Annotated in this window: 110 protein-coding genes (2 of these 110 cut by a window edge); 75 read left to right on the top strand and 35 right to left on the bottom strand. The window is 66.3% G+C overall.

Annotated elements, in window-relative coordinates; genetic code table 11:
• The 7 genes from gltB to U743_RS15855 all read left to right on the top strand — a co-directional run.
• Positions 1-2,733, top strand: partial view of a glutamate synthase large subunit gene (gene gltB / locus U743_RS15825; protein WP_198022161.1) — the 3' portion only. It extends 1,740 nt beyond the left edge of the window; the window shows 2,733 of its 4,473 coding nt (coding positions 1,741-4,473); its start codon lies off the left edge, out of view; it ends in the stop codon at positions 2,731-2,733.
• Positions 2,734-2,743: 10 nt separating this feature from the next.
• A complete protein-coding gene (locus U743_RS15830) occupies positions 2,744-4,162 on the top strand; it encodes an FAD-dependent oxidoreductase (protein ID WP_043769628.1) in 1,419 nt (472 codons plus the stop codon).
• Positions 4,163-4,170: 8 nt separating this feature from the next.
• Positions 4,171-5,058: a DMT family transporter gene (locus U743_RS15835; protein WP_043769631.1), complete on the top strand. Its 888-nt coding sequence runs from the start codon at positions 4,171-4,173 to the stop codon at positions 5,056-5,058.
• 9 nt (positions 5,059-5,067) lie between these two features.
• Positions 5,068-5,727 (top strand): YceH family protein, encoded by a 660-nt coding sequence (locus U743_RS15840; protein WP_043769634.1) that lies wholly within the window; start codon positions 5,068-5,070, stop codon positions 5,725-5,727.
• 28 nt (positions 5,728-5,755) lie between these two features.
• Positions 5,756-6,613, top strand: coding sequence for a transglutaminase-like domain-containing protein (locus tag U743_RS15845; RefSeq protein WP_043769638.1), 858 nt, complete (start codon positions 5,756-5,758; stop codon positions 6,611-6,613).
• Positions 6,614-6,832: 219 nt separating this feature from the next.
• The gene (locus U743_RS15850) at positions 6,833-7,216 is read left to right on the top strand and encodes a DUF488 domain-containing protein (RefSeq protein WP_043769640.1); all 384 of its coding nucleotides are present in this window, start codon (positions 6,833-6,835) and stop codon (positions 7,214-7,216) included.
• A gap of 144 nt (positions 7,217-7,360) precedes the next feature.
• Positions 7,361-7,975 (top strand): hypothetical protein, encoded by a 615-nt coding sequence (locus U743_RS15855; RefSeq protein WP_043769642.1) that lies wholly within the window; start codon positions 7,361-7,363, stop codon positions 7,973-7,975.
• Here U743_RS15855 and U743_RS15860 read toward each other — a convergent pair.
• Genes U743_RS15860 through U743_RS15875 form a run of 4 tightly spaced genes read right to left on the bottom strand, consistent with a single transcriptional unit; the run spans position 7,972 to position 9,848 of the window.
• Complete coding sequence (locus U743_RS15860) at positions 7,972-8,961, bottom strand: LLM class flavin-dependent oxidoreductase (protein ID WP_043769645.1); 990 nt, start codon at positions 8,959-8,961, stop codon at positions 7,972-7,974. The genes U743_RS15855 and U743_RS15860 overlap by 4 nt on opposite strands.
• 37 nt (positions 8,962-8,998) lie before the next feature.
• On the bottom strand, positions 8,999-9,250 hold the full coding sequence (locus U743_RS15865) for a hypothetical protein (protein ID WP_043769648.1): 252 nt from the start codon (positions 9,248-9,250) through the stop codon (positions 8,999-9,001).
• An 8-nt stretch (positions 9,251-9,258) separates the two neighbouring features.
• Positions 9,259-9,657 (bottom strand): type II toxin-antitoxin system VapC family toxin, encoded by a 399-nt coding sequence (gene vapC, locus U743_RS15870; protein WP_043769653.1) that lies wholly within the window; start codon positions 9,655-9,657, stop codon positions 9,259-9,261.
• Positions 9,654-9,848 carry a type II toxin-antitoxin system VapB family antitoxin gene (locus tag U743_RS15875; RefSeq protein WP_043769655.1) on the bottom strand — a complete coding sequence of 65 codons (195 nt, stop codon included), beginning with the start codon at positions 9,846-9,848 and terminating at the stop codon, positions 9,654-9,656. The genes vapC and U743_RS15875 overlap by 4 nt, the downstream gene beginning before the upstream one ends.
• Before the next feature lie 90 nt (positions 9,849-9,938).
• Here U743_RS15875 and hrpA point away from each other — a divergent pair, with 90 nt between their 5' ends.
• From hrpA to U743_RS15890, 3 genes are all read left to right on the top strand, one after another.
• Positions 9,939-13,817, top strand: a complete 3,879-nt coding sequence (gene hrpA, locus U743_RS15880; protein WP_043769657.1) for an ATP-dependent RNA helicase HrpA — start codon at positions 9,939-9,941, stop codon at positions 13,815-13,817.
• Positions 13,818-13,909: 92 nt separating this feature from the next.
• Complete coding sequence (locus tag U743_RS15885) at positions 13,910-14,512, top strand: TetR family transcriptional regulator (RefSeq protein ID WP_043769660.1); 603 nt, start codon at positions 13,910-13,912, stop codon at positions 14,510-14,512.
• A 48-nt stretch (positions 14,513-14,560) separates the two neighbouring features.
• On the top strand, positions 14,561-15,994 hold the full coding sequence (locus U743_RS15890) for an alpha/beta hydrolase (RefSeq protein WP_043769665.1): 1,434 nt from the start codon (positions 14,561-14,563) through the stop codon (positions 15,992-15,994).
• A 24-nt stretch (positions 15,995-16,018) separates the two neighbouring features.
• Here the strand turns inward: U743_RS15890 and U743_RS15895 are convergent, their stop codons facing one another.
• Positions 16,019-16,627: a TetR family transcriptional regulator gene (locus U743_RS15895; protein WP_043769668.1), complete on the bottom strand. Its 609-nt coding sequence runs from the start codon at positions 16,625-16,627 to the stop codon at positions 16,019-16,021.
• 93 nt (positions 16,628-16,720) lie between these two features.
• On the opposite strand from U743_RS15895, the gene U743_RS15900 reads away from it, so the two are divergent.
• The 11 genes from U743_RS15900 (at position 16,721) to U743_RS15950 (ending at position 27,108) form a co-directional block, all read left to right on the top strand.
• A complete protein-coding gene (locus U743_RS15900) occupies positions 16,721-17,881 on the top strand; it encodes an efflux RND transporter periplasmic adaptor subunit (RefSeq protein WP_043769670.1) in 1,161 nt (386 codons plus the stop codon).
• Positions 17,881-21,009, top strand: coding sequence for an efflux RND transporter permease subunit (locus U743_RS15905; protein ID WP_043769673.1), 3,129 nt, complete (start codon positions 17,881-17,883; stop codon positions 21,007-21,009). The genes U743_RS15900 and U743_RS15905 overlap by 1 nt, the downstream gene beginning before the upstream one ends.
• Complete coding sequence (locus U743_RS15910; RefSeq protein WP_043769676.1) at positions 21,006-22,460, top strand: efflux transporter outer membrane subunit; 1,455 nt, start codon at positions 21,006-21,008, stop codon at positions 22,458-22,460. Before U743_RS15905 ends, U743_RS15910 begins: the two co-directional genes overlap by 4 nt.
• Positions 22,461-22,535: 75 nt before the next feature.
• A complete protein-coding gene (locus tag U743_RS15915; RefSeq protein ID WP_156966474.1) occupies positions 22,536-23,795 on the top strand; it encodes an oxygenase MpaB family protein in 1,260 nt (419 codons plus the stop codon).
• Between the two features lie 61 nt (positions 23,796-23,856).
• Positions 23,857-24,099: a type II toxin-antitoxin system CcdA family antitoxin gene (locus U743_RS15920; protein WP_043772526.1), complete on the top strand. Its 243-nt coding sequence runs from the start codon at positions 23,857-23,859 to the stop codon at positions 24,097-24,099.
• A gap of 9 nt (positions 24,100-24,108) precedes the next feature.
• Entirely contained in the window at positions 24,109-24,417 is a 309-nt protein-coding gene (locus U743_RS15925) for a CcdB family protein (RefSeq protein WP_043769678.1), read from the top strand.
• Positions 24,417-25,130 carry an orotidine-5'-phosphate decarboxylase gene (gene pyrF, locus U743_RS15930; RefSeq protein ID WP_043769680.1) on the top strand — a complete coding sequence of 238 codons (714 nt, stop codon included), beginning with the start codon at positions 24,417-24,419 and terminating at the stop codon, positions 25,128-25,130. Before U743_RS15925 ends, pyrF begins: the two co-directional genes overlap by 1 nt.
• A gap of 65 nt (positions 25,131-25,195) precedes the next feature.
• Positions 25,196-25,420 carry a hypothetical protein gene (locus tag U743_RS15935; protein WP_043769683.1) on the top strand — a complete coding sequence of 75 codons (225 nt, stop codon included), beginning with the start codon at positions 25,196-25,198 and terminating at the stop codon, positions 25,418-25,420.
• The gene (locus U743_RS15940) at positions 25,417-25,839 is read left to right on the top strand and encodes a type II toxin-antitoxin system VapC family toxin (RefSeq protein ID WP_043769685.1); all 423 of its coding nucleotides are present in this window, start codon (positions 25,417-25,419) and stop codon (positions 25,837-25,839) included. Before U743_RS15935 ends, U743_RS15940 begins: the two co-directional genes overlap by 4 nt.
• The gene (gene hemE, locus U743_RS15945) at positions 25,836-26,900 is read left to right on the top strand and encodes a uroporphyrinogen decarboxylase (RefSeq protein WP_043769687.1); all 1,065 of its coding nucleotides are present in this window, start codon (positions 25,836-25,838) and stop codon (positions 26,898-26,900) included. Before U743_RS15940 ends, hemE begins: the two co-directional genes overlap by 4 nt.
• A 1-nt stretch (position 26,901) precedes the next feature.
• Positions 26,902-27,108 (top strand): DUF2905 domain-containing protein, encoded by a 207-nt coding sequence (locus U743_RS15950; protein WP_043769690.1) that lies wholly within the window; start codon positions 26,902-26,904, stop codon positions 27,106-27,108.
• Here U743_RS15950 and U743_RS15955 read toward each other — a convergent pair.
• Entirely contained in the window at positions 27,098-27,883 is a 786-nt protein-coding gene (locus tag U743_RS15955; protein WP_043769694.1) for a DUF2189 domain-containing protein, read from the bottom strand. The genes U743_RS15950 and U743_RS15955 overlap by 11 nt on opposite strands.
• Positions 27,884-28,096: 213 nt before the next feature.
• Between U743_RS15955 and U743_RS15960 the strand changes: the two genes are divergently transcribed.
• From U743_RS15960 to sugE, 12 genes are all read left to right on the top strand, one after another.
• On the top strand, positions 28,097-29,080 hold the full coding sequence (locus tag U743_RS15960) for an alpha/beta hydrolase (protein ID WP_043769697.1): 984 nt from the start codon (positions 28,097-28,099) through the stop codon (positions 29,078-29,080).
• Between the two features lie 26 nt (positions 29,081-29,106).
• Positions 29,107-29,307, top strand: a complete 201-nt coding sequence (locus tag U743_RS15965) for a hypothetical protein (protein WP_043769700.1) — start codon at positions 29,107-29,109, stop codon at positions 29,305-29,307.
• Positions 29,308-29,387: 80 nt separating this feature from the next.
• On the top strand, positions 29,388-30,335 hold the full coding sequence (locus U743_RS15970; protein WP_043769702.1) for an acyltransferase: 948 nt from the start codon (positions 29,388-29,390) through the stop codon (positions 30,333-30,335).
• 46 nt (positions 30,336-30,381) lie between these two features.
• Positions 30,382-31,548, top strand: coding sequence for a hydroxymethylglutaryl-CoA reductase (locus tag U743_RS15975; RefSeq protein WP_043769705.1), 1,167 nt, complete (start codon positions 30,382-30,384; stop codon positions 31,546-31,548).
• Positions 31,549-31,617: 69 nt separating this feature from the next.
• Positions 31,618-31,959, top strand: coding sequence for a helix-turn-helix transcriptional regulator (locus U743_RS15980; protein WP_043769708.1), 342 nt, complete (start codon positions 31,618-31,620; stop codon positions 31,957-31,959).
• On the top strand, positions 31,946-33,214 hold the full coding sequence (locus U743_RS15985; protein WP_043769711.1) for a type II toxin-antitoxin system HipA family toxin: 1,269 nt from the start codon (positions 31,946-31,948) through the stop codon (positions 33,212-33,214). Before U743_RS15980 ends, U743_RS15985 begins: the two co-directional genes overlap by 14 nt.
• Positions 33,215-33,367: 153 nt before the next feature.
• Positions 33,368-34,261, top strand: coding sequence for a glutathione-dependent disulfide-bond oxidoreductase (yghU, locus tag U743_RS15990; protein WP_043769715.1), 894 nt, complete (start codon positions 33,368-33,370; stop codon positions 34,259-34,261).
• Between the two features lie 196 nt (positions 34,262-34,457).
• The gene (locus U743_RS15995; RefSeq protein ID WP_043769718.1) at positions 34,458-34,832 is read left to right on the top strand and encodes a hypothetical protein; all 375 of its coding nucleotides are present in this window, start codon (positions 34,458-34,460) and stop codon (positions 34,830-34,832) included.
• 522 nt (positions 34,833-35,354) lie between these two features.
• Complete coding sequence (locus U743_RS16000) at positions 35,355-35,594, top strand: DUF6868 family protein (protein WP_043769720.1); 240 nt, start codon at positions 35,355-35,357, stop codon at positions 35,592-35,594.
• Positions 35,595-35,825: 231 nt separating this feature from the next.
• Positions 35,826-36,047, top strand: a complete 222-nt coding sequence (locus tag U743_RS16005) for a hypothetical protein (protein ID WP_043769723.1) — start codon at positions 35,826-35,828, stop codon at positions 36,045-36,047.
• A gap of 55 nt (positions 36,048-36,102) precedes the next feature.
• Positions 36,103-36,750: a glutathione S-transferase family protein gene (locus tag U743_RS16010; RefSeq protein ID WP_043769726.1), complete on the top strand. Its 648-nt coding sequence runs from the start codon at positions 36,103-36,105 to the stop codon at positions 36,748-36,750.
• A gap of 197 nt (positions 36,751-36,947) precedes the next feature.
• Complete coding sequence (gene sugE, locus U743_RS16015) at positions 36,948-37,268, top strand: quaternary ammonium compound efflux SMR transporter SugE (protein WP_043769729.1); 321 nt, start codon at positions 36,948-36,950, stop codon at positions 37,266-37,268.
• 151 nt (positions 37,269-37,419) lie between these two features.
• Here the strand turns inward: sugE and U743_RS16020 are convergent, their stop codons facing one another.
• The 3 genes from U743_RS16020 to U743_RS16030 all read right to left on the bottom strand — a co-directional run bounded on the left by U743_RS16020 (position 37,420) and on the right by U743_RS16030 (position 40,328).
• On the bottom strand, positions 37,420-38,619 hold the full coding sequence (locus tag U743_RS16020; RefSeq protein WP_043764746.1) for an IS256 family transposase: 1,200 nt from the start codon (positions 38,617-38,619) through the stop codon (positions 37,420-37,422).
• Between the two features lie 73 nt (positions 38,620-38,692).
• On the bottom strand, positions 38,693-39,229 hold the full coding sequence (locus U743_RS16025; protein ID WP_156966476.1) for a DUF6933 domain-containing protein: 537 nt from the start codon (positions 39,227-39,229) through the stop codon (positions 38,693-38,695).
• A gap of 22 nt (positions 39,230-39,251) precedes the next feature.
• The gene (locus U743_RS16030; protein ID WP_043769736.1) at positions 39,252-40,328 is read right to left on the bottom strand and encodes an endonuclease NucS domain-containing protein; all 1,077 of its coding nucleotides are present in this window, start codon (positions 40,326-40,328) and stop codon (positions 39,252-39,254) included.
• A 49-nt stretch (positions 40,329-40,377) separates the two neighbouring features.
• On the opposite strand from U743_RS16030, the gene U743_RS16035 reads away from it, so the two are divergent.
• Both U743_RS16035 and U743_RS16040 read left to right on the top strand, forming a co-directional pair.
• Positions 40,378-41,097, top strand: coding sequence for a hypothetical protein (locus U743_RS16035; protein WP_052368290.1), 720 nt, complete (start codon positions 40,378-40,380; stop codon positions 41,095-41,097).
• Positions 41,094-42,578 (top strand): type I restriction-modification system subunit M, encoded by a 1,485-nt coding sequence (locus U743_RS16040; RefSeq protein WP_043769740.1) that lies wholly within the window; start codon positions 41,094-41,096, stop codon positions 42,576-42,578. The genes U743_RS16035 and U743_RS16040 overlap by 4 nt, the downstream gene beginning before the upstream one ends.
• Before the next feature lie 8 nt (positions 42,579-42,586).
• On the opposite strand, the gene U743_RS16045 is transcribed toward U743_RS16040, so the two are convergent.
• Entirely contained in the window at positions 42,587-43,336 is a 750-nt protein-coding gene (locus tag U743_RS16045; RefSeq protein ID WP_052368291.1) for an EthD domain-containing protein, read from the bottom strand.
• A gap of 169 nt (positions 43,337-43,505) precedes the next feature.
• On the opposite strand from U743_RS16045, the gene U743_RS16050 reads away from it, so the two are divergent.
• Both U743_RS16050 and rnk read left to right on the top strand, forming a co-directional pair.
• Positions 43,506-44,771: an MFS transporter gene (locus tag U743_RS16050; protein WP_043769743.1), complete on the top strand. Its 1,266-nt coding sequence runs from the start codon at positions 43,506-43,508 to the stop codon at positions 44,769-44,771.
• 374 nt (positions 44,772-45,145) lie between these two features.
• Complete coding sequence (gene rnk / locus U743_RS16055) at positions 45,146-45,565, top strand: nucleoside diphosphate kinase regulator (RefSeq protein WP_043769747.1); 420 nt, start codon at positions 45,146-45,148, stop codon at positions 45,563-45,565.
• A 23-nt stretch (positions 45,566-45,588) separates the two neighbouring features.
• Here rnk and U743_RS16060 read toward each other — a convergent pair whose 3' ends face one another.
• Positions 45,589-46,029: a nuclear transport factor 2 family protein gene (locus tag U743_RS16060; protein WP_043769751.1), complete on the bottom strand. Its 441-nt coding sequence runs from the start codon at positions 46,027-46,029 to the stop codon at positions 45,589-45,591.
• 219 nt (positions 46,030-46,248) lie between these two features.
• Between U743_RS16060 and U743_RS16065 the strand changes: the two genes are divergently transcribed.
• From U743_RS16065 to U743_RS16080, 4 genes are read left to right on the top strand one after another with little or no spacing between them, the layout of a single operon-like run.
• Positions 46,249-47,190, top strand: coding sequence for a hypothetical protein (locus U743_RS16065; RefSeq protein WP_043769754.1), 942 nt, complete (start codon positions 46,249-46,251; stop codon positions 47,188-47,190).
• Between the two features lie 10 nt (positions 47,191-47,200).
• Complete coding sequence (locus U743_RS16070) at positions 47,201-47,797, top strand: GTP-binding protein (protein ID WP_052368292.1); 597 nt, start codon at positions 47,201-47,203, stop codon at positions 47,795-47,797.
• A gap of 1 nt (position 47,798) precedes the next feature.
• Entirely contained in the window at positions 47,799-48,200 is a 402-nt protein-coding gene (locus U743_RS16075) for a roadblock/LC7 domain-containing protein (RefSeq protein ID WP_043769757.1), read from the top strand.
• Between the two features lie 47 nt (positions 48,201-48,247).
• Complete coding sequence (locus U743_RS16080) at positions 48,248-48,604, top strand: hypothetical protein (RefSeq protein ID WP_043769759.1); 357 nt, start codon at positions 48,248-48,250, stop codon at positions 48,602-48,604.
• A 112-nt stretch (positions 48,605-48,716) separates the two neighbouring features.
• Here the strand turns inward: U743_RS16080 and U743_RS16085 are convergent, their stop codons facing one another.
• Together U743_RS16085 and U743_RS16090 are read right to left on the bottom strand one after the other, a co-directional pair.
• Positions 48,717-50,624, bottom strand: coding sequence for a M48 family metallopeptidase (locus tag U743_RS16085; RefSeq protein WP_084191834.1), 1,908 nt, complete (start codon positions 50,622-50,624; stop codon positions 48,717-48,719).
• 72 nt (positions 50,625-50,696) lie between these two features.
• The gene (locus U743_RS16090; protein WP_043769765.1) at positions 50,697-51,281 is read right to left on the bottom strand and encodes a LemA family protein; all 585 of its coding nucleotides are present in this window, start codon (positions 51,279-51,281) and stop codon (positions 50,697-50,699) included.
• A 250-nt stretch (positions 51,282-51,531) separates the two neighbouring features.
• Here U743_RS16090 and U743_RS16095 point away from each other — a divergent pair, with 250 nt between their 5' ends.
• From U743_RS16095 to U743_RS16120, 6 genes are all read left to right on the top strand, one after another.
• The gene (locus U743_RS16095; RefSeq protein ID WP_043769767.1) at positions 51,532-52,113 is read left to right on the top strand and encodes a DUF6940 family protein; all 582 of its coding nucleotides are present in this window, start codon (positions 51,532-51,534) and stop codon (positions 52,111-52,113) included.
• A gap of 155 nt (positions 52,114-52,268) precedes the next feature.
• Positions 52,269-52,625 (top strand): hypothetical protein, encoded by a 357-nt coding sequence (locus U743_RS16100; protein ID WP_156966478.1) that lies wholly within the window; start codon positions 52,269-52,271, stop codon positions 52,623-52,625.
• The gene (locus U743_RS18370; RefSeq protein ID WP_052368293.1) at positions 52,615-54,795 is read left to right on the top strand and encodes an Ig-like domain-containing protein; all 2,181 of its coding nucleotides are present in this window, start codon (positions 52,615-52,617) and stop codon (positions 54,793-54,795) included. The genes U743_RS16100 and U743_RS18370 overlap by 11 nt, the downstream gene beginning before the upstream one ends.
• A gap of 128 nt (positions 54,796-54,923) precedes the next feature.
• Complete coding sequence (locus U743_RS16110) at positions 54,924-56,063, top strand: GGDEF domain-containing protein (RefSeq protein WP_043769774.1); 1,140 nt, start codon at positions 54,924-54,926, stop codon at positions 56,061-56,063.
• Positions 56,064-56,138: 75 nt separating this feature from the next.
• The gene (locus U743_RS16115) at positions 56,139-56,528 is read left to right on the top strand and encodes a DUF2306 domain-containing protein (RefSeq protein ID WP_043769777.1); all 390 of its coding nucleotides are present in this window, start codon (positions 56,139-56,141) and stop codon (positions 56,526-56,528) included.
• 49 nt (positions 56,529-56,577) lie between these two features.
• Positions 56,578-57,126 carry an LOG family protein gene (locus U743_RS16120; protein WP_043769779.1) on the top strand — a complete coding sequence of 183 codons (549 nt, stop codon included), beginning with the start codon at positions 56,578-56,580 and terminating at the stop codon, positions 57,124-57,126.
• Between the two features lie 9 nt (positions 57,127-57,135).
• Here the strand turns inward: U743_RS16120 and U743_RS16125 are convergent, their stop codons facing one another.
• Entirely contained in the window at positions 57,136-57,489 is a 354-nt protein-coding gene (locus tag U743_RS16125; RefSeq protein ID WP_043769782.1) for a glycine zipper domain-containing protein, read from the bottom strand.
• An 80-nt stretch (positions 57,490-57,569) separates the two neighbouring features.
• Here U743_RS16125 and U743_RS16130 point away from each other — a divergent pair, with 80 nt between their 5' ends.
• The 6 genes from U743_RS16130 (at position 57,570) to U743_RS16155 (ending at position 62,414) form a co-directional block, all read left to right on the top strand.
• Positions 57,570-57,926, top strand: a complete 357-nt coding sequence (locus U743_RS16130; protein ID WP_043769785.1) for a DMT family protein — start codon at positions 57,570-57,572, stop codon at positions 57,924-57,926.
• Positions 57,927-58,048: 122 nt separating this feature from the next.
• On the top strand, positions 58,049-58,555 hold the full coding sequence (pilV, locus tag U743_RS16135; RefSeq protein ID WP_084191610.1) for a type IV pilus modification protein PilV: 507 nt from the start codon (positions 58,049-58,051) through the stop codon (positions 58,553-58,555).
• Complete coding sequence (locus tag U743_RS16140) at positions 58,552-59,586, top strand: PilW family protein (protein WP_043769787.1); 1,035 nt, start codon at positions 58,552-58,554, stop codon at positions 59,584-59,586. The genes pilV and U743_RS16140 overlap by 4 nt, the downstream gene beginning before the upstream one ends.
• A 2-nt stretch (positions 59,587-59,588) precedes the next feature.
• Positions 59,589-61,196, top strand: a complete 1,608-nt coding sequence (locus U743_RS18375) for a pilus assembly PilX family protein (RefSeq protein ID WP_052368296.1) — start codon at positions 59,589-59,591, stop codon at positions 61,194-61,196.
• Between the two features lie 57 nt (positions 61,197-61,253).
• Positions 61,254-61,694: a hypothetical protein gene (locus U743_RS16150; protein ID WP_043769790.1), complete on the top strand. Its 441-nt coding sequence runs from the start codon at positions 61,254-61,256 to the stop codon at positions 61,692-61,694.
• A 33-nt stretch (positions 61,695-61,727) separates the two neighbouring features.
• Positions 61,728-62,414 carry a TVP38/TMEM64 family protein gene (locus U743_RS16155; protein ID WP_043769792.1) on the top strand — a complete coding sequence of 229 codons (687 nt, stop codon included), beginning with the start codon at positions 61,728-61,730 and terminating at the stop codon, positions 62,412-62,414.
• On the opposite strand, the gene U743_RS16160 is transcribed toward U743_RS16155, so the two are convergent.
• The 4 genes from U743_RS16160 to U743_RS16175 form a co-directional block, all read right to left on the bottom strand.
• Entirely contained in the window at positions 62,392-64,662 is a 2,271-nt protein-coding gene (locus U743_RS16160) for a glycosyltransferase (RefSeq protein WP_198022080.1), read from the bottom strand. The two genes, U743_RS16155 and U743_RS16160, sit on opposite strands and share 23 nt — an antisense overlap.
• Positions 64,663-64,727: 65 nt before the next feature.
• Entirely contained in the window at positions 64,728-65,735 is a 1,008-nt protein-coding gene (locus tag U743_RS16165) for a Vgb family protein (RefSeq protein ID WP_043769794.1), read from the bottom strand.
• Positions 65,736-65,789: 54 nt separating this feature from the next.
• A complete protein-coding gene (locus tag U743_RS16170) occupies positions 65,790-67,868 on the bottom strand; it encodes a S9 family peptidase (protein ID WP_052368297.1) in 2,079 nt (692 codons plus the stop codon).
• A 75-nt stretch (positions 67,869-67,943) separates the two neighbouring features.
• Entirely contained in the window at positions 67,944-68,618 is a 675-nt protein-coding gene (locus tag U743_RS16175) for an exopolysaccharide biosynthesis protein (protein ID WP_052368298.1), read from the bottom strand.
• Between the two features lie 64 nt (positions 68,619-68,682).
• Between U743_RS16175 and U743_RS16180 the strand changes: the two genes are divergently transcribed.
• Positions 68,683-69,915: an MBL fold metallo-hydrolase gene (locus tag U743_RS16180; RefSeq protein ID WP_232226816.1), complete on the top strand. Its 1,233-nt coding sequence runs from the start codon at positions 68,683-68,685 to the stop codon at positions 69,913-69,915.
• Between the two features lie 29 nt (positions 69,916-69,944).
• On the opposite strand, the gene U743_RS16185 is transcribed toward U743_RS16180, so the two are convergent.
• Positions 69,945-70,157 carry a DUF3185 family protein gene (locus U743_RS16185; protein WP_043769800.1) on the bottom strand — a complete coding sequence of 71 codons (213 nt, stop codon included), beginning with the start codon at positions 70,155-70,157 and terminating at the stop codon, positions 69,945-69,947.
• A 102-nt stretch (positions 70,158-70,259) separates the two neighbouring features.
• On the opposite strand from U743_RS16185, the gene U743_RS16190 reads away from it, so the two are divergent.
• Positions 70,260-70,661, top strand: a complete 402-nt coding sequence (locus tag U743_RS16190) for a hypothetical protein (RefSeq protein ID WP_052368300.1) — start codon at positions 70,260-70,262, stop codon at positions 70,659-70,661.
• A 7-nt stretch (positions 70,662-70,668) separates the two neighbouring features.
• Here U743_RS16190 and U743_RS16195 read toward each other — a convergent pair whose 3' ends face one another.
• Both U743_RS16195 and U743_RS16200 read right to left on the bottom strand, forming a co-directional pair.
• The gene (locus U743_RS16195; protein ID WP_043769803.1) at positions 70,669-71,046 is read right to left on the bottom strand and encodes a DUF6746 family protein; all 378 of its coding nucleotides are present in this window, start codon (positions 71,044-71,046) and stop codon (positions 70,669-70,671) included.
• A 99-nt stretch (positions 71,047-71,145) separates the two neighbouring features.
• Positions 71,146-71,367, bottom strand: a complete 222-nt coding sequence (locus tag U743_RS16200) for a LapA family protein (RefSeq protein ID WP_043769806.1) — start codon at positions 71,365-71,367, stop codon at positions 71,146-71,148.
• 177 nt (positions 71,368-71,544) lie between these two features.
• Between U743_RS16200 and U743_RS16205 the strand changes: the two genes are divergently transcribed.
• On the top strand, positions 71,545-72,060 hold the full coding sequence (locus tag U743_RS16205; RefSeq protein WP_043769809.1) for a DinB family protein: 516 nt from the start codon (positions 71,545-71,547) through the stop codon (positions 72,058-72,060).
• A 12-nt stretch (positions 72,061-72,072) separates the two neighbouring features.
• Here U743_RS16205 and U743_RS16210 read toward each other — a convergent pair whose 3' ends face one another.
• Positions 72,073-73,491, bottom strand: a complete 1,419-nt coding sequence (locus tag U743_RS16210; protein ID WP_043769811.1) for an aminotransferase-like domain-containing protein — start codon at positions 73,489-73,491, stop codon at positions 72,073-72,075.
• A 196-nt stretch (positions 73,492-73,687) separates the two neighbouring features.
• On the opposite strand from U743_RS16210, the gene U743_RS16215 reads away from it, so the two are divergent.
• The gene (locus U743_RS16215) at positions 73,688-74,458 is read left to right on the top strand and encodes a class I SAM-dependent methyltransferase (protein WP_043769814.1); all 771 of its coding nucleotides are present in this window, start codon (positions 73,688-73,690) and stop codon (positions 74,456-74,458) included.
• Positions 74,459-74,508: 50 nt separating this feature from the next.
• Here U743_RS16215 and U743_RS16220 read toward each other — a convergent pair whose 3' ends face one another.
• Positions 74,509-75,168, bottom strand: coding sequence for a thiopurine S-methyltransferase (locus U743_RS16220; RefSeq protein WP_043769817.1), 660 nt, complete (start codon positions 75,166-75,168; stop codon positions 74,509-74,511).
• A gap of 85 nt (positions 75,169-75,253) precedes the next feature.
• On the opposite strand from U743_RS16220, the gene U743_RS16225 reads away from it, so the two are divergent.
• A complete protein-coding gene (locus U743_RS16225; protein WP_043769819.1) occupies positions 75,254-75,625 on the top strand; it encodes a YidH family protein in 372 nt (123 codons plus the stop codon).
• 36 nt (positions 75,626-75,661) lie between these two features.
• On the opposite strand, the gene U743_RS16230 is transcribed toward U743_RS16225, so the two are convergent.
• A complete protein-coding gene (locus U743_RS16230; protein ID WP_043769822.1) occupies positions 75,662-76,117 on the bottom strand; it encodes a Spy/CpxP family protein refolding chaperone in 456 nt (151 codons plus the stop codon).
• A gap of 143 nt (positions 76,118-76,260) precedes the next feature.
• Positions 76,261-76,656, bottom strand: coding sequence for a hypothetical protein (locus U743_RS16235; RefSeq protein ID WP_043769824.1), 396 nt, complete (start codon positions 76,654-76,656; stop codon positions 76,261-76,263).
• A gap of 94 nt (positions 76,657-76,750) precedes the next feature.
• Here U743_RS16235 and U743_RS16240 point away from each other — a divergent pair, with 94 nt between their 5' ends.
• Both U743_RS16240 and U743_RS16245 read left to right on the top strand, forming a co-directional pair.
• On the top strand, positions 76,751-77,452 hold the full coding sequence (locus U743_RS16240; RefSeq protein WP_043769827.1) for a response regulator transcription factor: 702 nt from the start codon (positions 76,751-76,753) through the stop codon (positions 77,450-77,452).
• Positions 77,449-78,771 (top strand): sensor histidine kinase, encoded by a 1,323-nt coding sequence (locus U743_RS16245; protein ID WP_052368301.1) that lies wholly within the window; start codon positions 77,449-77,451, stop codon positions 78,769-78,771. Before U743_RS16240 ends, U743_RS16245 begins: the two co-directional genes overlap by 4 nt.
• Here the strand turns inward: U743_RS16245 and U743_RS16250 are convergent.
• The 3 genes from U743_RS16250 to U743_RS16260 all read right to left on the bottom strand — a co-directional run bounded on the left by U743_RS16250 (position 78,768) and on the right by U743_RS16260 (position 82,438).
• Positions 78,768-80,459 (bottom strand): potassium channel family protein, encoded by a 1,692-nt coding sequence (locus U743_RS16250; RefSeq protein ID WP_043769830.1) that lies wholly within the window; start codon positions 80,457-80,459, stop codon positions 78,768-78,770. The genes U743_RS16245 and U743_RS16250 overlap by 4 nt on opposite strands.
• 6 nt (positions 80,460-80,465) lie before the next feature.
• Positions 80,466-80,849 (bottom strand): DUF6394 family protein, encoded by a 384-nt coding sequence (locus U743_RS16255; RefSeq protein ID WP_043769832.1) that lies wholly within the window; start codon positions 80,847-80,849, stop codon positions 80,466-80,468.
• Positions 80,850-80,944: 95 nt separating this feature from the next.
• Positions 80,945-82,438 (bottom strand): cytochrome-c peroxidase, encoded by a 1,494-nt coding sequence (locus U743_RS16260; protein ID WP_043769835.1) that lies wholly within the window; start codon positions 82,436-82,438, stop codon positions 80,945-80,947.
• Between the two features lie 375 nt (positions 82,439-82,813).
• Here U743_RS16260 and U743_RS16265 point away from each other — a divergent pair, with 375 nt between their 5' ends.
• Entirely contained in the window at positions 82,814-83,998 is a 1,185-nt protein-coding gene (locus U743_RS16265; protein WP_198022081.1) for an alkane 1-monooxygenase, read from the top strand.
• Between the two features lie 103 nt (positions 83,999-84,101).
• Here the strand turns inward: U743_RS16265 and U743_RS19665 are convergent, their stop codons facing one another.
• Entirely contained in the window at positions 84,102-86,861 is a 2,760-nt protein-coding gene (locus U743_RS19665) for a LuxR C-terminal-related transcriptional regulator (RefSeq protein ID WP_084191612.1), read from the bottom strand.
• A gap of 291 nt (positions 86,862-87,152) precedes the next feature.
• A complete protein-coding gene (locus U743_RS16275; protein WP_043770774.1) occupies positions 87,153-88,121 on the bottom strand; it encodes an IS5 family transposase in 969 nt (322 codons plus the stop codon).
• Positions 88,122-88,474: 353 nt separating this feature from the next.
• Between U743_RS16275 and U743_RS16280 the strand changes: the two genes are divergently transcribed.
• The 9 genes from U743_RS16280 (at position 88,475) to U743_RS16320 (ending at position 100,894) form a co-directional block, all read left to right on the top strand.
• Positions 88,475-88,681, top strand: a complete 207-nt coding sequence (locus U743_RS16280; protein WP_043769844.1) for a rubredoxin — start codon at positions 88,475-88,477, stop codon at positions 88,679-88,681.
• Between the two features lie 43 nt (positions 88,682-88,724).
• The gene (locus U743_RS16285; RefSeq protein ID WP_043769847.1) at positions 88,725-88,904 is read left to right on the top strand and encodes a rubredoxin; all 180 of its coding nucleotides are present in this window, start codon (positions 88,725-88,727) and stop codon (positions 88,902-88,904) included.
• A 142-nt stretch (positions 88,905-89,046) separates the two neighbouring features.
• On the top strand, positions 89,047-90,717 hold the full coding sequence (locus U743_RS16290) for a GMC family oxidoreductase (protein WP_052368302.1): 1,671 nt from the start codon (positions 89,047-89,049) through the stop codon (positions 90,715-90,717).
• 709 nt (positions 90,718-91,426) lie between these two features.
• The gene (locus tag U743_RS16295) at positions 91,427-93,898 is read left to right on the top strand and encodes an efflux RND transporter permease subunit (RefSeq protein WP_043769850.1); all 2,472 of its coding nucleotides are present in this window, start codon (positions 91,427-91,429) and stop codon (positions 93,896-93,898) included.
• An 83-nt stretch (positions 93,899-93,981) separates the two neighbouring features.
• Positions 93,982-95,370 carry a DUF1329 domain-containing protein gene (locus tag U743_RS16300; RefSeq protein ID WP_043769852.1) on the top strand — a complete coding sequence of 463 codons (1,389 nt, stop codon included), beginning with the start codon at positions 93,982-93,984 and terminating at the stop codon, positions 95,368-95,370.
• A gap of 75 nt (positions 95,371-95,445) precedes the next feature.
• Positions 95,446-96,555: a WD40/YVTN/BNR-like repeat-containing protein gene (locus U743_RS16305; RefSeq protein WP_156966481.1), complete on the top strand. Its 1,110-nt coding sequence runs from the start codon at positions 95,446-95,448 to the stop codon at positions 96,553-96,555.
• Positions 96,556-96,630: 75 nt separating this feature from the next.
• On the top strand, positions 96,631-98,664 hold the full coding sequence (locus U743_RS16310; RefSeq protein ID WP_052368304.1) for a DUF1302 family protein: 2,034 nt from the start codon (positions 96,631-96,633) through the stop codon (positions 98,662-98,664).
• Between the two features lie 99 nt (positions 98,665-98,763).
• A complete protein-coding gene (locus U743_RS16315) occupies positions 98,764-100,131 on the top strand; it encodes a DUF1329 domain-containing protein (protein ID WP_043769854.1) in 1,368 nt (455 codons plus the stop codon).
• A gap of 55 nt (positions 100,132-100,186) precedes the next feature.
• On the top strand, positions 100,187-100,894 hold the full coding sequence (locus U743_RS16320) for a methyltransferase family protein (RefSeq protein WP_043769856.1): 708 nt from the start codon (positions 100,187-100,189) through the stop codon (positions 100,892-100,894).
• A 45-nt stretch (positions 100,895-100,939) separates the two neighbouring features.
• On the opposite strand, the gene U743_RS16325 is transcribed toward U743_RS16320, so the two are convergent.
• Complete coding sequence (locus tag U743_RS16325; protein ID WP_043769858.1) at positions 100,940-101,293, bottom strand: hypothetical protein; 354 nt, start codon at positions 101,291-101,293, stop codon at positions 100,940-100,942.
• 263 nt (positions 101,294-101,556) lie between these two features.
• On the opposite strand from U743_RS16325, the gene U743_RS16330 reads away from it, so the two are divergent.
• The 3 genes from U743_RS16330 to U743_RS16340 all read left to right on the top strand — a co-directional run bounded on the left by U743_RS16330 (position 101,557) and on the right by U743_RS16340 (position 106,663).
• Positions 101,557-104,280: a LuxR C-terminal-related transcriptional regulator gene (locus U743_RS16330; RefSeq protein ID WP_198022082.1), complete on the top strand. Its 2,724-nt coding sequence runs from the start codon at positions 101,557-101,559 to the stop codon at positions 104,278-104,280.
• A gap of 139 nt (positions 104,281-104,419) precedes the next feature.
• On the top strand, positions 104,420-105,562 hold the full coding sequence (locus U743_RS16335) for a fatty acid desaturase (RefSeq protein ID WP_043769862.1): 1,143 nt from the start codon (positions 104,420-104,422) through the stop codon (positions 105,560-105,562).
• A 12-nt stretch (positions 105,563-105,574) separates the two neighbouring features.
• Entirely contained in the window at positions 105,575-106,663 is a 1,089-nt protein-coding gene (locus U743_RS16340) for a 2Fe-2S iron-sulfur cluster-binding protein (protein WP_043769863.1), read from the top strand.
• Positions 106,664-106,847: 184 nt separating this feature from the next.
• On the opposite strand, the gene U743_RS16345 is transcribed toward U743_RS16340, so the two are convergent.
• The 4 genes from U743_RS16345 to U743_RS16360 form a co-directional block, all read right to left on the bottom strand.
• A complete protein-coding gene (locus U743_RS16345; RefSeq protein WP_043769865.1) occupies positions 106,848-107,819 on the bottom strand; it encodes an NAD(P)H-dependent flavin oxidoreductase in 972 nt (323 codons plus the stop codon).
• A 195-nt stretch (positions 107,820-108,014) separates the two neighbouring features.
• Positions 108,015-109,571: an acyl-CoA synthetase gene (locus U743_RS16350; protein ID WP_043772556.1), complete on the bottom strand. Its 1,557-nt coding sequence runs from the start codon at positions 109,569-109,571 to the stop codon at positions 108,015-108,017.
• Positions 109,572-109,623: 52 nt separating this feature from the next.
• Positions 109,624-111,108: an aldehyde dehydrogenase family protein gene (locus tag U743_RS16355; protein ID WP_043769867.1), complete on the bottom strand. Its 1,485-nt coding sequence runs from the start codon at positions 111,106-111,108 to the stop codon at positions 109,624-109,626.
• A gap of 170 nt (positions 111,109-111,278) precedes the next feature.
• Positions 111,279-112,493 carry an acyl-CoA dehydrogenase family protein gene (locus U743_RS16360; protein ID WP_043769869.1) on the bottom strand — a complete coding sequence of 405 codons (1,215 nt, stop codon included), beginning with the start codon at positions 112,491-112,493 and terminating at the stop codon, positions 111,279-111,281.
• Between the two features lie 181 nt (positions 112,494-112,674).
• On the opposite strand from U743_RS16360, the gene U743_RS19670 reads away from it, so the two are divergent.
• Together U743_RS19670 and U743_RS16365 are read left to right on the top strand one after the other, a co-directional pair.
• Entirely contained in the window at positions 112,675-112,806 is a 132-nt protein-coding gene (locus U743_RS19670; protein ID WP_269530708.1) for a hypothetical protein, read from the top strand.
• A protein-coding gene (locus U743_RS16365) for an SDR family oxidoreductase (RefSeq protein ID WP_043769872.1) crosses the window boundary here: on the top strand, positions 112,803-112,916 show its start. Its footprint extends 672 nt past the window's final position; only the first 114 of its 786 coding nucleotides appear in the window; its start codon is at positions 112,803-112,805; the stop codon falls past the right edge of the window. Before U743_RS19670 ends, U743_RS16365 begins: the two co-directional genes overlap by 4 nt.

Below are 112,916 nucleotides of genomic sequence, written 5' to 3' on the forward strand. Positions count from 1 at the left end.
GACTACGCACATCAGGTCATCGACCTGAACTACGATCCGGCCGAGACGAAGCTCCAGGCCGCCGTCGAGGCGGTCTGCGAGCGCGCCGTCTCCGCCGTGCGCGCCGGCAAGGTCATCCTGGTGCTGTCGGATCGCGGTGTGGCGCGTGACAAGCTGCCCATCCACGCGCTGCTGGCCACCGGCGCGGTGCAGAACCGCCTGATCAACGAGGGCCTGCGCACGGACTGCAATCTCATCATCGAGACGGCCACCGCGCGCGACCCGCACCACTTCGCCTGCCTCATCGGCTACGGCGCGTCCTGCGTCTATCCCTATCTGGCCTACGCCACGCTCTACGATCTGCGCGGCCGCGGTCAGATCCCCGGGCGCGAGGACGTCGATCTGGCGCGCGCCTATCGCAAGGGCATCAACAAGGGCCTCTACAAGATCATGTCGAAGATGGGCATCTCGACGGTAGCGAGCTACCGCGGCGCCCAGCTTTTCGAGATCGTGGGCCTGGGCAGCGAGGTGGTGGATCTGTGCTTCACGGATTCCATCTCGCGCATCGAGGGTGCGCGCTTCTCCGACCTCGAGAAGGACCAGCAGCACCTGGCCTGGCGCGCCTGGAACCCGCGCAAGCGCATTGACCAGGGCGGCCAGTACAAGTTCGTGCACGACAAGGAGTACCACGCCTACAACCCGGACGTGGTCTCGGTGCTGCACCAGGCCGTGCAGAACAGCGATGTCGAGAAGTACCGCGAGTTCGCCGATCTGGTGAACCATCGCCCGGTGGCGACGGTGCGCGACCTGCTCAAGCTGAAGCTGGCCGATGAGCCGCTGCCGATGACGGAGATCGAATCGGTGGAGCGCATCTTCACGCGCTTCGACTCCGCCGGCATGAGCCTGGGCGCATTGTCGCCCGAGGCGCACGAGGCGCTGGCGGTGGCGATGAACCGCATCGGTGGCCGCAGCAACTCGGGCGAGGGTGGCGAGGATCCGGAGCGCTACGGCACCGAGAAGACCTCCAAGATCAAGCAGGTGGCCTCCGGCCGCTTCGGCGTGACGCCGCACTATCTGGTCAACGCCGAGGTTATCCAGATCAAGGTCGCGCAGGGCGCCAAGCCCGGCGAGGGCGGCCAGCTGCCCGGCGACAAGGTGGACGCGCGCATCGCCAAGCTGCGCTTCTCCATGCCGGGCGTCGCACTGATCAGCCCGCCGCCGCACCACGACATCTATTCCATCGAGGATCTGGCCCAGCTCATCTTCGACCTCAAGCAGGTCAATCCCGAGGCCATGGTCTCGGTGAAGCTGGTGTCGGGTCCGGGCGTGGGCACCATCGCGGCCGGTGTGGCCAAGGCCTACGCCGACTTCATCACGATCTCCGGCTACGACGGCGGCACCGGCGCGTCGCCGTTGACCTCGGTCAAGTACGCCGGTACGCCCTGGGAGCTCGGCCTGGCCGAGACGCACCAGACGCTGCGCATGAACAATCTGCGCGAGAAAGTGCGCGTGCAGACCGACGGCGGACTGAAGACCGGCCTGGACGTGGTCAAGGCCGCAATCCTGGGCGCGGAGAGCTTCGGCTTCGGCACCGCACCCATGGTGGCGCTGGGCTGCAAGTATCTGCGCATCTGCCACCTCAACAACTGCGCCACCGGCGTCGCCACGCAGAACAAGGTATTGCGCCTGCAGCACTTCATCGGCCTGCCGGAGATGGTGGAGAACTACTTCCGCTTCGTCGCCGAGGAAACGCGCGAGTGGCTCGCCAAGCTGGGTGTGCCGACCATCGAGGCGCTGATCGGTCGCACCGATCTGCTCGAGATCCTGCCCGGCGAGACCGACAAGCAGCGTCATCTCAACCTGCAGCCGATTCTGGACGCGGCCGGCATGGTTGCGGAGAGCGGTCACTACTGCACGGGCCCGAACCCGCCCTTCGACCGCGGCGAGCTGGCCGAGGAAATGGTGCGCGCGACCAAGCCGGCCATCGAGGCCGGCACCGGTGGCGAGTTCAGCTTCGAGGTGAAGAACAACAACCGCTCCATCGGTGCCCGCGTCTCGGGCGAGATCGCCCGGCACTGGGGCAACCAGGGCATGGCCGAGAACCCCATCACGCTACGCCTGACCGGCACGGCCGGGCAGAGCTTCGGCGTCTGGAACGCCGGCGGCCTGCATCTGGAGCTGGACGGCGACGCCAATGACTACGTCGGCAAGGGCATGACCGGCGGCCGCATCGTCATCCGGCCGCCGGCGGGTTCGAGCTTCGACACCCGCAAGACCGCCATCGTCGGCAACACCTGCCTCTACGGCGCCACCGGCGGCAAGCTCTTCGCGGCCGGCATGGCCGGCGAGCGCTTCGCCGTGCGCAACTCCGGGGCGACCGCTGTTGTCGAGTCTTTGGGCGACCACGGCTGCGAGTACATGACCGGCGGCGTCGTCGCCGTGCTCGGCGGCGTCGGCGTCAACTTCGGTGCCGGCATGACGGGCGGCTTCGCCTACATCCTCGACGAGGAGCGCACCTTCGTCGATCAGTACAACCACGAGCTGATCGATATCCATCGCATCGTTGCCGAGCACATGGAAGCGCATCAGCACTATCTGAAGGCGCTGATCGAGGAGTTCGTCGCGGCCACCGGCTCCAGCTGGGGCCAGACGGTGCTGGACGACTGGCGCGACTTCCTCGGCCGCTTCTGGCTGGTCAAGCCCAAGGCGCTGGAATTGACCGAGCTCTTCAACACGGTCAAGGCCGCCGCCTGACGGACCCCCTATGAGTACGAAGAACACGCTGCAATTCCTCGACGTCCCGCGGACCGATCCGGACAAGCTGCCGGTCGAAGTGCGCGTGGAAGACTATCGCGAGATCTATGGTGGCTACGACGAGGAGCACGCCAAGTCGCAGGCCGGGCGCTGCCTGGACTGCGGCAATCCCTACTGCGAGTGGAAGTGCCCGGTGCACAACTACATCCCGCAGTGGCTCAAGCTGGTCGAGGAGGGCAATCTCTTCGCGGCTGCCGAGCTGTCGCATGCCACCAACTCGCTGCCCGAGATCTGCGGCCGCGTCTGCCCGCAGGACCGGCTCTGCGAGGGCGCCTGCACGCTGAACGACGGCTTCGGCGCGGTGACCATCGGCTCGGTGGAGAAGTACATCACCGACGAGGCCTACAAGCAGGGCTGGCGGCCGGACATGTCCAAGGTCAAGCCCACCGGCAAGCGCGTCGCCGTCGTCGGCGCCGGTCCGGCCGGTCTCGGCTGCGCCGACGTGCTCGCCCGCAACGGGGTACAGGCCGTGGTCTACGACCGCTACCCGGAGATCGGCGGCCTGCTGACCTTCGGCATCCCGCCCTTCAAGCTGGAGAAGGAGGTCGTGCACAAGCGGCGCGAGATCCTGGAGTACATGGGCGTGGAGTTCCGCCTGGGCGTGGATGTCGGTACCGACATCTCGATGCAGGAGCTGCTCGACCAGTACGACTCGGTCTTCCTCGGCACCGGCACCTACACCTACATGAAGGGCGGCTTCCCGGGCGAGGATCTGCCCGGCGTCTATGACGCGCTGCCCTTTTTGGTCTCCAACATCAACCGCCAGCTCGGCTTCGAGAAGTCGCCTTCCGACTGGATCAGCATGGAAGGCCGGCGCGTCGCCGTGCTCGGCGGCGGTGATACGGCCATGGACTGCACACGCAGTTCCATTCGCCAGGGCGCCGACGAGGTCTACTGCGTCTATCGCCGCGACGAGCAGAACATGCCCGGCTCGCGGCGCGAGGTGGCCAACGCCAAGGAAGAGGGCGTGGAGTTCCTCTTCAACCGTCAGCCCATCGAGATTGTCGGCGACGACCGCGTCGAGGGTGTGCGCGTAGTCGAGACGCGCCTCGGCGCGCCGGACAACCGCGGCCGCCGCCGGCCGGAGCCGGTGCCCGGCTCGGAGTCGGTGATCGAGTGCGACAACGTCATCATCGCCTTCGGGTTCCGGCCGAGCCCCGGCGACTGGCTGGCCGAGCACAACATCGCCCAGCACGAGGACGGCCGCATCTTCGTCGGCACCGGCAAGAACGGCAGCGTCGCCTATCAGACGACGAATCCGAAGATCTTCGCCGGCGGCGACATGGTGCGCGGCTCCGATCTCGTCGTGACCGCCGTCTTCGAGGGCCGCGGCGCTGCCGAGGGCATCCTCGAGACGCTCGGGGTCTGAGCGCCGGCGTGCAGCGCGATCCGGCCGGATGGGGGGCGGCGCTGGCCGCCGTTGCCATCTGGACCGGCTTCATTCTGGTCACGCGTTATTCGGAGCGCGGCACGCTGCTGCCCACCGATCTTGCGGCGCTGCGATTCTTCGGCGCCGCCATCGTCATGGCGCCCTGGCTGTGGAAGTACCGCGCGCGCATGCCGGCCTGGCCGAAGATGCTGCTGCTGGCGCTCTGCGGCGGGCTCGGTTACGCACTCTTCGCCTATCACGCCTTCCAGCTCGCGCCGGCCGCGCACGCCGCCGTGCTGCTGCCCGGCATGATGCCCTTCCTGGTGGCGCTGGTCGCCATCGTGGTGCTGGGAGAGAAGCCCGGGCCGATGCGCGCCGTTGGTCTCGCCATCATCGGCGCCGGCATGGTCTGCGTCGGTATCGAAGGCATCGCCCCCTCGCTCGGGACCGGGGCGACCTGGCAGGGTGATCTGCTTTTCGTCGCGGCCTCACTGAGCTGGTCGATCTTCACCGTGCTGCTGCGGCGCTGGCAGATCCAGCCCTGGGATGCCGTCGCGATCACTGCCTGCGTGTCCGCGTTGATCTACCTGCCGCTGTGGCTGCTCGTGCTGCCCAGCGCGATTGCTGAGGCGCCGTGGCGCGAGATCGCGCTGCAGGGCGGCTATCAGGGCTTTCTCGCTGTCATTGTGGCCATGGTGCTCTTCGCCCGCGCTGTGGTGGGTATCGGTGCCACGCGGATGGGGGTTCTGATGGCGCTGGTGCCAGCGGCCGGCGCGCTGCTCGCCGTGCCCGTGCTGGGCGAGCCATTGACGCTGCTCGCCGGCGCCGGCGTGCTACTTGCCAGCAGTGGTGCCATCATCGCCGCCCGCGGCCCCACCGTCGCCGCCAACCGATAGGCGCTCCGAATGCCCGAGATCCAGCTCACCCCCACCCAGGCCCGCGTACTCGCCTGTCTCGCCGAGAAGGCCGTGACCACGCCGGCCTACTACCCGATGACGGTCAACGGGGTCATGGCGGCGGCCAACCAGAAATCCAATCGTTACCCGGTCATGAGTCTGCGTGAGGCCGAGGTCGGCGGTGCGCTGGCGGATCTGGAAACAATGAAGCTCGTCAGTCGCGACGATGACAGCGGCCGCGTGCCGAAGTGGCGCCAGCGCTTCGAGCACGAGACGCTGCTACCGAAACCTGTCCTCGCCGTGCTTGTGGCCCTGATGCTGCGCGGTCCGCAGACCATCGCCGAGCTCAAGACCCGCGCCGAGCCGCTGGGCGGGCCAGCCGACAACGACGGCGTGCAGGCAGCCCTGGAGCGCATGGCCGACCGTGCCGATCCCTTTGTCATGGAGCTGCCACGCGCGGCCGGCCAGTCCGCCACGCGCTGGGCGCATCTCCTCTGCGGCGAGCCCGAGATTCCGGAGGCGGCGCCGGCCCCGGCGCGCAGCGGCGGCCAGCAGCAGGCGCTTGCCGAGTTGACGGAGCGAGTGGAGATCCTGGAGCGTCAGGTTGCCGAGCTGCGCAGCGCCCTTGGTGTCTCGGATAACGGTGTCTCCGATAGCGGAGGTGCATGATACGGGGACCTTTGATGCGGAGCCCCCCATGAAGCTCGCCGTGCGCTCCGAGGTCGCCTACCGCAGCGATCGCGGCTATCCCTGCACCTATGTCTTCAATCTGGCGGCCGCGAATATCAATGCGCAGCAGGTCGAAGATGAATCTCTGCTTGTCGACCCCGATGTCTCGCGCGATCACTACGAGACGGACAGCCTCGGCAATCGTCTGACGCGCTGCCAGCTCGCCGACGGCGGCAGCCTGTCGGTGCAGTACGAGGCCGTCGTCTCCGTTACGCATAGCAGTGGCATCGTCGCGGACATCGAGGAAGTGCCGCCCGGACGACTGCCGCTGTCGATCCTGCCCTACACCTACCCCAGTCGCTATTGCCAAAGCGATCGCCTCATGCGCATGGCGCAGAGCGAGTTCGGCCGGATGGAGCCCGGATTCACTCGTGTGCTCGCCATCTGCGACTGGATCTACCGGCGCGTGGACTATCTGTCGGGCACCACCAATGCACACACCTCGGCCTTTGAGACGGCGACCGAGCGCCAGGGCGTCTGCCGCGATTTCGCGCATCTGGGTATCGCCTTCTGCCGTGCCCTGAACATCCCGGCGCGCTTCGTATCGGCCTATGCGCTGGAGCTGCAGCCGCAGGATTTTCACGCTGTCTTCGAGGCCTATCTGGGCGGCCGCTGGTGGCTCTTCGATCCCACGCGACTGGTGCCGCTGGATGGCCTGGTGCGCATTGGCACTGGCCGCGATGCCGCCGACATCGCCTTCGCCACCATCTGGGGCGTGGCCGAGACGACGATGCAGTCCGTCAGCGTGCGGCGCCTCGACGGCGAGCGCAGCGAATGGGATGGCAGCCCGGTTTCGGTCGACGTCACGCCCCACCGCGGCGCCTAAAGAGAACGTTGCCGAAGGCGACGCTTGCGCCCCTCGCCCGCGCAAGCGGGAGAGGGGAGGACCACCCGCGGCAGCGGGTGGTGGGGAGAGGGCGGTTGCGTGTGTCGGTTTTTGTCCTGACGGCTGCGCGCGTCTTAGCCGTTAAACCACTGCTGGAAGGGGCGCGGCCCGGCCGGCATCATGCGCGGAAATGGGCAGGCTCAGGGCACCGGAGCATTCATGGCCATCCGCATCGTCAGACTGGGCAGCGAGCGTCTCGCCGACGAAGGGCTGCGAATCGGCGCGGTACGTCGCCCGCCGCGCGGCGTGCCCAAGGCCGAGTACAGCGCGCGCGATATCTACGACGCTTGGTTCCCTACGCTTGCCCCCAGCGAAGAACTGCTGAAGGCTTTCGCGCCCATCGACCCGAAGGACTGGAAGACATTCAGCCGGCGCTACCGCAAGGAGATGAAAGCGTCCGACGCGCGTCACGCCATCGCGCTGCTCGCGGTGCTGTCGCAGCAGACGCACCTGTCGGTCGGCTGTTACTGCGCCGACGAGAGCCTCTGCCACCGTTCGATCCTGCGCGAGCTGCTGGCAGCGCAGGGCGCTGTTCTTCGATAGCGCTCAAGGGCTCGATCGTCTGCAACGCTGATCGGATCAAGGCAGAATCGCTGGCGACGGTTCGATAGCTGCTTGGTGGTGGAAAGACCAAGCCGCCAATGGAACGAGCCGTACCGAATCCTGCATGGATGCAAGGGGGCAGTAATGGGGGGCAAGTACTTTTCGGTCGTGGCCCTGGTGATGCTGTTGGCATCCATGGTGGTTCAGGCGCAGCCGGAACTCAGCTACAACTATCTCGACGCTCGCTATCGGATGCAGGACGAGACGCTCGACGATGGCAGGGAGATCGACGCCGAGGGCTATTCGGTGGAGGGTTCGGCGCTACTGAGCGAGCGCCTTTTCGCGGTAGCGTCCTTTGGCGAGATTCTTACCGACCCGATCCCCAACGGCGGCGGCAGCGTGGAGATCGAGCTGGAAAGCCTGACGCTGGGGCTGGGTCTGCGCCAGCGGCTGGCTGAGCGTCTGGATCTGAATCTCGGCGTCGCTTACCGCCGGTCGCGTGTCGAGGCCGCACAGGGCGCGATGCGCGAAAGCGATTCCGACAGCGGCCATGTCCTGATTGCCGGCCTGCGCGCTCTGCCGCAGCCGTGGCTGGAAATCGAAGCGAGTGTCGGCCGTAGCGAGATATTCGACGACACCTCCACGACTTTCGCGCTCGGCGCGCTCGTCGAGATCGTGCCGCGCTTCCAGCTCGGCGCTACCTATTTGCGCTCCAGCGACGTGGACGGCATCTCTTTGGGTGGGCGCATCGGCTTCTAGCTCTTCGCGGCGACACAGCCGGCAATCAGCTCGAAGGAACGCAGCCGCGCGTCGGGGTCATAGATGTCGGAGACCACCATCAGTTCGTCGGCGCCGGTCTCCTTCGCCAGCGCGTCGATGCCTGCGCGCACGGTCTCGGGCGAGCCGATGATGCTGCGCGCCAGCATGTGCTGGGCGTGCTCTTTCTCGCCCTGCGTCCAGTAGCTGTCGATATCGTCGATGGGCGGGCGGCTGCGGCTGCGCGCGCCGCGCAGCAGGTCGGCGAAGCTCATCTGCTGGGTGGTCGCCAGCTTCCGGGCTTCGGCGTCGCTGTCGGCGGCGACGATGTTGACCCCGACCACGGCGTAGGGCTCGGCCAGCTGCGCGGAGGGCTTGAAGCGGGCGCGGTAGATCTCCAGCGCGCGCAGCAGCGCGTCGGGGGCGAAATGCGAGGCGAAGGCGTAGGGCAGGCCCAGCTCGGCGGCGAGTTGGGCGCCGAAGGTGCTGGAGCCGAGGATCCAGATCGGCACCTGCGTGCCAGCCGCCGGCACGGCCTGCACCGGATCCTGTGCGGCATCCGAGGCGAAATAGCGCTGCAGCTCGGCGACATCGCGCGGGAAGTCGTGCGCCGAGCTGGGTGAGCGGCGCAGCGCGCGCAGTGTCTCCGGCCCGGTTCCGGGTGCGCGCCCCAGGCCGAGCTCGATGCGGCCAGGGAACAGATGCGCCAGCGTGCCGAACTGCTCGGCCACCACCAGCGGCGCGTGGTTGGGCAGCATGATGCCGCCGGCGCCGACGCGAATGTGCTGCGTACCGGCGGCAACGTGCTGGATCACGAGCGAAGTTGCCGCGCTGGCGATGCCCGGCATGTTGTGATGCTCGGCGAACCAGATGCGTTGATAGCCCCAGCCCTCGGCATGCCGCGCCAGCCGGCGTGCATTGTCCAGCGCATCGCGTGCGTCGAGGCCTTCGCGGATGCGGGCGAGGTCGAGGATGGAGAGGCGGGTCATGATGTCTCCGAGTCGCGTGGTACGTGGTCAGTCGGATTCAATGGTCCGCAGACCGCGCATCTGCGATGGCCTGCTCAATGGCAAGCGCCTCTTCTTCGCGCATGTGGCCGCTGAAGCGCCGGAGGCGATCGCCGACCAGGGGTTGTGTTGGTTTGGAGCCCAGTTCCAATTGCGCGCCGCGGCGCATCAACTTGAGCGCCGCCTTGTTGAGCGAGAGCCCCTCGCGCGCTGCCAGCTGGCGAAGGCTGTGCTCCAACTTCCCGTCGAGGCCTCGTAGTGTCAGCTGCATGGGAAACGCTACTCGTCTAAGGCATCCCGCAGACCGAGATGCTCGTGAAAGGGCTGAAAATCTCGGTCATTGTGGAGCAGGGGCACGTCGTGCGTCAGGCACCAGGTGGCGATGAGCGTGTCGATGGTCTTGCGCACGGTGACGCCGCGGCTGCGAAGCAAGCGGAAATGATCGGCAGCCCGCATGGCGATCTCGGCGCCGCCGATGGTCACGATATCGAGCCGCTGCAGATGCCGGACTGCAGCGCGGAAGTCGTGCTCATGCCGGAAGCCCTGCAGCACCTCGGTCAGTATCAGATCGCCGATCATCACCGGCCGCTGTCCCAGCTGCGCGTGCAGGAAGTCGCTGGGCGAATTGCTGCGGCCGGTGAAGTAGTCGATCCAGACGCTGGAATCGACGAGCATCACGCGTCGCGCCGCATGGCCTCAAGATCACCCTCCCACTGCAGCCTGCCGCGCAGTGCGCGCAGCTGCTCCTGCTCGCGCAGCTTGAGCAGCGCGCGCAGGCCGGCTTCGACGGCCTCGCGCTTGGTGCGCAGGCCCGTGCGCTGCATCACCTGCGCCATCAGCTCGTCATCAATCACGATATTGGTACGCATGATGTGTACGATACGCCATTCCCATACACAGAATAGGCGCAGCGGGCGCCGATTAACAAGCCCGCAGACCGCGCACGAGCCAGCCCCCGCATGACCCGCTCCACCCGCAGCCAATTCCACCAGCTCCTGCGCGAGGCCGAGGAGAGCCTGTCCGTGCGCGACGCGCGTCGCCTGCATGGCAAGGCGCGCAAGCTGCGCGGCGGCGACAGCCAGCCGCTCATCAAGGAGCTCAACGCCGCCAGGCAGCGCACGGAGCAGCGCCTGCGGCGCCTCCCGGCCAATCTCAACTATCCGCCGGAGCTGCCGGTGGTGGCTGCGCGCGAGGAGCTGCTGACGGCAATTCGCGAGCATCAGGTCATCGTCGTCTGCGGTGATACCGGCTCGGGCAAATCCACGCAGCTGCCCAAGCTCTGCCTGGAGGCCGGCCGCGGCCGGCGCGGGCTGATCGGCCACACCCAGCCGCGGCGTGTAGCGGCGCGGGCGCTGGCCAATCGCGTCGCCGCCGAGCTGGACAGCCGGCCCGGCGAGGCCATCGGCTTCGAGACCCGCTTCGAGAAACAGCTGGCTGACGACGGTGGCCTGATCAAGCTGATGACCGACGGCATCCTGCTCAACGAGCTGAGCCGCGACCGCGACCTCACCGCCTACGACACACTGATCATCGACGAGGCGCATGAGCGCAGCCTCAACATCGACTTCCTGCTCGGCTATCTCAAGCGCCTGCTTGCCAAGCGGCCCGATCTCAAGCTGATCATCACCTCGGCGACGCTCGACCCGGAGCGTCTCAGCCAGCACTTCGACGAGGCGCCCATCCTGCGGGTGGAAGGTCGCAGCTACCCCATCCGCATCGACTATGCCCCGCCGGCCCACGACGATACGGCCGTGGCAGTCGCCGACGCCATCGACCGCCTCTGGTCGCGCCGCCCGGACGGGGACGCGCTGGTCTTCCTGCCCGGCGAGCGCGAGATCCGCGAGGCCGCGCGCGTGCTGCGCGGCCGGCGCAAGGATGCCGAGGTGCTGCCGCTCTACGCCCGGCTGGGCGCACGGGCGCAGGATGCCGTCTTCAGCAAGGCCAGCAAGCCGCGCATCGTGCTGGCGACCAATGTCGCGGAAACCTCGCTGACCGTGCCCGGCATTCGCTATGTCGTCGACACCGGCACGGCGCGCGTGGCGCGTTTCCAGCCGCGCTCAGGCGTGCAGTCGCTGAAGGTCGAGCCCATCAGCCAGGCCGCAGCCGATCAGCGCGCCGGCCGCTGCGGGCGCGTCGGTCCCGGCCACTGCCTGCGTCTCTACGAAGAAGAAGACTTTGCCAAGCGCCCGGCCTTTACCGATCCGGAAATTCGGCGCAGCAATCTTGCCGGCGTCATTCTGCAGATGGCTGCGCTCAAGCTCGGTCGCGTCGAGGATTTCCCCTGGGTCGACCCGCCGGACAGTCGGCACGTGCGCGAGGGCGAGCGCCTGCTGCGCGAGCTGAACGCGCTGGGCGAGGACGGCAGCCTGACGCCTACCGGCCGCGAGCTGGCGCGCCTGCCGCTGGACCCGCGCATGGCGCGCATCGCGCTGGCGGCGCGTGGCACCACCGCGCAGGACCCGGCGCTGATCCTGGCTGCGGCGCTGGCCGTGGCCGATCCGCACGAGCAGCCGGCCGACCAGCGCGAGGCCGCCAAGTCCGCGCACGGCCAGTGGCGGCATCCGCGCTCGGATTTCCTGACATTGCTGAATCTCTGGGATCGCACACGTGCCATCCGCCGCGACGAGGGCAGCAGCGCGCTGCGCCGCTGGTGCGAGAAGCATTTCGTCTCCTTCAACCGGCTGCGCGAATGGGGTCTGGTGGTGAGCCAGCTGCGCCAGGCGCTGGGCGTGCGCGCTGCCGCCGACCGGCCGCTGGACGACGCCGGGCGCGCGCAGGCGCTGAAGAGCCTCTACGCGCCGCTGCATCAGGCGCTGCTGGCCGGGCTGGTCGATCACATCGGCCTGCGCCTGCCCGAGAAGGCCGGCTACCAGGGTCCGCGTGGCCGGCAGTTCCAGGTCTTCCCCGGTTCCGGGCTGGCGAAGAAGCAGCCGCCGTGGGTGATGTGTGCCGAACTGTCGCAAACGCGTCAGCTTTATGCGCGAACCTGCGCCGCCATCGAGCCCGCCTGGCTGGAGGAAGTGGCGCCGCATCTGCTGCGCCGCACGCTGGAGGATCCGCATTTCGACGCCGAGCGCGGGCAGGTATCGGCCACCGAAGTGGTGCGTTTCCACGGACTGGAACTGACGCGCCGCGCGCGCCACTACGGCAGCGCCGAGCCGGTCGAGGCGCGGCGAATCTTCATCCACGAGGCGCTGGTGCGCGGTCAGCTCAAGCGGCCGCCGCGCTTTCTGCGCGACAACCTGGCGCTGGTCGAATCGGTGCGCGATAAGGAGCAGCGCCTGCGCCGCCCGGACTTGCTCGCCGACGAGGATCAGCTCTGCGCCTTCTATGAGGCGCGCCTGCCCGACAATGCCTGCACGCAGGCCGCGCTGGAGAAATGGCTCAAGCGCAGCGGCCAGACCGAGACGCGTCCCCGCGATGACCGACCGATGGCGCAGCTCAAGCAGCAGATGCCCACCACCGGCCCGCTGCATATGCGCGAGCCGGACGTCCTGCGCCCGGGTGCCGACGCCGATGTCGAGGCGCTGTTTCCGGAGCGCCTTTCCATCGACGGCCACGAGGTGGCGCTGGAATACCGCCACGATCCGGGCGCCGAGGCCGACGGCGTCACCTTCGTGCTCGATCTCACGGCGCTCTTCGCTCTGCCCGCGAACCGTTTCGACTGGCTGGTGCGCGGCCTGCGCCCGGCGCTCTTCGAGGCGTTGCTGCGCAGCCTCCCCGGTCGCAAGCGCCGCGCCGTCACACCGGCCGCGCATTTTGCCGACGCGCTCACCGAGCGCCTCGGCCCGGATGAGGGACCACTGCTGGAAGCGATATGCGCTGCGCTACGCGAGATGAGCGGCGCCGATCTGGCCCCCGAGGATTTCGAATGCGAACGCCTGCCGCCGCATTTGCGCCCGCGGCTACGGCTGCTCGACGAGGTCGGCAAGGCACTCGGTGAGGATGAGTCGATCGAGGCTTTGCGCGAGAAATTCGGCGAACGCGCGAGAAAAGTCGTTACCAATGCCGCTAAAGGCTCCGAATGGGTGCGCGATCATCTGCGCGACTGGGATTTCGGCGCGCTGCCCGAGCGCGTGACGCTGCCCGGCGATATTCCGGCCTATCCGGCGCTGACGGTCGAGGAAAATGCGGTGCATCTGCGTCCCTTTGAATCGCGCGCGGCCGCCGAGGTGGCGCACGCCGACGGCGCGCGTGCGCTGATTCTGGCGGCGATCGGCAGCCGTGCGCGCGATATCGAGAAGGAGGTCCAGCGCCGCTTCGGTCTGCAGCTGGCCACCAGCGCGCATACGCCCAGGGCGCTGGCGGCCTCGCTGATCGCGCGCTGCGCCGACGCCATCTTCCAGCCCGCCGCGGTGCGCGACCGCGCCGCCTTCGAAGCGGCTCTCGCCCGGCGCGCCGAATTCAGCCAGCGTGCCCAGAACAGCCTGAACGATCTAGAGGCCTGGCTGACGCGGGCCGCCGCGCTGCGCGGCCGGCTCAAGGATCTGGAGAAGCCCTTCCCGGAAGCTGTCGCCGACGCCCGTGCGCAGCTCGACAGCCTGCTGGCGCCGGAGGCCATCACGGCGATTCCCGAGGCCCACTGGCCGCGCGTGGGGGTCTATCTGCAGGCGCTGGAAAAACGCCTGGAACGACTGGCCAACAAGCCGGCGCGCGATGCGCAGCTCCTGGCGGATATCGTCGCGGCGCGCGGCAAGATGCCGCTGCCATTGACGTACCCGGCGCGCTGGGTCGAGGAAGAGTGGCGCGTGGCGCTGTTCGCGCAGGAGCTGAAAGCCCAGGGAGGCCCGAGTGCAGAGCGGCTGCGAGCTCGGATGGAGGGCGGCACGAGGGCCTAATGCGGATGTATTGATTCATCTGTATTATCGCCTCAATGGGGGAGGCAAATATCGGAACTACGCCCGAATCGGGGGCGACGCGCGAGCGCCTGATGCAGGAGGCCATGCGCTTGCTTGCCCAGGAGGGCTTCAAGGCGGTGTCGCTGCGACGCATCGTGCTGGCCGCCGGTGCGCGAAACCCCTCGGCGCTGCACTACCACTTCGGCACGCGATCGCATCTGATCTCTTCCATTACCGACATGTTGCGCGAGCAGATCGAGCCGCCGGCACTGCGCGCGCTGGCCGATCTCGAGCGACAGCCGGATTACCGCGCGCGCGATGTTGTCGAAGCGGTCTTTGGCCCGGTCATGGCCCTACGCGAGGATCCCGCCTATGGCCGGGACGCGGTGCAGTTTCTGGCACGCCTGGGCTGGGACTACGGAACCGACGGCCAGGAGCTGTCGGCTGCCCTGCACCGCCGCATGATGCTGGCGGCCGTGGCGCGGCTGCAGACGCTGATGCCGGAGGTCGACGGGGAAACGCTGCAGTTCCGGCTGATCCTGAACATGAACAACGTCTACTACGGCCTGGCCTATCGCAGCTATATGAAGCGCTCGCCTTTCGGCGCGCTGTCGCTGGCTGATCCGGCGCAGGGCGAACGCCTGCGCCGACTGTTCATCGATTACATGGAGGCGGGACTGCGCGGCGCTCAATGACACGCCGGCTGTTCAGCCGAGACAAAGAAGAAAGGGAGGAGAACAACCATGAGCTATAGAGAAGTACGCCGGCTTTCGGGCCGCTTCCTCGTCGTTGCGCTCGCGCTTGCCGGCCTAGCGGCCTGCGGCGGCGACAGCGGGGACGGCAGCGCGCGCGGCCCGGATTCGGTGGTGCCCCCCGAAGAGGTGAGCGAGCGCATGCTGCCCATCGTCTTCGTGCACGGCGTGGCCGGCTCGGCGCAGCAGTACCAGACGCAGGTCATGCGCTTCGAGGCCAACGGCTATCCGGCAGACCGTATCCACGCCTTCGAGTACAACGGCGGCCTGCCGGGCGTCGTGCAGGCGGCCGCGGCCGGATTTGCGCTGGAGCTGCTGGATTTCATCAACGAGGTGCGCGCCGAGCACGACGTCGAGGCGGTCTATCTGGTCGGGCATTCGCTGGGCACGATCATCTCCACCGAGTTCCTGACTCTGGGCACGATCACCGGCCTGATTCCGGGTGTCGACGGACCTTCCGACGTGGTGGCCAAGTACGTCGCCATTGATGGCTTGCTGACGCCCGTCTGCCCGGGATTGGTGCCCTGCCTGGGTGTTTACGACGGCGAGCGCACCGACATCTCCGGTCCGGAGCGCGAGGAAATCGAGAATCAGGCGCACGTCGAGGTTGCGACCTCGGAGGAATCCTTCATCGCGCAGTACGAATTCCTGCTGGAACAAGCGCCACAGGTCGTGAAGATCGCGCCGCAGCGCGGGCCGGTCGAGATCGCCGGCCGCGCGGTCAACTTCCCGGAGAACACCGGCCGCGCCGGGGCGACGCTGGAAATCTGGCCCATCGACCCGCAGACCGGACATCGCGCCAGCACCGAGCCGCACACGCGCGTGATCGTTGCCGACGACGGCAGCTGGGGGCCGGTGACAGTGGACCCACAGCAGCATTACGAGAAGGTGCTGCTGGTCGAGGGCGAGAATCCGCACCATTTCTACTATCAGCGCTATCCGCGCAGCACCCGCCACGTGCGGTTGCTTTCCGGCCCGCCGGATGCCGACACGCCGGAAAACACGCACACCAGCGACAACCACACCGCGCTGCTCGTGCTGCGCCACCGCGAATGGTTCGCCACGCACGAAAGCGGCAACATCGACGTGCTCGAGATCAGCACCACCAGCCCGACGCGCGAGGACCAACCAGCCTTCAATGTCATCGCGGATTTCGTGGGCAACGATGTGCTCGGCCTGCACATCCACGATGCCGAAGCCACACCGGGAGAAACCACCGGCGAGCCGCTGCCCTACTTCCCGGACGAGCCCTTCCAGAGCGGCATCGATGTCTTCATGCCGGGCGCCGAGCAGCCGGACGGCACCATCATTGTCCGCAACCTGCCGCGCGGCGACGCCAGCCGACCGCAGGAAATCCGGCTGCCCAATTGGCCGTCCTCCGGCCACCGCATCGGCGTGCTCTTCAACGACTACGTCCTGGAGTGAGTCGCGGCGGGCTGCCGGGAATGCTCAGGCCGCCCGGTACCCCGCCAGCAGGTCGCGGATCATCTCCACGCCGTCGGCGTGCAGCCGAAAGGCGTCGGGGTCCTGGATGCCGACGTAGATCAGACCGATGAGCTGACTCTGGAACCCGCGCGCGGCGCGCTCGGGCGGAATGCTCTCGCGCAGCATGCCCAGTACCTTGGCGCGGCGGAAGCAGTCGCCCAGCGCGGCGGCGATGTGGCCGCGCAGCTGGCGCTCGATGTCGATCATGCCGGGGTTGCCCGGCAGCCGCTCGCGGCGGAGCATGATGATGACGTGGATGCGCCAGATCTGTTCGTTGTGCGCGATGCGTTCCAGCGCCTTGTCCGCGAATCGCTCCAGCGCGGCAAAGGGGTCGCTGAGGTCCGACGCCGCCAGCTCGGTTTCCAGCAAAGGCAGGCGCACGCGCTCGAGCATGGCCGCGTAGAGCGCTTCCTTGTCGGTGAAGTGCCAGTAGAGCGCGCCGCGCGTCATGCCGGCTTCGCGTGCGATTTCCTCCAGCGTGGCGCGTGCCACCCCGCGATCGAAGAAGACTTGCTCGGCGGCGTCGAGCAGCGCCTCGCGGGTTTCGGCGGTCTGTTCCTTGGTGCGGCGCATGGACGGAGTTTGACAGTTGCGGAACTTTCGCTAGTATACATACATAAATGTATGTAAATGGCGCTCAGCGCCAGAGTTCGTCAGGACCCCGCCATGACCCTGTCTTCCCCCCTTTCCCGGCGTGCGTTGCGTGCGCCGGGTCTTCTGTTTCCGCTGGTGTTGATCGGTCTGCTCGCTGCCTGCGGTAATGACGAGGCCAAGGAGGAGCCGGATGTGCCGGCCCCCGTGCGCGTGACGGAACTCCGCACCGAAGATGTCTCGCGCCACGGCGTCTATCCGGGCCGTCTGCGCGGTGCGCGCGAGGTGGAGGTGCGCGCGCGCGTCGAGGGCATCCTGGAAGCCCGCACGCACGATGAGGGCGCGCGCGTCGAAGCCGACGAGCAGCTCTTCCGCATCGACCCCCGGCCCTATGAGATCGCGCTGCAGCGCGCGGAGGCCGAGGTCGCCAACGCGCGCGCCATCGTCGACGAGGCTCGTCGCGAGTGGGAGCGCATCGAGGGGCTCTACGAGCGTGATGCGGTCAGCACGCGTGAGCGTGATCAGGCGCGCTCGGCGCTGGATCTGGCGAGCGCCCAGCGGGCCATGGCAGAGGCCGGCCGTAACGACGCACGTTTGCAGCTCAGCTACACCGAGGTGCGCGCGCCGGTGGCCGGGGTCACTGGACTGGAAACCGTTCCCGAAGGCACGTTGGTGGAGCGCGGCACCCTGCTCACCACCATCGTGCAGCTCGACCCGCTGCATCTGCGTTTCTCTCTGCCGGAAGCCGATGCCTTGGCGCGCCGCGTGCGCGAAGCCGCAGCTGACAACGGTGCTGCACGCGCGCGCGCCAAGCTGCTGCTGCCCGACGGCGCGATCTACGAGCGTGACGGCAGCGTCGACTTCACCGCCGCGAGCATCGATCCCGATACCGGCACTGTGCGCGCCCGCGCCATCTTCCCGAACCCCGAAGATGTGCTGCAGCCGGGCCAGTTCCTGCGCATTCGGGTGTTGCTCGAGGAACTGGAGGACGTCTTCCTCATTCCCGAGAAGGCTGTCGCGCAGGGCGACGATGGCCCACAGATCTTCGTCCTCAGCGACGACAAGGCCGAAGCGGTGGATGTGGAACTGGGCCCGGTCATCGACGGCAAGCAGGTATTGCACTCCGGACCCGAGGCGGGTGACCGCCTCATCGTCAGTGGTCTCGCGGGCCTGGCCGACGGCGACACGGTGCGCCTGCTCGACGCGGATGAGGAATCCGGCGACGGGAGCCGCTGATGCTGCGCTTCTTCATTGACCGACCCATTTTTGCGGCGGTTATCTCCATCATCATCACCCTGGCGGGCAGCGCCACGCTGGGTGTGCTGCCGGTGGAGCAGTACCCGGACGTCACGCCGCCGCAGATCTCGGTGCAGGCGAGCTATCCGGGTGCCAGCGCCGAGGTGATCGCCGAATCCGTGGCCGCGCCGCTGGAGCAGGAGATCAACGGCGTCGACAACATGATCTACATGGAGTCGAACAGCACCGATTCCGGCAGCCTGCAGTTGACCGTGTCCTTCGATATCGGCACCGACCCGGACCAGGCCGCGATCAACGTCAACAATCGCGTCCAGGCCGCCAGCTCGCGGCTGCCGCAGGCGGTGCGCAACCAGGGCGTGCGCGTGCAGGCGCGCTCCAACAACATCCTGATGGTCGCCACGCTGGCCTCTCCCAACGAGAGTTTCAGCAGCCTGGAGATCAGCAACTACGCGCTCATCAACATCCTCGACGAGCTGGTGCGCATCCCGGGCGTCGGCGATGCGCGGCTCTTCGGCGCGCAGGACTACTCGATGCGCATCTGGCTGCGGCCCGACAAGCTCGCCGACTTCGGCCTGACGCCCTCCGACGTCGCCGCCGCGCTGCGCGAGCAGAACGCCCAGTTCGCAGCCGGCCGCATCGGCGCCGAGCCGGCGCCCGCCGGGCAGGCCTTCAGCTTCACGGTGGCCACGCGCGGCCAGCTCAGCGAGGTCGAGGACTTCGAGCGCATCATCCTGCGCGCCGATGACGAGGGCGGCACGCTGCGCCTAGACGATGTGGCGCGCGTAGAGCTGGGCGCGCAGGACTACGCCTTTTCGGCGACTTATCGCGGCGAATCGGCGGTGCCCATGGGGGTCTATCTGCAGCCGGGCGCCAACGCGCTGGAGACGGCCACGGCCGTGCGCGAGACCCTCGCCGGGATCGGCGCCGAGCTGCCCGAGGGAATGGCCTACGACATTCCCTACGACACCACCGAGTTCGTCGAGATCTCCATCAAGGAGGTCATCATCACGCTGCTCATCGCCATCGCGCTGGTGGTGCTGGTGACCTTCGCATTCCTGCAGCATCTGCGTGCGACCTTGATTCCCGTGCTGGCGATTCCGGTGTCGCTGATCGGCACTTTCGCCGGCATGCAGGCGCTGGGCTTCTCGGTGAACCTGCTCACGCTATTCGGCCTGGTGCTGGCTATCGGCATCGTCGTCGACAACGCCATCATCGTGCTGGAGAACGTCGACCGCCTGATGCACGAGCAGAAGCTGTCGGCACGCGACGCCACCGTGCGCACCATGGAGCAGGTCGCTGGCGCGGTGGTGGCCTCGACCCTGGTGCTGGCGGCGGTCTTCGCGCCGGTGAGCTTCCTGGGCGGGCTGACGGGCGAGCTCTACCGCCAGTTCGCGGTCACCATCGCCATCGCCGTCATCGTTTCGGGCGTGGTTGCGCTGACCCTGACACCGGCGATGTGCGCGCTGCTGCTGGGTGGTCAAAAGCAGACCGTTGCTGCCCCCTTCCGCATCTTCAATCGCGGTTTCGATGCGCTGACTCGCGGCTTCACGCACGTGGTCAGCTATCTGCTTCACCACCGCATCATCGGCAGCGTCGGCTTCGCCGGCGCCATCGGCGCCATGCTGCTGGCGCTCAGCGCGTTGCCTACCGGCTTGGTCCCGCAGGAGGATCAGGGGCTGGTGCTGGTGGCGCCGCAACTGCCACCGGTTGCAGCCCTGAACCGGACCGAGGCAGCGCGCGACGCCCTGACCGAGAAGATTCTCGCCATGGAGGAAATCGAGGGCGCGGTGATGTTCGCCGGCTTCGATATCGTCGCCGGTGCGCTGCGCAGCAACTCCGGGGTGGGCTTCATCCAGCTCACCGACTGGGATGAGCGTGGCGGGTCGAATCAGGACGCCGCTTCGGTCGCCAAGCGCGTCGCGGAACTCGGCGATTCGCTACCCGAGGTCGAGGTGGTCAGCTTCGTGCCGCCCCCGATCCGCGGCCTGTCCTTGACCGGCGGTGTCGAAGGTTATCTGCAGATTGCGGGCGACCTCTCGCCGAAGGAGCTGGCCGCGCGCGCCGATCGCTTCGTCGCAGCGGCCAAGCAGCGTCCGGAGTTGACCAAGGTGCGCACCACGCTCGATGCCACTTATCCCCGCTATCGTGCCGATGTTGATCGCGAGAAAGCCAAGGCGGCCGGCGTACCCATCGACAGCATCTTCGAGGCCATGCAGTCGACCTTCGGCTCGCTCTACATCAACGACTTCTCGTTGGCTGGCCGCATCTGGCAGGTGCGCGTGTCCTCCGAGGCCACCTTCCGCGACCAGGCGAAGGACATCGACAAGGTCTTCGTGCGCGGTGACGGCGGCCAGATGCTGCCGCTGTCCAGCCTGGTGACGCTGGAGCGCGAAAGCGGTGCCGACATCCTGGCGCGTTTCAACGTCAATCCGGGCGCCAAGGTGCTGGCTGAGCCGGTCGAGGGCTACACCACCGGTGACGCCAAGGCCGCGATGGAGGCGGTCGCCGCCCAGCAGCTGCAGGCTGGCGACGGTATCGGCTGGACTGGCGAGGCCTTCCAGCTCGACGCGGCGGGCAGTGCCGGCGGCATTGCCTTCGGCCTTGGCCTGATCATGGTGCTGCTGATTCTCGCTGCCCAGTACGAGCGCTGGCTGCTGCCCTTCGCGGTGGCCAGCGCGGTACCCTTTGCTGTGCTGGGTGCGGCGGTGGCGATGTGGCTGCGCGGCTTTCCGAACGACATCTACTTCCAGGTCGGTCTGCTCGTGCTCATCGGCCTGTCGGCGAAGAACGCCATCCTTATCGTCGAGTTCGCCGCGCAGAACAAGCGCGAGGGTCACACCGCCGTGGAAGCCGCCATCGCCGCGGCGCGCCAGCGCTTCCGCGCCATCATGATGACGGCGCTAACCTTCATCATCGGCACGCTGCCGCTGGTCTTTGCGACCGGCGCAGGCGCCGCCAGCCGGCAGGAGATCGGCACCGTCGTCGTCGGCGGCATGGTGCTCGCCAGCTCGCTGGCGCTGCTCTTCGTACCGCTGATCTACTGCCTGCTGGAAGAGCTGAGCGACTGGATACGGGCGCGTCGCGGGCACGAGGAGACCTCGGCATGAGAGCGCTGATTCTGCTGCCCGTTGCGGCGCTGCTTTCGGGCTGCCTGCTCGGCCCGCAGCACAGCGTTCCGGCCTCCGAATTGCCGGAGCTGCTGACCCTGCCCGAGACGGTGGAGCGCGACGGCGCCGACTGGCAGGCGTGGTGGCGGGCTTTCAACGACCCCGCCCTGAACCGCCTCATCGAGCGCGCCATGGCCGACAACCTCGAGCTGCGCGAGCAGGCCGCGCGCATCCGTGCGGCGCGCGCGCGGCTCGGCTTCGCCGAGGCTGATCAGCTGCCCAGCGTCGACCTGCAGGCCGAGGCCAGCCGCCAGCAGCAACCCGGCGCGGCCTTCGGCATCCCCGGCGCCTCCAGTTCTACGCGCTCGCTGTTCTCGGTCTCCGGCGTGCTCGGCTACGAACTCGACCTCTGGGGCCGGCTGGCACGTGAGCGCGAAGCCGCAGCCGCGCAACTCGCCGAGAATGTCTTCGCGCGCGAGGCCGTGCGCCTGAGCCTGATCGCGGATCTGGTCACCACCTACTTCGAGTACCGCTCGGCGCAGCGCCAGTTGGGTATCACCCAGGATGCCGTCGCCACGCGCGAGGAGTCGCTGGGGCTGCAGCAGCTGCGCTACGACGCAGGTGCCGTCAATCGGCTGGTGCTGCTGCAGGCGAAGAGCGAGCTGGCCACGGCGCGCTCGCGGCTGCCCGACCAGCGCGAGCGCCTCGACCAGCTCGAAAGCGCGCTGGCGATCCTCGTCGGCGCCTCGCCGCGCGAGCTGTTCGAGGGCATGACGCTGGAAGACCGGCGCCTCGCCGATATCGAGGTGCTGAATCGCTATCCCGAAGTCCTGCCCTCGGAGCTGCTGGAGCGCCGACCCGATATCCGGGCGGCCGAGGCGGCGCTGCGCGCGGCCAATGCCGGTATCGGCGCCGCGCAGGCTGCCCGCCTGCCCAGCCTCAACCTGTCCGGGCTGATCGGCAGCACGGCTGCCGACTCGGGCGACCTATTCACCGGTGCCGCCGAGGCCTGGAGCATTGGTGCCTCGGTGCTCGGCCCGGTGCTGGACTTTGGCCGCGGCGGTGCCAATGTCGAAGAGGCCGAGGCGCTGCGCGATCAGGCGGCCCTGCAGTACCAGTCCACCGTGCAGACCGCCTTCCGCGAGGTGCGCGACGCGCTGTTCAGCTTCGAAGCCGCCCACGACCGCGTGCATGCCTTGCGCGAGCAGGTGGCGGCTATCACCGAAACCGCCGAGCTGGCCGAGATGCGTTACGAGGCCGGCGCCACCGACTTGCTCACCGTGCTCGACGCGCGCCGGGCCCTGCTGGACGCGGAATTGGCCCTGAGCGAGGCGCTGCAGCGGCGACTGACCGCCTCGGCGACCCTGTTCAAGACGCTTGGCGGCGGCTGGAATCCTGAGGCCGCGGCTGGCCTGGCCGGGCAGAAGGAAGGGGAAGGCGGGAGAAACTGACACTTGTCGTGTCGTTGCTTGGCGCCTACATTGGTGGCCGCGCGCAAGCGCGGCGATGCCACCAAGGAGGACGCGATGGACAGCAGCACGGCGCCGGCGGCTCCCGAAACCCGATCCGGCTTCATTCCGCGCCGGCACGGTGCCGACACGGCTGGCCAGCGCAAGCTGACCGCGGGTCTGCGCTGGTCCATCCGCGGTGACGCCGAGCCTGCGCCCGAGCGCTGGCAGGCCATCGGCGAGGCGCTGATGCACGGCGACCCGGCTGCCGACGCCCTCGTCGAATGGATGCAGGCGCAGGGCATGGGCAAGGCATGGCCGCTGCTGCAGCGCGCGCTGGCACAGGGTATCGAAGCCGTGCCCGAAGCGCCGGAACCCATGCGCGCCTTCTTCGCCACCGTCGAGCCGCTGCCGGACTGGGTGGACCCCGCGCTCTGTGCCCGCGGCGCGCGCGTCATCCAGGAGCTGGGCATGAGTTCGCACTACGCCCTGCGCGATGTGGCGCTGATGGGCGGTTATCAGGCCTCGGCGCTCAACAAGCCGCTGATCCTCACCGGTGCGCTGGACGGTGGCACCCCAAGGCGCATCGCCGAGACCATGAAATGGGTCGTCGCGGTGACGGCCGACAACGGCCTGCAGCGCTTCGCCGAGGGCTACCGCGGCACGCTGCACGTGCGGGTGCTGCACGCCATGATCCGCAGGCGCCTGCTCGATCGCGCGGACTGGTCCGTGGAAGAAATGGGCCTCCCCATCAATCAGACCGACATGGCCGCCACCTTCCTCGGCTTCAGCGTCGTGCAACTGCTGGCCGCGCGGCTGCTCGGCGTGCCTGTAACCAAGCGCGATGCGCACGCCGTCATGCATTTGTGGAAAGCCATCGCCTGGCTGATCGGCGTCGACGAAGCCTGGCTGACCGACGACGAGCAGGAAGGCCGCAGGCTGCTCTATCACATCACTCTGGCCCAGACGCCGCCGGACGACAGCACGCGCCAGCTCGGTCGCGCCTTGATGGAGGAGACGCTGGGTGTGCCCTATCCCTTCCCGCGGCAGCTGCGCGCGCGCTTCGAGCAGGCGCGGCATCTGTCGGTGACGCGGATGTTCGTGGGCGGCAAGGGCATGCGCCACCTCGGGCTGCCGGCGTGGATGCCGCCCTGGTATCCGCTCGTCTCTGCGCCGGCCACCTTCGGCTGGCACCTGGCGCACCGCCTGCTGCCGGGTGGTCGCGAGCGCCTGGCGCGCCGTGGCCGCCGCGCGCACGAGGAACTGGTGAAGCTGCACTTCGCCGGCCGCGAGCAGGGCTTGGCCGCTGTCGCGGACGGGAGCGAGGCGTCCGGATAAGGCTGGTGCGGCCATCATGCGCATGTATCATGCGCATAAAGCGCACCTGCAGGAGCTTGCCATGGCCCCGGACGACGCCGCCCCCGCCAAGAAGTCCGTGAATCTCTCGGTCCGCGAGGATCTGCTGAATGAGGCGCGCGCCCACGGCATGAACCTGTCGGCAACTTTCGAAGCGGCGTTGGTCGCGCAGTTGCGTGAAGACCGCGGTCGTCGCTGGAAGGAAGAAAACCGCGAGGCGATTGCGCATCACAAGGAGCGCATTCGCCGCGAAGGGATGTGGAACCAGCACCTTGTCCGCTTCTAGGTTGTAGCTTTGGCCCAGTTCACGGCCTACTACAACGAGCGTGGCGGCGAGGATGCGATTCCCTATCTGCTCGATGTGCAGTCGGACTGGGTCGAAACCGGCTCGCGCGTTGTCGTGCCACTGGTTCGTCGTTTGCGCTATGGCCCCCTCTATTCGCGGCTGAATCCGGTCTTCACCATCTCTGACACGGAGGTGGTCATGGCAACCTCCGATCTCGCAGCCATTGATGCACAGGAGTTGCGCCGGCCGGTCGCTGACCTTCATGCGGGGCGATCGGTCATCATGATGGCCCTCGACTTCCTCCTGCTCGGCTACTGATGCCCCAAACCGATATTGCTGCCCGCGACCGCCTCATCGTCGCCCTCGACCTCCCCACCGCTGACGCCGCCCGTACGCTGGTCGACCAGCTCGGCGATACGGTGGTTTTCTACAAGATCGGCATGGAGCTGGCGATGGCGCCCGGCTTCTTCGAGCTGCTCGCCGAGCTGAAGGCGCGGCGCAAGCAGGTCTTCGTCGACCTCAAGTTCTTCGACATCCCGGAGACCGTGGCGCGCGCGGTGCGCAACCTCTCCGAGCGCGGCGCCGATTTCTGCACCGTGCACGGCAACCAGTCGATCATGGAAGCGGCCGCGGCCGCCAAGACCGGGCACACGCGCGTGTTGGCCGTCACGGCGTTGACCAGCCTCGATCAGGGCGACATGGATGATCTCGGCTTCCAGGTGGATATCGCCGATCTGGTGCTGTCGCGCGCCCGCCGCGCGCTGGAAGCCGGCTGCGACGGCGTAGTGTCGTCCGGCCTGGAAGTCGCGCGCCTCAAGGCCGAGGCCGGCGGCAGCCTGGTCTGCGTCACGCCCGGCATTCGCCCCGTGGAGAACCGCGAAGAAGCTGACCAGAAACGCATCATGACGCCCACCGACGCCATCCGCGCCGGCGCCGACTATCTGGTGGTCGGTCGCCCGGTACGCGACGCGGCCGATCCGCGTGCGACGGCCGAGGCCATCGTCGCCGAGATCAAGGCGGCCGCTGCCTGAGACGCCTCGCAGCCGGCACCGTGATCCGATACCATGTTCATACACATGAATTGTGTGTATAGGCCATGAGCGTACGCAGCAATATCGTCTTTGACGACGACGTCTGGGAAGCCCTGCAGCAAACGCCGCGTGGCGAGCGCTCGCGTGTGGTGAATCAGGCCGTGGCCGAGTGGTTGAAGCGCCGCGATGCGGATGCGGCCTGTCGGCTGATGGATGAGATCAGCGCTCGCCATACGGCGCAGCCCGGAAGCGCTGTCGATTGGCTGCGCTCAGATCGCGAGCGGCAATGAATCCACTCGTCGTTGACGCCTCGGTCCTCATCAAGTGGTTCATCGTCGACGACGAAGGGGATCGCGAAAGCGCCGTGCAGCTGCGCGACGCCATTGCCCGCGAGCACGTCACGGCGGTGGCCCCGGATCTGGCGCTCTACGAAGTCGGCAATACGCTCGGCCGGCGCATCCCCGAGGATGCGCCGCTGGCCATGACGGCGTTGCAGCGTTTGCCGCTGAGCCTCTGCCCTCCCCAGCCCGCAGAAGTCGAAGCCGGCTTGGCGCTGGTGCGCGCGCATGGCGTGACCTTCTACGATGCCATCTATCACGCCATGGCCCTGCACCGCGCGGGGCGGCTGCTTACCGCTGATCGCCGTTATCTCGACCGCACTGCCGCTGCCGGCAGCGCAGTTCTTCTCGCCGACTGGAGTCTGAATTGAGCGCGCCCCTGCAGAATGACCGCTACCTCCGCGCCCTGGCGCGCCAGCCCGTCGACCGCACGCCGGTCTGGATCATGCGACAGGCCGGGCGCTATCTGCCTGAGTACCGCGAGGTGCGGGCGAAGGCCGGCGATTTCATGACGCTGTGCCGCACGCCGGAGCTGGCCTGCGAGGTCACCATGCAGCCGCTGCGTCGCTTCGATCTGGACGCGGCCATTCTGTTCTCGGACATCCTCACCGTGCCGGATGCCATGGGCCTGGGCCTGTCCTTCGCCGAGGGTGAGGGTCCGCGCTTCGCCAATCCGGTGCGCGACGAGCGCGCCATCCGTGCGCTGGCGGTGCCGGACCCGAACGACAGCCTCGGCTACGTCATGGATGCCGTGCGCACCATCCGCGACGCCCTGGCCGGCAGCGTGCCGCTGATCGGCTTCGGCGGCAGTCCCTGGACGCTGGCCACCTACATGGTGGAAGGCGGCTCCAGCAAGGATTTCGCGCACATCAAGGCGCTGATCTACGACCGCCCGGAGCTGGGCGACGCGCTGCTGTCGACGCTGGCCGAGGCCAGCGCGCAGTATCTGTCGGCGCAGGTCGAGGCCGGCGCCCAGGCCGTCATGGTCTTCGACACCTGGGGTGGTGCGCTGCCGCCAGCGGCCTATCGCCGCTTCTCGCTGGAACCGATGCGCCACATCGTCGAGCGCATCCGGCGCGATCATCCGGGTGTGCCGGTGACGCTCTTCACCAAGAACGGCGGCCAGCATTTGGAGATCATGGCCGAGACCGGCTGCGACGGCCTCGGGCTGGACTGGACCACCGATCTCGGCGATGCCCGCGCCCGCGTAGGGAACCGCGTCGCGCTGCAGGGCAATCTGGACCCGAGCATGCTCTTCGCCAGCCCGGCGCGCATCCGCGAGGCCGTTGGCGAAGTCCTCGAATCCTACGGCGCGGGCCCCGGCCACATCTTCAACCTTGGCCATGGCATCACGCCGGGCGTGGACCCCGAGCGCGCCGCGGCCATGGTCGAAGCCGTTCACGAGCTATCGCCCGCCTACCACCGGAGCTGAGATGGCGCGCTGGCTGATCCTGGCCGGCCTTGCCCTCGTTGTTGTCGGCCTCGTGCTGCATCATGCGCCCTGGCTGCTGAGCTGGTTCGGGCGCCTACCCGGCGATATCCGCATCGAAGGCGACAAGGGCAATGTTTTTATCCCGATCACCTCGATGGTCATCGTCAGCCTCGTGCTGAGCGTGATACTGAATCTCTTCAACCGCTAGTCAGGTGCCGCCGCGGCCAGGCACTGGCATCGATCGTCTCCTGATAGGCATGCCATGTCGCGTGGCCGATCCAGGGCAGCAGAACGGCAAAGGCGATGTAGCCGGTAAGCACGCCGACGGTGACGAAGGCGCCGATGCACAGCGCCCACACGGCCATGGTGGGCTTGTTGCGCAGTGTGGCGTTGACGCTGGTGATCACCGCCGTGACGGTGTCGGCTCTGCGGTCCAGCATCATGGGAAGCGAGAAAGCGCTGGCCATGAAGATGAAGGCGCAGAACATCGCCCCGACGGCGCTGCCGATGCCGAGGAAGGTCGCCCATGCGCGCCAGTCCGCCTCGCCGCCCATGGGAAAGAAGACGTGGATCATCGTCGCGGCGCGCGCCCAGACCAGGAACACCACGAGCAGGATCAGCGCGAAGATCGCCGCGTCGCTCAGCGTGCGGCCGGCGTCCTGCAAGCTGCGGCGGATCGATACCTCGGCGCCGGCGGCCAGCCGCGCGCTGACGGCGTAGAGCGTCATGACCAGTACCGGCCCGATAAAGACGAAGCCGCTGAGTACGCCGAGATAGAGGCCGAGATTGCCGAAATACCAGGCCGCGGCGGTGATCGCGTAGCTCAGCGCCACCATTATCAGCCCATAGCTCAGGCTCGTTCTCGGCGCGCGCTGCAGGTCGGCCCAACCGCGCCGGAGCCAGCCGAAGGGCGCGCGCCAGTCCAGGACGCGGCAGTCGGCGCAGATCGGCAAAGGCTTGTCGGAGCTTTCGGAGCGGCTCATGGCGATGCACGGCTAGGCGATGGCTCCCATCATAGATGCGCTTGTACCTCATGCCATTCGCCTTTCGATGCAGGCGCGTCAAGCCTGTTCCGGGCCACGCTCGCTGCGATCTGCATGGATGGCGAAGGCGGCCGGATCTTCAGCGCGATCCTGCGATGATTCGCATCAGTCTCGTGCTGAGCTCCACCCACAAACCAAAGAAGCACCCAACGCATGAAGGCATTTCTCCTCGCCGTCGGTGGGTTTCTGGCCCTTACGGCAAGCATGCTCGGTGCCTGTCTGGTCTGGGGCGGCCCGGCAGCGCCCGAGGGGCGCTCGGCTATCGTCGGTACCTTCCAGCGCGCGGCGATCGATCCGCCGGCCTTGCAGAGCTTCAAGGCACGCGACGGCACCGAGCTGGCCTACCGGAACACTCCCGCGGAGTCGCCGGAGCGGGGAAGCGTCGTACTGGTGCACGGCTCTGCGGGCGACAGCCGCGCCATGCAGCCGCTGGCGAAAAGCCTGGCCGCGGCGGGCCTCAACGCCTACGCGCTGGACATCCGCGGTCACGGTGACTCGGGCCCACGCGGGCGCATCGCCTATGTCGGCCAGCTCGAGGACGACCTCGCCGACTTCCTCGCTGCCGTGCAGCCGCCGGCGCCACGTCTGCTCGCCGGCTTCTCCTCCGGTGGCGGTTTCGCGCTGCGCGTGGCGGCCGGGCCCGACGCCGATGCCTTCGACGGCTATCTGCTGCTCGCGCCCTTCGTCAGTCACGAAGCGCCAACCTACCGCCCCGACGCTGGTGGCTGGGTGCGCGTCGGCGTGCCGCGCCTGATCGCCCTGCATCTGCTCGATGGCTTCGGCATCCGTGCCTTTCACCATCTGCCCGTCATGCGCTTCGCCGTTGACGCGAACAGCGGGCTGACGCCGAGCTACGGATTTCGCCTGGCCATCAACTTCCGGCCGCGCACGGATTGGCGCGCGGAGGTTGCCGCCGTTGCGCGCCCCACGCGTGTGCTGGTCGGCGGCGACGACGCTGTCTTCCACCCGCAAGCCTTCGCCGAAGTCTTCGCGCGGCAGGATGCGATGGACATCCCGGTGCGCGTGCTTCCGGGTATCGGCCACGCCGGCGTCGTTCTGGATCCTGCTGCGCGACGCGGGGTGGTCGAAGCCGCCGATGCCCTGTTGTCGGCGAAGCCGGTACAAGAGGCAGACTGAGGGCGCGAATCCGCCACGGAGGCCCCATGAGCGAAGACGAACCCGATAGCGCCCAGCGCAAGCAGGCCGAGGCTGTGCGCCGTGCCTGCATCGATGCCGCGCTGGCAGCCTGGGAGGACGCCGGCATCAGCGGCCTCTGCGCGGAAGGCCGCTGGGAGATCGCCATTCAAGCCATGCGCGAGCTGGAGGTGGAGACGGTGCTGCGCACCGCACAAGGCGATACCTGAGGCAGTCGCGGCTTCCCGGCGCTGGCCGGCGGTCCTATCATTGGCGATTGTGCGAGGGGCCTGACGGGAGGGTTTTGGGAATGCTGTCACTGCTGCTGCCGCGGGTGATCATCGGGGTGCTGACCATCACCGCCCTCAGCCTCTCACTGCTGCTGCATTTCCTGGTCTTTCTACCCTTCTCTCTGCTCAAGCTGCTCACGCCCTGGCAGACCGGGCGTGACTTCTGGACGCGCCTGATGGTGACCATCGCCTGGCAGTTCATCCGCAGCAATGCCCTGCTGCTGCGTCTGCTGACCCCGGTGCGCTGGGACATCCGCATTGAGGGAGCGCTGGATCCGCAGAAGCACTACCTGCTGATCAGCAATCATCAGAGTTGGGCGGACATCGTCGTCCTCTTTGAGGCGCTGCGCGGTCAGGTGCCCTGGCTGCGCTTCTTTCTCAAGAAGCAGCTGATCTACGTGCCGGTCATCGGCTTCGTCTGCTGGGCGCTGGACTACCCCTTCATGGCACGCCATTCGCGCGATGCCATCGCGAAGAACCCCGAGTTGGCCAAGGAGGATCTGGAAACCACCCGCCGCGCCTGCGAGCGCTTTCGCAACATGCCGGTGACCATCGTCAACTTTGCCGAAGGCACGCGCTTCACGCCCGAAAAGCACGCTACCAAGCAGTCGCCCTACGACAATCTGCTGCCGCCCAAATCCGGCGGGCTGGCCTTTGCCATCAGCGCCATGGGTCGCCAGGTCGCCGGGCTGATCGACGTCACCATCGTCTACCGACCGACGGGCTACAGCCTCGTATGGAGCTTTGCCAGTGGCGAGCAGGCTGATCTCATCGTCGAGGCAAGGCTGCACGAGATCCCCGAGGACATGCTGGCCGGCGACTACCAGAACGACCCCGAGTTCCGCGCCCGCTTCCAGCAGTGGGTGGCCGATTTCTGGCGCGCCAAGGAAGCGCGGCTGCGCGAGCTGCGCAACGAGCAGCCCGCGGCGCAAGCGACGGCGCTGCATTCGGGCGATTCGCGCGGCTGAGCCCGCGCACGGCACAATCGACCGGACAACCAGAGAGGAGCCGGGCATGAGCCGTATTCCCCGCGACAAGGACGACGATTACAGCAACGACATGGCGCAGCAGCGTCGCGACTTCGTGCGCGAGCAGACCGGCGTCGAGCTCAAGCACACCGGCAGCCACAGCTTCGATGCCGCGGACACCCGCGGCAACATCGAGCACTTCACCGGCGTCTGCCAGATTCCGCTGGGCCTCGCCGGGCCGCTGAAGGTCAACGGCGAACACGCCCAGGGTGACTTCTACGTGCCCATGACCACCACCGAAGGCACGCTGGTGGGCAGCTACAACCGCGGCATGCGCCTGACGCGCGAGGCCGGCGGCATCACCGTTTCTGTTGTCGACGACGTCATGCAGCGCGCGCCCGTCTTCATCTTCGCCAACGCCCGCGAGGCGCGCGACTTCGGCGACTGGGTGGAGGCCAACATGGACGCCATCCGCGCCACCGCCGAAGCCACCACGAGCATCGGCAAGCTGGAATTCGTACAGCAGTTCGCCGCTGCACGTTTCCGCTACCTGCGATTCAACTACACCACCGGCGACGCCGCCGGCCAGAACATGTGTGGCCGCGCCACGCGCGAAGCCTGCCGATGGATTGCCGACAACTATCCCGGTCCGATGGAGCGCTGGGTGCTCTCCGGCAACATGGATACCGACAAGAAGCACAGCCAGCTCAACACCCTCTACAGCCGCGGCAAGCGCGTGGTCGCCGAATGCGTGATCCCGGACGCAGTGCTGCAGCAGGTCATGCACGTCAGCACGAAGCAGTTCTCCGTCCAACGCGGCATCTCCAATATCGGCGCCATGCTGGCCGGCTCCAGCAACAATGGCAGCCACGCCGCCAACGGCATTGCCTCGGTCTTCATCGCCACCGGCCAGGATGAGGCCAACGTCGCCGAATCGCAGAGCGCCATCGTGCACAGCGAACTGACCGAGGCCGGCGACCTCTACTACAGCATCACCCTGCCCAGCCTCATCGTCGCCACGCACGGCGGCGGCACCGGTCTGCCCACCCAGCGCGAATGCCTGGAGATGATGGACTGCTTCGGCAAGGGCAAGGCCCGCAAGCTGGCCGAGATTATCGGCGCCACCGTGCTCTGCGGCGAGCTGTCGCTGGGCGCGGCCGTGCTGGCCGACGAATGGGTGAGCAGCCACGAGCAGTACGGGCGCAACCGATGATCCGGATATTGTCTGATTTATAAGACATAGGGCATCATAGGTCTTATATATAAGACGAAAGTATCGCTCATGCCGAAGACCGGCACCCGCACCTATTCCCGATACACCCGGCAGGCTGTTCGCCTGCTGGGCCTGCAGCTTCACACGCGTCGACTAGAGCGCGGCATGACGGCCGCCGCGCTGGCCGAGCGGGCCGGGGTTTCGCGGGATCTGCTCTATCGCGTCGAACGCGGCGACCCACGGGTTGCCCTCGGGCTTGCCTTCGAGCTGGCCGCCATCGTCGGCGTGCCGCTATTCGACCCCGACCCCGGCGTGCTCGACGCACACATCCGCCGCACGGAGGACAGGCTGAGCCTGCTGCCATCCGCCGTGCGCAAGCCGCAGGCCGCGCCCGCTGATGACGACTTCTAGCGCGAACGCGCCGAGCGAGGCCTATGTCTGGGTCTGGCTGCCGGGTACCACAGAGCCCGTCGTTGCCGGACGCGTGGCTGCGACCGCCGGCGGCTTCCAGTTCAACTACGGGCGCAGCTATCTGGCGCGCGAAAACGCGATCCCGCTCTATCTCCCGGAGCTCCCGCTCCACCCCGGGCGGCTTCCACTGCCGCCCGGCCTGACCATGCCCGGCTGCCTGCGTGATGCCGCGCCGGACGCCTGGGGGCGCCGCGTCATCATCAATCGGTTCCTGGGCGCCAAGGGACGCGATAGCGACACGGCGGCGCTCGACGAGCTGAGCTATCTGCTGGCATCCGGTTCGGACCGGATCGGTGCCCTGGATTTCCAGGCCTCCGCCAGCGAGTACGTGCCTCGCACCGCCGAGCGGGCGCCTCTGGAAGCACTGCTCGACGCAGCCCGATGCGTGGAGGAAGGCCTGCCCATACCGCCCGAGCTGGAGCGTGCGCTGTTGCACGGTACTTCCCTCGGCGGCGCCCGCCCGAAGGCCATGATCGACGACGGCGAGCGCAAGCACATCGCCAAGTTCGCCAGCAGCACGGATCTCTATCCCGTGGTCAAGGCCGAATACATCGCCATGCGTCTCGCCAGCCTGCTGGGCATGACTGCGGCGCCGGTCAAGCTGGTGCAGGCCGCCGGCAAGGATGTCCTGCTGGTTGAGCGCTTCGACCGCCGGAAGACCCCGGAGGGCTGGCAGCGCAAAGCCGTGGTGTCGGCGCTGACTCTCCTGGAGCTGGACGAGCTGATGGCGCGCTATGCGAGTTACGAGCAGCTGGCGGAAATCATCCGCCACCGCTTCACCCAGCCCAAGGCCACCCTGCGTGAACTCTTCGAAAGGTTGGTCTTCAACGTGCTCTGCGGCAATACCGACGATCACGCCCGCAATCACGCCGCCTTCTGGGATGGCGCGCAGCTCAGCCTGACGCCGGCCTATGACATCTGCCCGCAGGGGCGCGTCGGCAACGAGGCGAGTCAGGCCATGCTGGTTCACGGCGAGAACCGCCTGAGTCGGCTCACCGTATGCCAGCAGGCTGCACCGCAGTTCCTGCTGTCAGAAGCCGAGGCGCGGGCACTCATCGAGCGGCAGATCGCCGGAGTCCACCAACATTGGGAGCAGGTCTGTGACGAAGCGGCCCTTTCGCCCGTGGATCGCAAGCTGCTCTGGGGCAGGCAGTTTCTGAATCCCGACGCCACTACCGGCTACGAGCGGCTATGACGGCCGCGGTGCAGGAACGCCCGCGTCAAGCGCACCACCGAGCATGAATGCAAGACAGCCGCTTCTTGTGGCGGCCAATGCCCAGGCCTTAGGCTGCCGCACGACATTCATTCGAGCGGCCGACAGCATCGGCCGCGCATCCGGAGCACAACAATGAGCGACCAAGCCGGCTACACACCCCCGCGCGTCTGGACCCAGGAAGAGGCCAGCGGAGGCCGCTTCGCCAGCATCAACCGCCCCGTCGCCGGCCCTACGCAGGACAAGGAACTGCCGGTCGGCGAGCACCCTTTCCAGCTCTATTCGCTGGCCACACCCAACGGCGTGAAAGTCACGGTGATGCTGGAGGAACTGCTCGCGCTCGGTCACAACGGCGCCGAGTACGACGCCTGGCCGATCAACATCATGGAAGGCGAGCAATTCGGCAGCGGCTTCGTCGACGTCAATCCGAACTCCAAGATCCCGGCGCTGCTGGACCGAAGCGGAAAGCAGCCCATCCGCGTCTTCGAATCCGGCGCCATCCTCGTGCACCTGGCAGAGAAGTTCGGCGCCTTCCTGCCCACCGACACGGCGGCGCGCGCCGAAACCCTGAGCTGGCTCTTCTGGCAGATGGGCAGCGCGCCCTTCCTGGGCGGCGGCTTCGGCCACTTCTACGCCTACGCCCCGGAGAAACTGAAATACCCCATCGACCGCTTCGCCATGGAGGTCAAGCGCCAGCTCGACGTGCTGAACCGGCGGCTGGCCGACAACCGCTTCCTGGCCGGCGACGAATACACCCTAGCCGACATCGCCAACTGGCCGTGGTACGGCGTGCTGGCGCAGGGCAAGCTCTACGAAGCCGGCGAGTTCCTGCAAGTGCAGAGCTACGAGCATGTCCAGCGCTGGGCCAGCGAGATAGACGCCCGCCCGGCCGTGCAGCGCGGCCGCATGGTCAACCGCTTCTGGGGCGAGCCCCACGAGCAGCTCCCCGAGCGCCACGACGCCAGCGATTTCGAATTGCGAACCATGGACAAGATCCAGGGCAAGGATTCGGGTGGCAGCAAGATTTGAAGGCGGCCCCGGCGCTCCGTTGAATGGAGAAAGCCGCTCGAAGAGCACGGTGATGTATCCAGGTCGCAGCTGCGTTAAGCGGTTCGTCCGCACCGCCGATCGGCGGCTGGCCGTCACGGCCATCCGCTAGCCCTGAGACTGGGGGGTCCCTGCCCGCCAAAGGCGGGAGGACGACCGGCCAGCCAGGAGACCGCCTATGCGGGTCGCGGTAACACCTTCGCTTCGCATGCTCGCCCTGGTGCGTGCCTTTCCGTGCGACAGGCTTGAGGCCGGGCGTCGCTTCTTCGCTGAGGACTTGTGCGAGGACGGCCGCCGGGAAAGTGGTCTACGTGTGAGCGACCTGGAGTCGGCGATCGCCGTCATGCTCCGGCGTGGCCTGCTCGAGCCCGTCCACGACCGCCCGCGCTGCTACGCCCTGACCGACAGCGGCGTGCGCTATCTGAGCGGCGGCTACCGCTGGGAGCATGGCCTGTGGCGCCGCCTCCGCGGCCGCTTGCTGCTGTGGCAGCTTGCGCAGCGGCGACGGTACCGCACCGTCCGCAAGAGACTCGTCCGCGCCGACGATCACTAAGCCTTCTGCCGCGAGCCAGAGCGCCATAGGTCCTACTAGGCAGTGGCGGTCCCCTCCGTTAGGCTCGGCCTAAGAGCATGGGCAATGGGGGAGCCGCCGTGCCGAAGCGCAACGCGATTGGCAAGGAGAACTCCAGAAAATGCCAAGCGACGACCGCATACGATTGCGCGGCGACGATCCCGCGCCGTGTAACCGTCCTCTACACGCAGACGTGCGTTACCCAACGCCAAGACTGCTTCTTGTGCCGCTGCTCCCAGCGCGCCCCTGTTGCTCTACTCTCACTTATTTCAATTTCGACAAGAGCCTATGGGCCATCGGTCACCCAGATTCTCGTGGAGTTATGAAGCGCGCATTATGATTGAATGATGATGCGTGCGACCTAATCACTGTTAGACAGAAGTCCACTATTGGCACAAAGCGGCTGGCTGGGCCCATACCTAGTGGCCGTGCGATGAGCGCGCCTAGGTGAGTGGAGGTGCCGTCGCGGTTTCCGAATGAGGGTTCACTACCTCGGAGGTAGTCATGGCAGCTGAGTCTTTGGTTTCTTTTCTGGTCTGGTGCACGCTCCTCAATTACGCCGTCTTGCTGATCTGGTTCGGCGCTCTTGTCACGGCGCATGATTGGGTGTTCGCGCTTCACACGCGGTGGTTCAATCTCTCGCGTGAGGTCTTCGACGGCATCCACTACGGTGGCATGGCGGTCTACAAGATCGGGGTGCTGTTGTTCAATCTTGTGCCGCTCGCTGCCTTGAGCCTTGTGTAGCGAGGCGGCGGCGTCGCGAACGCGTCATGTGCGATGAGGCAGCGAGCCGAATGCTTGGCTGCCCAGCGTGCGTAGCTGTTGGGTTCGCCGGTTCGACCTTCGGACGGACTTGCTCTACTGTCGGCCGGTACACGGCCCTGACTTAGATCGTCGTGCCCTTTTCTTGATGCCCGCGCGGGTACGAGCGGTATCGATACGTCCCGTGCTTGCCATCTACCCAAGGAGTTCCTTATGTCGATGAACGCCCCCGCGAGTGATGTGCTCGCTCTGTCCGCCATGCTGCTTATCGGTTGTGGAGGGGATCCGGGTTCGGAGGCCGCCGATGAGGGGGCGTCAGCCCAGGCGAAGAGCGGCTGCACCGAGCGTGATGGCGCTTGGTTCGGCCGTACGGCGGACGGCGCCATGATCACCAGCCAGACGCCAGAGGCTTGCGAGGAACGGGCCGGCAAGTGATGTCGTGCCCTGATTCAAGCGCGTTCCGGTAGGTTCTGAGCGAATCAGCGACGAAATGATCACGATCTACCATCTGGCTGCATCGCAGTCCGAGCGCGTGATCTGGCTGATGGAGGAGTTGGAGTTGCCCTATCGGCTGGAGCGCTTCGAGCGCGAGGCCGACGGTTCCGCGCCGCCGGCCTACCGGGCGCTGCATCCTTTCGGCACGGCGCCGATTATCCGCGACGGCGATCAGGTGATGGCCGAGTCCGCCGCCATCGTCGAGTACATTAGCCGGGTACATGGCGGTGGCCGACTGAGCGTCGGCCCTGACGAGCCGGGCTACGCGGATTATCTGCAGGGCATGCAGCTGAGCGATGCCATCCAGACTGCGCTCTTCGTGCGTATGGCTTACGCCGGTGGCGCCGGGGAAAACTCGGACGAGGCGTCGGAGCCGGTCATCGTGCGCGCCTGCCGGCGGCGCGAAGACGGCTACTTCCGCTATCTGGAGGAGCGCCTGAGCGCCCAGCCCTATGCGGCCGGCGAGCGCTTCAGCTGCGCCGACATCATGGTGCTGCACAACCTGACCGTGCTGCCGCATTTCGGCGGCCGCGCCATCGAAGACCTGCCCAACACGCAGGCCTACGTCGCGCGCGTCAGAGAGCGGCCGGCCTACCAACGGGCCGCGGCGATCGCGGCTGGCTCGGAGGCGCCTGCCGGCTGACCGATCCGCGGCTGGGGCGTCTTCCATCGCCTCAGAATCGCGCTTCGGGCAGTTGTTACAGCAGTTGCGATCGTTACCGAATGGCGCTCTCGGCCAGTTGCGCTCCGCTATGATCCGGGCACCAGAAGGACGTGGGGACGGCCTCACCGCTCCATCATGCAACGGGGACGACCCCGGCAATTGAGGCAGGAAGACAGATGGCTTGGGTCATTCTTGTTGTCGCCGGTCTGTTCGAGATCGCCTGGGCGATCGGGCTGAAGTACACCGAAGGGTTCACGCGCCCGTGGCCGACCGTCGGCACCGTGCTGGCGATGGTCGTCAGCCTGTGGCTGCTCGGGCTCGCCATGAAGTCGCTGCCGGTGGGGACCGCATACGCGATATGGGTGGGCGTGGGCGCTGTGGGAACGGCGATTCTGGGCATCGTGCTCTTCGGGGATTCGGCAAGCGCCGGCCGGCTGATCAGCATCGGGCTGATCGTCGCGGGCCTCGTTGGCCTCAAGCTGGCGACGCCGGGCTGAGAGGGCGTCGGCGCGTGGCTGGTGGGGCTACCTCTCATGGATCGAAGTGCTCCCCGAGATTTCGCGCTGGCCGCGTGGCGCGGTCGTGTCCCTAGCCGTGGTGTAGCTCCTTGGGTATGACGGTGGCTACCGGTTCGGCTGGCTGCGTTGCTTAGGCTGCCACAGCCGGCAGTTGCATGGCGGGTGGATGGATGACCTCGGTGATGGTTTCCCGGGTCATGTAGCGGGCACGTTGCACGGCCCACTCGTCGTTCTGTTCCAGGAGGATGGCGCCGACGAGGCGCCGGATTGCCGCTTCGTTGGGGAAGATGCCGACAACCTCGGTGCGTCGCTTGATCTCGCCGTTGAGACGTTCCAGCGGGTTGGTGCTGTGCAGCTTCACGCGGTGGGCGGCGGGGAAGTCCATGTAGGCCAGTACGTCGGTTTCGGCGTCGTCCATGAGCGTGGCGAGCTTGGGCACGCTGCTGCGGAGTTGGTCGGCGACGTGGCGCCACTGCTGGCGCGCTGCCTCGGCGTCATTCTGGGCGAAGGCGGTGGCGATGAAGGCGGAGACCACGCGCCGGCCACTCTTGCCGGCATGTGCCAGAGCGTTGCGCATGAAATGGACACGGCAGCGCTGCCAGGTGGCGGTGAAGACCTTGGAGACAGCCGCCTTGATGCCTTCGTGGCTATCGGAGATCACCAGCTTGACGCCCCGCAGTCCTCGCCGCGCGAGCTTGCGCAGAAAGTCCTTCCAGAAGGTCTCGGCCTCCGACGGGCCGATATCCATGCCAAGCACCTCGCGGCGGCCATCGTCGTTGACGCCGACCGCGACAATCACCGCCACCGAGATGATCCGGCCGGCTTGTCGGACTTTGACGTAGGTGGCATCGATCCACAGGTAGGGCCAGTCCCCCTCGATCGGTCGCTCCAGAAACGCGTGGACGCGCTCGTCGATCTCCTCGCACAGCCGCGAGACCTGGCTCTTCGAGACGCCGGTGCCGCCCATGGCCTGCACCAGATCATCGACCGAGCGGGTCGAGATCCCCTGGATGTAGGCCTCCTGAATCACCGCCGTCAGTGCCTTCTCCGACATCCGTCGGGGCTCCAGAAAGCCCGGGAAGTAGCTGCCCTTGCGCAGCTTGGGAATGCGCAGCTCCACGGTCCCGGCCCGCGTCTGCCAGTCACGCTCGCGGTAGCCATTGCGCTGCACCAGACGCTCGGCGCTCTTCTCGCCGTAACCCGCACCCGTGCGGGCGCCAATCTCCAGCTCCATCAGGCGCTGACTGGCAAAACCAATCATCTCACGCAGCAAATCAGCGTCCGGGCTCTTCTCCAGCAGCGCTCGCAGGTTCATCATCTCATCGGTCATCGGTGGTTCCTCGGTGAAGGTTGGTCGTCGCAATCCAAACCTAAACCAGTTGCCACCGGTGACACCCAATCACTTACACCACGTCGTGGGACACGACCCGTGGCGCAGAAGCCATCAATGGAAGCCCGAAGAGCTCGCGCACTCGGTCGGCAGGGAAGCCGATGTGCTCCGGCTTCAGCACGATCTGGTCGGCAAGTAGCCCATTGAGCTCGTTCAGGGTTGCGGGCGGCAGCGGTGCGCGTAGCCGCGCATCCACGCTGTGGCTGTACTGATTGATCGTCGCCAGCACCGAACGTGAGTTGCTGGCGGCGATTGCCGAAGGCGTTGTGGCTTCAGCCTCGGCCGTCGCCTCCGGTTCAGGAACTCCGATCATGAGCAACGAGCGGGAGATCTCTTCCACCAACCGGGTCGGAACCGTCTTGTAGGGTGCGGCCTCCGTCACCACTCCCAGCCGCGTGCGTTCGTTGACGCCGAGCACGAGCTGAATACGCCCGACGCGGATCAGATTGGCCGTCCACTCGCCAAGCCGGTTGGACGGTTCGGGCAACGTCTCCGCGGGCTTAGCCTTCATTGCCTTCAACAGCTTTGAAGTGCAGCGCAGGGTTGTCATTCGTCGGTCTCTCAACTCACGCTTACGACCCGTTGTGCCGTGGAAAAGCGGCCTTCAGTCGTTCGACGGTGGTGCGCCACTTCGGTGTGCGCGGTTTGCAGACGGTGTTCTGGTTGCCGAAGAGCCCGATCTCGTCGACGGCCTGATCCAGCGGGACGGTCTGTAGCCATTTCACCGGTACGAAGTACTCGCAGCGGTCCGTATCATCGGCGTGCTCCCGATGGTAATGGGCGCCGCTGAGCACTTCGATGGCCGGACGGCCGTCGATCTGGAATTCGTTGATCGACTGGCGCGGGCCGGTGACTTCGCCGACGCCGACGAAGCCAAAGCCGGGCGCCTTCACCCAGACGCGGTCGCCGGTGCCCAGCAGGCTGAGGGTGTTGCTGTACCAAGTGCCGCCGCCCCCGCTGATGAAGCCATACTGCCGGGCTTCCTCCCAGTCGCGGCCCTGGCCGTGACCGAAGCTGGCGTAGAACTCGCCGTTCCAGGGCTCCTTGTCGCCGCGTCCGGCGGCGGCGACGTTCACTTGCGTTTCGCCGGGGTCGATCATCCAGGTGCGGCACAGCAGCTGCTCGCCCGCGTTGTCGAAGACCTGGAAGAAGAGCACGTTGATCGGGATGTCGCGCGCGTTGAGGTACTGCACGATGCGCTCGGTGCTGCTGTCCAGCGAGGCCGCCACCACCACGATCTGGTGACTGTCGTTGAGCGTGTCCTCGTCCAGCGGATAGCCGAAGCGTGCCTCGAAGTCGTCGCTGAGGTTGCCGCCGGGCCGGAAGCGGGCATAGGCGGCGGCGATATCCTCGGCCTTCAGCGTCTCCACCCAGCAGGCGTAGTCCAGCGCCTGGGCGACGACCTCGCGCGGCGTGCGGGCGCGCTTGAGCTCGATCAGCACCAGCGTGCCGTCGGGCGCAATGGCGAGCAGGTCGATGATGCCGCCGGTGCCGGTCTGCTCCTGGCGGCCAATCAGCATCCACTCGTCCGACAGGATGCTGGGTGCGGCGACAATCATCTCCTCCAGCGTCCGCTCGCTGGGCAGCCGGCCTTCGGTGAGCGGCTGTGGTTCCGCGCCGACCTTCCAGATGGCGTTGCGTACCGGCATCAGTCGCCCTCCCTCGTAGCTTCGGCCGGCGAGTATCAGCGCCGGCGTGATGTTCTTGCCTCCAGCGCGCGATTGCTGGCGACGCGCCCATTCACGTTCAGAAAGCCAGCATCGAAGCAGCGGCGCGCCTTGCCTTGTCTTCGCGACCTTAGCGCACCGATCGCTGGAGCTGACAGAGGACCAGCAGCGGGCGCTGATTTTTGTACGGGAGAACCGGCGAATCACCAACTCGGACTATCGGAACCTCAACCGCGTTGACACGCTGACGGCGAGCCAGCGTCTGGTTCGGCTTCGCGATCTGGGTCTCGTCGACCAAGTGCCCATGGGGCCGGCTACCTACTATGTTCCAGGAGCGCAATTAGGAAATGCCGCGACGGAAACCGGTCAGCCGTCGCGCGACGACCTGTTTTCGGGCTTGTCTGGGGAGTCATCGGGCTTATCTGGGAACTCCGAGGGCTTATCTGGGGAGTCTGGCGGCTTATCCGGGGAGTCTCTAATCGAGGCGCTGCCGAACGACCTGCACAGGGAACTCGAAAAGCTGGGGAAGCGTAGCCGGGATACTGAGCGGTTGAAACAAGTCGTGTTGAAGCTGTGTCGGCAGCGCCCCTACTCTGCTCGTGAGCTCGCCGAGATCACACGCCGGAACAGCGCTTATCTCCAGCAGGTATATCTAACGCCCATGGTTCGGGAGGGGCTGCTGCGCCTTCGTTACCCCGACGAGCGTAATCGACCGGATCAAGCCTATGTCGCAACCGAGGAGCAAGAGTGAACGCTGAAAACCTGATCTCCAAGGTTTGGAACTTCTGCCACATGCTCCGCGACGACGGCGTGAGCTATGGCGACTACCTGGAGCAGCTCACCTACCTGATCTTCCTCAAGATGGCGGACGAATTCCGACGCAAGCCGTGGGAGCGGGACGTCGGCATTCCGGAACAGTACGACTGGAACAGTCTCAAGGCGCGGAAGGGCGCCGAGCTGGAAGCCCACTACATCAAACTGCTGCGGGCGCTGGGACAGCACAAGGGCATGCTCGGCCAGATCTTCACCAAGGCGCAGAACAAGATCCAGGACCCGGCGAAGCTGGCCCGGCTGGTTCAGATGATCGACCAGGAAAGCTGGGTGATGCTGGACGCAGAGGTCAAGGGCGACATGTACGAGGGCCTGTTGGAGCGCAACGCGCAGGACACCAAGTCCGGTGCCGGGCAGTACTTCACGCCGCGTCCGTTGATTCGCGCCATGGTCGAGTGCGTCCAGCCCAAACCGGGCCAGACCATCGCTGATCCCGCTTGTGGCACGGGTGGTTTCTTCCTGGCCGCCTACGACTACATCAAGGAGCACCATCTGGCCACGATGAGCGCCGACGAAAAGCATGCGCTCAAGCGCTGGACCTTCTATGGCAACGAGATCGTGGCTGATGCCCGACGCATGTGCCTGATGAATCTGTTCCTGCACAACATCGGCGATATCAAGGATGAACCCACCATCTCGTCGACCGATGCGCTGCTGAACGAGGCGCCGCGACGGCACGACTATGTGCTGGCCAATCCGCCCTTCGGCAGGAAGAGCACGCTGACTGTCACCAACGACGCTGGCGAACAGGAAAAGGAAGACTTCGTCTACAACCGGCAGGACTTCTGGGCGACTACCTCGAACAAGCAGCTCAACTTCGTTCAGCACATTCGTACGTTGCTCAAGGAAAACGGGCAGGCCGCCGTAGTGGTGCCGGATAACGTGCTCTTCGAAGGCGGTGCGGGCGAGACCGTCCGCCGCAAGTTGATGGAAACCACCGACTTGCACACCGTCCTGCGCCTACCGACCGGCATCTTCTACGCGCACGGTGTGAAGGCGAATGTCCTGTTCTTCGACGGTCGCGCGGGGCGTGCCGAGCCTTGGACGGATGAAGTCTGGTTTTACGACTACCGGACCAACATCCATCACACCCTCAAGAAGAAGCCGCTTCGCGACGAGCATCTGCGAGAGTTCGTCGAGTGCTACAAGCCCGGTCGACGTCACGAGCGTCAGGAAACCTGGAGCGAAGCGAACCCCGAGGGGCGCTGGCGCCGCTACAGCCGCGAGGAAATCTGCAAGCGTGACAAGGCCAGCCTCGACATCTTCTGGCTGCGCGATCAATCCCTGGGCGATCTGGACAATCTTCCGGAGCCGGATGACATCGCCCAGGAGATCGTGGAGAACCTGGAATCCGGGCTAGCAAGTTTCCGGAGTGTCCTGGCCGAGCTGGAACGCGAATAGAAAGGCAGCTATTGCCGCGACCAGGGGCTCGGCATGTCGGGGTGCGCTAGATCGCGCCAGCCGCCCAGGCGGTATTCGCTGGCGAGGATGACGTCGATGCGGTCGAAATCGATGAAGGCGTGGCAGCTGTCCATCATGCGCTGCAGGTTGGTGTCGAAGGCGGCCGGGTCGCCGGCGGCGTTGAAGAAGACCTGCGGATCGGTCATGGCCTCGGCGGGAAAGCATTCCTCCACGAAGCCGTGCCAGTCCGGCGCGCCGTGGGTCAGCGGGCGCTGCACGATGTTCTGGCAGTAGTAGAAGTTGGACTGCGTTTCCACCGCGACCATCGTGTGGTGGCCCATCCAGTGCGTCAGCCATCCGCCGTGGGTCAGCCGCGGTGGCTTCTGCAGGAAGGCAATCTGGTTGAAGCCGGCCGTGCGCTGGCCGTCAGGCGGTACGGCGTCGACGTTCGGAATGGGCACGGATTCGCTGACGACGTAGCCAGCGATGCGCGCGGCCACTGCCTGCAGCTCGGCCTCAAAGGGCGCCCGAAAGTGCGCCGAGTTCAGCCAGAAGCTGACCACGGCACTTACCGGTGGCTGCATGTTCTCCTGGCGCAGGTGCGCACCGGGCGCGACGGCGGCGTCGACGATGTTGATCTTGACGCGCTCGGCGCCGCGTTCGCGCAGCCGTGCACCGATGGAGTCAAGCAGCTGTGCGCCGAAGGTGGCGCTGTCGACACCGTCCGGTGCCCAGAGCGCGTAGAAGAGCTTTTCCATGGAGTGGCGTCCGCCAGAGGCCGGGATCGGCAGCCTTGCAGACGGCGGGGCGGCTGGCAATGCACGAACGTGGTATTCACGCCGCTCGCCCCGCGCGTCGGCTGGTCGCCACGCCGGTGGCACGCTTCTTCCATGGTGGTAACGCAAACCCGGTGCAGGTATCTGGCCTATGGTCTCCCTTGTCCTTCCCATCGCTGCTCTTCTGCTCGCCGTCGCCTTCCTGCTGCTCGGCACCGGGCTGCTGAACACGCTCGTCGCGGTGCGTGCGGGGCTGGAGGGGTACAGCGACGGCTTGATCGGCGTGATCATGTCCGGCTATTTCGTCGGATTCTTCATCGGCACCTTTCTGGCGCTGCCGCTGATTCGCCGCGTCGGCCACATCCGCGCCTTCGCGCTCTGCGCGGCGCTTGCATCGGCCTCTGCGCTTTTTCACGTGCTGGTGGTGGAGCCGCTGATCTGGGGGCTGTTGCGCATCGTTACCGGCGTGGTGTTGGTGATCCTCTACACGATCATCGAGAGCTGGCTGAACGGGCAGACGCCGCCGGCGCAGCGCGGCCGCGTCTTCGCTGCCTATATGGCGGTGAATCTGGGGTCGCTTGCCGCTGCTCAGCAGTTGCTGCGTCTGGACGCGCCGACTTCGCACACGCTTTTTGTGCTGGCGGGCATTCTGACCGCCGTCAGCTTGGTGCCGGTCGCCTGGACGCGTATCGCGCAGCCGAAGGTGGAGGACGCTCAGCGGCTCGGCGTCCGCCGCATGTGGGCGGTGGCACCGCTGGCGGTCGCGGCTTCCTTTCTGTCGGGACTCGCGATGGGCGCCTTCTGGGGCCTTGGTCCCTTGTACGCGGGGCGGATCGGCCTCGAGGCGAGCGGTATTGCGACCTTCATGACCTGCGCCATCCTCGGCGGCGCGCTCTTGCAGGTGCCGTTGGGGCGGATATCGGATAGCTACGACCGGCGATGGGTGCTTGGTGTCCTCGCCGCAGCGGCGGCCCTCGGCGCGCTTGGTCTCCTCGTGCTGAGCTACGCGGGGACCTGGGTGATACCCGCGGTAGCGGTCTATGGCGGGCTGGCATTTGCCGTCTATCCGGTTGCCATCGCTCACCTGGTGGATCATCTGGAGCCGGCCGACGTGCTGTCCGGTGGCTCGAGCCTGCTGCTGCTGCATGGCGTCGGGGCGGCTCTCGGCCCGGCGTTGGCGGGGCAGATCATGAGCCTGACGCATGCGCAGGCGTTGCCGGTCTATTTCGCGCTCATGCATCTTCTGCTCGCGGCCTACACCGTGCGCAGCCTGCACCGGCACCGCCGGGACGCACGCGATCACGCTGCGCGCTTCGTGCCCCAGGTGCGCACCACGCCCATCGCCATGGAAATGCAGGCCGCCGAGGCTTACGAGATCACTGAGGACGACGTCAGCCAGGAGAGTCCGCGCGCCTGAGCGCGCGTATCGGCAGTATCAGGTCCCGGAAGCGGGCTTCGGCGTCTATGCGCCGTGTTCGTTTTCTTTTCGCGCCTTTCGTAGCGCCGCTGACGGGCTCGATTGACACTTCGACGGCAAAGGCCGAATATCGTTTGATGCGCCGCATCCCGCCCATTTCGACCCTGCGCCAGCGCGCAGGTTTTCTCGCCTCCGGAGGCTGAGCCCCGGGCTGTGGCTGCGCGCCCCGGTCCGGGGCCGCTCTAGACCCCCGTTCTTATTCTTCGGCATTGCCCGTCGACTCGGCTCGCGCGGTGTGCCGGTGGTACTTCCCGATTTCGCGGCTTGCGTGGCTGGACGATGGTCCGCGGCGCAGCACGCCCCAGGAGCAGGTCATGCGTGACAACAACAATTCCAGCGAAGGCGCCCCGCCGTTGATCATCGACGAGGCCGATTACGACTATCTCTACCGGCTGGCGGAGGAAGCGGCCGAGGAGACGCCCGATGTGGGCGATTACCTGCTGGAAGAGATTTCCCGTGCGCGGCTGGTGCCCAGCGCCGAGATGCCGGCGGACGTGGTGCGCTTCGGCGCCTGGGTGACCTATCAGGACGAAGCCTCCGGCGAGGAGCGACGCGTGCAGCTGGTCTATCCCAAGCAGGCCGACGCTTCGCATTCCCGGATATCGGTGGTCAGCCCGTTAGGCGCGGCGCTCATTGGCCTTTCCGTGGGACAGACGATCGACTGGCACGTGCCGCAGCGCGTCGAGCGCACGCTGAAGGTCGTAAAGGTGCAGGCCGACAGCCTCCCGGACTGAGACGGCCCTGAGCGCGGTGGTCTTCAGCCAGCTTCGGGACGCTGCAGGAGGTGCTGGCTGACGTCGCCGTAGAGTGTCGGGATCATGGCGCGTTCGGCGAAGCGCCAGGCGCCATCGACGCGGTGGAAGCGATCCTCGTAGCGGCCGGCGATGATGGGCTGCAGGGCTAGCGCATCGGTGGCCTGCAGCACCGTGAAGCGCGAGTGCGCCAGCGCGTTGTCGCCGTCGACCTCGATGCGCGCGTTGCTGACGATGTGCTGGGTGCGCGGCGTGCCGTCGTCGTAGAGGCGTGTAAAGCCGCGGTACATGGCGAGCACCGCCTCATAACCTTCGATGCGGTGCTGCCCACTGGCGGCAATGATGGTGGCGTGGCGGAACAGCTCGGCCACGCCCTCGAAGTCGCCGGCGTCGATGCGCTCGGCGTAGCGGTAGAGCAGATTCTCGATGGCGCGGTGGTCGTCCATGGCGGTCGTCGATAGGAGTGAGTCTGTGTAGCCGCAGGCTACGCCACCCGCTCCGATTGCGAAGGCGATACCCCTGCTGCGGTCGGGTGCACAAAGGCCTGATTCGGTGGGCCTCAAGGGGTTGCGACGGGCGGCGCGCGCAACGCGATCGGCGGCATACCGCGAGGCACTGCGCCGGGCTAGGGTTTTCAGCAAGAAGAATCCTGCGCCGAGAACGCCATGTCCGTCACCCTCAAGCTCGCCCTGGGCGAGATGTCCACCCGCCGTCGCCTGCTGCTGCAGAGCCTGGTCGAGCGCGCGGGCGGGCGTCTGTCGCCGCGCTGGGAGTTGGTGACGGCGCCGGATGAGGCCGATGTGTTGCTCTTTGATCCGGTCGTCGGCGAGCCCGAGACGACGGCGCGGGCGCTGCCCGTGGTGGAGCGCGCGGATTACGTGGCGGGCGAAGGGCCCGGCTTGTGCTTTCCGGCGACGACGGCAGAGTTCTGCGCCTTTCTGGAAGGTGCCGCGCGCACGCTGCGCGTCACGACAAACTCGCTGCCCGCCGATCTGCAATCGCTGGCGGATGCCACGCAGGCGTTGATTGCCGGCCGGCGCGAAGGCCTGACGCTGGAGAGCGGTGATGGTCTGCGTTTCGGCCTCACCGCGGTCTACGGCGCGCCGCGTGTGCATGTGGGTTCGGACGAGCGCGTGGCCGCGCGCATGCGCGAGCCGGGATTTCTGCAGACGACGCATCTCCTGTCTGAAGAGCCGGTGACGAGCAGCGGCAGCCTGCAGCAGGGCCAGTTCTTCGTGTGGGCCCTGGCGCGTGAACTGGCGCAGTACGGATACCCGCTGGTGGCGGTCGATGCGCGGCTGAAGCTGCGGCGCTGGCCGTTGCCGCCGGAGCCTTTCATCGGTAGAAGCGACGCCATGCGCATCTGTACGCGCCTCGCGCCGGGGAATGTGGATCTGCGCACCCTGGAGCGCAGCGAGCAGCACGCCACCGCGGACGCCATCGCGTTGATCAACGCCGGCGTGCTGCTCGGCTTCGTCACCGCCGAGGCGGTACCCGCGACGACGCCTGCTGCGGAACCCGAGGCGGTGGTTCCTCCCGGCAGTCGCTACGGTGGCCTGATTCAGGCGCTGCGTTCTGCCTTCGGGCTGACTGCGCGCGCGCACTGAGCCAGCGGCTATGGCGAACGATCCCGCGCTGGCGGAGCTGAAGATCGTTGTCGCCGGCCCCATGGGGGCGGGAAAGACGACGCTGGTGGGCGCGCTGAGCGATACCGAAGTCGTGCGCACCGAGGCGGCCAGCTCGGAAGCCATGCCCGGCAAGGACACCACTACCGTGGCCATGGACTACGGGCGCCGCTGCATCCAGGAAGGCCTGGAAGTCGCCTTCTACGGCACGCCGGGACAGGACCGCTTCGATTTCATGTGGCGCATCCTCGCGCGCAACGCCTTCGGCGTGATCATGATGGTCTCGGCCGATGCCGCGGACGCCGAGGAGGAACTGGACCGTTTCCTGGCGACCTACGAAGAGCTGCTGGGCGGAGTGCCCACCGTCATCGCCGTGACGCGCGTCGATCTGGCGCCGGAGGCCTTCGACAGGCTGTCGGCCTCGGCGGGCGCGTGCTACCCCACGATTCCGGTTCTGCCCATCGATCCCCGGCAGACCGATTCGGCCGTGCTGACCGTCGAGGCCCTGCTGGCGCAGGTCGACAGCGAAGGCAGCGAAGTGCTGGATCGCCTGCAGCGTCAGGAAGCAATGATCTTCCGGGTCGCCTGACATGAGCATCACGGCCGAGACGCTGCGCGGTCACGCGCGGGAGGCGATCGATGCGCTGCTGGCGCGCGAGCACGGCATCACTGCTGCGGTGCTTGCCACCGAGGACGGTTTCGAGCTGGCCCAGGGCGCGCGCAGCCAGCGCGCGGACAGCAGTCTGGCTGCGCTCAGCGCTTCGGCGATGGGTCTGGCCGGGGCGCTGACCCAGTCGGGGCATATCGGTGCCTGCGAGGACATCTACATCAGCGGCCAGCAGGGCCGGATTCTCATCATGTCGGTGCCGCGGCTGCAGCCGCGTGTCGTGCTGCTCGCGCTCACCGATACCAAGACTTCCATGGGCAATGCCCTGGTCGCCGTTCGCAGAACGGCCGCCGCGCTGGCAGATGCCCTTCTCGCACCGCAATGAGCGGATTTCGTTTTCTACAACGCATTTTTGGCAAAGGAGCACACACGATGGCATCGATCGATCTCACCCCGCTGAAGGAAATTGAGGGCTTCATGAGCGCCGGGCTGGTGGACGGCGAGAGCGGCATGCTGATGGCCGCCACCGAGGGCGGCACCATCGATCTGGAGGTGGCCGCGGCCGGCAACTCCGAGGTCGTCAAGGCCAAGCGCCGCGTCGCCGAGAAGCTGGGCATCCCCGGCGGCATCGAGGACATTCTTATCACGCTGACTGAGCAGTACCACCTGATCCGGCCGCTGGCGAAGTCGCAGGACGTCTTCGTCTATCTCGTGCTCAATCGCAAGCAGGCCAATCTGGCCATGGCGCGCCGCAGCCTGCAGAGCTTCGAGGGATCGCTTTCGCTCTAGGGAATCGGCCAGCCTTCGGGCCCGCGCGCCAGCGGCAGATCGCGCGCGGGCCCGTTGCGCTGTCGTCGGATGGCTGCTGGCTTCGGGCCGGCTGAGGCAGCGCTAAGCCTTATTACACCGAAGCGGAAGCCGGATGCCCGGTCTGGCCATTCGTGGGCGGCAGCGGACAGTGCAGGGTGGCTACCACCGCGCGCAGCAGCTCGTACTCCTCGGCGGTGACCTGATGGTTGTGGCGCATCGTCCGACTCAGGCCGCGTAGCAGCTTCTCCTTGTGCTGCGGGGCCAGACGGTCCAGCCGTTGCAGCGCGTCGTCCAGCTTCTGATGCCAGTCGGGGGCCTCGCTGTAGGTCGGCACCTCGCTGAGCACCTGCGCCATGCCGCTTTCATAGGCAGTGCGCGCCTGCCCCTCGTCGGCGTGGCCAATACGCGCCATGACGCCGAAGAGCAGCGCGATGTCCTCGGCACGCTGCTCCGGGCCTCGCTTGCCGGCCTCGCGCCGGCTCGGCGTGAGGATGTCGCTGAGCTGGCTTTCCAGCATCATCGCGAGGGCGTACTCGTGCATGGCGATGTGGCCGTCGGCGTGGATCAGTGCCGGCAAGACGCGGCGCAGCCGCTGCAGCCGTGCCTGCGGCAGGCGGCGCAGGGCGGGCATGCCGATGGCTGCCAGAGGTACTCGCTGCAGCGGGTGCAGTGCGATCATGGCCTCGCGCAGTCCCCTGGCGGCGTCGGCGGCCGGTTCACCGAGGTGTTCGATGATGGCTTGGCGTTGCTGCTTGCGGATGCCCTCATCCTCGTCGAGCAGCAGCGCCAGCAGCACGGCCATCGCGCCGCCCGGCGTGTGTGCCGTTTCGGTTAGTCGCTCCGGCATCGTGGCGCGCAGGGTACGTGCGAGCTGCACATGGTCGAGCGCCATGCTGCCGGCTGCCTCCAGCAGTTCGTCCACCTGTTGCACTTCGCTGGCGGCATCAACGCCTTGTGTCGGCGTATCGCTGCTCTGAGCGGCCATGCCGGCGCTCAGCCCGGCGATGGCCGCGCTGGATGGGCCGCTGCGCTCGCTCCTATCCGGCTGGCGGCCATCGTAACGTTCGCCGAGACGGCGGGCCTCGGCCTTGAAGGCCTTGGGATCGAAACCGGGCTCCAGAGCGCGGATGCGCTTGGTGATCGGCGGATGCGTGGCGAAGAGCCGGCTCTTCAGCCCGTGGGCGAAGAGCATGTGGCTGACGTCCTCGGCTTCGGCGGTGGTCAGCCTGGAGCCCTGAGGCACGCCGGCGATCTTCTTGAGGGCGCCGGCGAGACCGCTGTTCTGGCGCGTGAACTGCACGGCCGAGGCGTCGGCAAGATACTCGCGTGAGCGCGACACCGCAGCCTTGATCATGTGGCCGAAGAGCACGCCGATGTAACCGATGGCGACCAGCGCCAGCCCCAGGGCGGCGGCACCGGCAGCGTTGCGGTTGCGCGAGATCGCGCCCGACAGCATCAGCCGCTGTCCGGCGATGGCGATCACCAGAATGCCGAACAGCCAGCCCATGAGATTGATGTTCAGGCGCATGTCGCCGTTGAGGATGTGGCTGTACTCGTGGGCGATGACGCCCTGCAGCTCTTCGCGGTTGAGCCGGTCCAGCGTGCCGCGCGTAACGGCGATGGCCGCGTCCGAGGGCGTGTAGCCGGCGGCGAAGGCGTTGATGGCGTCCTCGTTCTCCAGGACGTAGATGGCCGGCACCGGCACGCCGGAGGCGATGGACATTTCCTCCACCACGTTGCGCAAGCGCAGGAGCTGCAGGTCACGGGTGTCCTCGCTTACGCGTGTGCCGCCCAGCGATTCCGCCACCTTCGTGCCGCCGGCGCGAAGCTGCGACATGCGGATCAGCACGGCGCCGCCTACGATGGTCAGCACGATCACCGTGGTCGTGATCAGCGGGCCGGTCAGCTGCTCTGCCGGGACCTCGCCGGCGCCCAGTAGGCCGAAGGCCACGACGGCGTTGACCGCGGCCAGGATGGCCAGCACGGCGAGCAGGAACATGCCGACGAGGACGCGGGTGCTGCGGCGTGCCGCTGCCTGTTGTTCGAAGAAGGTGGCCACTACCTAGACCACCTAGAAGGACACTTCTGGCGCGGCGCGCATCTCGACCGACTCGATCTCCAGTGGCTCGGCCGGCGCGAAGTTGAACTGGTTGGCGATGATGCTGCCCGGGAACATCTCGCGGCGGTTGTTGTAACTCATGACCGCGTCGTTGAAGGCCTGGCGTGCGAAGGCGACGCGGTTCTCGGTGGAGGTGAGTTCCTCGGAGAGCTGCATCATGTTCTGGTTGGCTTTGAGGTCCGGGTAGGACTCGGACAGCGCGAAGAGCTTGCCCAGGCTCTGCGTGAGCATGTTCTCGGCGCCCGCCAGCTTCTGCATCTTGTCGCCGTTGCCGGGGTCGCCGGCGGCATCCTGCAGGCCGGAGGCCGCCTGGTTGCGCGCCTGGATGACTGCCTCCAGCGTCTCGCGCTCGTGCGCCATGTAGCCCTTGGCGGTCTCGACGAGATTCGGGATGAGCTCGTGGCGCCGCTGCAGCTGCACATCGATCTGGGCGAAGGCATTACGGAAGGCGTTGCGCGCTCCGATGAGGCCGTTGTAGGTGACGACTGCCCAGCCAACAATGAGCAGGATCAGTCCGAGAACAATGAGCCATTCCATGCGCGGTGCTCCGTAATGCGATGGGGAAGAAGCGGAACTGCGTCTTCCGAGCATCCATTATGAGCGTGCAAGTGTTACGGACGCAGTCGGCATGGTCCGGGCCGGCGCGGCGCGCGATAGCCGCCTGGCTCCAGCGCCTGCCGCTACCTATCCGTCCATCCGTCGGCGCCAGTCGCTGGCGGCCAATGGGCGGACAGTCGACGGACGCGTGGGTGGTTCACGCGAGCGTTGACTGCGCCACAATGCCGGCATGACCGAGCTGCAGCGCGAGACGATAGAGGCCGGCCGCGGTCAGCGGCTGCGTTTCGATGGCGACACCGGGCCCCTGTCCTGGGCGGATTGTCTGCGTGGCTGGCGGAACGATGCGGGCTTCCGCGAGCGCTTCGGGCAGGCGCTGGCCGATGCGCCTTTCGAGGCTTTCCGCTGGGAATGTCTGCCGGTGACCGCTGATAGCATCGAGCAGCCTTTCGAGTGCGTGCTCATCGATGCCCCGGAGCTGCTGCGTAAGGCTGACGGTAGTGATTTCACCGAGCATTTCGAGGCGAGCGCCCCGGTGCTGCGCTTCGCCAATCTGGGCGGAGATGCAGAGCTAGTGGTGCCGCGACCGATGGCCGAGCCTGCCGCCTATCCGCACCTCGGCGCCTTCCTGCGCCAGGCGCCGGCGGCGCAGCGCGACGCGCTGTGGCAGGCCGTTGCCGCCGCCGTGGACGACTGCCTGGGGGTGGCGCCGTTGTGGCTGAGCACGGCCGGCGACGGCGTGCCGTGGCTGCATATTCGCCTGGACAGTCGGCCCAAGTACTACCGGCACGTTCCCTATCGTCTCAGGCGCTGATGGGCCGGTGCGGTGCCAGGCCGCCGGTCCGTGGATCGGCGCCGCCCCGACCTTCACTACTTTGGTCGACAGGCCGTTTGTGGCAGCTTTGGAACCAATGACGGCGGCTGCGCGTGTAAAGACACGAGCCGCCGTTTCCGCGAGAGGAGACAAACATGCTGCGATGGACGACAACAATGGTTCCCGTATTGGCCTTGCTGGGCGCCTGTTCGGGCCAGGACGGTGTGGCCGAGCGCGCGGAGAACGAAGTCGGTGGGCAGGCGGCTGCTTCCGATGCGCAGCGCGTCTACATTGATCCGGAAACCGGTGAGATGGGCGTGCCGCCCGCGGATCGGGCGAAGTCGCGCAGCGACAATGATGGCGTCGCTGGCGCGCCGGCATACCAGCGCGAAGAGCGCCCGGACGGAACGGTGGTGCTGCGCCCCAAGCAGCCGGAGCGGCACATCATCGAGGCCGAGACCGACGACGACGGCGAGGTAACAGTGAAGGAGCGGGACCGGCATGCGCAGTAGCTGGGCCGTCCTCGCTGCTCTGTGCGTGCTACCGGCTGCGCAAGCGGCGGTCATCACAGTGCAGTCCAACGATCCACCGGGTGAAGGCTTCAACGACCCCACCGCGTTCACACCGGAGGGTGGTAACAACGCCAAAACGATCGGCGAGGCGCGTCGCAACGTCTTCCGGGCAGCGGCCGAGCAGTGGGGCGCCATCCTCGACAGCAGCGTCGAGATCGTGGTGGACGCGAGCTTCGCGCCTGCGCCGGACGATCAATGCTCGGTGAACGAAGGCACGCTCGGCGCTGCCGGTCCGGCGAAGTTCTTCGCGCGCTTTCGCGGCGCGCCGCGCACGGATACCTTCTATCCCGTGGCGCTGGCCAATGCCCTCGCCGGTCAGGATCTCGACCCGGTCGTTCCCGACATCGGCGCCAGCTTCAACGGCGCCGTCGACACCGATCCGGATTGCCTGCGCGGCCTGCGCTTCTATTACGGTTTCGATCATGCCGGTGGCAGAGGCACCATCGACTTCTACAACGTCGTCATGCACGAGTTGGCGCACGGCCTCGGCTTCTCGACCCTCATTGCCGACAATGGCGAGAACTCTGCGACGCCCGACTTCTATGTGCTGGACCGGCTGATCTTCGACAACAGCCAGGGCCGCTTCTGGGAAGCCATGAGCGATACGCAGCGCGCGGCTTCGGTGACCAACGAGCGCAATGTCGTCAACGTCGGCGACTTCGTGCGGGGCGGCGCCGTGTCGCAGGGGCTCGACAGCGGCAACGGCGCCGATGCCGCCGGCCGCCCGCTGATCTACTCGCCGAACTCCTTCGACGTCGGCTCATCCATCGCGCACTGGGACACCGAGGCTGAGCCCAGTCTGTTGATGGAGCCCTTCGCCACGGCCGATGTCCGTGCCAAGACCGGCGTCGACATGACGAGTTGTCTGCTGCAGGACCTGGGCTGGCAGCTGCAGGGCGGGGTCGGCTGCCCGGATTGGCACGCCGCCGACACGCCACCCGAGATCGCCCCGATTCCCGATCAGACGCTCAAGACCGGCGGCACGAGCGACCCGATCCTGCTGCAGGTGACCGACAACAGTCGCGTCACACCCGATGCCAGTCTCGCGCTGCAGGCCTTCTCCGACAATCAGGCCGCGGTGCCCGACAGCGGCATCGGATTCAGTGGCAGTGGCGGACAACGCGAACTCACACTCGAGGCCGGCTCGGAGGTCGGTAACGCCACGGTGACCGTGATCGTTTCCGATGGCACCTTCACCGCGCGCGAGCGCTTTGCGGTGGCCGTAACCGCGGATGGCGGCAATCGGCCGCCGGTGGCGCGCACCGACGTGCTGAAAACGCTGTCGACGCAAACGGTGACCGGCAACGTGCTTGCAGACAACGGCAACGGTGCCGATAGCGATCCGGACGGTGACGTCTTGCGCGTGTCGGCCGTCGATGGTTCGGCCGACAAGGTGGGCGTGGCATTCACCACCGAGGGTGGTGCCGAGCTGCGCATCGATGCCGACGGCGGCTTTCGCTACACGCCGGGTGGCGAGCTGGCCGAGCTGCAGCCCAGCCGGCAGGCTGCCGAGGCGGTTGACTACACGATTACGGACGATCGTGGCGGTTTCGGCACTGATGCGGTCAATTTCGTCGTGACCGGCGACCCCGGCACCGACCGCCACGGTGACGACCCCGAATCCGCCACGCGAATCGTTCTGGACGAGGCCCTTCGGCAGATCGACGGCGCGATCAACACGCGCGGCGACCGTGACTACTTCGTCTTCAGCCTGGGTGATCCGGCCGATGTGCTGCTGCGCACGACCGGGGACACCGACACCGTCGGCACGCTGCACGATGCCGGGGGCGAGGTCCTTGCGGAGAGTGACGACGTGCTTCGCGACGGCGAGACCGACGAAAACTTCCGCATCGCCCGGGGCCTGCCGGCTGGCAGCTACACGCTCGAGATCGGTGGCTTTGACGACCGTGCCACCGGCAATTACCTGCTCGAGGCCAGCGCCTCCCCGGAGCCGGCGAGTGATGCGGGCGATGCGGAAGATCCCGGCGACGGCGCGGCCGCTGGCGAGTCGGGTGGCAGCTCGGGTGGTGGCTTCGCCTGGCTACTGCTCGTGCCCCTGGGATTGGCTGCCGCCTTGCGTCGCTTCAACACGGGATCTGAGTCGGCGTGATCGCCTTGGCCTGATATATCCTGCCGATTGAGTCCTTGTCGGCCGCCGTTCGTCCCGTGGCGCTAGCGGGTGGTGTCGGCACCGCGCAGCATGAGTGTCGCGTCGTCACCAGCCTCCGGAGCCAAGCGTTGCCGCAGAGCGTTCCCCATCGTTTGAAGGCGTGGTTGTTCCCGCCGCTGCCCGATGAGGCGCGGTCCGCCTTCGCGCAGGACCAGCGCCAGATCGCGCGCCGTATCTTGATGGCCGCCGCAGCGCTGACCCTGCTGATGCTGCCGCTGTTGCAGGTGCTGGAGCAGGCAACAATGAACACGCTCACGGAGCTGTGGTGGCAGCGGCTGATGATTCGCGCTCCACTCTTGCTCATGGCGACCGCGGCGCTGGCCTTATACGCGTGGCGCCCGGAAGGCCGATGGCCGCGGCCGTTCGCCCTGCTCTTCGGCGCCGCGCTTGTTATGGGCGGGATGGCGATACTGGTGCTGCACGTAGCCGCGGGTTGCCCGGATATCCACTACATCGTCCACTCGCTGACGATGGCTTTTCCCGCCGTGGCGCTACTGGCGACGCGGGGTCTGCGCGATCTGCTACTGATCTATGTGTTGCCCTTGCTCGGCGTCGTGCTGCTGTGGTGGTGGCTGGGTTTGTGGCGGTCGGGCGAAATGAATGTGCTGATCTATCCCCTGCTGTCGATGGTGGTGGGCGCCGTGCTCGCGGATATGCTCCACCGCGCCAACCGACAGGCCTTTGCTGCGCGGCAGAAGCTGGAGCACAGCGCCACCACGGATGCGCTGACCGAGCTGCCCAACCGGCGCGCGGCCGATGCGTTGCTGGCCGTCGAACATGCCCGCTCGCTGCGCAGTGGCACGGGTTACGCGGCGATCATGGCGGATCTCGATCACTTCAAGCGCGTCAACGATACCCACGGGCACGACGTTGGAGACGAGATCCTCACTGCGGTGGCCGAGCGTCTGCGCGCCGCGGTGCGCACGGGCGATCACGTCGCGCGTTGGGGGGGTGAGGAATTCCTCGTGCTGCTGCCGGAGATTGGCGCTACGGGTGCCCGTGAGGTGGCCGAGAAGCTGCGCGCCAGCGTAGCCGAAGCCCCCTTTATGACAAGCGCCGGTGCTTTATCGATCACCATCAGCCTGGGAATCGCTCTGTGCGAGGGCGAGCCCGATGCCGCGGCGCTGGTTCAGCGGGCCGATACCGCGCTCTATCGCGCCAAGCAGGAGGGCCGTGATTGCGTAGTGTTGGCTGAGTCGCCGACTTGAGCAAGTCGACTGAATGCTTGCCCCTGTGGGGCAGCGTCTCCACTCTTCTGCCGTACACGAGAAGAAAGCCGACCCATGAGTTATCTGCATCTGGCGTACTTGCATTTGCTGACGGTCCTGCCGGCTTTCCTTATCGGCACTCTGGTGCTGCTGACGCGCAAGGGAACGCGGCGTCACCGGTACCTGGGCCGTGTATTCGCAGCCCTCATGGTGCTGACAGCGGCGATTACCCTTTTCATGCCATCGGCCGTCGGGCCGGCGCTCTGGGGGCATTTCGGCTTTCTTCACGCCTTGAGCCTGGTCGTGCTCTGGAGCGTGCCCGCGGCCATCCTCGCCATTCGTCGCGGCGACCGCGTCACGCACAGGAACAATCTGATCTCGGTCTACTGCGGAGGCATTCTGATCGCGGGCAGCTTTGCACTCATGCCCGGACGCTTGCTGCACGGCTGGCTCTTCGGGGGCTGAGCAGCGCACGCCATCTATAATTTGCGGCTCCACGCTTCGGCCGCTAGCCATGCGAATCTGCGTTTACTGTGCTTCCAGCTCCCGGGCGCCCGCTGAATACGGTGATGCGGCCGAGGCTTTCGGGCGACTGCTGGCCGAGGCCGGCCACACCGTGGTGTTCGGCGGTGGCGCGACCGGTTCCATGGGCCGGCTCGCCGACGGTGCGCATGCCGCCGGCGGCGATACGGTCGGCGTCATGCCCGACTTCATGCAGGCGCTGGAGCTGGCGCATCCCAAGGTGGTGCGCTTTACCTGGACGCGCGACATGGCCGAGCGCAAGGCGCTGCTGCTGAAGGACAGCGATGCCGTCGTCGCCCTGCCCGGCGGCTGCGGCACCTTCGAGGAACTGCTGGAGGCCATCACGCTCAAGCGCCTCGGCCTGCACAGCAATCCCATCGTCGTGGTGAACCAGCGGGGCTACTACGATCCGCTGCTGGCTCAGTTCGAGCGCGCCATCGATGATGACTTCATGCAGCCGGTGCATCGGGCGCTCTTCGCGGTGGTCGCGGATGTCCGCGAGGTGCTGGATGCCATCACCGAGGCCTGCGAAGCACCGTAGCGCTGCAGGCTAGCAGCGCCCCTTCTTGGCCTGCCCCGGTGGGCAGAAGCCGCGCCCATGCGGGTGCCGATGGTCATCGCGCGCGCGGTAACGGCGATCATCGTAGCTGCGGTCGTGACGGTCGTGACGGTCGTGACGGTCGTGACGGCGGTCGCGGTCGGTCGCCACGGCTGCGCCACCGGCTCCGCCGAGGGCGCCGCCCAGAATGGCGCCGTTGCGGCCGCCGGTCTCGTAGCCGATAACCGCACCCAGCGCGCCGCCCAGGCCCGCGCCGATGGCGGCATCGGTGCGGTCGTCGGCTGCTGCCGGCAGCGTGGCGGCGGCGAGCAGCAGGGCCAGGGAAAAGCTGCGAATCTTCTGCATGGTTGTTCTCCGGTGACGGGAATGCCTGAAAGCATCCTCGTCGGGTCGGCATGAGCTACACCTGAACACTGGTGGCCGTGATGAAGAGCGTGGCACTGACGATCGTGTTGCTGACCCTGAGCAATGTCTTCATGACCTTTGCCTGGTATGCGCATCTCAAGACCCTCAACCACAAGCCCTGGATCGCCGCGGCGCTGATCAGCTGGGGCATCGCGCTCTTCGAGTACCTGCTGCAGGTGCCCGCGAATCGCATCGGTTACACGGTGCTGTCGCTGGGCCAGCTCAAGATCCTGCAGGAGGTCATCACCCTCAGCGTCTTCGTGCCCTTCGCCGTGTACTACATGCGCGAGCCGCTGAAGCTGGATTATCTGTGGGCCGGTCTGTGCGTCTTCGGTGCCGTCTTTTTCATCTTCCGGAGCCAGTTGACGCAGGGCTGATCGGCTCTGACACGCGACTTTAGGCCGCTTGTCGGCTGACCGCTGCCGCAGATACGGCCGACCTGACAGCTTGTTCATGGCACGCGTTCCAATGGCTCTCGAGTCAGACGCGGGAGGGCGCCATGACCTGCACAGTGGCAACCCACAATTCGATTGCATCGACTTCGCAGCCTCGGCGGGTACCGAGCCGCGTCCGTGGTGTTGGTCTGGTCGAGGTCATGGTGGCGCTGGTGGTGCTGTCGATCGGGTTGCTCGGCGTCGCCAATCTGCAGCTCAGCGGTCTGCGCATGACCCAGGAAGCCTACTTCCACTCGCAGGCCGCCGTGCTGGCCCAGGACATCATCGACCGCATGCGAGCGAACCCCGCAGCGGCCGCGAGCGGCGCCTACCTGCGCGACAGCTTCGCCGAGGAAAAGAAGGCGCCGCGTTGCGCGCCGGTGGGGCTCGACGGTGACGTCGCGGATCAGGATCTGGCGTTGTGGACGCAGCGGCTGGCCTGCGCCTTGCCTGCGGGCGACGGCACCGTCGTTCGTCGCAACGATGGTGTCATGCGCGTCACCGTGCGCTGGCGTACTCGCGAGGATGGCGAGGACGCCTTCGCCACCGAAACTACCGAGGTGCAGCTGTGAGCCGCCATCGTCAGGCTGGCCTGACCCTGGTCGAGCTGATGATCGCGCTCGTGCTCGGGCTGGTACTCATTGGCGGGGCGTTGCAAGTGCTGCAGAGCACCAAGCAAAGCTACCGCCTGCAGGAGAACATGAGCCGGCTGCAGGAAAATGGCCGCTTCGCCATCGAGATGCTCGCCCGCGATCTGCGCATGGCGGGTTTCTCGCAGTGCGGCGCGATGGAAGATATCGCCATTCACAACAATGTGAAGGGCGACAGCGGCGGTGCCGACCCGGCCTTCGACTTCGATGCCGGCGACAGCCTCAGCGACTACACGCCGGAGGGCGCGCTGGCGAACAGCGATGCCCTGCGCCTGCAGCGTGCTGACGAGCGCAGCATGCAAGTCGCCGGTGCCGAGAATCCGGGCAAGGGCGGCAAGAAGGGCGGACCGAACAACGCCAATCTGAAGGTCGCGGGCAACGCGCTCGGCCTTGAGCAGGACGATGTGGTCACGGTCACCAACTGTCGCGAGGGCGACACCTTCCGCATCACCAACAAGCCGAAGGAAACCAGCGACCCCACCGAGACCGTGACGCTGGCCCACGCCGCCAACGCCAACACTTCGCCCAAGCTGAATGGCAGCTACGCCGAGGGCGACCGCCTGCTCCGCATCCGGCAGCACGGCTGGTTCGTGGCCGAGACCGGCGTGCAGTATGCCGACGGCAAGGCGGCAACGGCACTGCATCGCGATATCGGCGAAGGCCCGGAGGCCATCGTCGAAGGCGTGCGCGACATGCGCCTTCGCTACGGGGTGGACGACGACGGCGACGGCAGCGTCGACCGCTACCAGGCCGGCACTGACGTTGCCGATTGGCGCGGCGTAGTCGCGGTGCGCGTGAGTCTGCTGCTGGAAACCCCCGACAACTATCTCGCCGATTCACCGTCCTCGGTGATCTTCGGCAATGCGCAGGTCACCGCCGAAGATCGGCGGGTCCTGCGTGTCTTCACCACCACGGTCGCCCTGCGTAATCGCGCCGGCGGCGGAGGGTTGTAGTGATGCGAAACCCCGGACACTCCTTTGCTAAACGCCATCAGGGCGGCGCCGCGCTCATCGTCAGCCTGACGCTGCTGCTGGTGGTCACCGTCACCGCGCTGGCCGCTGCATCCGGCAGTACGCTGCAGCTCGGCATGGCCGGCGCGACCAAGAATCGCAACCTTGCCTTCCAGGCGGCCGAATCCGCGCTGCGCGAAGGTGAGCGTCGCGTGGCGCGCATGCAGTTCGGCTGCGGCGTCGACGATGTGGTCCCACCCGACGGCGGTAGCCACCAGCTTTCCGTGAGTGGCGGCGGATCGCTGCGCGTCTGGGATGCGGATGCCGACAGCCTGCCCGACCCCTGGGATGCCCAGAGCTGGGCCCAGGCCACGGCCTATGACCGCGAGCTCAACAGCGTTTCCGAGGCGCCGCGCTTTACCGTCGCCGTCGAGGATGTGGAGCCCGACACCGAAAGCGCGATCTTCCGCATCACCGCCGCTGCGCGTGCCGCCGGCGGCGGCCATGCCGTGGTGGAGAGCACCGTCCGGCGCCGCTTCGAGCGCCGCATCCACATTCGCGGCAATGCGGATGTCAACGTCGTCGCCATCGGCGACGGCATCATCACCGCGCGTGCGCATCTCGGCACGAACCCGGACCTGGATATCGATCTCGGTGGCTGGAACCCGCAGGGCTGTGACGACGATGGCGCGCCGGTAACACTGGCCTACGAGGGCAGCGGTGGTGCCGATGTTTTCGTCGTCGCCGACATCCTGGGCCTCGGCTATCTGCCGGGGGTGGACGGCCTGCTCGATGTCACTTCCGACATCACGGGGCTGGATCGTGCCCTGTCCGATTACCGTATTCGGCGCATCGAGGTCGAGAATCCCGGCACCACCGCTGTGGCCATCACTACCCTCGATGCTTCCGGCCGCTTCACTACCGACAACAGCTACTGCATCAACACCCCGAGTGGCGAAACCGACGATGGCGTGCTCGATCGACTCATAGGTGGCGTCGTCGGCAGCCTGCTGCCAGCCACGCCGCTGGATCAGATCCTCGGCCAGGTCGCGGGCGTGGGCAACGAGCTGATCGGGGCCAGCGGCGCCCTTCCGTTGATTCCGCTCGGCGCCTCGGTGATCGCCGATGCTGGCGGCAACGACCGCTACGAGATCTACAGCGATACCACGACCTCCGCCTTCGTCACTGCCGATCTCGGCGGCGACGACAGCTACCGCTTGCGCGCTACCGGCGACGGCTTCGTTCAGATGCCGGTGCTCCTGGATATCGGCGGAAACGACAGCTACGACGTCGAGGGTGGGCACCACATCCGCGCTTCGCTGAACAGCGGCGCGCTTTCCGATCTGGACAACCTCTTGAACGGCGGCCTCATCAGCGATCTTCTCGGATCTCTGCAGAACGTGGTCAGCGTCGTCTTCGGCGGCGGGAGCTGCGGTCTTCTCAACGTCGTGTGCCACTTGGTCGTGAGTCTGCTCGACAACATTCTCGATACCGTCGGCGATCTCTTCGATAGCCACGTCGAGCCGGGTGCGGCTGCACCCATCGCGCAGCCCACCAGCGTCTGCCACGAGCCGGCCACCAAGCGCATCAATTGGAAGGAGCGCCTGCGCTGATTGCGGCCCGCTTGCGCGCCGGATAGGCTCGCCCGCGGGTTCCGGAAAATCGCGCGCGTGCATAAAACCGACGACGCCGCGGCCGCGCAGGCCGCGACCACGGAAGAGGCGCCGAAAGCCAAGGTAGCCGGCTCGCCGTGGTGGGCGGCGGCGCTCTTCTGGCTGGGGATCATCGCCATGGTGCTGGCCGATGCCCTGCTGCCGGCGGCGATTGTCGACAGCGGCGGCTACGCCATCGGGGTCAAGGTCACGGTCAATATGCTGGTCGGCCTCTGGGTGCTGGCCGACGGTCGGAGCCGCGGCATGTCGGAACATGAGCTGGGCCTGGCGGCGGGTATGACGATGCTGCTCACCGAGATCATGTTGCCCGTCTATCTCGTGCGCACGCGCGGCTGGCGCGGCGCGGGCCGTGCGGTGCTGCGCTTCGCGCTCCAGTTCCTCGCGATGGCGGTGGTGCTGCTGCTACTTGATCAGCTGATTCCGGTGGCTCTGCTGTAGGCCGGGGGCGCACGCGGCCGCTATCCTCGGGCCATGCCGCGCTCCCTTGTCCTGCTGTTGACTGTGATTCTCGTTTTGGCCGGAGCCGGGCTGTTCTGGCAGTGGCTGGCTGCGCGCGGGCACCTGGACGCGGCTTCGCTGGAGGCCGCCGTCGCGCAGCTCGGCGTGCTGCGGAACGCGCCGCTGGCGATGCTAGTGACCGTGCTCGCCTTCCCGCTGCTGCTGCAGCTGATGTTCCCGCTGACGGTATTGGTTGGGGCGGCCGGCCTTGTCTTCGGCCCGGTGTGGGGACTGGCCTGCGCCACGGTCGGCACGCTGGCGGGCTCGGCGCTGGGCTATGTCGCTGGTGCCGCGGTGGGTCGTGACGCGCTGATGCGCCTGGGCGGCACGCGCGCCGAGGCGCTGTCCGGCTATCTGGCGGAGCGCGGCGTGTGGACGATGGTGCTGATCAATCTGCTCCCCATCGCGCCCTTCACGCTCACCAACATGCTCGCTGGGGCCTTCCGGCTGCGCTTCTGGGGCTACATGCTGGGATCGGCGCTCGGCATCCTGCCGGGGCTGGTCGCGGTGACGCTACTGGGTAGCCAGCTGCTGACGCTGCTTACCGCCGCTGATCGTTCCGAGCTGGCGTGGGGGGCGGCGGGTGTGGTCACGGCGCTGCTCGGACTGGTCTTGCTGCGGAGGCTGGCACGTCGCCTTAACGGCCGCGAGAGATCTTAGCGCTGCCCGGCTCTGCCGCGGCTTCGGCTTGGTGCGCGCGCTCGGCGATCAGGTAGGCGTAGAAGTCGTGCACGGCGTGGGCGAAGCCACTGATGTCGTGTGCGCGGGCGGTTTGCAGCGCCTGCTCGCCGAGGCGGGCGCGCAGATCTTCGTCGTCGAGGAGCGCCTGCAGATGCTCGCGCCATTGCCGGCGCTCACCGGTGGTCTTGTAGCCGTTGATATCGTGCTGCACGACGTCGTCGATGCCGCTGGAGCGCACCGCCACCACCGGCAGGCCCGTGGCCATGGCCTCCAGGATCACCATGCCCTGCGTTTCCGAGCGCGAGGCGAAGACGAAGACATCGCCCAGGCGGTAGTAGAGGGCCATGCGCTCCGGCGGGACGGCGCCCACCAGCTGCACCATCGATGCCAGCCCCAGGGCTTCGATGCGCTCGCCGATGCGCTCGCGGTCGGGCCCGTCGCCGATGAGCAGCAGTCGGGTACCGGCGCGCGTCGGCTCCGGCAGCTCGGCCAGGGCTTCCAGCATGAAGTCGATGTTCTTCTCGCGGCTGAGCCGGCAGGCGCAGACCAGCACGTGGCTGGCGTTGTCCAGTTGATGCTCGGCGCGCAGCGCCGCGAGCGCGTCCTCGTCCACCTGTTGCGCGGCGTCGAAATCGATGCCGGTGGGCTGCACGAGGGTGTGGCTTCTGACGCCGATGATGCGCAGGTATTCCTCGGCCGATTCGGTAGGTACCACCACGCCCTGGCACTTGTTGGCGAAGCGGCGGATAAGTGCGTGCGAGATCAGGTTGCGGAACAGCAGGCCGGGCAGCGGCACGAAGTGCGCGTAGTGCTCCAGCCGCGTGTGGTAGGTCAGCACCACGGGCACGTCCAGGTGCCGCCCCAGCCAAAGCCCCAGCGAGCCGAGCCAGAAGGGGTGGTGCACGTGAATGATGTCCGGGGCGAAGGCGCGCATGCGCCGCGTGGCCGCGCGCGAAGCCGGATTCGGCAGCGGGAAATCACGCGCCTCGCCTAGCCCGAAGATGCCGCGTACGCGCAGCACATCCTCGCGTGCTTGCTGCTCGCGGGCATAGTGCGGCGCCACCAGCAATGTCTCGTCGCCGAGGCCGTGCAGGCCGCGGATCAGCCTGTCGATGGATACGCCCACGCCACCGACGAAGGGATAGAAATTGTTCGTGAACATGCCGACGCGCAGCGCACGCTCGCGATAGGGCGCGGCGTCGATGTCGAAGTCCGGGTAGTAGTCGCGTTCAGTGGCAATCAGGCGATAGAGCCAGATCGCGGCCGTGCTCAGCAGCAGGATGATCAGCAGAAAGCGCGCGAAGCTGACGTAGACCAGCGCGTAGATCGCCGACCACAGGCTGTCCAGCGTGCTCAGCACGGGTGTGTCGCGGATCTCCAGTGGCACTGGCTCGATGCGCAGGCCCTCCGGCGTGACTTCCGCCACAACGTAGTGGTGAAAGCTGGCCTCGCGGTCGACGATCAGGCCGCCGGCGCCGCCGGTGGTGACGTAGCGCACCCCCTCCACGGTCTCGTCCGAGAACACCGCGACATGGCTGGAGAAGACGGCGTCGACGCCCAGCCGCTCGAAGCGTTCGATGAGCGCTTCGCGGAAGTCCGCCGGCGCCAGCGCTTCCTCGTCGGTGAGCAGCGGCAGCTCGCCCACCGGCTCGCGCACCGGGTGGGCGATGAAGACGAAGCGCCGTTCGGCCGGTGAGGCCGACAGCTCGCGCTCCAGCCAGCGCAGCTGCCAGCGCTTGGGCGTCTTGCCGGTGCTGTCCAGGAAGAGGAAGTGCGCGTCACCGGCGACGAAGGAATAGAAGTGTGGCCCGAAGCGCTCGTAGAAGCGGAAGCTGCCGAAATCGCTGTGCTCGTTGGCGCCATAGGTCAGCAGCCAGGGCATCTCCAGCCGGCCGAAGATCTCGAAGACCGCGCGGTAGTTCTCTGGCTGGCCGCCCGCGACGGCGTTGCCGGCTGACACCAGAAAATCGACATCGGCGGCATTGAGCTTGGGGATGATCTGGTCGCGGAAGACGCGGATGGAGTTGTTGACATTGCCCACCACCGCGAAGCGGAAGCGCTCGCCTCCTGCCAGCCGATCGCCGATAGCCTCGACCTGATCGACGTGCAGCGACTCCACCCGCGGCTCGGTGACATAGAGCCAGAGCTGATAGGCCAGCAGCGCGGCCACCAGCGACAGATTCGCCGCCAGCAGCGCGCGCGGATGACGCCGAATGAAGCGTTTCACCTCGTCACGTCCTTGTGATCGCTGCGGTCAGACGGCGTTGCTTCTTAGCGCTCAGGGTGTCGCGTTCAGCGCAGCCGTGCCCGGCCGAGGGTGTTGGCGTCGGTGCCGAACCAGAAGCTCTGCGTGCCGGCGTCGAAGAACATGTGCCGAACCGTGCCGCCGCCGCTGGGCACGGGCACCGGCTCGCCGAAGGATTCGGTGTCGGGGTCGAAACCCACGAAGCGGTTGTTGCTGCGGTCGCCGGTTTCCACGGCCCAGACGTGGCCGCGGTCGTCGGTGCCCATGGCGTAGGGCGCGGCCGCGCCGCCGCCGGGCAGGCGCCATTCGTCGATCGCGCCGTCCTCCGGGTTATAGCGGCCGAGGTAGCCCTGCGCGTAGTCGACGTACCAGAGCATGCCGTCGGGTGTGAAGGCCAGGCGACGCGGGCGCGCATTATCGCGTGGCAGCGGGATCTCGCGGACGCTGCCGTTCTCCACCGTGCCCAGCGCATTCGTCCCGAAGAGGGTGAACCAGGGCTGGTCGGAATCGTCCACCACCAGCCCGTAGGGCCGCGCACGCGGCGTCTCGGTGTCGAAGAGCGTGATCTCGCCTTTATCGCGATCGAGCAAGCCGACCTGACTGGCGAGCTGGGCCGTGAACCAGATGTCGCCATCGCTGCGGAAGGCCATGGTGTGCGGGTCGCGCGGGCCGTTGTCACCGGGCATCGGGAATTGCTCGATGGCGCCGGTCTCCGGGTCGAGGCGCCCGATGTGGGTGTCGCGGTTGCCGGCGTACCAGGCACCGGCCTCGTCGGCGATAATGGTATGCGGTCCTGCGCCCTCGGGCAGATCGAAGCGCTCGAAGTCCTCGCTGTCGGGGTCGAAGCGCGCCACGTAGTCGGCCTTCTGTCCGACGAACCAGACGACATCGCCGGGACCGTACCAGGGGTCGCGCGGCCGTGAATCGGCCCAGGGCACTTCCCACTCGGTGATCTCCACGGCAAGCCCCTTGGCGTCGTCCTCGGCCTGGGCGGCGCCGACGACGCTCAGCGACAGGAGGATGGCCAGTAGTTTCGGTAGGCGAATCGATGGCATGGAAGGCTCCCTGTGTCCGTTGCGGCCACTATGACATCCAGCGCCGGGCGCTGTTCAGCCCCCGCCGTTGGCCTCGGCGAGCACGAAGGCGTAGTCGCGCGCCTGCTCGTGCAGGCGCTGGAAGCGGCCGGAACGGCCGCCGTGGCCGGCCTCCATCTCGGTGGCCAGGAAGATCGGCGCCTCGTCGGTCTGGTGGTCGCGCAGCTTCGCGACCCATTTGGTCGGCTCCCAGTACTGCACCTGCGAGTCCCACAGTCCGCTGCTCACCAGCATGGGCGGGTAAGCCTGCGCGCGGATGTTGTCGTAGGGCGAGTAGGCGGCGATGGTGGCGTAGTCCTCGGGCCGCTCGGGGTTGCCCCACTCGTCGTACTCGTTGGTGGTCAGCGGGATGCTGGGGTCGAGCATGGTGGTGAGGATGTCCACGAAGGGCACATGCGCCGAGATGCTGCGGTAGCGACCGGGATACTCATTGGCGATGACCCCCATCAGCAGCCCGCCGGCGGAGCCCCCCGTGGCGTGCAGCTGATCCGGGGCGCAGACGCCTTCGGTCACCAGCGTGTCCGAGACATCCATGAAGTCGCGGAAGGTATTGGGCTTCTGCGCCAGCCTACCGGCGTCGTACCAGGCGCGGCCGAGGTCCTCGCCGCCGCGCACGTGGGCGATGCCGATCACCCAGCCGCGGTCGAGCAATGACAGGCGATGGCTGGAAAAGCCCGGATCCAGGCAGATGCCGTAGGCGCCGTAGCCGGTGAGCAGTATTGGTGCGCTGCCGTCCAATGGGGTGTCACGGCGGTGCAGCAGCGACACCGGCACGCGCGCGCCGTCGCGCACGGTGATCCAGCGATATTCCGAGGCGTAGTCGGCGGCATCGAAGTCGCCCACCACCGGCTGCTGCTTGACCAGCGTGCGGCTGCCCGAGGCCAGCTCGTGGTCGTAGATGGTCTCCGGCGTGGTCAGCGTGGACTGGGCATAACGCACGGTGGGGCTGGAAGGTTCCGGCGTACCGATCAGATGTATGGCCGAGGGCGTGTCGTCGCCGGCAATGAGACGTTCATCGCTGCCGTCCCAGCGCCGCAGGCGCATGCGCAGCAGACCGTCGACGCGCTCCTCGATCGCCAGCCACTCGTCGTAGCACTCGAAGCCTTCAACGAGGGCATCCTCGCGATGGGGGACGATCTCCTGCCAGCGTGTGCGCTCGGCTGCCTCGTTGGGCGGTGCGCGCAGCAGGCGGAAGTTGGGGGCGTTCTCATTGCTGCGGATGACGACGTCGGTGCCGTGGTCCTCGACGTCGTATTCGTGGCCGCTGGTGCGCGGGATGACCGGTGCGAAGCCGGCCTCGGGCGCATCGGCCGGGGCGAAGCGCCATTCGGAGGTTTCGGTGGCCTGCAGCGTGATGAAGACGTACCGCCCCGAGCGGGCACGGTGCACACCCATGAAGAAGGCGTCGTCCTTCTCCTCATAGATCAACTCGGGTTCGGCGCCGGCTTCACGAGATAGCAGGAGAACCCGGTTGCCGAGCAGCGTGGTCTCGTCCTGCTGCACGAAAAGCAGCCTTCGACTGTCCGAGGCCCAGGCGAGATCGGGCTGAATGTTGTCGACGCGCGGTGCGGTGGTCGCGCCGGTGGCGAGCTCGCGGATGCGCAGCCGGTACTGGCGCCGGCCGACGCAGTCCTCGGTCCAGGCCAGCCAGCGGTTGTCGGGGCTGACTTCCATCGCGCCCAGGCGGTAGTAGGCATTGCCTTCGGCCTCGAGGTTGGCGTCGAGCAGAATCTCCTCGGGCGCGTCCATCGTGCCCTGGCGGCGGCAGTGCACGGCATAGTCGCGGCCGGCCTCGTAACGGCTGTAGTACCAGTAACCGTTGTCGAATTCGGGCGGACCGGCATCGTCCTCCTTGATCCGCGCCTTCATTTCGGCGAAGAGCTGCTCGCGCAGCGGTTGTTGCGCGGCCGTGGTCTGCTCGAAGTAGCGATTCTCAGCTTCGAGGTGCGCGATGACCTGCGCGTCCTCGCGGCTGTCGTCGCGCAGCCAGTAGTAGGGATCGACACGCCTGCCGCCCGGTGCCGCGACCTCCCGCGGTCGCTGCTCGGGGCGCGGCGGTTGGAGGGAGGGCGGTTGGCTCGTTGGTGGCGTCATCGGGGCTGCAGGCTGAAGCGGGCGCCCATTGTGCAGCCCATCGTGCCGCTTCCCATTGCCCGTGGTGCTCGTCGCTCAGCCGCGGGTCAACAGATAGAGCAGCGTCACCAATGAGCCGCCGCCCACAGCGAAGCCCAGCGCCCCGAGCAGGCCATCCTGGCCGAGCATGGCAATCGCGAGCAGGGCGATGCTCAGCGCCGGCAGGGCCGCGGCGAAGGGCAGCACCTCCAGGGGCACCATGACGCCGGCCAGCAGCAGCACGATCATGATCAGCACCGGCTGCATCGGTCCCGTGACGAGAATCTCGAGCCGCGGTCGCGTCAGACGATCGATTCGCTGCGTCCACGGCCGCAGTCGGGAAAAAGCGTGCTGCAGGCGTTCGCGCTCGACGCTGCGCTCACGCAGCTGGCGTGGCACCCAGGGCTGGCCACGCCCCAGCAGCCCCTGCCCGGCAATCAGCGCCAGCAGCACCGCCATCGCCGTTGGCACCAGCGGGATCATGCCCAGTGGCGAAATCACGATCAGCGCCGGCAGCAGCAGCAGCGGGCCGAAGAGGCGCCCCGAGAAGGCCTCCAGGATGTCCGCGACGCGGACGATCGTCGCGTCCCGGGTCTGCTCTTCCAGGCGGTCGAGCACGCTGGTGATGTTGTCGGGCAATGTCTGCGATCCCTTGCTGTGCCATGCCGCGCCCGGCACGCGCGCCGCCGCCGCTTGTTCCGCAGCTTGGCGCGCCTTGCTGGCTGTTTGCAATGCCCGCTTCTCCGGAGCGAGGGACGCGCGGGTAGTCAGCTCAGCGTGATGGCTAGAATGGGCCATGGGGACAATATCGGTTTGCCTGGATAAGGGGGCCTGCGCCGCTGCGTTGCTGGCCGCAGCGATGCTCACGGCCTGTGGCGGGAGCGGCAGCGTTTCGGATGAAGGCGATGTGCCGGCCGATCGCGGTGACGTTCCGGCCGCACAGTGGCAGCCGCTGCCGCCGGCTCCGTCGCTGGACGCCGAAACGCGCGCCGCGCGCGAGGCGATCCTGGGGCCGGACGCAACCGATCCCGACGCGGTGCGGCTGTGGTGGTACGGCGTATCCAGCTTCGTCATGAGCATCGGCGGCCACCTGGTGCTGCTCGACGCCTGGGAGAGTGTCGGCCTGCACGCGGATACGGTGCCCATCGGCCGCGAGGAGCTGGTGGCGCTGCAGCCGGAAGCCATCTTCATCGGCCACGGCCATTTCGATCACGCAGCCGATGCCGGCTACATCGCCGGTCGCACCGGCGCGGCGCTGATCGCCGGCGACACGGTGTGTGCGCTGGCGCGCAAGCGCGCCGCCGACGGGCCGGATCAACCCTTCCCCTGCCTGGTGCTGGGCAGCGACGGCGAGCCCGAGCCGGGCACGGTTCAGCCGATCCGCATCTTCGCCGATCTGCCCGCGGTGCACGTACTGCAGCATGTGCACTCGGCGGCCGATCCGATGGATCTGCTCGAAGGCGGTACGCCGCAGCTCTTCGTGCCGGATCTGCTGACCTATCTGCTCAACCTCAATACCGATCCGCAGGAAGTCACGCGCTTCGCGCTGACGCTGACCGACGATGGCGGCTTCGGCGATCCGAACGGCGGCACTTGGGCCTATCACTTTCGCGACGGCGATTTCGGCCTGCTCTGGCACGACTCCTCGGGCCCCATCGACGAGGGCGAGCCCTTCGCGGCCGAGATTCGGCAGGCGCTCGACAGCTTCCCGGGCTGCGTGGATGTGCAGGTGGGCGCCATCGTCGGCTTCGGCATGCTGACCAGCGCCATGCGCGACGCGCGCCTCTACGTCGAGCACGCGCATCCCAAGCTGAGCCTGCCCAATCACCACGACGCCTGGGCGCCGGTGATCGGACCCGGTGCGGCGGCGTTGGAACAGCCCTGGCGCGACGAGCTTGCGACGCTGGCGCATCCGCCCGAGCTGGACTATCTGCGCGATCCGCAGGATTTCATGCAGTCGCGCAGCTTCGCGGTGGATGCCCCGCGCTGGAAGCTGCCCTCGCCCGGCTCCTCCTGCGCGCAGCCCTGAGCGCGCGCAGGCCGGAGGCCGGCGGTCCCTCAGCCGCGGCTGCCGCCGAAGATGGCCAGCAACAGCCCGACAATGGCCGAACCCGCGCCCGCGGCGAGATAGAAGATCGTTTCGTCGCTGTAGTTGCCGGTAATCGCCTCGCCGATCTGCTCGGCGCCCGACTGCGTGGCGTTGTAGCCGAAGTAGAGCAGGATGACGCCCACCACGAGTAGCGCGATGCCAATGATTCGTCCGGTACCCATTGTCCTCTCCCCACTGGTTGTGCGCGCAGCTTAGCTGCTTTGTCGGCCGCCGGAGCCCGTCGCGGCTAACATGGTCTTTGTTCTTTCGGTGGGGAGAAAGTCGTGGCGCAGGGGCAAGCTTCAGCGGGCGCGCGCGTGCGGCGCGCGGCGATCACCGTGGTGATTCTGGGTGCGCTGGCCGCCGCCGTCTGGTGGCTGCTGCCGCAACCCTATCCGGCCGATCTGTCGCGCATCGGCCAGGGGCGGCCGGCGCTGGTGCTAGTCTACGACGGCGATCTCGTGGTCAGTGGGGACCAGGCGACCGAGCTGGACGCCGCGCGCGACGCGCTGCAGCCCGGCATGGAAGTGCTCGTGGCCAATACCGGCCGGCCCGACGCCGCGCGCTTCATCGCGCAACACGACGCCCGGCCCGGCATGCTGCTGCTGTTCGACGCCGATGGCGTGCTGACCCAGCGCCTGTCTCCGGTGGTGCCGGCCGGGGCGCTGCGCCGGCTCGCCGACTGATGGCCGGCTAGCGGCTGTACAGCGACTCGCTGCCCGTCAGATAGGCCGGCGCCTGCTTGCGCACCGTCTCGCGGTCCATCTCCTCGGAGGCGACGTGGACTTCCTCGAGTACCTCGGCCAGATCCTCGACCTCGTCCTCGATGCGCTCCAGCGCGTTCTCGAGGGTGTAGGACAGCTGGTGGATCTCAGACATCTCGGCGGCCGTCAGCTGGTCGCGCTCGATGATCGCGTGCAGCTTGGCGTTGTATTCGCGCAGGTTCTCGAAGGCTTCCTCGAGCGTTTCCGAGCGCTCGCCCTCGAAGTGCTCGGGCCGATCGTCATCGGCCTGAGCAGCGGTGGCGGCGCAGAGCAGACCGAGAGCGGGAATCAGCAGTGAGGGACGCATGGCATTTCCTGTTGCGCGAATGAGAATCAAAACTATATCGCATGCCGACATGCAGCGGGATGCGGTCGGGGCTGCTTCGAACCCTCCGCGAGCGGTGGGTCAGTGTCGCTGGCGCGCTCCGCGCAACACGCTGCGTACCAGCGCCAGTAGCGCGCCACCGGTCAGCAGTCCGAGAAAATAGACGCCCACCACCAGCAGCGCGACAGGGAGCTCGATGCGCATGGCGAGAAAGCTGATCGTCACCAGCTTCAGGTTCTGGAAGGCGAAGATCGCGACGATGGCCGCGAGCACCACAACCAGCAAGCTGTAGATGAAGCGCATGGCTGCCTCTTAAGTACACTGACCATAAGGCTGCGCAGTGGGCCGAAAATGGTCAAGGCCGTGCGCAGCAGCCCGAGGCCCCCGACAGGCTGCGATCCCCACTTGTCGGCCGCGTTGGCAGAGCGGCATGATGCCGTCCGCTCGGACACATCGGCGTGTCCGTTCGAGGAGAGGAGCATGAGCCTGCTGCAGTACGCGCGCCGCATGGCGGCCTACAACTGCTGGATGAACGAGCGGCTCTATGCGATTTGCGAGACGCTGTCCGAAGAGGAGCGCCGACGCGACATGGGCGCCTTCTTCCGCTCCGTACACGGAACCCTCAACCACATCCTGTTGGCCGACCGCGTCTGGATGGGGCGTTTCCTGGGCGAACCCTTTGCCCCGGCATCCCTTGATCAGGAGCTCTACGCCGACTTCGCGACGCTACGCGCCGAGCGCGAGTACGAGGACGCGCGCATCATCGCCTGGGTCCAGAGCCTCATGCCCGAGACGCTCGACGGCGAGCTGCGTTACACCAGCATGGTCAATCCCGAGCCCAGGCGCTATCCCTACGCGCTGACGGTCTCGCACTTCTTCAACCATCAGACGCACCATCGCGGCCAGCTCACCACGCTGCTGATGCAGCTGGGGCGCGACCCCGGCGTCACCGATCTCATCTGGCTGCCGGGAGCCGCAGCCGGGGAACCGTTCTGACGCTTGCGCCGACTAAACCGTTTCCGCGGCCAGCTTGCCGAGGCGGGCCAGCGCTTCGTTGATCTCGGGCGTCCAGGGCTGCGCGCAGCTCAGGCGCATGCAGTTGCGATAGCGCTCGGTTGGCGAGAAGAAGGGCCCTGGCGCAAAAGTGATGCCGGCGGCGAGCGCGCGCTGTTGCAGGGTCAGGCTGTCGAGGCCCGTCGGCAGCGCAACCCACACGACGAAGCCGCCGCGTGGTCGGGCGACCCGCGTTCCCGCCGGGAAGTGGCGGCGCACATGGTTGATGACGCGCTGCACTTGCTGTTCCAGCCGCCGGCGCAGGCCGCGGAGAAAGCGGTCGTAGCCTCCCTGTTCCAGATAGTCGGCGACGGCGAGCGTTTCCATGCTGGGCGTGGCCTGGCCGGTTGCGTACTTGAGATAGGTCACGCGCTCGCGGTAGCGGCCGGGAGCGATCCAGCCCACGCGCAGGCCGGCGCCAAGCGTCTTGGAGAAGGAGCTGCAATAGAGCACGTTGCCGGTGTGGTCGTAGGCCTTGGCCGCCCAGGGGCGGGGGCCGTGAAAGCCCAGCTCGCCGAAGACGTCGTCCTCGATGAGCGGGATGTCGCGCGCCTGCAACAGCGCCACCAGCTCGGTCTTGCGCGCCTCGGGTGCCAGGTGGCCTAGCGGGTTGCCGAAGCTCGGCATCATCACGCAGGCGCGGATCGGCCAGCTGTCCAGCGCGCGCGCCAGGGCTGCAGGTGCCATGCCTTCGGTCGGATCGGTGGCGATCTCCAGCGCGCGCATGCCTTGCGATTCGATCGCCTGCAGGATGCCGTAGAAGGCTGGCGACTCGATGGCGATGACATCGCCCGGCTCGGCCACTGCGCGCAGAGCCAGCAGCATGGCGTCCTGGCAACCCGTGGTCAGCACGATGTCGTCCGGACCGAGGGTGCAACCGGCCTGCGCCATGCGCCGGGCGATCTGCACGCGCAGCTCGGCGTTGCCGGGCGGGAAGTCGTAGGCGGCTACACGTTCGCGCTGGCGGCGCCGAACGCGGGCGAAGCTTCGGTCCAGCGCGGCGGAGGGCAGCAGCGCGCCCCCCGGCGCGGCGGCACCGAAGGAGATCACGGCCGGGTCGTTGTGCGACTGCACCAGTTCCAGAACCCTCTCCTGGCCGGATACCAGGCTCGGGCCGGCGAGCGACTCGTCGTTGTCCTCGGGCTCCGGCAGGCCGCGCGCGCCATCGCGCACGAAGAAGCCCGAGCGTGGTCGCGCCTCCAGGATCTCGCGTTGCTCCAACAGTTCGCAGGCGGCGACGACCGTGGCGATGCTGACGCCGAACTGGCGGCGCAGCCGCCGCACGCCGGGGAGGCGGTCGCCGGGCGCATAGGTGCCCTGCTCGATCTGCTGCGCCAGCTCCGTGGCGATGCGCTCGTATAGGTGTTCGGCCATGCGACGAGCCTAATCTGTACCGGTCAAAAATTACAGCAACTGCATCTGTACCGATTTCCGTCGGCAGCGCACCATGCGCTTCGGTCGTGTGGCGATACCGGCGCGGGGCATGAATCTCCCGCGCCGGTCTTCGTCTCCGCCGCGCCGGTGAGCGGTGTGGCGCCGTACTCCAGACCATTCATGACAAGGAGCATCCATGTCCGAGGTTCTCAACGCCGATACCGGCAATCAGTACCGTCAGTACACCCCCGATTTCGCCGACTACTGGGACGATCTTGTGGGTTGGGAGACGCGTCTGGCGCGCGAGGGCGCCTTCTACAACCGCCTTCTGAAGGCACACGGCGCGCAGGATGTTCTGGACATTGCCGCCGGCACCGGCGTCAACGCGGTGTCCCTGGCGAAAGCCGGCTTCCGCGTCACTGCCGCCGACGGCTCGGAGAATATGGTCGCCAAGACCCGAGAGAATGCGAAGCGCTATGGCGTGCAGCTTGCCGACACGAAGGTCGCGGACTGGCTATCGCTGGACAAGCTGCTGGGCAGCGAGCGCTTCGACGCGGTCGTCTGCCTGGGCAACTCCTTTACCCACCTCTTCGACCATGAGGATCGGCGCACCGCCCTGCGCGCGATCTACCGCGTGCTGCGTCCTGGTGGCATGCTGATCATCGATCAGCGCAACTACGACAGCATGCTCGATCAGGGCTATAGCTCGAAGCACGCCTACTGCTACACGGGTGACGGCGTTGACGTCGGACCGGTGGAGCTGACCCGCAAGCTCGCCAAGTTCGAGTACGTTTTCGCCGACGGCGCGCGCTTCCAGCTCAATATGTATCCGCTGCGCCAGGATTATCTCAGTCACCTGCTGGAGGACGCCGGCTTCGTGAATGTCGAGCGCTACGGCGATCTGCAGCGCCCCTACGCGCGCGATGACGTCGATTTCGTGCAGCAGCTCGCCTTCCGCCCGGCCTGAGGCCGCGGGCGATGTGGCGCCCCCGTCGATTGTGTGCGGGGGCGGCCGCTTCAGTCCCGCTTGTCCAGCCGGTAGACGCTTTCCTGCAGCGCGCTCAGTCCCTTCTGCCGGAAGCGCTCGTTGTCGGCCAGCGTGTCCTTGCGCGCCAGGCGTTCAACCGCGAAGGCCGGCTCGAAGAGCTGGTGGATCTCGCTTTCCGGCACGCTGAAGGGTGGCCCGGCCATCGCGCTCTGGTCATAGTCCAACGCAATCAGCAGGCCGCAACAACCCGCGGGCAGCTTTTGCGTCAGCGAGGCCGCAAAGCGCCGGCGCGTTTCCGGCGGGAGCGCGATCAGCGAGGCGCGATCATAGAGCGCGTCGCAGGCGGCCAGCTGGGTGGCCGGCATGGCGAAGAAGTCGCCCACCCAGATGGCGACCCCACCTGCGCTGTAGACGGTGAAGCTGTCGCGCTGGCGGATCTCCGGCTGCAACTGCTGCTCGGAAAAGAAGTCGCGAGCTGCCTTCTCACTGAGCTCGACGCCGATGACGCTGTGCCCTCCCGCGGCCAGCCAGGCCATGTCCGGCGTCTTGCCGCAAAGTGGCACCAGCACCTGCGCTTGTCGTGGCAGTGCAAGCGCGGGCCAGTGCGCGGCGAGTAGCGGATTGCCCTCGGGCTGGTGAAAGCCGATCTCGTCGCGCGACCAGCGCTCGAGCCAGAAGTCCGGGTCCATGCAGTGTCTCGATGTGGAAAAGAAAGGCGCGGTCGGGCCGCGCTGTGCTTAGCTTAGCGGTCACAGTCCTGCTGGAGCATCGGGAATGTCCGATCTGAAGGATCCGCGCGTCTTCTTCGCGGCGGAGCGCACGCTGCTGGCCTGGAGCCGTACCGGCCTGGCCCTGATCGCCTTCGGCTTCATCGTCGAGCGTGCCGGCCTGCTGCTGGCGCTGCTGGCACCGGCTGGCAATGCCAGCGATCAGTCGCCGGCGCTGTTCTGGCTGGGCCTCGGTTTTCTCTTTGCCGGCGCGATCGCTACCGCGCTCTCGGCGTTGCAGTATCGCGGCGTGCTGAAGACCCTCAACCCCGACGAGATTCCGCGCGGCTACGGCGTCTGGCTGGCGCCGGTGACCAGTCTGGTTGTCGCGGCACTGGGCGTCGCGATGGCCGTCTACCTGTTGCTGCAGGGCATATGAGGCGGCGGCGCCGATCTGGCGCCGCCGCTCATTCATCTATTCGCCGTGCCCGTGCCTGCGCGGTTTGCCGTCGCGCATCTTGTGCTTGTCGCGGGCCTTGGCAAGCTTGGCGCGCTGTTCCTCGGTGAGGATGCCGGCCATCAACTGGCGCTGCTCGGCGCGCGCAGTGGCGTGCTCCACCCGCAGGCTTGCGCGCTCCTCGGCGATCTTCTGCACTTCTGCGACGTAGCCGTCGGCAGTCGGGTCGAGGGCGTGCTCGGCGCTGCGCAGCTCGGCCAGCTTCTCGCGTTGTGCTTTCATCTGCGGGGCGTGCGCTTCGCGCAGCTGCTGCAGCTCGGCGCGCTGGGTGTCGCTCAGCTCCAGCCAGGCGGCCATCTTCTCGGCGCGTTCGCCGTGCATGGCGCCGTGCTTCGGGCCGTCGCCGGCCAGCGCGGCGGTGCTGGGTCCGGCGAGCAGGCCGGCGAGCAGGAGGGCAGGGACGATTCGTTTCATGAGGATGCTCCTTGTCGCATTGGGGCGGGATGCCCTTTCGGTGTCGCCATCCTGCGCCGTCGCGCGGTCACATTGGGTAGCGCCGCGTAAGGATTCGTCACGAAATCGCGGCAGTGTGTCCGGCGTCAGCGTGAGCGTCAGCGTCAGCGCCGGCGCAGTGCCGCGCCGGCAATGGCCGCGCCGACAAGCTCTGTCGCCACGAAGATGGCCAGCGCCGGCGGCGCGCCGCGGCCGAGCAGCAGATAGAGCAGCAGCACCGCCACGACGATGCGGCCCACCGCATCTGTCGCGGCAAGCCACGGCTCCGGCCGCCAGACGCGGATACCGTTCCAGAGCGCACCCAGTACGCCGCTGAGATGACAGCCAACGACGGCCGCCATCGAAAGCGGTAGCAGCGCGCTGGCATCGCCCAGCAGCCCGAAGCCGCTGAGCAGCAGTGCCAGCCAGCGCTCGCCTAGCACCGGCACGGCCAGCGGCAGCGTCATCGCCAGATCGAGTATTGCCACCGCGCGTACCGCCTGCCGCCCTCTTCCCGTCATGGCTTTGTCTCCGCGTTCTCGCTGTTATCCGGCAGCAGCGTAAACATTTGTCACACCCGCGCGCTGGCTGGCTGTCGCGCGCCACAATGGCGGTATGTCCGCAGCTCCGCCCGTACCGCGCATTCTGCTCGCCGACGACGACCGCGAGTTCTGCGCCCTGCTGCGCGAGTATCTCGAGCAGCAGGGCTTTGCCGTGGACATGGTGCACGACGGCGAGGCGGCGTTGGCCGCCGTCCGGGCCGAGCCGCCGGCGGCGATGGTGCTGGACGTGATGATGCCCAAGCGTGATGGCTTTGCGGTGTTGCAGGCGCTGCGTCCGGAGCACGCCGTGCCCGTGCTCATGCTCACGGCCTGCGGTGAGGACATCGACCGCATCGTCGGCCTGGAAATGGGCGCCGACGACTATCTCGCCAAGCCAGCAAACCCGCGCGAGCTGGTGGCACGGCTGCGCGCCATCCTGCGGCGCACGCAGGGCACCAGCGACGCGCCTGCCCGGCTTGAGCTGGGCGATCTGCGTGTCGATACGGCAGCGATGCAGGCCACCCAGGCTGGCACGACGTTGTCGCTGACCGGCGCCGAACTCGCGGTGCTGACCGAGCTACTGAGGCAAGCCGGTCAGGTCATCAGCCGCGAGGCGCTCTGCGAAGGGGCGCTGTCGCGCCGGTTGGGCTACAGCGATCGCAGCATCGATATGCACGTCAGTCGACTGCGCGCCAAGCTGGGCGAGCACCCGGACGGCAGCACGCGCATCCGCGCCCTGCGCAATCGCGGCTACTGCTACACGGTGCCGGCGTGAAGCTCTTCCCGCGCCTGCTGCTGGGCTTTCTCGCCGCCAATCTGTTGACGGTTCTGGCGGTGTTGTTGCTGAGCACCGCTTGGTGGGCGCTGTCCTATTCCGCAGGGGACGCGCGGTGCGACGGCGAGCAGGCGGCGCAGATTCTGGAGCGCGAAGGCCCGCAGGCGCTACGTCTCTGGCTGCGGCAGCACCGTCGCGAGGCCGGCGTTTTCGCCATGCTGCTCGATGCCGACGGGGGCAGTCTGCTGGGTGGCCGGCGCGGACCGCCATTGCCGCCGGCGCTGCGTGAGCTGCCGGGATCCCACGGCGACGGTTGGATGGCGCGGTTGGTCGGTGAGCGCGTGCGCAGCGTCACGATTCGAGGCGCCGGTGCAGAAGCGTATCGCTGGGTGGCGGTGGTGCCGCCGCCGAGTCCGCTGCAGTCGCCGCTGCTTGGCGCGTTCATCCAGATTCTGATCGGCGCCTTCATCATCGTGGCTGCGGCTTACTGGCTGGCGCGCTCGATCAGTCGCCCGATCCGCCAGTTGCAGCGCGCCAGTGGTGCGACCTCGGGCGGTGGCGCCGCGCCGGATTTCCCGCCGCGCCTATTGTCTCGTCGTGACGAGCTGGGCGATCTGGCGCGTGCGCAGCGTGCCATGACGCAGCGCCAGGGTGAGCTGCTGCAGACCCAGCGCCAACTGTTGCGCGACGTCTCGCACGAGCTGCGCTCGCCGTTGGCCCGGCTGCGCCTGGCAAGCGAGTTGGCGCGCGATGCGCCGAAGCCGGTGCATTTCGACCGCATCGCGCGCGAGACCGAGCGCCTCGACGCGCTCATCGGTCGCATTCTGCTGCTGCAGCGCCTCGAAAGCCCGGAGCATGCCGCTTCCGCGCAGCGCATCAGCGTGGCCGGAATCGTCGCGCCGCTGTGCGAGGACGTTGCCTTCGAGGCGCAGGCCGCCGGCGTCGCGCTGCACCTTCCCGAGTGGCAGGAGGTCGCGCGCGACGGTGATCCGGACTGGTTGCGCGCAGCCTTCGAGAACATCCTGCGCAATGCACTGCGCCACTCGCCCGCCGGCGGGACCATCGTCGTGACGCAGCAGCTCACAAGCATGGACGAGATCGTGACCATCCGCGACAGCGGGCCGGGTGTCGAAACCGCGTTGCTGGAGCGCATCTTCGAGCCCTTCGTGCGCGTGTCCGCGGCCCGCGAGGCCGAAAGCGGCGGACACGGCGTCGGGCTGGCCATCGCCCGGCGCGCGGTGGCGCGGCACGGCGGCAGCGTCACCGCCCGCAACGCCGAGCCACACGGCTTGGTCGTCGAAGTTCGCCTGCCGCGCTAGCGGCGCCATCGCGCGAGCTGCTGCCACAGCCAGCCCGAAGCTTGCTCCACGCCGTCGAGCACATAGGCGCTGTCGCTGGGGTCGTGCAGCGTGGTCTCCAGTAGACGCTGATGGCCTTCCTCGATGCTGATCAGCAGCTCATCGCCGACGGCCAGGGTGGTTTCCACGTCGGGCAGGAGGACGGGTTCTTCCTCACCGCGCCGCAGCATCAGCGTCAGGGCGGGCAAGAGATGTGTGCGGTCGCGAGGATCGCGCAGCAGCGTATCCAGCGTGATGCGCTGGCCGGCCAGCAGGCGCCGGTGCAGCATCGGCGCCTCGCTGGCATTGATGCGCAGTGACCAGGTAACGGGCGTGCGCTCGCCGCAGCGCGCGCGTACCTGCTCCAGCGTGGCTGCGGCGCGCGGCTCGTCCTCGCTGCGCATGCGTGCGAGGAAGTCGGCCAGCAGCGGCTCGTGGATCAGCGGCAGCATGCGCCACACCGTCATGCGGTTGACCTCCATAATCAGGTCGATATGCGCGGCCTTGTAGATGGTGCCGTCGGCGCGAAAATCCTGGCGGGCGATGACGTAGATGTCGGGATTGAGCGCGCGCGCGGTCATTACCGCAGACAGCGTGTTGGGGTCGGAATCGAGCCCACAGGCAATGCCGTCGGCCGTCTCAATGCCGGCCTCGCGCAGCGGCCCGGCGACTGTGCCACGTCCAACGACGCCCCCTGTCGGCACCTTGGCGGGATTGCTGTCGATGACGGTGACGCGATTGCCGGCTTCCTCCAGCGCGCTGGCGGTGGCCTGACCGAAGCGACCGTAGCCGCAGACGATCCAGTGGCCGCGCGGTGGCGGCGGTGGTGCTTCGCGCTCGTAGCCCGGAAGGCTGATCAGCCAAGCGTGCAGCAGGTGCAGGCTTGGCCGTGTCTGCGTCATCAGCAGATGCTCGCCGAACACCGAATAGGCGTGGATGACGTAGTCAGTGTCGAAGGAGCTGAGGTTGTCGGCAGCTTCGTTGGTGCCGGCGCGAGCGATGACGCGCAGTTCGGGGCGCATCAGCTTGGCAGTGACCGAGATGCGGATGTTGTCGTCGTTGTCGTCGGTCATCGCCACGACGCCCTGGCACAGGCGGCGGCGCATGCCGGATTCGAGCAGGTGCAGTGTTTCGCTGGCATTGCCGCACAGCGCCGGGATACGCGGGCCGAAGCTCTCGACCCGTAGCTGGCTGATGGCCGACTCGCGCCGGTCGAGCAGTACCACCTGTACATCGCGGCGCACCAGCGCGTTGAGAAGCAACTTACCGGTCTCCCCGTAGCCGCAGATGATCCAGAACGGTTGATTGATACGCCGGACGGCGCGCACGAAGCGGGCCTCGGCCACGGCGTTGCGGAAGCTGTCCTCCTGCACCAGCGCGAAGATGCGGCCGATGGCGTAGAGCCAGGCCGTCACCGTCAGGAAGATGCAGAGCGTGACCCAGAGCCGCTGCGCCGGCGTGAAGGGATGCGGGATTTCGCCGAAGCCGATCGTCGAGCCCATGTAGGAGACGAAGTAGAAGGCGTGCAGGAAATCGAATCGCCAGGGTTGGCCGTCGCCATCCACGCCCGGAATGAGCACCAGCCCGCCCACCGATACGGCATAGGCGCCGATCAGCACCAGCAGCGGCGTGCGCAGACGCCGCAGGACCAGCCAGAAGATGGTGTCCACGGCCGTCTACCGGCGCAGTGTGAAGCTCTCGATGATCAGGATCGTGACCGAAGCGATATTGGCCAGCAGTGCGCCGGCTGCAAGCGACACCACGCTGGCAATTACCTCCGGGGTTGTTCCCACATCAAGCACCTGCGTCGCGATGCCCCAGACCAGCGCCGCGGCGATGAGTTGCAGATCCGCCACCAGACTCGCCGCCAGCAGCAGCGCGCCGATGTGCGAGCGGTCACCGAGCTTGAGCACGGTCGCGATCAGGCTTACCACCAGTGCGGCGAAGAGCTCATAGGCGTGGTGGTGTTCCGGGTTGCCGATCTCGCCGAGCACGAAGCCGAAGTTCAGCGTCAGCGCCAGCAGCACGAAGAAGCCGAAGACGACCTTTTCCGTATTCATTCCCTGATCTCCTCCCGAAGGGTTGCCGCGGGACCGGCGGCTCCGGGAGTCAGGTTAAACCGGCTTCGCGCCGAGTGCTGTGGACGCGGGATCGTTCAGAGGCGGTCGCCGAAGCGGTTCACGGCGTTCAAACGCTGGCCATCGGGATCCGGCGATGCATCGCCCGGTATCCACGCTGTCATGCACTGCCGATCGAGCACACAGGGATCGGTGAGTGCTTCGAGAAATGCGACGAGGGCGTCCACGTCGCGCGTGGCCAGTGTTACGACCGGCAGCCTCGAGTCGCCGCTGCCGCGTGCGGCCTGCAGATGGTCCAGCGCCGCCTCGGTGTGGGCGCGGGCGCGCGGATAAATCTGCTCGCCGTTGCCGTCGAACTGGTCGAGCTGCCCCAGGCCGAAGTGGAAGGCGGCCACGGCGCTGTGTGCGTCCAGGTGGTGCAGCACCGTCTCGCGCAGGCTGTCGTAGGCACCGGCGTGACCGAAGGGGCCGGTGACGGCGACGTTCAGCAGCGTCGGCGTGCGGAAGGCGAAGCGCTCGGCGGCAATGCCGGTCTCGCGGTAGCGGCCGAAGTCGCCGTCGACGTCGTCGCCCTTGCCGGGCCCGATCTGGGGCATGGCGATGTTGTGAAAATCCTCGTCGGTGAAGAAATCGCCGCTGTGGCAGCTCGCGCAGCCCGCGCCGCCGGCCTCCGGCGCGCGGAAGAAGACGAGGGCGCCGCGCTTCTGTTGATCGTCGAGCGCGCTCGTATCGCCCTGTACGTAATCGCGCCAGGGTGTTGCGACGAAGGTCTGCGAGCGCTGATAGGCGGCCAGCGCCTCGGCGATGTTGGCGTAGGTGATCAGGCTTTCGGCGGGCTCATCGCTGCCGAAGGCGGCGCGGAAAGCGGTCAGCCACTGGCTGCCGGGCAGCTCCGCCTGTGCGTTGCCGTAGCCGCCCAGCCGCTCCGCGAGATGCCGGCGCACGTCGGCGTTGTTTCCGCTCGCCTCGAAATGCTCGCCGCGCATCTCCTCCATGGAGGTCACCGGGAAGCGCGCCTGCGCGGCCAGCAGATCGATGCCGGCCGCCGGGTCGGCGCTGCCCAGCGCGACGTCCGGGGTGCGGATGCCGCTGCCGCGCCCCGCCATGCCGGCTTCCTTGCCCAGGCTCTCGACGCGGCCGTCGAGGAAGAGGTACTGGTCCCAGAGGGCGGTGTTGAAGGTGGTGGGCGCGTTGCGCGGCACGGTGGGCTGGGCGCCGGGGTGGCGCCGTCCCGGGCCGAGCAGATCGGGATCCACGGCGCCGACCCCGATCGAGAGCGAAAGATCGTCGCCGCCGCCTAGCATGGGGTGGTGGCAGCTCACGCAGGCGGCGTCGCTGTCACCGCCGAGCGCCTTGCTGAAGAAGAGCTGCATGCCGAGCTGTGCCAGCGGATCGTCAATGCCCGGAAGCTGACGACCGGCGCCGGGATCGCCGCTGAGTCCGCGCGCTTGGATCTCCGCGTGCAGTGCAGCGTCGACGCTGGATTCCCCGCCCTGGCCGCGCGTGGCGACCCCGTCACAGGCCGCCAGTAGCGCAGCTGCGCCGAGCGCCACGATGATCTTGGTATGCATGATGCTGCGCTTTCCCTTGTCGCGATGATGAGCAGTGCGCAGCCAGTTCGCTGATGCACGGCAACAGAATAGGGCGCCGGCTGAAGGGCGGGGATGGGGTGTGTCGGCTGGGCGCTACCTTCGGTCGGTTTCGGGCGGCGTCACCGCGATCGCCCGCAGGTTTAAGGGCCCAGAACGAGGTTGCGGATTGCCGAGGCGTCGGCCTTGGGGGCAAAACCTTCCTTTAGAAAGGCGAGCATTGCCGGCCATAGCGTTCCAATAGCGTCAACAAACAGCTGCCCGTGGCCGGTGTGATGCTTCCATGCATTGCATGCCGATTCGCGGCGGCTCGTGGTGACCGCAACATGGTGAATGGGTGGAATTATGAGCAATACGATGACGCAGACTGACACCGCAGACCCTCTGGCCGGATATCGGGACGGAAAGCGCTATTTCTGGCCCCTGGCGGCCGTGTGGGTCATGACGCCGGTTATCGGCATCTACCTGGCCCAAGTCACTGGTGTCCAGAGCCTTACCTGGTTGACTGTCGGGGTCTGGTTCCTGGTGCTGCCGTTGCTGGATTGGCTCCTCGGAGAAGATGGCAGCAACCCACCGGAAGGGGCTATTCAGGCGCTGGAGTCGGATCGCTATTACCGCTTTCTGACCTACATGACCGTGCCGCTGCACTACGTCACGCTTGTGGTGGGAGCTTGGGCGGTTGCCACGCTCGGGTTTCACTGGTCGGCCTACTTGGGCGCCGCATTGTCGGTGGGGATCATCAACGGTCTGGCGATCAACACTGGTCATGAGCTGGGCCACAAGAAGAGCCGCTTGGAAAAGAACCTGGCGAAGGTGTGCCTGGCCGTGACCGGCTACGGCCACTTCCTGACTGAGCACAACAAGGGGCATCACAAAGACGTGGCCACTCCCGAGGATCCTGCCTCTGCGCGCATGGGCGAAAGCATCTATCGCTTTGCGCTGCGCGAGATTCCGGGGGCATGGCGCCGCGCCTGGAACACCGAGAAGCTGCGCTTGCAGCGCCAGGGCAAGGGAACCTGGAGCCCGGATAATGAGGTGTTGCAACCGCTCGCCATCACGGTATTCGTTTATGGCGGTCTGATAGCCGTATTCGGGCCCATCGTGGTGCCCTTCCTGTTGATCAGCATGGCCTATGGCTACTGGTTCCTGACCAACGCCAACTACATCGAGCACTACGGATTGCTTCGTCAGAAGCAGCCGGATGGCCGCTACGAACGCTGCCAGCCGGCGCATTCCTGGAACAGCAACCATCTCATGTCCAATCTCGTGCTCTTCCATTTGCAGCGGCATTCGGATCATCACGCCTGGCCGACTCGGCGGTATCAGTCGCTGAGGGATTTCGACGATATTCCTACGCTGCCCTCGGGCTATCCCGGGATGTATGGCCTGGCACTGGTCCCGCCCCTGTGGCGGGCGGTCATGGACCCGCGGGTTCTGGAGACCTATGACCGCGATGTGACCAAGGCCAACATCGACCCGGCCAAGCGCGAGCGTTACCTGCGCCGTTATTCGGATTACGACGGCGCATCAATGAGCGCCTGAGGGGTGCACAGGCCACACTGACTGCGGGGGCTTCGTTGTCGCCGCAGTTCAGTGGGCTCCGGTGCGCGCTAGATCGCGCCCGAAGTGCCGGCAGGGGCGCGCATCAGCTGTCAATCAGCTGGAGATGGCGGGCCTGCGCAATGGCCGCAACGCGATTGCTCACGCCCAGCTTCCCGTAGACGTTGCGAAGGTGCCACTTGAGCGTGCCCTCGCTGATGAACAGCGAATCGGCAAGCTGGCGATTGGAAAGCCCCGACTGCAGCCTGTTCAGGATGTGCGCTTCTCGTGTCGTGAGCGGCTCGATAAGCGGCTGCCCGTCTGTCGCCGAGCTTTCGGCCCGCGGCTCCGCTTGATCCCGTCCGGTCAGTCCGACTGCTGCCGCCAGCTTGTCGAGATAGGCGCGACGGACCGGTCGCTTGTCATCATCCTTCTGGCCATGCCTCTGAAGATAGTTGCTTAGTAGCGTCCGCAGTGGCGGCCCCTCGTCGACAAAGGTACGTACGTATCCCTCGGGCAGGGCGATGTCCAGGGCGTCATGAAACACGGTGAGTGCGTTGTCGGTCTCTCCGGATTCCTGCAGTGCCATGGCCTGAATGAGCAAGAGTTCGACCTGCTTCTTTTTCTGGCCGGTACGTTGGGCGCGTTGCAGAACGGGCATCAGCAGCTCACAGGCGACGTTGGCATGCCCTTTCAGTAGCGCGATCCTTGCGTGAATGCGCCCGGACTTATCCGCCAGCGACCGGTCGAAGCCATGCACGGAACTCCTGGCCGGGGCCCCGCTTTCCATTTCCTCCCAGAGCGCTTGCGCCTGAGTCAGCTCGCCTTGGCGCAGGAGCAGCACCACGCGCTCGGCGCGAAGCGAGATCGTCAAGCGGGGGAGCCCTTGCGCCGTACCCATGGCTTCGCCCTCGGCCAGGGTCTCCAGCGCATCCAGATGCGCAAGCTGTACGGTCTGCAATCGGGCCAGCGTGACGTACCCGACGATCATAGGGTCGGTCGAGCTTTCCTCGATCAGGGTGGTTAAGCCGCGATCGATGGCATGGGCGGCGTCGGACATGCGGTCGAACTCGTAGAGCAGGCCGGCGCGCATGGCGTGCAGCATCATTACCGATCGAGACCATTTGCCCAGTACCGGATCCAGCTCCGCCAGGTATTGGTCACATTCGTGCAGCGCTTGCCGGTAGTCCCCGCACTTGATCAGGTTCGCGACGGTCAGCATATGGGCCCATGCAAGGGCGTAGTAGCCGCCGCATTCCCGTCCAAGCGCTTGAGCCGTGCGTGCGTGTCCAACGCCGTCGTTGAAGTTGCCCAGTGCCTTGGTGGAAAAAGCCAGAACGCAGTGCGCGGCAGCCTTATCGAAACTGTTGGCGTCTGGCCACCTTGTCAGCCAGCGTTGCGTGCGCGACGTGCTCTCCTCGGCGTGATCGCGCAGCGCTGGCTCGATGCAGCGCTGAAGCTCAATGGCTTCCTCGAGCTGCCCCGCAGTGATCGCGCTCTCGGCGTCCTGCTCACGATGTTGCTTGCTGGTGAGCGGGTATTGCTCCAGCTCACGGCGGATGCGCTCGGCTTCGTCGTGGCGTCGCACGAAATCCAGGGACCAAGCCTGCTGCAGGCGAATCTCGGGAAATCGCTTGATGGTCTCAGCCGGTAGCTTGTTGACCCAGCGCAGATAGGTGGTGTGGCGCCCGAAGATGCGGGTGGTTTCTGCCGCGTGCTCGTTGATCAGCTTCGTGGCAGCGTCCAGGGCATCCGCATCCAGGCAGACTTCGATAGCGCCCTCGATCCTTCCCCGGCTCACCAGCCATTCGACAGCCCTTTCGCGCGCCCGGGCCACTTCCCCGCTAGCGGATTGCTTGAACTGCTGGAGCAGGAAGTCTCGCACCAAGGGGTGCAGAACGTAGATGGGCTCTTCGGCGTTGTCACGACTGATCGGAAGCGCCCGGTGCTCGAGTTCCTCCAGGAGCTTGCCGGCATCCTCCATGTCTGCCACGTACGTCGCGAGCTCGAGCGAAAACTGGCGGAGCAACGACAGGCGAAGAAGCAGCTGATGAACACGATTCGGCAGCTGAGCGAGAAGGGCTTCGTTCAGGTAATCCGTTAAGGACCGCGGGCCCTCGGCGAGTCCGGTGAAGAAGGCGTCCTGCGACGCTTCATCCTCTTGAAGCGACAGTGCTACCAAGCGCACGACTGCGGGCCAGCCATCGGTCCGCTGCAGCAGCTGGGTAACCAGCTCTTTGCGCGGTTGAATCTTGTGTTGCTGCAACAGCTCCTTGGTTTCCGCCTCGGTAAATGCCAGTTCCTGCACCCCGAACTGGTACAGGCGCCCCTCGAGCAGAGGCTTGCTCAGAGCCGCGGCGGGGTGGGAGCGGCCGCTGACGACAAGCAGCAGCCGCTCCGGCTGATAGCGAAGCATCAATCCCAGGGCCGAGGTCGTCGAACGGCCCTTTAGATGGTGTGCATCGTCGATGAACAGTGCGGTCCGAAAGGGTTGCGCGTCCAGCTCGGCGAGCAATGCCTTGACAAGCGCGAGTCGTCCCTCGCCGCCATAACTGTCCAGAACGGTTTCGCCGCTTTGCACATCCTGCAGGCCAACGGCAGCGGCGAGCTCCATGAGAAGGTTGTCGCCGTCGTCGTCATAGGGCTCGGCAGTCAAATGGATGATCCGGTGCCCGCTGTCTCGTCCTTGCTTGCTCCACTGGCTCAGGAGCGTCGACTTCCCGAAGCCTGCGCCGGCGCCAAGCGCAACCACAGGCTGGGAGGCTTCCCAGACCTCTGCGGGAAGTTGCAGCCGCGGGCGCGCCAGTTCCCAGGAGGGGAATGTCGTTCCTGCTTCCACTTTCGCCGCCTTCGAGTCGGTCGTCATGCCCTACAAAAGCTCCAGCTGTGGCTTGGCTCGAGCGCCGAGCATCGCAGACTGTGGGGTGGCGCAGCTTCACGTTTGCGGTTCAGCGCCACCTCCTCGCCTTGCGTCAATCGTGGCCGATTAACGAAGGCTTGCGCAGGCTTGAGCTTACATCGGCAGCCTTAGGGAATGTCTGATCAAAGTCGGATGAGTGACCGCGAAGACATTGCAGGCTGCACACCGGGTGAAATGAAGGCTGTTTCGGGGGCTTCAGCCTCTGCAGAAGCCCGATTTCGTTGTCATTGGACGCACCTATCCTGCCGCCAGCAGCTGTCTTCGGGCCGCCACGAGGTTGGCCATGGCAAACAGGCTGTGCAGGTGCGCGGTGTTCTTGGTCAGGCCGCGATAGCGGACCTTGGTGTAGCCGAACTGGCATTTGACAATCCGAAACGGATGCTCGACCCGGGCTCTCAGAGACGCCAGACGTCGGTTGGCGGCGCGCTGCCATTCCAGCAGCGCCTTGCCGGCACTACGCACGTAAGGCGTGACGATGCGCGGTCCACTATCGGGCGCCGGGGCATCCAGGCTGCGGCCCGTGCGTCGATAGCCGGCATCGCCCAGCACGATGCGTTCTTCGCCGTGCAGCAGGGCTTCGGTCTGGGTGATGTCGGCGACTTTGGCCGTTGTGCCGATAACGGTGTGCACGAGGCCACTGTGGGCATCGGCGCCGATATGCGCCTTGCAGCCGAAGTACCACTGGTTGCCCTTGCGCGTCTGACTCATGTCGGGATCCCGCGTACCGCTCTGGTTCTTCGTCGAGCTGGGCGCGTGGATCAGCGTGGCGTCCACCAGCGTGCCTTCGCGCAGCATCAGGCCCCGCTCGCGCAGGTGGGCATTGACCTCGGCAAAGATCTGCTCGGCCAGCCCGTGCCGCTCCAACAGCCGCCGGAACTGCAGGATCGTGCTCTCGTCAGGCACCGCCTCATCCGTCAGCGTGATGCCGGCAAAGCGGCGCATGGCATCGGAGTCGTAAAGCGCCTCTTCGGCGCCTGGATCCGACAGCCCGTAGAACTGCTGCAGGCAGTAGATGCGCAGCTTGGTGGCCAGCGACAGCGGCCGGCGCCCCGGCTTGCCCGCCTTGGGCTTCGGGTAGTGCGGCGCAATCAATGCCTCCAGGCGCGACCACGGAATAACCGCATCCATCTCCGCCAGAAACTTCTCGCGGCGCGTCACCTTCTTCTTGTGCGCCTGCTCAAGATCCGCGAACGTCCGCTGCTTCATCGACTGGCTCACCATCGTCTCCGTGCCCCGGCATCATCCCAGATCGGGGCGATTGATCAGAGTTTCCTTAGGTCCGCTTGATGGCGCCGAGGCGCCGCTCGTGTGCCCTGGCTTGGTGTAGCTCTTTGAGCCGACGTTCGCTCCTGAGCTTCGATCCCCTCCTTTAGTGGGGCGTCCCAGACGCAGCGTCTGACGTTTAATAGCCACCTGCTTCATAGCTTGCGTATTACTCAATAGCGCGACCTCACCCCGCCACCGGGAGCCTGCAGCGAAGAACCTGCGGTGTCGGTGGCGCAGATCAGCCGCGCTGAAACATCGGCGATGTTGTGCCCGGTCCCGTCCAGGAGGTCCTGATGTCCGCAATGCAGTATCAATGCCCCGGCTGCGGGTACATCTATGATGAAGCCGAAGGCGATGAGCGGGAGGGCTTCCCGCCGGGGACGCCATGGAGCGCGATTCCCCAGGACTGGTTCTGTCCCGACTGCGCGGTGCGCGACAAGCCCGATTTCGTCGCGCTCACGCAAGGCGAGGCGAAGGGGGAGGCCCGGTCCGCCTCATGATCGACGGATCTTCCCTGCTCGGCGCCGCCCGCTGGTGCGCTAGATGACGGCGAGCCGGAAATGGCAATGCGCTGTATGCGGCTTCATCTACGACGAGGCCGTCGGTTTGCCCGAGGACGGGATACCGCCAGGCACGGCTTGGGACGATGTTCCCGACGACTGGATGTGTCCGGATTGCTCGGCGCCCAAGTCCGATTTCGACATGGTGGAGGTTGCGCGTTGAGTTGAAACGCTTCTGAGAGGGAGAGCGGCGGGCGACGCCTGCCCGTTCGTGCATCGAATCAATCGTGACGATCGTGCTGTCAGGACGAGATCGCGCATCTAGCGCGGCATAAGCACGTATCGACCAGCCAGAGGAGGCATATATGTACGACTACATCATTATTGGTGGAGGATCGGCCGGTTGCGTGTTGGCGAACCGGCTTTCCGAGGACCCCGAGACCACCGTCTGCCTGCTCGAGGCCGGACCGGCTGACAAGAGTCCCTTCGTGAGGATTCCGTTGGGCATGGCTGCCCTTCTGCGTTCGCCCAGCCTGAACTGGGCTTTCAGAACGGAGCCGCAGGCCGGCCTCGGCGGCCGGCGCGGCTATCAGCCGCGCGGCAAGGTTCTGGGCGGAAGCAGCTCGATCAACGCCATGGTCTATATCCGTGGCCACCGCAGCGACTACGACGGCTGGGCGGAGGCTGGCAATAGCGGCTGGTCCTTCGACGAGGTGCTGCCCTACTTCAAGCGCGCGGAGAACCAGGAGCGCGGCGCTGACGCGTTTCACGGCGTCGGCGGACCGCTGAATGTCGCTGACTTGCGCTCGCCGCACGCGATCTGCGATGACTTCATCGCGGCGGCTGAAGAGCAGGGCCACAAGCGCGTCAGCGACTTCAACGGCCCCGACATGGAGGGCGTCGGCTATTTCCAGGTGACACAGCAGGCGGGCGATCGCTGCAGCACGGCCAAGGCCTACCTCGAACCGGTTGCCGATCGCCCGAATCTGACGATCATCACGGAGGCCTACGCCACGCGCATCGACATGGAAGGCAAGCGCGCGGTCGGTGTTCGTTATCGCAAGGACGACGCCAGCCACCACGTCGGTGCACGCAAAGAAGTCCTCGTCAGCGCTGGTGCGTTGCAGTCTCCGCAGCTGCTCATGCTCTCGGGCATCGGGCCGCGCGAGGAACTCGATCAGCACGGCATCCCGATCTGCCATGAACTGGCCGGTGTCGGGGCCAACCTGCAGGACCACCTCGACTACGTCACGGCCGTGAAGTCGCCCTCCAAGGAGCCCTTGGGAATCTCCCTGTCGGGTGGCTGGCAGATGCTTCAGGCCCTGCGCACCTACCGACGCTTCCGGACCGGGAAGCTCACCAGCAATGTGGCTGAAGCGGGTGGCTTTCTGCGCAGCGATCCGAGTCTGGCGGCCCCGGACCTGCAGCTGCATTTTGCGGTTGCCATCCTCGATGATCACGGTCGCAAACTGCACTCGGGTCATGGCTACTCCTGTCACGTCTGCCTGCTGACTCCCAAGAGTCGGGGTCGGGTCGGCCTGCACAGCGCCAACCCCATGGCTGCCCCGCGTATCGACCCGGCCTTCCTCTCCGAGGACGAGGATCTCGAGCGATTGGTGAAGGGCTTTCGCAGGATGCAGGAGATCCTGAATGCCCCCGCCATGGCCAGGCATCGCGGCAGGGATATCTATACCGCCCATGTCCGAACCGACGAGCAGATCCGGTCGGCCATCCGGCAGCGTGCCGACACGGTTTATCACCCCGTCGGCACCTGCCGCATGGGGCGGGACAGCGACGCGGTCGTAGACGAGCAGCTCCGGGTTCACGGTGTTGCGGGGTTGCGCGTGGTTGATGCCTCGATCATGCCGACCGTGGTGCGCGGCAACACCAATGCGCCGACCATCATGATCGGCGAGAAGGCTGCCGAGATGATCCGCTTTCCGGACGTCGCCAGTAGCAGAAGCGCGGCCGTCACGAAGTCGGCCGCCCGGTCTGCGCCGAAGCGGCGGGCGACCCGTGCCACGGAGCCGGCATGAGCCGGCCCGTCAGGCAGCCATGCCTGCCGTTCCAGCCGCCCGGGCGATACGGTGCGTTCAGGTCTATCGGCGCGCCTGTCGCGGTGCCTGCCCCCTTCGGGGTAGCCAAAACTACCCGTTTGTGTAGTACCGCGTCCCCAGGGCGGTGCCTACTGTCAGCAGTGACAAAAGCACGAGCGTGGCCTCAAGAGCGCTACGCCATCAATGAGGGAGGAGACATGGTGACTGCGGCGTTAAAGCGCTCGCTGGATCGCCCCCCGTGCGATCCCCCCAAGGAGGCAGCCTGCACCCAGCGCGCGGTTTCGTTGCGGTGTGTGGAAGGCGCCCGGCAAGCGGGTGCTTCTCGCCACGTCCTGACCGGATGGCGCAAGCGGGCAGGCCGCAGCCAGGTGGCGTCCGTGGCGAAGCTCTGGAGCCGCGCTACGCGATCCCCGACTTTCGGATGGGGTCAAGGTCGCACGCGCATTGGCCCATGCGTCCCCAGAGCAACAGCAATTCTGGAGCGTCGCTTCTGCCAGGTGCAGACGGCCGGCTTGCTGCGCGCCTTCCGGGCAGCGGGGTGGTCAGGCGCCCCTCCAGTACGGGCTCGCTTCGCAAGCAATGGCAGCAATCTGCCTGCCGCGACTTGCCATTGAGTCGCCTTTCCCAGCAGGGCGGAAGGGGTCTCCGCTCGCAATTCATTGCCATTGAAATTTAGAAAGAACCGATAATGAACGCAGCCCGTTTCAAAATTGCTCAGTGGATCATGGCGCACCGCGCCGTGGTCAGTGTTCTGTTCGTGATTATTACGATCATATTCGCGGCAGGGCTTGCGCGTGTTGAAGTTCGCACCATCTTTTCCGACCTGTTGCCGGCGGATGATCCCTTCGTGCAGACCTTTCTGGATCACCCGAATTTCGGTGATCCGCTGACTGCGGTCGTGATGATCAAGCGTACCGACGGGGAGACGCTGTACAACCCGGAGACGCTGCAGAAGGTCTGGGATTTCACGCGGAGCTTCCATCTCATCCCCGGGGTGAATCCGGACACCATTCTCTCCATCACCACGGAGAAGGCGCGCTACGCGGAGGCGACGCCTTACGGCATCAATATGCGTCCTCTCATGGGCGACAAGGTGCCAGAAGATCCAGAGGAGCTCGACGACTTCCACGTTCGCGTCGATCGATCCCCGGTATCGCGCACATACCTCGTTTCAGAGGATGGTACCGCCACACTTATGAGTGCGGGCTTCTACGAGGATCAGCTCGAATACGATGTCGTCCTCAAGCATCTCCGCGATCTGGCAGAGGAGGCCTCCGACGAGAATCACGAAGTCCATGTGGTCGGGCAGCCCGCCCTCACCGGCTGGGTCTACGAGCTACAGCAGCAGACCTACCTGATCTTCGCGATCACCGTCTTCCTGCTCATCATTGCGCTCGCGCTCTATGTGAAGAACACGGCCGGCGTCGTGGTGCCGGTTGTCGTGAGTCTGACCTCCGGAATATGGGGCTTCGGCCTGGTGGGTTGGCTCAATGCGCCCATCGAGCCGCTGCTGATGATCGTGCCCCTCCTGCTCGTGGCCCGGTCGTTCTCGCATTGCGTGCAGTTCTCGGATCGCTACTACGAGATCCTGAGCGAAATCGGTGACAAGAAGAAGTCCGCCGAGATCACGATGGGAGTCATGCTCGCCCCCAGCGTCCTCGGCATCATCACGGACGCGCTCGGCATTCTCTTCATCGGTCTCGCCCCCATTCCTGCGATGCAGCGCTTTGCGCTGTTCGCGGGCTTCTGGGCGCTCTTCCTGATTCCGACCGGCGTCTTCCTGATATCGATCCTGTTGTCGTATCTGCCTACCCCGCGCAACGTCGACGAGATTACCGGCAAGAGCAAGCTCAAGGGGGTGCATAAATGGCAGCAGAGCGCACTCGCCGGAATCGCCGGCCTCGTTACCGGCAAGAAGGCACCTGCCACAGCAGTGGTAATGATCGTCCTCTCCGCCGGTGCCATCTACACGGCCTTGCAGATTGAGGTCGGGAACCCGGTGGAGGGCAGCAACCTGCTCTGGGAAGACTCGGAGTTCAATACCGGTGTGCGCACGGTGAACAACCACTTCCCCGGAGTGAACTCACTGGAGGTGATTCTCGAATCCAAGGAAGAACGAAGCGATCCGAGAACCGCCCGTACGGCCGAGGCCTACATGATCTCCAAGCAAGTCCAGCGCCTTGCCGAGGAGGGGGTTGGTGAAGGTGGCCTTGCCGCTCGCAATACGCGCTCCTTCGCGGATTTCATGGAAGAGGGCAACCGGCTCTACGCCGGTGGGCATCCGAAATGGCTGCCGCTCGATCCCGACGACGACTCGACGGGCGCCGCAGCAATGGCGATCTCCTTCGGGCAGAACCCCTTGAACTTCTCACAGGTCAGCGACTTCGAGTTCCAGAACTCGACCATCTCCCTGTTCTATCGCGACAACAAGCAGGAAACCGTTGATGGCGCGCTCACCACGGCAAGGAAGGCGATCGAGGCCGTGAGTAACGAGGAGGGTGCGGTGTATGACGGTGAGTCGCTGCGCGTCAGCGCTGACAGGATGACCGGCACCATCCCTCTGCAGCATGCGATGAATACGGTGGTCGACCGCTACCACTGGCTGATTCTCGCGCTGCTGGCCGGTGCGATCTTCGTGATTGCCAGCTTTGCTTATAAATCGGCGGTCGCGGCCCTGGTCGTTCTGGTCCCGGTGATGCTGGCCAACTTCTTCCTGACGTCGGCAATGCATCTCATGGGCATCGGCCTCGACATCAATTCGGTGATGGTCGCTGTGCTCGGCGTCGGTGTCGGTATCGACTACGGCTTTTATCTTCTGTCGCGCATTTGCGAGGAGTATTCCGCCCAGGGTAAGGACTGGGGGAAAGCCATCAAGCACGCCATACAAACGACCGGCAAGGCGATTCAGTTCACCGCGGCAATCATGGTTATCGGCATCCTGCCGTGGTATTTCCTGTCAGACCTCAAATTCACTGCGGATATGGGGCTTCTGCTTTCCGTGATCATGCTCATCAATATGGTGCTCGCATTGATCGTGCTTCCGCTATTGATGTGGTTCCTGAAACCCAAGTTCGCCGCCCGTGAGGATCTCATGGTCGGGGAAAGCGTTGATCTGTCGCTATTCACAGATCAAGTCGGTGACGCGCATCGACCTGCGTGACCCCCGATGTAAAGGCAGTCCTTCGGGAAATCCCCCCGTTGGAACATCCGTTATAAGCGCACAAAGCGTTAGGAGGAGTGAAAATGAGGATACGTAAATACGATGTCGACTACACGCGTCGCCGCCTGATGCACAACATGGCAATGGGCCTCGGCGCCGGTGTGCTGATGCCCCTGGACAAGCTGTGGGCGAGCGAGACCGGCTTGCAGGATCTCACCAAGGCTTATCCCGACGAGGCCTTCTCGATCGAGGCGCAAACCAAGGGCAAGATCAAGGTCGGCGATGTCATCGACGCCAATAACCTCGAGCATGTCGAGCATCTGCTCAGCCCGACGTTCATCCAACAGATTCGCGAAGACGGTAGGCGCATTCGCATCGGTAAGCCGGAAACCGACATCACGCGGATGTTCACCCACCAGAACCTGCAGAAGACGCTGGAGAACAAGTCATCGGGATACGAGGCGAAGTTCGATAGCACCGGCAATGTCGTCGGTCCGGACGGCAACCCCTGGCAGGGCGGCTTCCCCTTCCCCAACCCGAAGAACGCCGAGGAAATCCAGGCGAACGCGGCGCTGAGCTGGGGCCGCGCCGACGCCAACTTCTACGCGGTTCGGCAGCGCGATTTCGACGGCGACGGCAGCCCGCAGTACGCCTACGACTTCGCCTGGGTCGAGCTGCAGATGCAGGCGCGCATGGACGGCAAGGCCTACCGCGGCCACAAGGACGAGATCCGTCGCCAGACCGTGTACTTCGAGACCTCCGACGAGGTCAAGGGCACGTCCTTTCTGAGCATCTGGAAGTACGACCAGCGCGAGATCCCGGATCTCTACGGCTATCTGCCGCAGTTCCGGCGCGTGCGCCAGTTCCCGGCGAACCAGCGCTTCGAGCCGCTGATCCCCGGCGCCACCTGGTTCCTGACCGACCCCTGGGCCGCCGGTGATCCAATGCGGACATGGGGCGAGTACAAGATCGTCGAGCGCAAGCCCATGCTGGGTACTACCAGCGGCAACTTCGCGTCCAAGAACGACAACTGGGAGCTGCCCGTTCAGGAAGACAACGAGAAGTACTTCGATCTTGAACTCAGCATGATTCCGGATGTGGCCGTCGTCGAATCGAAGCCGACCGGTTATCCACGCGCCCCTGTGAGTAAGCGTCACGCGTATTTCGACGTGCGCAACTCGACCTATACAAGCTGCATCCGTTTCGACCTGCAGGGCAAGCCCTGGGTGGATTTCGAAAGCGGCTTTGGCTACTACCAGGATGGGGACCGCATGGTGATTGGCCACGATGGCAAGCATCCGGCGTGGTCCTGGACCTATGTGATGAGCTACAACCTCCAGAACAAGCGCATGAGCCGGATCGATCACCCGCGTTCGGCCGCTGGCATTCGTAGCGATTTTCAGATGGACGAGGACTACATGTACGACAACTACCTCACGACTTCTGCACAGCAGGCCCTCGGCCGAGTCTGAGGTGGCGCCGAAGTCGGGATAGTCCAGAAGGTGCGCACGCGCGAAGCGTGCGCACCTTCCCTTTCGGAATGACAAATGATTTGCCTACATTCGAAAAACGCTTTGAAGTTGTTGTCCACCCTGCTCATTGGCTCGTCATTGGCGGTAGCGCCGATGGGCTATGCACAGGAGGGCGCCGAGAACGCGGCGGCCGCTGAAAAAGCCAAGGCCGGGCCCGGCGCGCTCGACGAGATATCGGGCAAGGGCCGTGTGATCGCCGAGGGCGTCCGTCAGGAACGCTTTTTCGGTATGGATTTTCTTGGCGATCAGGGCATCGTCGTCGGCAATTTCGGCCAGGTGATGATCACCGAAGATGGTGGTGAAACCTGGGTCGAGGAAAAAGCGCCCACCGATCTCGCGCTATTGGCCGTAGCGCTTCACGAGGGTGGCGCGATCGCTGTGGGGCAGCAGGGCTTGGTGCTACTGCGCAGCCCGGACGGCGAATGGCAGGAGGTCTCCGTAGATACCGGGGAGCGCTTGCTGAATGTGGCCGCCAACCGGGACGGTGAGGCGGTCATCGTGGGGGCCTTCGGCACGCTGTTGGCGTCTTCGGATGGCGGCCGCAACTGGGCAAACGTCGCGCCGCAATGGGCCGAGCTCGCGGCATCCGCGAATGTGCCCGCCGACACGACCGGCGCCACCGCCGAGCCCTCGATGTACGACGCCAAGGTGTTCGATGACGGCGTCATGCTCATCGCCGGTGAGCTCGCTTATGTGCTGCGTTCCGAAGACGGCGGCAAGAGCTGGGAGTTTGCCAATTTCGCGGAGGCGCTTGCTAAAGGTGAGGAAGCGACGGCCTCTGCAGCCCCGACGATCAATGACATTCAGGTGCGCGCCGACGGCACCGGCTTCGCGGTCGGGCAGTCGGGAGTTGTATTCAAGACAAACGATTCCGGTCGTAGCTGGAAGAAGCTGTCAACGCCCTTAACCGAGATCAACCTGCTCGCCGTCGCCAGCCGCGGCAGCGGCGCCGTCATTGCGGTCGGGATGCGCTCGGCAATATTCAGTGAGGACGACGGAGAGAACTGGCAAACGCTGGAGGCTCTCGATCTTGATATCAACTGGTATAGCGCGATCCAAGTGGCGCCAGACGCCAGTCAGATGCTGGCAGTCGGGCACAGCGGACGCATCATTGGCTTGCAATAAGACTTATTAATCGAGCGCGGGGATGGCAGGGGCCAGGCCGCCAAACGCAGCTCGCAACTGGAGGAGGGGTAATTCATGACGAAGCAACATGTGATTGCAGCGGCAGTGGCTTTCGCGGGGCTGAGCGCCTGTGTCATTCCTGCACAAGCTCAGGAGTTCTACCCGCTTTCGCGGGTCCTGGAGGACATGAAGGTCAGCACGGCCATCCGCATCGATGCGGCGGCCCGGACCACGTCCGCGCAGAACTTCAATAACCAGGGGACCAACTACTTCAACGACGTTTCCGTTGACCGACAGGCATTCGTGCCGCCGGGCGTGGCGGGGCTGCCGCAAACTCAGGGCAACGACTGGGCCATTCCGGTGCCCGGCTTCAACGATTCGTTCCGCCGTGGCGATCAGGTGCCGATCGACGATCCGGACATGAATCTGCTCCAGACGCGCATCGAGAGCGAGATGGAGCTCAACTTCTCCCGCTCGCTGCGCTTCGTTGCGCGAGTCCGCGGTGTCTACGATCCCGGAATCTACGACGATTTCGATGCGCGCAGCGTGTCAGGGGCGCAGGGCAGCGGCATCGTCGGCGGCGATCCCAACCTCTACGCGGGTGAGCCGAACTACATGGAGGCCATCGCGCCGAACGGCCGCAACATCAATCCGCTGGAGTTCTCGGGTCAGAACTACAACATCGACTTCCCGGCCTTGTTGTTCGAATACCGCACCCGCGGCTTGACCCTGCGCCTCGGTAATCAGCAGATCGCCTGGGGCCAGTCGATCGCCTTCCAGACCTTCGATATTCCCAACGGCCTCGATTTCCGCCGTCATTCGATTCTGGACCGGGCCCAGGAGGAGTTCAGCGACAAGCGCGTTCCCACGCTCTCGCTGCGCGGAACCTATCAGCTGGGCCGGATGGTGATCGACGGCTTTGTCGGCAAGTTCCAGCCGACGATCCTGTCCAACCCGAACACGCCCTACAACGTGATCCCCACGCAGTTTACGGTGCGCGAGGATTACTTCCGAGGCGGCTTCGACGAGAAGATCAACGGCGGCGTCCGCCTGAAGGCCGACTACAACAATTGGGGCTGGCAGGCCATGGTGGCGTCGCGCTACAACCCGCTGGGCGCCTTCAGCTGGACCCGTAGTGGTGTCACGACGGATGTTGCCGACAATCTCTTCGGTGGGCTCGCGGCGACGTTATACGGCGTGAAGCGCCCAGGATGTGAAGGTTCCCAGAACCCGCGCAACGGCCCGCTGCCGCAGGCGCTGTGCCGCAATTCCGGGAGCCTCGGCGAGGCCCTTTCAAAGACCCCCGTCGTGGCGGAAGCAGGCGGCGTCACCAGCGGGCGCGAGTGGTTCACCTATGCGGCCGAGGCCAAGCTGAACGGGCTCGAAGGCTGGAACGTGATGCTCAACGAGTTCCCTGATGCCTTCGATGTGTATCTGCGCGAAGCCGACAGTATGGAGGAGCTGAGGAACCAGCTGGATACGGTCATGTATGCCGCCGGCGGTGGCTATCGCGGCTACATCAATCGCGAGTATTTCCGAGAAGAAGTCTTCGGTCTCGGCGGTAAGTTCGTCACCACCAGCGACAACAGTCTCCTGAACGCGATCATCCTAAACGTGGAGATGCAGTACACGCCGGAGCGGGTCTTCACCGCCCCGACCCTGTCGAACGATCATCTCAAGAGTGATGAGTTCATCGCGTCATTCGTCGCCGAAAAGTGGACGCGCTGGTCGGCGAAGTACCCGGCGGCCTACCTGGTCTTCCAGTACCAGTTCCGCAGTGAAAGCGATCTGGTGGGCTTGAATCTGGATGGTTATGGTGGTGACGAGAACACCATTCCGGAAGGCATCCCCAACGCCAACTACTTCGTGCTGGCCGGCTTCCAGCCCACACCGGGCCGTACCTTCGTCTTCGAGTTCACCAGCCTCTTCGACGCCAGGGGCGGCATCCTGGTCCAGCCCCTGCTGAAGTGGAACATCGGCAGTGGCTTCAAGGCCGACTTCTTCTACAACTATGTCGACAGTGGCGTGTGGGGCAAGCGCAGCGAGTCGGTCTTCAGCAATGTCGACTACGCGGACGAGGTCGCGGTGCGGTTGAGCTACTCCTTCTAGGCTGCGGTGGTGCGTCCGTTGGGGCGGCGCATCACAAGGCGGCACCTGCTCCGGTCTGCTTCCCGTGGACCGGAGTCTTTCTTTAACCGCGGTGAAACTATGGCAGCGATCAATACGAGCAGACGACGTTTCATGAAGTCGAGCGCGGGCGCGGCGCTGGGTTCCGGCGTGCTGGCGCCGCTATGGTCGGTGATCGCCAAGGCCGGTGATGTCACCAAGGCCTATCCGGACGAGCTGCTGTCCATCGACGCCTACACGAAGGGAAAGATCAAAACTGGCGACTACATAACGGCGGATAACGTCGATATCGTCAAGGACCTGATGGAGCCGGCCAAGTACGCGCAGGTCAAGGAAATGGGGCGCCGCCTGAAGGTGATCCCCACCACGACCGACTACATGAAGCTTGGGCCCTGGGAGTATCTGGAGGCCACGCTGAGCAATCGTGGGAAAGCGCGCTTCGACGACAAGAAGAACGTCGTCACCAAGGATGGTGAGCCGTGGATCGGGGGCAACCCATTCCCGGATGCCACTACGGCGCTCGAGCTCTTCGCCGGCCTGACCATGAGCTGGGGGCGCCATGATTCGAGCGTCTATGCGGTCAAGGAGCAAGATGTTTCGAGCAGCGGGCATATCGATTACGAGTACGACGCGGTGTGGGCCGAGCTCATGCCCGTCGCGCGCACGGTCGTCGATCCCAAACCCTACTGGGAAGAGCACAAGGACAAGCTGCGCTTCAACTCGGTCATCATCCTGTCGCCGTCAACGGAGTCAGGCACTTCCTTCGTCAATATCTGGCCTTATGACCAGCACGAGTTCCCGGAACTGTTCGGCTACATCCCGGAGTTCCGGCGCGTTCGGCAGTATCCGACCAATCAGCGCTTCGAGCCGCTGATCCCCGGTTCGACGCTGTATCTTTCCGACGCTTGGGCGGCCGGCGACCCGCTTCATACTTGGGGTAATTACAAGATCATCGGTCGACAGCCGATGCTGGCCGGCGTTTCCGGCGGCTGGAACAGTCAGCACCCGAACTGGGAGCACGGTCTGCACGGCGGCCCAGAGGGGCAGTCCTTCTTCGACAGTGTCGTCGAGTTGGTTCCCGAGGCGATCATCGCCGAGGCAGAGCCGACCGCCTTCACTCGAGCGCCCATCTCCAAGAAGCGTGTCTGGTTCGACGCACGCAATCAGATGCCCATCGCGATGGTTTCCTATGACCTCCAGGGCAAGCCGTTCAAGTCATTCGACGGTTGCTACAGCCTGTATGACGATGGCGAAAACAAGGTTATGGATGGCAAGCACCCCTATTGGTCCTGGACCTACGTGCATGTCTACAACTTCAAGAGCAAGCGCATCACCCGGCTGGAGCAGGTGCAGAAGGTTGCTGGAAACCACCGAATGCGCGTGAACGATCCCACGATCTACGACGAATATTTAACGCAACAGGCCATCATGCGCCTCGGTCAGATCTAGGCAGGAATATCTCCGGGCGCTTAGGCCTCCGTCTAAGCAGACAGCACACAGAGCCATGAAACAGATCTTCGCGGTTTCCAGCGTATTGGTAGGTCTGGCATCGCAGGTGCTGCTGGTCGCCTTCCTGCTCGATTTCACCCCGGTGGGGATCAATCGGGGCGAGCCCCCGATGCCGTGGCTCGCGATCGTCAATAACGTGGCGCTGCTCGCGCTTTTCGCGCTTCCGCACAGTCTGATGGCGCGACCGGCTTTCAAGCGCCGGTGGCGTCTTCTGGTGCCGGATGCCATCGAGCGTTCCGCCTACATCTTCGTCAGCGGAGCGCTTCTGGCGCTGCTCTGCCTCGCCTGGCAGCCGATGCCGACTCTGCTTTGGCAGCTCGATCACGAGCTAGCCCGGGGAGCGCTGCGCCTTCTGTTCGCGGCTGGCCTCCTGGTTCTCGCCTGGTCCATTTTCAGTATCGATGCCCTGCATTTTCACGGTCTGAAGCAGGCATTCGGTCGGCGTGACGATCCGCCGTTCGCCATGCGTGGCCCCTACCGCTACGTGCGCCATCCCATCCAGAGCGGCCTGATCGTCGCCCTGTGGGCCACACCGGATATGACGGCCGGGCATATGCTGTTTGCAAGTGTGCTGACCTTCTACAGCGTCACCGCCTCATTGATGCTCGAAGAGCGGGATTTACGCTCGGCTATTGGCGATTCCTACCGGGAATATCGAAGCCGGGTGCCGGCCTTCATTCCCGCGCTACGGCGGCGCGGATAGCGCGGCGCCGCATTCAGGAATCCGCGCCGGCGGCTGCAGCACACCTTAGCGCGTGAAGGTCGCCAGATAGAGCAGGCAGAGGCCAAGGACCCCAACGCTACCGTGCCCGAGCGCCAACCAGACCGGAGCCCGGCCCGGCATCAGAACGCGGAAGAAGAGCATTCCGCCGACGAAGCCCCCGATAAAGACCACAAGTGCCCACCAGGCCAGCGCCGGGAGCGCGTCGCCAAGACCGAGATTCACGCCGAAGAGGAGCGCCAGACCGGCGAGCGCCGCCATGCCGTGGGCCGTGCCCAGCCATCCCGGAATCGTGACGCCCGTCGCCATGAGCGCGGTTAGCCCGGCGCCGCCTGTCGCAATCGCGGCGAATACCCAGAAGCAGATCTGCAGCCAGTCCATGTTCGTCCTCCCGAAGGTTTTCTATTGAGTCGTTCTTCAGTGTCCTACGGGTCGGCCGCATTCGGTCCCAATCTATCGTCTAGGCCGGCAGGCCGATGTAGCGCGAAGCACCCGACCGTGGCTCCAGCGACAACAAGGCAAAGCGGGTCTCGACGCGGCGGGTTGAGCTTAGGAGAAATGCGCTCTCAGAGGACTGTGGGGCGTAAACTGGCCGGACCAAGAGCCGCGCGCATGCGACAGACGCGGCCACAAGGAGGATGACGGTGAGCACGATAGCGCCCTGGCGGCGAGAGCCGCCGGAATTCGCCTTTGCGGTGGTTCGAACCGCCGCAGTGGTGCCTCTATTCGAGACATCGGCGTTGCCGGCCCGAGTGCTGTCGGTGACCGCGCCGACCGGCTACGGCAAGACCGTGCTCCTCACCGAACTCTATCGACACTTGGCAGGCGTCGGGCTGGAAACGATCTGGATCAGCCTGGACGAGCGCAAGCACAGCACCGAGGACGTCATACAGCTTCTGGAGGCGGCGCTGGTCGCGGGCGCGGGCCAGCGCGACCTCAATGTGGCGCTGCACGAGAGCGGCGTCCCGGTCGAACGGCGCGTGGAGGCACTGCTCGAAGCCCTCTCGCTGCTGTCCGACTCGGCCGTGCTCTTCATCGACAACATCAGCTACTGCGAGGACGAGACGCTGGGCCGGCTTCTCGATGCGCTGGTCTTCCAGACGCCGTCGTGGTTCTCGCTGGTGCTCGGCGGCACGCACGAGCCGCCGCTCAACACCACCCGCGCCAAGCTCGAGGGCAAACTCAAGCAATTCACCTATCGCGATCTTTCCATGAAGGCCAGGGATGTCGCGAATGTCCTCGGGGAGGATCTCTGCGCGCGCCTCGCTCCGGGCGCGGTCGATCAGATCGCCCAGCGAAGCGAAGGCTGGCCGGCCGCCGTCCGGCTGATGCAGATCATCCTTGCCGATGCCGACGATCCGGAAGCTACGCTGGCGCGTTTCTCGGGCTCGGACGAGGACCTCGCCGCGATGCTGAACCGGCAGGTGCTCACGGTCTTCGACAAGTCGCTGCACACCTTCCTGCTCAAGATTGCCGGCTTGCGCAGCTTTTCGGCCGAACTCTGCGAAGCCGCAACCGGCGACGACAAGGCGGCACAGCATGTCGCGGAGCTGGTGCGGCGCAACCTTTTCGTGATCCCGCTCGATCGCAACCAGCGCTGGTACCGCCTGCACGGCCTGTTCCGCGAGTTCCTCGGCGACGAGGCGCGCCGGACCTTGTCCGATGCAACCCGCAAGGGCATCTGGCTGCGCGCGGCGCAATGGTGCGAGCAGGAGGGCGCTCTGTCGGACGCCATGGCCTATCTGCTCGCAGCCGGGGAAAGCGCGAAGGCGGCCGCGCTTGTGGATCGTGTCGCCTCGCGCTTCGTCCGGGACAACGGCGATCTGCACAAGTACATCCAATGGGTGGAGCAGCTCCGCGAAGCGGGCCACGAGCTCGGTGCGGAAGTGGAGTTCTGGTACGTCTGGGCGCTGGTCTTCCATCACCGGTACGACTACGCGCGCTTGCAGCTGGAGCGTTTCAAGGCGCGCATCGCCGCCCGATCCGGCGAGGCGCTGGCCGATGCCGACCTGCAGCGTCGCATCGGGATCCTGACGACGAGTATCGACACCTACACCGATCACCTCGACGACGCCCGCAAGGCGGCAGACGACTGGCTGGCACAGCGCGATGCCGACGACCCCTTCGACGTCGCCACGGTTGCCTGCGTGGCGTCCATCCACGCTTCCGCGGAGCTGGATTTCGCCGCCGCGAACGGCTATGTCCGTACCGCCCAGGCCAGCATCAAGCAGGCGGACAGCGATTACGGCAAGGCGTGGGCGGGTGTCCTCGCCAATCTGCCCCGGATCCTGCAGGGCGAGTTCGCCGACGCGGGCCAAGACCTGAACGCGGTACTGAAGGGGGCGCGGTCGCAGCTCGGCGAGCGCACGGGCATGGCAGGCACGCTGGCACTGGCCACCGCCCTCTGCGAGATCGAGTGCGGCGATGACGCGGCTGCCGAGCAGCTGCTGCGCGACGGCCTGTCACGGGCGCACAGTCACGGCATTCTGGATACGGCGTCTCTTGGACTCGAAGCCGCCGTCAAGCTGTGGGGCGGAAGCGATCACGGGCAGCGCATTTCCATCGCGGAGCTGCGCGAGATTGCCGCCGGCTACCCGCCGCGCCTGGCGGCCATGCTTTCCTGCTATCTGGTGCAGCGCTTGTTGCGGCTCGGGCGGAGCGAGGATGCGCGCCTGGAGGCCATGAAGATCGGTCTCGGCACCAACGGAGAAGGCCGCAAGCCGCCGGAGGCACTGCTCGTCAACGAGCGCGGGCGCGTTCTGTACGCGATGACCGAGCTCGAGCTGCTGCTCCACGAAAGCCACTTGCGGCAGGCCGAAGCGCAGGCCCGCGAACTCGCCAAGTCGGCCCGCGACGGGGCGCGCTGGGGGCAGCTGGTGGAGCTGGAGCTGATCCAGATGCATATCGCGATCTGGTCGCACAATCCCTCGCCCGCGGCCAGTCACTTCACCCGCGCGATCCATCTGGCGGCCAAGCGCCGCATCATGCGTCCCTTCCTCGACCGCATCGAGCTGGTCGCCGGCCTCGTCAACGAGACCAAGCCGCAGAGCTGGGGCTTCACCCAGAACGAGGAGTGGCAGTTTTTCACCCGGATCTGCGAGCGCCTGCCCAGCGCCAACAGCGCGATGGCGGAGCAGCTCGAATCCCTGGATGTCGAGACCCAGTTGCTCGAAAGCCCGACCGCGCGCGAGATGGAACTGCTGGCGCTGATCGAGGCCGGCCTGTCGAACCAGCAGCTCGCCGACCGCCTCTCGGTGTCGGTCTCCACGGTCAAGTGGCACCTCTACAACCTCTACGCCAAGCTCGGGGTATCCAGCCGCTCGGCGGCGGTGGCCAAGGCGCGTGCGCTGAATCTGCTGACGCGCTAGCGGGCCGACGCGGCAGCGCCCGCCGTGACCGGCCGCCCCGATGACCAAACTAAGGGTTGGGGAAGCGCCCGGTGCGCACACGCACCCTCGGTCTCGACATTCCGAATGGCCCGCGCCGAAACCGGGCCTGGAGCGAGACATGACCGACCACATCAAGTATCTGCTGTCGCCCGCGATCCTCGGCCTTCACGGTTACGGCATGTGGCTCGGCGGCAACTTCGCCTGGCTGGGGCTGGGTCTGCTGCTGGCGGTGCTCTTCTTCGACGCCTTTCTGGAGAATGATTACCGCATGCGGACATCGAGCCACTACTGGCTCTACGACCTCATCACCGCGAGCACGATGGTGATGGGCGTGCTGATGATCGTCTTCTACGCCTGGCTCGTCGGACAGGGGCACTTCGCCACGACCTCCGCTGCCGTGGGCGCCTTCGTGAGCATGATGATCGTGGGCTTCGTGGTCACGGCCCCCACGGTCCACGAGATGTTCCACCGCGAGAACCGGCTGCTGCGCTTTCTCGGGCGCTCGGCACAGTGCGCGATCTTCGACCCGTGGCGCGAGATCACGCATGTGGTGACGCATCATCTGCACGTCGCGACGCCCAATGATCCGGACTACGCACGACGCGGCGATACGGTCTATGGCCATATCCTGCGTACCTTCCCCAAGCAGTGGGCCGAGTCCTATCACCTGGAGAAGCAGCTCTGGGGGAAGCGGGGTCGCAAGTGGTACGACCCGCGCAACGGCTGGGTCAAGAAGGCGGGAACGCTCTTGGCCTTCACTGGGGTGCTGTGGCTCGTCGGCGGCTTTGCCGGCGCGGCCCTGGCCATCCTGACCTGCCTGCTGGGGCCGCGCATGTTCCTCGAGGTCTTCAACTACTGCAATCACTACGGCCTCATCTCGGCCACACCGGGACGCTTCAAGAATCATCACACCTGGAACCATCTGACGCCCTTCGTGCGTGTCCTGGCGCTGGAGATCACGAACCACGCCGGACATCACGACGACAGCTACAAGCCCTTCTACGAGCTGGAGCCGGATCGCGACGGGCCCAAGCAGCCGCAGTTCCTTATGTGCGTGCTGCTGGCCTTCGTGCCGCCGCTGTGGTTCATGGCGATCAAGCCGCTGCTCAAGCACTGGGACGATCATTACGCCACCCAGCAGGAGCGCGAGATCGCCTGGCGAGAGAATGCGCGCGCCGGCTGGCACGATCTGAACCCGCCGGACTACCAGCCCAGCAAGGGTGTGGGCGACTACGGCCATGGTTGGCCGGCAGCGGCCTGACGGGACCGCGCGATGGTGAGCACCATCGAAGCCGGGACGGTAGCAAAGACGGCCCGGCAGTCAAGCGGCTGCCGGGTTCGCGCCGTCCACCGCGGCGAACTGCAGCAGAGCTTCAATGTCGGCCGGAACGAGTTGCTTCTGCTCTCCGCTCTGGGGCAGGGAATCGACTACCCGCACAATTGCCGCGTCGGCGTCTGTGGCAGCTGCAAGACGAAGCTGATTTCCGGAAAAATCCGGCCGATGATCGACTTCGCCCTGTCGCCGCTCACCAATGCGGAACTGGAAGCGGGCTACATTCTGGCCTGCCAGTCCAAGGTGCATTCGGACCTCGAAATCGAAGTCAAGATCGGTAACCACAAGCCGCCCTCCGTCAAGACCGTAGCTTCGCAGGTCGTCGGCTGGCGGCAACTCCCCGGCGAAGTCGTCGATCTGCGTCTGCGCCTGGACGAGCCGCTTTCCTTCGAGGCGGGGCAGTACTGCTCGCTGGCCGAGTCCGGCTCCTTCGTGCGGCGCAGCTATTCCATCTACGATCCGCCGCCGGGTGAGGAAGGCGCGACCGAGCTCGGCTTCATGGTCAAGCGGCTTCCGGGCGGCGCTTTCTCGGAGTGGCTCTTCAACGAGAACCGCGTCGGCACCAAGATCTGGGTCGAGGGGCCCTTTGGCGTCATGGGCGTGCACGACGACGATCTCGACCGCGATGGCCTCTGCGTGGCTGGCGGCACGGGCCTGGCGCCGGTGCTGTCCATCGTCGCCGATCGCCTCGCCCGTTCCGACAAGGCGCGCTTCACGATCCTCCTCGGAGCACGCACGCAAGCCGACCGCTTCGCCGAACCCTGGCTGCAGGCGCTGGTGGCGCAGGCGCCGGAGCGGGTGCGTGTCATCACGATCCTTTCCGACGAGCCGGCCGATTCGGATTGGGACGGCCCACGCGGGCTGGTTACCGAGCCGCTGAAGAATGGAGATCTCGCCATCGATTATTCGGAGACTGCCGCCTTTGTCTGCGGGGCGCTGCCCATGGTGCAGGCCGTCGAGGCGTTGCTGATCGATTGCGGCGTCGTTCCGGATCGCATTCACGCCGACAAGTTTCTGCCTACGGGCTGAGCGCTGGGGTGACGGCAGCCACTGACAGAAACATGTGCGCGGTGGGTGGTGCCGCCCCCTGTTCTACTCGCCAAGCAGGCCTTCGAGCGCCAAGGGCCGCGAGATCATTGCCCGCCGGAACGGTCGGCGTGGGCCCGCGTCTATTGCGTGCGGCATTGAAATCGCCGCCATTGTGACCGTTCTGTCAGGCGGCGAGCCGCGCGGCAGTGCCTAGATGCGCGCGACAGTCGCCGACCATGCGTTGCAGCAATTCCGCGCAACTCGGTATGTCGTTGATCAGCCCGACGGTCTGACCGGCCCAGATCAGGCCCTTGGCGGCATCGCCCGTGTCGAGCGCCTCGCGCCCCTTGACCCCGGAGACGAGATGGCGGAGGTCCTCGAAGGCGCAGCCACCCGGGCGGTTCTCGATGGCGAGCACCTCGTCGGAAACTTCGGTCTTCAGCACCCGGCCGGTGTTGTGCAGGGTGCGGAAGATCAGGTTGGTGTCGCGCTCGGTGGCCTCGACCAGCTTCTGCTTGATGGCCTCGTGGATGGGGGCCTCGACGGTGGCGCAGAAGCGTGTGCCCATATTGACGCCCTCGGCGCCCAGGGCCAGCGCGGCCGCCATGGTGCGGCCGTCGGCAACGCCGCCGGAGGCGATGAGTGGAATCTTGACCTGGCGCGCGGCGGCCGCGAAGAGGATCAACCCGCCGACCCCGTCCTCGCCGGGGTGGCCGGCGCACTCGAAGCCGTCGATGGAAACGATGTCGACGCCGTGGCGCTCAGCAGACAGCGCGTGACGCACCGAGGTGCATTTGTGGATGAGCGTTACGCCGGCGGCCTTGGCCTTGGCGATGAACGCCTTCGGATTGTTGCCTGCGGTTTCGAGGATCTTGACCCCGGAATCGAGCACGACGTCGAGATAGGCTTCGTAGGGCGGCGGATTCTGGGAGGGCAGGATCGTCAGATTGACGCCGAAGGGCTTGTCGGTCATCTCCCGGCAGCGGGCGATCTCGTTACGCAGATCTTCGGGGGTGGGTTGGGTCAGGGCGGTGACGATGCCCAGGCCGCCGGCATTCGAGACCGCCGCCGCCATATCGGCGCGCCCCACCCACATCATGCCGCCCTGAACGATGGGGTAGTCGATGCCGAGCATGTCGCTGACGCGGGTGCTCATGCGTGGTTGGGTCGGGGCTCGGGCGTCATCCATGGTGGTGTCCTATGTCAATAATCGGAAGCACGCGGTGCGTGCGTCTCCGCAGCGGGTTGGGTTGGTGCGTGGCGCAACGCGCACCGTCGCTGGCACTGGGGCGGAGCTTCCGGCGATCCATGGGCATTGCCCAGCAAGCGCCTTTCGCCTTCGCATCCGCGGTCAGTGGACCGCGCGCTCGCGATACGCCCAGCGTGCTTTGCGCAGCTCGTTCTTCAGCACCTTTCCGGCCCCCGACACAGGCAGCTCGTCGAGGATGTCCATGCTGCGCGGCAGCTTGTAGCCGGCGATGCACTCGCGGCAGTGCGTTTGCAGCGCGTCGACGTCGAGGCTTTGATCCGGCTTGAGCACGACGCTGACGTGTACCGACTCGCCCCATTCGTCACTGGGCACGCCGTAGACGGCGCAGGCTGCCACGGCGGGATGGCTGGCTACGGCATTCTCCACTTCGACGGAGTAGATGTTCTCGCCACCGGAGATGATCATGTCCTTGGCGCGATCGACGATGAAGACGTAGCCGCCTTCGTCCATGTAGCCGAGATCGCCGGTGTGCATCCAGCCATCGCGGACGGCTTCCGCCGTGGCTTCGGGCTTGTTGAGATAGCCCTGCATGACGGTCGGCCCGGTCACGATGACCTCGCCGACTTCGCCGCGTGGGCATTCGCGGCCATCTCGGTCCACCACGCGCACCTGCACGTGATAGGTGCCGCGGCCGCCCGAGCGCAAGCGACCGAGATGGCGCTGCTCCGGCAGGTGCATGGTCGGCGGCAGCACGGTAATGATCGCCGACATTTCGGTCATGCCGTAGACCTGCGTCAGGGAGGCAGTTGGTATGGTCGTCATTACTCGGTTCAGCAGCGCCTCGGCGGCCGGCGAGGCGCCGTAGTAGATGCGCTGCACGCTGGAGGTATCGGCGCCGGCGCAGTCGGGGCTGTCGACCAGCGCCTGCAGCATGGCGGGTACCAGCAGCAGGTCGGTAATGCGGTGCTCAGCGATCAGTTCGAGCACGGCGTCGGGCCGGAAGGCCGGCAGCATGATGTGCGTGCCGCCGCGCAGCAGCAGGCAGGTGACCTGCATCATATCGGCCAGATGGAACATCGGGGCCGCGTGCAGGCCGACGGCGTCTTCCGGGAACGCGCCTTCGGCGAGCAGATCCAGCGCCGCGCTGCAGATATTGAGGTGTGACAGCAGCACGCCCTTGGGCTTGCCCGTGGTGCCGCCGGTGTAGAAGACACCGAAGATCTCGTCGCCGCCGGCGTTGACGTCGTCGACTGCTTCACCGTCTGCGATCAGGGCGTCGTGCGAGAGCAGATCCGGCGGGCAATCGCCGTCACCGCAGTGCACGTAGAAGCGCAGATCGCGGCACTCGGTCTGGACCGTCTCCAGATGGGGGAGAAAGGTGTCGTCGATGAAGAGCGCCACCGAGCCGGAGTCCTGAAGCGCGTAGACGATCTCCGCCGCGCTCCAGCGGAAGTTGATCGGATTGACGCGGGCACCCAGCCACGCGCCGGCGAGGTAGAACTCGAGGTGCCGATCCGAGTTCAGCGCCAGGATGGCGATGGTATCGCCGCGCGCGATGCCGCGCGCCCGCAGCGCGCCCGCCAGTCGCGCCACGCGCTCGTGGAGCTCCTGGAAGCTGCGCTGGCGCCCGTTGCAGATGGTGGCGATGGCTTCCGGCTGTTGCTGCCGGGCGCGGTGGAGACCCTGAGTGAACTGCATGACCATTTCCTCCTCCTCTGAGCCGGTGTCGCGACCGCGCCCCGTCCCGTGTTCAGGCCAGGCTGGCGATGACCGACTTGGTTTCGGTGTAGTGAGCGAAGACGTCTTCGCCGTTCTCGCGGCCCCAGCCGGACTGCTTGAAGCCGCCGAAGGGGATGTGCGGGTCCGGCGACAGCTGGGTGTTGATCCAGACCGTGCCGGCCTGCAGCTGCGCGGCGAGACGGTGGGCAAGCCCGAAATGCGACGTGTAGAGATTGGCCGAGAGCCCGTACTCGGAATCGTTGGCCATGGCGATGATGTCGTCGAGCTCGTCGTAGCGCGTGGCTGTCAGCACCGGCCCGAAGATCTCTTCGCGGTAGGCGGGGTTCTGCGCGTCGTCGGTTACCAGGATCGTGGGCTCCAGGAAGTAGCCCTCGCGGTCGAGGCGCCCGCCGCCGCAGAAGGTGCTGGCGCCGGCTTTCACGCCGGCCTCGACCTTGCCGAGGATGCTGTCCATCTGCTGCTGGCTGACGACGGGTCCGAGCATGCTGTTGGGGTCGAGGCCGGCGCCGACGGGGAAGCTCTTGGCGGCCTCGGCCACGCCCTCGAGAATCCGGTCGAAGTGTTTGCGCGGTGCGAAGAGGCGCGTCCCCGCGAAGCAGATCTGCCCGGAATTGACGAAGACCGCTTGCGCGGCGCCAGGGATGGCTGTCTCCAGGTCGGCGTCGGGCAGGATGACGGTGGGCGATTTGCCGCCGAGCTCCAGCGTTACGCGCTTGAGGTCGTTCGCGGCGCTGGTCAGCAGATGCTTGCCGACAGCGGTGGAGCCCGTGAAGCTGATCTTGTCGACGCCCGGATGATCGACGATGGCCTGGCCGGTTGTGCGGCCGTCGCCGAGCACGACATTGACAACCCCTGGCGGGAAGCCGGCGGCTTCGATCAACTCCGCCAGTTTCAGCAGCGAGTAGGGCGTTTGCTCAGCCGGCTTGATCACCACCGTGTTCCCCGCCGCGAGCGCCGGCGCGAGCTTCCAGATAGCCAGTACCAGCGGGAAGTTCCAGGGCACGATGGCACCCACGACTCCTACGGGCTGGCGCAGCGTGTAGGCGTGATGGCTGCCGGTGGGCTGCACCGCCGGATGCATGCTGCGGCCGGACAGCTTGCTCGGCCAGCCCGCGAAATAGTGCAGCCACTGGGCCGACAGCGGCACATCCAGCGTGCTCGAGAAGGCGATGGGTTTGCCATTGTCGAGGGATTCGATGGTGGCCAGATCGTCGGCATGCTGCTCGACGAGCGCCGCGAGGCGATGCAGAAGCGCTTCGCGTTCCATCGGCGCCAGATTGCTCCAGGCTGGATCGTTGAAGGCCTTGCGCGCCGCACGCACGGCTTTGTCCACGGTGGCCGCGCTGCTGCAGGGGATATCTCCCAGCACGGTCTCACTCGCCGGGTCGGTGACGGTGATGCGTTCTGCCCCGCTTTCGTCGCGCCACTCTCCGGCAATGAAGTTCCTGCCTTCGGGAAGGCGCGGGCGCGTGGCAGAGTCGCTGAGCGTATTCATGGTCATCCTCCGAGCTTGTCGACGCTGAAGTGTGGACGCGCAGACCCCAGAGCGACCCCGACCAAAGTCTTGGCGGTCGCTCCCTTCGTCTCAGACGCAGGCTCCGTGGTGATCTGCCGGCTGCGCGAGGCGGGCGCTTCCCCGGTTCTCTTGCGTGCGTTCCGAGGTGATCAGCCGGTCATCGCGCGCCCGAAGATCCGGCGCGCAATCACCCAGCTCTGGATTTCATTGGCGCCCTCGTAGATCTCGCCAATCTTGGCGTCACGGTAGATCGACTCCAGCGGATAGTCCTCGTCCGGCCCCGAAAGATGCCGCACGAAGCCGTAGGCGCCACAGACCTGGATGGCGTCGCGCGCCACGTCGACGGCCAGCCGCGAACCGGCGATCTTGGCCATGGGGGCTTCTGGCTCGGCAGAGCCTTCCCGGTCGAAGCGCAGGGCCGCCTTCTGGTAGAGATTGCGCGCACTTTCGATCTGCAGAGCGTGCTCGGCGAAGCGGTACTGCCAGTGCTGAAAGCGCGCCAGTTCGCGGCCGAAGACCTTTCTTCGGCTCATGTAATCGGTGGCGTAGTCGAAGGCCGCCTGCGCCATGGCGACGCCGACGGCACCGATGCCGATGCGCCCCAGCACCAGCGCGCCGACAGCCGCGCGCATGCCGCCGCCCTCGCTGCCGACGAGGTGATCGTCGGGTACGAAGACATTCTCGAAGCGCACGTCGGCGGTCAGCTGCGCGTGATTGCCCATCTTCAAATCGGGCGCCGAGACACGGACGCCGGGGTCGTGCATGTCGACGAGCAGCATGCTGAGGCTGTCGCCGGTGCGACAGAGCACCAGGATGATGTCGCCGGCCGGGGAGTTGGTGATCCAGCGCTTGGTGCCGTTGATGCGCCAGCCGCCGTCGACTCTCTCGGCAACGGTCTGCAGGGAATCCACGGACAGATCGGTGCTCGCCTCCGGTTCACTGGTGGCGAAGCAGCCAACCAGCTCGCCGCGCATCAGCCGCGGCAGATAGTGGCTGCGCAGCGGCTCCTGGGCATGTTCGAGCGTCTTGCCGACCAGAATCGCCTGGCCGTCGTACAGCGCTGAGGCGAAGCCGCGTGCGTAGTAAGCCAGCTCTTCCAGCACCGTGACGGTGGCCAAGGTCGGATGTGCCAGGCCGCGACCACCGACTTCGGCAGGATAGGGGATCTCGTAGAGCCCGGCGCGGGCCATCGCTTCGAACTCGGCACGGGGGAAGGCCTCAGCGGATTCCGGTGTGCAGTTCAGGCGGTGTGCCGCTGGTGCCAGCACCTCGTCCGCGAAAGCGCGCGCCTCCCGGCGTATTGCCAGGGCTTCGTCGGGCAGGAAGATGTCGCTGGACAGGTGGTCGGCTTGGCGTTGCGGCATGACGGTTCTCCGAATCAGTGGCGACAGCGTAGGTCGCCGAGGACGCCAGGCGGCCAAACTTTCGACTTGCCACAGCCCGGACGAAAGTTTGTGGGGCAATGTGCGGGCGCGGTCATGATTCGGGGCGCTTCACAACGCGGGTTTTTCCGCTTCGCGCACCAGGCCGTTCAGGGAGTACTTCATGCAGATCCAGAATCGCGTTTTCCTTATCGTCGGCGGCGTCTCCGGCATCGGCTGTGGCAATGACGCCAATCTTCGCGCCTGCTGCGAGACCGCCCGCGTCGACGGCGGCATCCGGATGCCGTCGCGATGAGTGGCATCTACCGCGCAGATCTCCTGGCTGGCAAGAATGCCTTTCTCGCCGGCGCGACCAGCGGCATCAATCTCGCAATCGCGCGGCGTTTCGCGGAGCTGGGCGCAAAG

The sequence above is a fragment of the Algiphilus aromaticivorans DG1253 genome (genome assembly GCF_000733765.1).
Taxonomy (GTDB): domain Bacteria; phylum Pseudomonadota; class Gammaproteobacteria; order Nevskiales; family Nevskiaceae; genus Algiphilus; species Algiphilus aromaticivorans.

Coding starts and splice junctions, on each gene's coding strand:
- U743_RS16310 (WP_052368304.1), top strand. CDS start 96,631: ATGACGAAGCAACATGTGATTGCAGCGGCAGTGGCTTTCGCGGGGCTG.
- U743_RS15885 (WP_043769660.1), top strand. CDS start 13,910: ATGCAGGAGGCCATGCGCTTGCTTGCCCAGGAGGGCTTCAAGGCGGTG.
- U743_RS16155 (WP_043769792.1), top strand. CDS start 61,728: ATGCCGCGCTCCCTTGTCCTGCTGTTGACTGTGATTCTCGTTTTGGCC.
- U743_RS16080 (WP_043769759.1), top strand. CDS start 48,248: ATGGCATCGATCGATCTCACCCCGCTGAAGGAAATTGAGGGCTTCATG.
- U743_RS16205 (WP_043769809.1), top strand. CDS start 71,545: ATGAGCCTGCTGCAGTACGCGCGCCGCATGGCGGCCTACAACTGCTGG.
- U743_RS15890 (WP_043769665.1), top strand. CDS start 14,561: ATGAGCTATAGAGAAGTACGCCGGCTTTCGGGCCGCTTCCTCGTCGTT.
- U743_RS16195 (WP_043769803.1), bottom strand. CDS start 71,046: ATGCGTCCCTCACTGCTGATTCCCGCTCTCGGTCTGCTCTGCGCCGCC.
- U743_RS16005 (WP_043769723.1), top strand. CDS start 35,826: ATGTCGATGAACGCCCCCGCGAGTGATGTGCTCGCTCTGTCCGCCATG.
- U743_RS16275 (WP_043770774.1), bottom strand. CDS start 88,121: ATGAAGCAGCGGACGTTCGCGGATCTTGAGCAGGCGCACAAGAAGAAG.
- U743_RS16060 (WP_043769751.1), bottom strand. CDS start 46,029: ATGGACGACCACCGCGCCATCGAGAATCTGCTCTACCGCTACGCCGAG.
- U743_RS16065 (WP_043769754.1), top strand. CDS start 46,249: ATGTCCGTCACCCTCAAGCTCGCCCTGGGCGAGATGTCCACCCGCCGT.
- U743_RS16100 (WP_156966478.1), top strand. CDS start 52,269: ATGCTGCGATGGACGACAACAATGGTTCCCGTATTGGCCTTGCTGGGC.
- U743_RS18370 (WP_052368293.1), top strand. CDS start 52,615: ATGCGCAGTAGCTGGGCCGTCCTCGCTGCTCTGTGCGTGCTACCGGCT.
- U743_RS15955 (WP_043769694.1), bottom strand. CDS start 27,883: ATGAGCCGCTCCGAAAGCTCCGACAAGCCTTTGCCGATCTGCGCCGAC.
- U743_RS15910 (WP_043769676.1), top strand. CDS start 21,006: ATGAGAGCGCTGATTCTGCTGCCCGTTGCGGCGCTGCTTTCGGGCTGC.
- U743_RS16045 (WP_052368291.1), bottom strand. CDS start 43,336: ATGGAAAAGCTCTTCTACGCGCTCTGGGCACCGGACGGTGTCGACAGC.
- U743_RS15895 (WP_043769668.1), bottom strand. CDS start 16,627: ATGCGCCGCACCAAGGAACAGACCGCCGAAACCCGCGAGGCGCTGCTC.
- U743_RS16225 (WP_043769819.1), top strand. CDS start 75,254: ATGTCCGATCTGAAGGATCCGCGCGTCTTCTTCGCGGCGGAGCGCACG.
- U743_RS15985 (WP_043769711.1), top strand. CDS start 31,946: ATGACGACTTCTAGCGCGAACGCGCCGAGCGAGGCCTATGTCTGGGTC.
- U743_RS16185 (WP_043769800.1), bottom strand. CDS start 70,157: ATGGGTACCGGACGAATCATTGGCATCGCGCTACTCGTGGTGGGCGTC.
- rnk (WP_043769747.1), top strand. CDS start 45,146: ATGCGTGACAACAACAATTCCAGCGAAGGCGCCCCGCCGTTGATCATC.
- U743_RS16120 (WP_043769779.1), top strand. CDS start 56,578: ATGCGAATCTGCGTTTACTGTGCTTCCAGCTCCCGGGCGCCCGCTGAA.
- U743_RS16285 (WP_043769847.1), top strand. CDS start 88,725: ATGACGGCGAGCCGGAAATGGCAATGCGCTGTATGCGGCTTCATCTAC.
- U743_RS16255 (WP_043769832.1), bottom strand. CDS start 80,849: ATGAATACGGAAAAGGTCGTCTTCGGCTTCTTCGTGCTGCTGGCGCTG.
- U743_RS16130 (WP_043769785.1), top strand. CDS start 57,570: ATGAAGAGCGTGGCACTGACGATCGTGTTGCTGACCCTGAGCAATGTC.
- U743_RS15845 (WP_043769638.1), top strand. CDS start 5,756: ATGAAGCTCGCCGTGCGCTCCGAGGTCGCCTACCGCAGCGATCGCGGC.
- U743_RS16010 (WP_043769726.1), top strand. CDS start 36,103: ATGATCACGATCTACCATCTGGCTGCATCGCAGTCCGAGCGCGTGATC.
- yghU (WP_043769715.1), top strand. CDS start 33,368: ATGAGCGACCAAGCCGGCTACACACCCCCGCGCGTCTGGACCCAGGAA.
- U743_RS15995 (WP_043769718.1), top strand. CDS start 34,458: ATGCGGGTCGCGGTAACACCTTCGCTTCGCATGCTCGCCCTGGTGCGT.
- U743_RS16000 (WP_043769720.1), top strand. CDS start 35,355: ATGGCAGCTGAGTCTTTGGTTTCTTTTCTGGTCTGGTGCACGCTCCTC.
- U743_RS16350 (WP_043772556.1), bottom strand. CDS start 109,571: ATGCAGTTCACTCAGGGTCTCCACCGCGCCCGGCAGCAACAGCCGGAA.
- U743_RS16170 (WP_052368297.1), bottom strand. CDS start 67,868: ATGACGCCACCAACGAGCCAACCGCCCTCCCTCCAACCGCCGCGCCCC.
- U743_RS15855 (WP_043769642.1), top strand. CDS start 7,361: ATGGGGGGCAAGTACTTTTCGGTCGTGGCCCTGGTGATGCTGTTGGCA.
- pyrF (WP_043769680.1), top strand. CDS start 24,417: ATGCCCCAAACCGATATTGCTGCCCGCGACCGCCTCATCGTCGCCCTC.
- U743_RS15850 (WP_043769640.1), top strand. CDS start 6,833: ATGGCCATCCGCATCGTCAGACTGGGCAGCGAGCGTCTCGCCGACGAA.
- U743_RS16295 (WP_043769850.1), top strand. CDS start 91,427: ATGAACGCAGCCCGTTTCAAAATTGCTCAGTGGATCATGGCGCACCGC.
- U743_RS16050 (WP_043769743.1), top strand. CDS start 43,506: ATGGTCTCCCTTGTCCTTCCCATCGCTGCTCTTCTGCTCGCCGTCGCC.
- U743_RS16020 (WP_043764746.1), bottom strand. CDS start 38,619: ATGACCGATGAGATGATGAACCTGCGAGCGCTGCTGGAGAAGAGCCCG.
- U743_RS15965 (WP_043769700.1), top strand. CDS start 29,107: ATGAGCGAAGACGAACCCGATAGCGCCCAGCGCAAGCAGGCCGAGGCT.
- U743_RS16075 (WP_043769757.1), top strand. CDS start 47,799: ATGAGCATCACGGCCGAGACGCTGCGCGGTCACGCGCGGGAGGCGATC.
- U743_RS15960 (WP_043769697.1), top strand. CDS start 28,097: ATGAAGGCATTTCTCCTCGCCGTCGGTGGGTTTCTGGCCCTTACGGCA.
- U743_RS16240 (WP_043769827.1), top strand. CDS start 76,751: ATGTCCGCAGCTCCGCCCGTACCGCGCATTCTGCTCGCCGACGACGAC.
- U743_RS16320 (WP_043769856.1), top strand. CDS start 100,187: ATGAAACAGATCTTCGCGGTTTCCAGCGTATTGGTAGGTCTGGCATCG.
- U743_RS15830 (WP_043769628.1), top strand. CDS start 2,744: ATGAGTACGAAGAACACGCTGCAATTCCTCGACGTCCCGCGGACCGAT.
- U743_RS15875 (WP_043769655.1), bottom strand. CDS start 9,848: ATGCGTACCAATATCGTGATTGATGACGAGCTGATGGCGCAGGTGATG.
- U743_RS15935 (WP_043769683.1), top strand. CDS start 25,196: ATGAGCGTACGCAGCAATATCGTCTTTGACGACGACGTCTGGGAAGCC.
- U743_RS16220 (WP_043769817.1), bottom strand. CDS start 75,168: ATGGACCCGGACTTCTGGCTCGAGCGCTGGTCGCGCGACGAGATCGGC.
- U743_RS16215 (WP_043769814.1), top strand. CDS start 73,688: ATGTCCGAGGTTCTCAACGCCGATACCGGCAATCAGTACCGTCAGTAC.
- U743_RS16345 (WP_043769865.1), bottom strand. CDS start 107,819: ATGAGCACCCGCGTCAGCGACATGCTCGGCATCGACTACCCCATCGTT.
- U743_RS16030 (WP_043769736.1), bottom strand. CDS start 40,328: ATGCCGGTACGCAACGCCATCTGGAAGGTCGGCGCGGAACCACAGCCG.
- hrpA (WP_043769657.1), top strand. CDS start 9,939: ATGACCCGCTCCACCCGCAGCCAATTCCACCAGCTCCTGCGCGAGGCC.
- U743_RS15950 (WP_043769690.1), top strand. CDS start 26,902: ATGGCGCGCTGGCTGATCCTGGCCGGCCTTGCCCTCGTTGTTGTCGGC.
- U743_RS15840 (WP_043769634.1), top strand. CDS start 5,068: ATGCCCGAGATCCAGCTCACCCCCACCCAGGCCCGCGTACTCGCCTGT.
- U743_RS16165 (WP_043769794.1), bottom strand. CDS start 65,735: ATGCCATCGATTCGCCTACCGAAACTACTGGCCATCCTCCTGTCGCTG.
- U743_RS16035 (WP_052368290.1), top strand. CDS start 40,378: ATGTTCTTGCCTCCAGCGCGCGATTGCTGGCGACGCGCCCATTCACGT.
- U743_RS16200 (WP_043769806.1), bottom strand. CDS start 71,367: ATGCGCTTCATCTACAGCTTGCTGGTTGTGGTGCTCGCGGCCATCGTC.
- U743_RS16325 (WP_043769858.1), bottom strand. CDS start 101,293: ATGGACTGGCTGCAGATCTGCTTCTGGGTATTCGCCGCGATTGCGACA.
- U743_RS16125 (WP_043769782.1), bottom strand. CDS start 57,489: ATGCAGAAGATTCGCAGCTTTTCCCTGGCCCTGCTGCTCGCCGCCGCC.
- U743_RS16260 (WP_043769835.1), bottom strand. CDS start 82,438: ATGCATACCAAGATCATCGTGGCGCTCGGCGCAGCTGCGCTACTGGCG.
- U743_RS16265 (WP_198022081.1), top strand. CDS start 82,814: ATGACGCAGACTGACACCGCAGACCCTCTGGCCGGATATCGGGACGGA.
- U743_RS16025 (WP_156966476.1), bottom strand. CDS start 39,229: ATGACAACCCTGCGCTGCACTTCAAAGCTGTTGAAGGCAATGAAGGCT.
- U743_RS16090 (WP_043769765.1), bottom strand. CDS start 51,281: ATGGAATGGCTCATTGTTCTCGGACTGATCCTGCTCATTGTTGGCTGG.
- U743_RS15975 (WP_043769705.1), top strand. CDS start 30,382: ATGAGCCGTATTCCCCGCGACAAGGACGACGATTACAGCAACGACATG.
- U743_RS16315 (WP_043769854.1), top strand. CDS start 98,764: ATGGCAGCGATCAATACGAGCAGACGACGTTTCATGAAGTCGAGCGCG.
- U743_RS16355 (WP_043769867.1), bottom strand. CDS start 111,108: ATGAATACGCTCAGCGACTCTGCCACGCGCCCGCGCCTTCCCGAAGGC.
- U743_RS16210 (WP_043769811.1), bottom strand. CDS start 73,491: ATGGCCGAACACCTATACGAGCGCATCGCCACGGAGCTGGCGCAGCAG.
- U743_RS16305 (WP_156966481.1), top strand. CDS start 95,446: ATGATTTGCCTACATTCGAAAAACGCTTTGAAGTTGTTGTCCACCCTG.
- U743_RS16290 (WP_052368302.1), top strand. CDS start 89,047: ATGTACGACTACATCATTATTGGTGGAGGATCGGCCGGTTGCGTGTTG.
- U743_RS19670 (WP_269530708.1), top strand. CDS start 112,675: ATGCAGATCCAGAATCGCGTTTTCCTTATCGTCGGCGGCGTCTCCGGC.
- U743_RS16070 (WP_052368292.1), top strand. CDS start 47,201: ATGGCGAACGATCCCGCGCTGGCGGAGCTGAAGATCGTTGTCGCCGGC.
- U743_RS15920 (WP_043772526.1), top strand. CDS start 23,857: ATGGCCCCGGACGACGCCGCCCCCGCCAAGAAGTCCGTGAATCTCTCG.
- U743_RS16180 (WP_232226816.1), top strand. CDS start 68,683: ATGGGGACAATATCGGTTTGCCTGGATAAGGGGGCCTGCGCCGCTGCG.
- U743_RS16300 (WP_043769852.1), top strand. CDS start 93,982: ATGAGGATACGTAAATACGATGTCGACTACACGCGTCGCCGCCTGATG.
- U743_RS16340 (WP_043769863.1), top strand. CDS start 105,575: ATGGTGAGCACCATCGAAGCCGGGACGGTAGCAAAGACGGCCCGGCAG.
- U743_RS16095 (WP_043769767.1), top strand. CDS start 51,532: ATGACCGAGCTGCAGCGCGAGACGATAGAGGCCGGCCGCGGTCAGCGG.
- U743_RS18375 (WP_052368296.1), top strand. CDS start 59,589: ATGCGAAACCCCGGACACTCCTTTGCTAAACGCCATCAGGGCGGCGCC.
- U743_RS15865 (WP_043769648.1), bottom strand. CDS start 9,250: ATGCAGCTGACACTACGAGGCCTCGACGGGAAGTTGGAGCACAGCCTT.
- U743_RS16230 (WP_043769822.1), bottom strand. CDS start 76,117: ATGAAACGAATCGTCCCTGCCCTCCTGCTCGCCGGCCTGCTCGCCGGA.
- U743_RS15900 (WP_043769670.1), top strand. CDS start 16,721: ATGACCCTGTCTTCCCCCCTTTCCCGGCGTGCGTTGCGTGCGCCGGGT.
- U743_RS16115 (WP_043769777.1), top strand. CDS start 56,139: ATGAGTTATCTGCATCTGGCGTACTTGCATTTGCTGACGGTCCTGCCG.
- sugE (WP_043769729.1), top strand. CDS start 36,948: ATGGCTTGGGTCATTCTTGTTGTCGCCGGTCTGTTCGAGATCGCCTGG.
- U743_RS19665 (WP_084191612.1), bottom strand. CDS start 86,861: ATGACGACCGACTCGAAGGCGGCGAAAGTGGAAGCAGGAACGACATTC.
- U743_RS16280 (WP_043769844.1), top strand. CDS start 88,475: ATGTCCGCAATGCAGTATCAATGCCCCGGCTGCGGGTACATCTATGAT.
- U743_RS15940 (WP_043769685.1), top strand. CDS start 25,417: ATGAATCCACTCGTCGTTGACGCCTCGGTCCTCATCAAGTGGTTCATC.
- U743_RS15980 (WP_043769708.1), top strand. CDS start 31,618: ATGCCGAAGACCGGCACCCGCACCTATTCCCGATACACCCGGCAGGCT.
- U743_RS16235 (WP_043769824.1), bottom strand. CDS start 76,656: ATGACGGGAAGAGGGCGGCAGGCGGTACGCGCGGTGGCAATACTCGAT.
- U743_RS15860 (WP_043769645.1), bottom strand. CDS start 8,961: ATGACCCGCCTCTCCATCCTCGACCTCGCCCGCATCCGCGAAGGCCTC.
- U743_RS15970 (WP_043769702.1), top strand. CDS start 29,388: ATGCTGTCACTGCTGCTGCCGCGGGTGATCATCGGGGTGCTGACCATC.
- U743_RS15915 (WP_156966474.1), top strand. CDS start 22,536: ATGGACAGCAGCACGGCGCCGGCGGCTCCCGAAACCCGATCCGGCTTC.
- U743_RS15905 (WP_043769673.1), top strand. CDS start 17,881: ATGCTGCGCTTCTTCATTGACCGACCCATTTTTGCGGCGGTTATCTCC.
- U743_RS16360 (WP_043769869.1), bottom strand. CDS start 112,493: ATGCCGCAACGCCAAGCCGACCACCTGTCCAGCGACATCTTCCTGCCC.
- U743_RS16085 (WP_084191834.1), bottom strand. CDS start 50,624: ATGTTCCTGCTCGCCGTGCTGGCCATCCTGGCCGCGGTCAACGCCGTC.
- pilV (WP_084191610.1), top strand. CDS start 58,049: ATGACCTGCACAGTGGCAACCCACAATTCGATTGCATCGACTTCGCAG.
- U743_RS16335 (WP_043769862.1), top strand. CDS start 104,420: ATGACCGACCACATCAAGTATCTGCTGTCGCCCGCGATCCTCGGCCTT.